The sequence below is a fragment of the Gordonia sp. SGD-V-85 genome, assembly GCF_001456905.1.
Taxonomy (GTDB): domain Bacteria; phylum Actinomycetota; class Actinomycetes; order Mycobacteriales; family Mycobacteriaceae; genus Gordonia; species Gordonia hongkongensis.
The window spans coordinates 1-115,343 of sequence record NZ_LNQO01000016.1; the positions used below are offsets into that span (position 1 = coordinate 1).

Genomic DNA, 115,343 nt, shown 5'->3' on the forward strand with positions numbered 1-115,343 from the left:
GGTCAACAGTTTCGCGTCGAGGTTGGCCCCAGCGGAGGCGACCTGGGTGGTGCCGAGATCGACCCGTTCGCCCAGCAGGGACGCCAACCCGGTCGACTCGGCCACTCTCATGACCGGTACCAGTCCGGCGTGCGACACCAGGTTGTTGTCGTCGAAGACCGCGGACGTGGCGGAGAACGTGTGCGATACTTTCACTGAAAGTGCCTTCTGAGCTGGAATGTTTTGTGTCTCAACACCACCAATCATTCCAGCTCAGAGGGCATTTTCACGTTATCGACACCCCGCACCCGTCCACGGATCCAGGCTCAGGGAGCAGGAAAAGCGCGTCCCCACCCCGCTCCCTGATCCGAAAGCGCCACACACCCATTGGTCCCTGAGGTGCGAGGAGCGATAGCGACGAGCCACGAAGGGCCTGGTAAGGCACCTTGCGAGCCCCTTCGTGGCTCGCTTCGCTCGCACCTCAGGGAGCACAAGTAGGCTCGCTTCGCTCGCACCTCAGGGAGCACAAGAAGGCTCGCTTCGCTCGCACCTCAGGGAGCACAAGTAGGCTCGCTTCGCTCGCACCTCAGGGAGCAAGAAAAGCGCGTCCCCACCCCGCTCCCTGAGGAGCGCCCGGAGCTTGCGGAGGGCGCGTCACGAAGGGTCACGCCGGCCGCTCGTTGCGCGCCGCCCGTTCGACGATGGTGGCGATGCGTTTGGTCTTGGTCTCCGGTCGTTTCGCCATCGCCAGTTGCGACAGCCCGAACTTGCGCGCGCTGGGCGGGAACGCGTCCCAGTTGGCCCGCGCGACGGGATCGGAGTCGAGGGCGGCGGCGAGTTCGGGGGATTCGATGAGCGCCTCGGCGTCGTCGAACAGCGTCCACAGGCCGCGGGCCTGAGCGTCGTCGATGACGGCCTGGCCGGCGGGCTGGATGCGGCCGGCGGCCGCGAGGTCGGCGACCCGCGCCTTGTTCGACGCCGACCATCCGCTGTTGCGACCGCGCCGGGTGAACCACATGCCGCGGCGGTCGGAGTCGATCACACGGGTGTGACCGTCGATCCACCCCCAGCACAGCGCTTCGCGCACGCACTCGTCGTAGTCGAGCGGTTCCCGGCCCGAACCCCTGCGCCAGAACACAAGCCACACCCCCGGCGAGGTCTCATGGTTGTCGCGCAACCACTCTCGCCAGGCCTCGACGGTGTCGAGGCTGAGCTTCGGCGCGTCCGGGTCGGCCACGTGTTCACCCTAATGACCTCGGCCTTCTCTCGGTACAGTTGAGCCGTGAACGAGATCGTCGACTTCGCCGAGAGCTACTGGTGGCTGATCTTCCCGGTCGGCGCGGTCGTCGGCGGGTGGGCCGGTTCGATCGGCAAGTACAACGAGAAGCGACGCAAGGACAAGATCGAGCTCGCCCGGATCAAGGCGAACGCCCAGACCGAGCAGCTGAAGCTCACGACGACCTCGGCCGACCAGTTGCGCCGGGTCCGCAAGCAGCACGACGCGCTCAACGAGAAGTGGTTCGCCTACGAACTCGATCTCGCGACTCTGATCGAGTTCCCGCTGATGACCGACATGCGCGAACCGTTGACGCTGGCCTTCCACCGGGCCCGGGTCCGCGCGGATGATCTACGGCCCGAATCGGATTCCGCCGCCGGCACGGCCGAGGCCTCCATGTCCGCAGCCGACTTCGCCGAGTACCGCGATGCGGTCGGCGACTATGCCGCCGCGTTCGACGCTGCCGAGCGAGAGGCGCGGCGTCGCAAGCAGACCGGGTTCTCCCCCATCGAACGCGAGGCGCTCGACCGGGCGCGCAAACTCATCAACGTCGCCGCCGACACCGGCGCCACGCCGGCCGAGAGGCAGTCCGCCTACAAGAAGGTCCGCGCCGAGCTCGACGGCATCATCGACGTTCCCCGGGTGGCGGCCGCACATCTCGAACAGCAGATCGCCGGCGCGCTGGAGCGCGGCTCGGACTGAACGTTCCGGGTCGATCAGAGGTCCGGGATCGGGAGATCCAGGTTGGGCGCGATGATCCCGCCGTCGACCTCGAGGATCTTGCCGGTGACGTACGCACCGGCGGGCGACGCCAGGTAGAGCGCCGCCGCGGCGATGTCCTCCGGATCACCGAGGCGGTGCAACGGCGTGGAGGTCTCGACCTCGGTGCGCATCCCTTCGTCGCCGGCGACGATCTCCAACGCCGAGGTCAGGATGGCACCCGGCGCGATGCCGTTGACCCTGATCTTCGGGTTCAGATCCATCGCCGCGATGCGGGTGTAGTGCGCGAGAGCGGCTTTCGCGGTGCCGTAGGCGGCATAGGCGCGTCCGGGCACGCGGCCGACCGCGGAGGTGATGTTGATGATCGACCCCTGGCCCGTGGTCGCGAGGATCTGCTTGGCGCCGGCGACGACCAGCGCGTGCGCGTTGCCGACGTTGAAGTCGAAGGCGTCCCGCAGGTGCTTGGGACTGGTGTCGAACAGCGGCCGCGGCATCGCACCGCCGACGTTGTTGACCACGGTGTCGAGGCGACCGAACTCGTCGACCGCGGTCTGGGCGAGTGCCGCCGCGGCGTCGGGGTCGGCGAGATCCACGGCCACGGCGTGCGCCCGTCGGCCCGCCGCACGGATCCGGTCGGCGACCTGGGCGAGGTCGGACTCACTGCGGGCCGCGATCACCACGTCGCCGCCTGCCTCGGCGAAGGCGACCGCGATCGCCGCCCCGAGTCCCCGGCTCGCGCCGGTCACGATGGCCACCTGGTCGTCTATCCGGAATCTGTCGAGAATCACCCGTCGACCATGCCACGGCGAGACGCGAAACGAGAACGTGTTCTAGAAACTGGGGGAACCCCGAGGTCACACCGTCTCAGTAGTCGCGGTTCGTGGTCACCACGGACAGGAGTTCCTCATCCGCGACGAATCGGCGCAGGTTCTCGGCGACCCACGGCGCGAGCTCACGCGTCAGCCCCGACGCCGGGTTGGCGACGTGCGGGGTGATGATCACGTTCGGAAGGGACCAGAGCGGATGGTCGTCGGCGGGCGGTTCCGGATCGGTCACGTCGAGCGCCGCCCCCGCGATCTGCCCGTCGACCAGCGCGCGGTGCAGCGCCTCCTCGTCGACGAGGGGCCCGCGCGCGACGTTCACCACCCACGCGTGCGTGGGTAACGCGGCGAGGCTCTCGGCGTTGATCATGTGCCGCGTCTCCGGCGTCGACGGCGCGGCCAGCACGACGTGGTCGAAGGTCCCCCACAGCTGATCCAACTCATCCGACCGTCGGACCTCGTGCGCGCCGGGCACCTCGCGCCCGGACCGGTTCACTGCGACGACGCGAGCGCCACATGCCCGAAGACGCGGAGCGAGGGAGGCGCCGATCCCGCCGGCTCCGACGATGGCGACCGTGGAACCGTGCAGCGACCGGACCGCGGTGTCGATCCGCTCCTTGTCCCAGTGGCGCAGGACGGCGGTGTTGATCTGCCGGAGCCCGGCGAGGAGCAGAGCCAGTGCGTGTTCGGCGACGTTCTCCGCATAGAAGCCGGACGCATTGGTCCAGATCCGACGGTCGTCGAGGACGTCGGCGGCCACGAAATCCTCGATCCCCGCGGTCTTGAGCGCCACCCATTCGACGGCGTCCGGCAGCTCCGGGAACTCCCCGGGCGGCCCGATCCACACCAGCACCCGGGCGTCGTCGAGACCGACGATCCGGCCGCCCGCACCTTCGATCGCGGCGACCAGGTGCTCGTCGCGGACGGGTTCGACGGCCACCGCCACCGGCGTCATCGGGCCACCGATCGGGCCGCGGTGGTCGCGAGTTCGTCAGCGATCTCGTTGAAGTGATCGCCGGCATGCCCTTTGACCCAGCGCCACTCCACCTGGTGTCGCTTCTCCTCCTCGACCAGACGACGCCAGAGATCGGCGTTCTTGACCGGCTTGCGATCCTTGGTCTTCCAGCCGTTGGCCTGCCAGCCGTTGACCCACTTCATGATGCCGTTGCGCACGTAGGTCGAATCGGTGTAGATGATGACGGTCGACGGCCTGGTCAGTGCCGCCAGACCCTCGATGGCGGCCGTGAGCTCCATCTTGTTGTTCGTCGTGTCCGGCTCGGACCCGGAGATCCGCTTCTCGGTGCCCTTGTAGCGGAGCACCGCGCCCCAGCCACCCGGGCCCGGGTTGCCCAGGCAGGCACCGTCGGTCGAGATCTCGACGACGGCCGAGCCGGCCGCCGGATCTGCAGAGGTGCCATCGGTTGCCTGGTTCGCGGAAGCTGTCACGCAGGGAAGCCTACGGCAGCCGCGACCCCCGATCGCAGGCTCACGGTTAGGGTGGAGTCATGGTTGTGTGGGACCCGACACGCTATCTGCAGTTCGCTGACGTCCGTGCGCGTCCGTTTCTCGACCTCATCGCACAGATCCCGACCGACCCGCTATCGGTGATCGACCTGGGTTGCGGACCGGGTCATCTCACCAAGCACCTTCGGGCACGCTGGCCGTCGGCGGAGATTTTGGGCATCGACGATTCGGCGGAGATGGTCGATCGCGCGATCCGCGACAACACCGATCCGCATGCCAACTACGACGCCGCCGACGTCTCGCAGTGGACGCCTCACCGGCCGGTCGACCTGATGATCTCCAACGCGATGTTTCAGTGGGTACCCGACCACCTCGACGTCATCGACCGACTGCTCGGCCACCTCACCGACGGAGGCGCGTTCGCGCTGCAGGTGCCCAACAACACGGACTCCCCCACCCACTCTGTCCTCGCCGATCTCGCCGCGACCGAGCCGTATCTGGGAGCTTTCGGCGACCTGCGGGCACTGCCCCGACTCGACGCCGAGATGTACCTCGAGTTCTTCGCCGGCCGCGGTTACCACGCCGACGCCTGGGAGACGACCTACTTCCACGTGCTCGACGGCCAGGACCCGGTGTTCGACTGGATGTCCGGCACCGGCGCCCGCCCGTACATGCAAGCGCTGTCCGACGAACTCCGGGTGCAGTTCGTCGCCGATCTCAAGCAACGCCTCGCCGAGGCCTATCCCCGACGCGAATGGGGCACGGTCCTACCCTTCCGCCGCACGTTCGCGGTGGCCACCCGCCGCTGATCCGCTCGGCGCCGCGATCCAAGAGAAGCAACTCCCCCACTGCTCCCTGAGGAGCGCCTGGAGCTTGCGGAGGGCGCGTCAACCCCCCTGCTCCCTGAGGAGCGCCCGGAGCTTGCGGAGGGTGCGTCACCCCCCTGCTCCCTGAGGAGCGCCCGGAGCTTGCGGAGGGCGCGTCAACCCCCCTGCTACCTGAGGAGCGCCCGGAGCTTGCGGAGGGCGCGTCACGAAGGGTCTTCGCAACCCGACTCACCAAGACCCTTCGTGACGCTCGCAAGCTCGCTCCTCAGGGAGCAGGAGGAAGGCTCGCAAGCTCGCTCCTCCCGGGTCACGCACCGGCCTCGGTTTGGCATCGACGCTTCTCCCAGCTGACACTTCTGCAACACTGACACCACTTGTCGTTTCTCCTGGGAGTGCGTCCATGCGTCCGGCCCGCCGCATCTTCTCGACCGTTGCCGCTGTCGCCCTCACGGGCGGCCTGCTCGCCGCTGGGTCCGCACCCGCCGAAGCCGCGGTCTGCAACGCCACCGGCATCACCGGGGGCGATGTCGGCAGCACCGGCAGTTCGGGCTCCAGCGAGCTCGGCTGGGGCAGTCTCGACTTCGGCAGCTATCGGGCGGATGGGAAGAAGCCGCAGGGACCGCTCCCGAATCTCACCGGCGCCAGCAAGGCCATCTCCTGGGTGACCGGTCCCCGAAGTCCCGCCCGCACCGACACCCGTTTCGGGATCACCGCGACCGACGTCGGCGTGCCGTGGGACAACGGCTCCGGTCAGATCCTGATGGCCTTCGGCGACACCTGGGGCCGATGCGCGGGGCAGATGGCCTGGAAGCACAACACGATGCTGCGCAGCGACGCGACTTCCGACCTCGCCAAGGGAATCCGATTCCCGAACGCCGTACCCGGATCGGTCCGGTCGGGCGCCTCGGTGACACCGGCCCACCCGACGTAGGCGCAACCCATGTTCAACGCGGTCGGGGTGCGCAACATCGAGGTCGGGCGGATTCCCACCGGCGGGATCTCGATCAACGGCACGCAGTTCGTCAGTTTCATGTCGATCCACCGGTGGCTTGGCCCAGGCCGCTGGAACACCAACTATTCGGGAATCGCCGTGTCGTACAACAACGGTCAGACCTGGACCGTCGACAACAACACCCTTCGCTGGAATGCCGATCTGACGATCCCGGGCGTTCCCCAGGTGACGCGTGGCCACAACCGGTTCCAGATGGGCGCCTTCCTCCGGAGTGGCGAGTACATCTATCAGTACGGCACCCCGAATGGGCGTTTCGGCTCTGCTCACGTGGCCCGTTTCCGGCCCGCCGACATCCTGAACCTCGACCGGTACCAGTACTTTCGCGGCGGCACGGGCTGGTCGTCGAATCCGGCCGAGGCCACGCCGATCGTCGCCGGCCCGGTCGGCGAGATGTCCGTGGCATACAACGCATTCCTAGGCCGGTTCATCATGCTGACCGAGCGGTCGGGGACGATCGTGATGCGCACGTCGCCGTCACCCGTGGGTCCGTGGAGCGGCGAGCGGGTGCTCGTCTCGCACAAGCAGTCCAGCGGTCTGTACACGCCCTACATCCACCCTCGATCGTCGGGTAGGGACCTCTACTTCGTCGTCTCCCGGTGGGACGACTACAACGTGATGCTGATTCGGACCGACCTGTCGAAGGTACGTTCGTGAGCCGGCGCATCGTGCTCATCCGCGCGGTGAACGTCGGCGGCGCGAAACTCCCCATGGCCGAACTACGTGATCTGGCAGCCGATCTCGGAGCCACGGAGGTCTCCACCTACATCGCGTCGGGGAACCTGATCTGTTCGCCGCCCGCCGACCCCGAGCGGTTCGACCGCGCGCTCGAGACCGCGCTGCAGGATCGCTACGGCTGGTTCCGGGAGGTCATCAGCCGCTCGCCCGAACAGGTCCGGGCCGCGCTCGAGGCGCATCCGTTCGACGTCGTCGACGACAAATACTCCTACGTCTACTTCCTGACCAGCGAACCGGCGCGCGACAAGGTGGCCGCGTTCGAACGCAAGGACTTCGGCGACGATGTGGTCCGCGTCCTCGGGTCCGACCTGCACATCCGCTACGCCAACGGGGCCGGACGATCGACCCTGACCGCCCCGGTCATCGCGCGCGGCCTGGGTGTACAGGGCACCGGCCGCAACCTGCGGACCGTGCGCACACTGCTGGAACTCGCCGGCCCCTGAGTGTCGCCCGGTGGCCGGGCTCCCGGCACGGGCGTAGCGTCGGAGAAGTCATCAGGACGAACCAAGCGAACCGCGAACGACACATTCGCGTCGAGAGGAGTCCGCACATGAGTCAACCGGTCCCGCCGCCCCCACCTCCGCCCGAGCCCGTGCCTGCGCCCGAGCCCATCCCGGAGCCGCCGCCGGAGCCGCCGATTCCCGTTCCCACCCCGCCGCCGGCTCCCGACCCACAGCCTGCTCCCCCGCAGCCGGACCCGCCGCCACGGCCGACGGTGATCTGACCGTCAGCCGCGCGACAGCACTCGGGCGACGCGGTCGAGGTCGGCGAGCTGTTCCTCGCGAGGTGCCTCCCACAGCTTCTTCGGCAGCTTCTCGAGGTCCTTGATCGCCGACTCGGCGTGATCGAGCGCCTCGGTCGACTCGTCGTCGCCCAGATCCACCGACGCGATCAGCCGGTCGTCGAGTTCGAAGACCGCGTCGTCGAGGCGGTTGCGTGCCGCGACGAGTTCGTCGTCGTGCGGGATCGCCGGGTTGGCATGCACGTCGGCGATCGCGTATCGAATGCGCCGATGCAGCAGTGCTTCCCGGGTATTGTCGGTGGCCCAGCTCTCCGGCGCCCGACCCGGTCGGCCGGGAATCAGGTCGGTGGATCGGGCGAAGGTGCGCACCCGTTTGTCCGAGTCGTACGCGAACCAGGCGGCGCCGCCGAGGATGAACAGGGCAACCACCACGGTGGCCACGATGATGATGACCGCGATCATGTGGTCAGCCTACTCAGGACGACTGCACTCCCTTGGGCGCCTTTCCCGACATGAAACCGAACAGGTATCCGGCGACGCGTCGCATCTGGATCTCGTCGGCACCTTCGGTGATCCGGTAGCGCCGATGGTGCCGGTAGATGTGCTCGAACGGCTCGTGCCGCGAGTATCCGCGTCCGCCGAACACCTGCATCGCCTGGTCGGCGGCATCGCAGCACAGCCGGTTCGCCTGGTAGTTGCACATGGAGACCTCGGCCGACGCGGCGAACGGCCCGTAGGTGTCCATCTTCCAGGCGGTTTCGCGGATCAGCGCCCGGATCATCGCGCACCGGGTGTGCAGGTCGACGAGCGGGAACTGGATCGCCTGATTCGTCGAGAGCTTCTTGCCGAACGGCGCGCGCTCGTTGGCGTAGGCCACCGCACGGTCGACGCAGTACTGGGCGGCACCGAGACTGGAGGCCGCCTGCCGGATGCGGTTCTCGTTGAAGAAGTGCTGCACGACCTGCAGGCCGGCTCCCTCCGCCCCGAACACCGCGGAGTTCGGCACCCGGACGTCCCGCAGCGTGATGTGCGCGTGGTCGGTGGGCATGTTGAACGTCCAGAGATATTCCTCCACGGCGAAACCCGGATCCTGCGGGTCGACGAGGAACGCCGTGATGCCGCGGGCCTCGCCCGGTTCGCCGCTGGTGCGCGCGAAGATGATGTCGCGATGGGCGGCGTGGATACCGGTGTTCCACGTCTTCTCGCCGTTGATGATCCAGTCGTCGCCGTCGCGGACGGCGGTCGTCTCCATCCACGTGGCGTCGGAGCCGTGGTCGGGTTCGGTGATGCCGAAGGCGAAGAACTTCGTACCCGCGGCCAGGCCCTCCACCCATTCCTCCCGCTGCTCGGGGGTGCCGTACTCGAGCATGAGGAGCAGCCCGATGTTGTTGCCGACGATGGCGTGCTCGTTCTGCAGATCGCAGTGCAGCCCCAGACCTTTCGACGCCAGGTGCTCGCGGATGATCGCCATCGCCAGGTTCGATCCGTCCCGACCACCGAACTCGGACGGGAAGGGGTAGCGGAAGTGGCCGGCCGCATCCGCGCGTCGTCTCGCCTCTCCCAGAAGAGCTTCCCACTCCTTGTTCGGCAAACCACCACGCTCCCAGTCTGTTCGGGAGTCCTCGCGCCGATGGTCGAAGAAGCGGATGTTGTCGTCGGTCTGCTCGAGGGGAATGATCTCCGCCTCGATGAAAGCATCGAGTTCGGCAAGATAGTCGGTCAGCGACTCGGGCAGTGCGAAGTCCACGATGAACCCCTCTCGGTTGGAATCGGATGTCCGGCGGTCACGGGTGAGGGACCGCGAAGTACTTGGGGTTGGCGACCAGGAGTCGCGCCCGCACGTCGGCGACGACGGCGTCACGGACCTTCGGGTCGGTGCCGTCGAGTTCGCCGGAACGCAGGGCCTCGCACAGCGCGTGCTGATCAGCGACGCCGAGCGCACTCAGCCGTTGCGCGCTCGCTTCGGCATCCCGTGCGCCGGTGAGCATCTGTCGCCGCACGACGTCGACGACGTTGCCGGCCACTCTCGTATGGAAACGCACCTGCGGCGACAGGTCTGCCTGGACCGCGTCGGACCGCAGGAATTCGGTGAGCGCCTCGAGTAGTTCGACTGCGGTCGGTGAACCGTAGAGATCGTTGTCCGGTTCCTCGGCCGGCGCCTCGGCCAGCGGATCGGGTACCGGTCCCGGCGTCACGAGACCGAGGTCGAGCAGTGCGTCGAACTCCTGCTCGGCACTTCGGCGTCCGATCGCGGCCAGTTCGACGGATCGTTCGACGCCATCGAGGTGCCGGGCGGCCTGCACCGCGCAGATCAGTCCCCACTTGACGGTGGCGTAGAGCTCCCACCAGCGGAGGGCTTGTTCGGTGGGACGCCAACCCGCTTCGCGCGCATAGGCGTCGAGGAGCGAGGTCCGGTCACCCATCCCGGCCACGGGCGTCGACCCTCCGAAACGCCACGCCTTCGCACATAGCCAACTTAGGTCCTCGACGGGATCGCCGAGGTGCACCAGTTCCCAATCCAGAACCGCCGCAACTCCTTCGGCGTCGACGAGCAGATTGCCCAGCCGGAAGTCGCCATGCACGAGCGTGTGCCGTGGTGACGGTTCGGGTCGGTTGCCGGTGAGCCACTGGGTGGCCAGCACCAGGCCGGCCGGCATCGCATCGAACTCGCGTGGGAACAGCTCCCGCAAACCGTCGATCGGATCGCCGAGATCACCGAGACCGGGCGTCTGTGTGACGTCTATCCGGTGGATACGTGCGAGGATCTCGCCGCACTGATCGACGAATCCGGCGCGCGCACCCTCGTAGGCATCGTCTCGCAGAATGCGCCGCGGGATGGACTCTCCGTCGATGAAATTCATTGCCAGATAGGGGAATCCCAGCGCGTTGTCGTCCTCGTCGAATCCGGCGTCGAGGATCTCCGGCACCGGCACCCCGGCGTCGGCGGCGGCACGCAGGACCTGCGCCTCGGCCCGCAGTCCGCCGTCGTCGGTTGCAGCGGGAACCGCGCGGATGATGATCGGCTCGACCTGCCCGGTTCCGTCGACGAGGGTGGCCGCGTACGTCGCCCTGCTCGCGCCCGCCGGCAGGAGTCTCGCGCCCTCGACCGAGAGCGTGCCACCACGCTTGTCGCCGAGCCGGGACGCGATCTTCGCGGCGACACCGTCCGCTTCCGGTACTCCCACGCCCGATCCGTCCCTTCGCACCGTCGCCCGGCGGATGTAACCGCCACCACAGCGAAGCTAGCACGGGATCTGAATCCGGCCTCAGAAATCCGGGCCCGGAGTCTCAGTACTTCGGTGCCTGGAACTCCGGTTGGTCGATGATCCGCACCCACGATCCGTCGGCCTGCCGCGCCACCACCTGCGCGCGGGCACCTGCACCATCACGGGGTGGAGTCGACGTGAGTGCAAGATCGTCCCCGAATACCAGGGTGGGCAACGGCGGTTCCGGCGCGAAGGTCGGCCGGTGCGCCAAGACCGATGCCCAGAGATCCCGGATCGCGGCCCGTCCGCGCGCGACCTCACCGCGCCGGCCCCGGGGCCGCACCGTCGATCTCGCCTCGCTGCGCGACCGATCGCTCATCCGCCTGCCCCGCGGCGCGGGTATCCGAAGCGTGTTCGACGCGGCGGCCTCGGTCGCCGGAGGAGCCATCCGACCCGCGATCGAGGCCTCGTCGCCGGACGCCATCATCGAGTTGTTCTGCAGCGGAATGGGAGTCGGCATTCTCAGCGAGTCGATCGCCGCGGCCGACGACCGCGTGGTCGCGGTGCCGATCCGGGATGTCGATGCCACCGCACATCTGGGATTGCTCTGGAGGTCGGGGAACTCCGCTGCTGCAGCACGGTTCGTCGAAATTGCCCGAGACGCGTTCGCGGTTGGTGACTGATGAACTCGAACTCGACTGATGGACTTCGATCGAAGTCCATCAGTCGAGTTGACGTTCGTCGGTCGGGTGCGTCGGCCCGGGATCGGCGGCGGCCGAGGCCTCCAGCGACGGGGCGACCACGCTCGCGGGGTCGGTGGGCTTGCCGGCGATGAGGTCGCCGATGCTCAGACCCCAACGGCCCCAACGGTCGTCGAAGCTCTTCGCGCGGGCCCGCGCTTTCTCCGCCTTCGCCGGTGCGTACCGCCGGCGCGCCCACGCCGAGTGTGGCCGGGCCAGCCGGATGGCACCGGCCCAGGCGAACACCGGGATGAAGACGCCGACGATGGCGGTGGAGAACTTGCCCTTGAGCACGCACAGGATCGCGCAGGCGACATTGATCGGCACGGTGGCCACCAGCGCGACGGGACCGATCTCCACGTCCGCGTCGTCGAGCGGGTTGAACCCGAGGACCGCCATGCCCAGCGCGGCGACTGTCAGCGCCACCACCTGAACCGAGAGTTGGCCCTCCGGCGACCAATACACGTCTTGCAGGCGCAGGATCAGCGCGAACTCGTCGAGCACCAGTGAGGCGCCGACACCGATCAGCACCGCACTGATCTCCGCACCGGGCGACGCCCCGTTGACACCCACCGAGAGGAAGGCGCCGACGATCGTCAGGATCAGACCGGGCACCATGTGGTGCACGTGCACGCCGTCTGAGACGTTGTTGCGGAAGGGGCCCTTGCCCGCCCGGATGAGTCGGGTGATCACCCGCGTGACGATGAACGTGATGACGAACGACGCGAACAGCAGGAACAGCGGCAGTCGCTGATGCGTGAGCTCGTCGAGGAAGTTCACCGGGTCACCTTCGGCGTCAGCCGGGGACGATACCGGTGCGGCGCTGCTCGATGATCAGGCAGCGGTCCTCGACGTACAGCAGACCCGCATCCTCGGCGATCGCCCGCGCCTCCGCCGAGATGATCCCGAGCTGCAGCCAGAGCGCGGTCGCGCCGGCGGCGACGGCCGCCCGGGCGACGTCGGCGCACTCGGGTCCCGGGCGGAACACGTCGACGAGGCCGACCTGTTCCGGGATGTCGGCCAGGGTGCGGTACACCTTCTCCCCGACGATCTCGTCGGCCGCGGGATTCACCGGAATGATCCGCCAGCCACGGTTCTTCATGTACGCCGGCACCTCGTTGGCGGCCTTCGACGGATTGGCGCTGGCACCGACCACGGTGATCGCGTCGTAGGTGGACAGGATCTGCTCGACGACATCGTCGGTGTTGCTGGGGGCGGTCATCCCACGAGTGTAGGTGGGTGCGGGCGAGTCATCGGAGAACTCCGTGCACGACGATCGCGCTCATCTGATCGGCCCACGCGGTCTCGAAGTCGCGATTGTCGAGCAACAACGCATGCAGCATCGCCGCCCCGCCGACGACCTCGATGAGCCGATCCGGATCGACATCGGGATGCACCTCGCCGCGATCGACCGCGATCACCAACCGGTCACGCAACGCGCCGAACACCTCCGCGAACCCGGCGTGCACACGCGCCGCCAGCTCGGGTTCGGCAGCCATGTCCGAGATCAGACCGGGCAACGCCGCGCGGGTGACGGGACTGGCGAACAGGTCGCGCGCCGCTCCGACCATCGTGCGGATGTCGGCGCCCACCTCTCCGCTGGACGGCGGGAGTCGTGTCATGCGGGCGAACGCCAGATCGTGCACCAACTCCGCCTTCCCCGACCAGCGGCGGTAGAGCGCGGTCTTCGTCGTCCCCGCACGATCGGCGATCGCGGCCATCGTGAGTTTGCGGTATCCGACATCGACGAGCAGTTCGGCTGCGGCGTCGAGTACCGCGGAGTCGATACGCAGGTCGCGCGGCCGCCCCGAGACCGCTTCTCCCGTCTCAGTACTCATCGCTTGCCAACTCTCGCATAGAGATTTCCCGAAGTCGCTGCGGACCGCACGACCGTTCTGCTGTCATAACGCTACTCACCGTAGCGAATCCGCCGGTATCGATCACAGGGGGTGCCATGGCCACCGAGCCAGCCGTCGAGCAGATCGACCATCTGCAACGTTCCAGCCGCGACAACGCCTCGGTCCCCGAGACGCTCGCGCGCTGGCTGTCCGAGCAGGACGACACATCCGATGTCGTACCGGAGGTCACGGTCGCAGCCTCCGGAGACAGCAACGGCATGTCGTCGGAGACCATCCCCGTCTCCGTGTCGTGGCCCGGCGAGCCCACCCGGCACTGGGTGATGCGGATGGCGCCGTCGAACACCGACGTCCCCGTGTTCCGTTCCTACCGAATGGATCACCAGTACGAGACGATGCGCTTGGTCGCCCGGCTCAGCGACGTCCCGGTCCCGGTAGTGCACCACCTCGAGCCGACCGGCTCGCTGCTGGGAGCCCCGTTCTTCCTCATGGACCGGTGCGAGGGCGAAGTCCCACCCGATGTCATGCCGTACACGTTCGGCGACAACTGGTTCGGGGACGCCACCGAGTACGATCGCCGGCGGGCCCAGGAGTCCGCGGTCGGCGTGATCGCCGCCCTGCACTCGATCCCCGACGCGGCCCGGCACTTCGACTTCCTCGCCGACGACCTGCCCGCCGGTGACACCCCCCTCGCTCGTCTGCTCGCCTGGTTGCGGGACTGGTACGACTTCTCGGTCGAGGGGATCGGCCGCTCGCCTCTCGTCGAGCGGGCGCTCGCCTGGCTCGCCGACAACTTCCCCGACGATGCCGCGAACGCCGAACCGGTGCTGTCCTGGGGAGATTCGCGCATCGGGAACATGATGTTCGTCGACTTCACCCCGACGGCGGTGCTCGACTGGGAGATGGCGCGCACCGGTCCCCGCGAACTGGACATCGCCTGGGTGATATTCGCACACCGGGTCTTCCAAGAGCTCGCGACGATGGCCGGCCTTCCCGGGCTGCCGGACCTGCTCCGCGAGAACGACGTCCGCGACACCTACCGCGAGCTCACCGGAGTCGAGTTGGGCGACCTGCGCTGGTTCTACGTCCATGCCGCGGTCCAGTGGTGCTGTGTCTTCATGCGGACCGGCGCCCGCCGCGTGCACTTCGGCGAACTTGAACGTCCCGACGACGTCGACGGCACCCTGTTCTACCACCGACCACTGCTCGAACGACTCCTCGAGGAGGACTGACCACATGAGCCGACGCGGCCTGGGGCCGATGGACGAGTACCCCATTCACCAACTGCCACAACCGATCGCCTGGCCGGGCAACAGTGATCGCAACTTCTACGACCGGGCCTACCTGAACGCGCACGACCGCAGCGGCACCGTCTTCCTGATCACCGGCATCGGGTACTACCCCAACCTCGGTGTCAAGGATGCGTTCGTCCTCATCCGGCGCCGCCGGCCCGACGGCACCGACACCCAGACCGCGGTGCACCTGAGTGACTCGATCGACGACAACCGTCTCGAGCAGCGCGTCGGCAACTACTCACTGGCCGTCGACGAGCCGCTTCGCGCCCTGCACCTGACGCTGGACGAGACCGAGGGCATCGCGCTCGATCTGCGCTGGGAGGGCCTGTTCGACGCCCTTCTCGAGCAGCCGCACGTGATGCGGCAGGGTGCGAAGGTCACCCTCGACGCGCAGCGCTTCGCACAGGTAGGTACGTGGCGCGGGTCGATCACCGTCGACGGCGAGGAGATCGCGGTGGACCCGTCGACCTGGGTCGGGACCCGCGATCGGTCGTGGGGAATCCGGCCGGTCGGCGAGCCCGAGCCGGCGGGCCGGCCGTCGGACCCACCGTTCGAGGGCATGTGGTGGCTGTACATTCCGATGACCTTCGACGATTTCCAGCTGGTCTTCATCATCCAGGAGGATCCCGACGGCTACCGAAGTCTCAACGACTGTTCGCGGGTCTGGAAGGACGGCCACGTCGAACAGCTCGGTTGGCCGAACGTCACCGTCCACTACGCGCCTGGGACCCGGGTACCCACCGGCGCAACGATTTCCACGACCGGAGCGGGAGGGGCGCCCGTCACCCTCGAGGTGGAGTCCCTGCTGCCCGTGCCCATTCATGTGGGCGGCGGTTACGGCGGTGACCCCGACTGGACCCACGGCGCCTGGCGCGGAACGGACTTCACCGAACGCCGCACCTACGACATGAACAGTGCCGAGATCGTCGGTCGCATGCCGTTCGGCGTGATCGATCACGTCGGACGCGCCGAATGCCGGGAGTCCGACGGCACCACCCGCACCGGTTGGGGACTCTTCGAGCACGGGGCACTCGGCCGGCACGACCCCTCCGGGTTCGCCGACTGGCTCAGTGTCGCACCGGAGTGAGGAGCGACTAGTTCGACGCGCGTAGCCGATACCCCATGCCGCGCACCGTCTCCAATCGGTGAGAACCGATCTTGTTCCGCAGGGCGCGCACGTAGACGTCGACCACATTCGACGCCGGGTCGAAGTCGTAACCCCACACGTGACCGAGGATCTGCTCGCGTGACAGCACCTGATCCGGATGCCGCAGAAACACTTCCAGCAACGCGAACTCGCGAGCGGTGAGGTCGAACGTCTCCGTCCCCACCCGGGCGCGCCTGGACTTCAGATCCAGACGCAGGTCCCCGGCGGACAACAGGTTCTCCGACGCGACGGCCGAGTCGTCGACGAGTCGTAGCCGGATGCGGGCGAGCAGTTCGGCGAACTGGAAGGGCTTGGTCATGTAGTCATTGGCACCGCCCTCGAGGCCGTTCACCGTGTCGCTCACGCTGTCCCGGGCGGTGAGTACCACGACCGGCGTCGTGATCCCCTCGCCGCGCATGGAATACAGGACATCGAAGCCATCCATCGCCGGGAGACCGATGTCGAGGACGACCATGTCGAAACCGCCGCTGCGCACGGCCTCGAGCGCCGACAAGCCGTCGGACACGTGCTCGGTGCTGTACCCGGCCGCACGCAGTCCGTTGCCGATGAACGAGGCGATCCGCGCGTCGTCCTCGGCGATCAGAACCCGGCTCATCGCCGCTCTCCTTCTGCTGGCACCGACGGCGCTGCATCGGTGTAGGGGGTCGTGTCGGGAACCGGGACGTCGATGCCGAACGTGGCGCCGTGCCCGGGAATGCTACGTACCCAGGCGATTCCGTGATGGGCGTCGGCGATGGCCCGCACGATCGCCAGTCCCAACCCGGCGCCGGCCGCGTGCTGAGGCGCCGACGCCGACCGCCCGCGCTGAAAGCGCTCGAAGATCCGCGCCGCGTCCTGCTGCTCGACGCCCGGGCCGTCGTCGGTGATCCAGATGGACAGATGCCGCTGCTCTCCGACGCCGGCGAAGCGTGAGCCCAGCTGGATGACGGAACCGGCACGGGTGTGCCGAACCGCGTTGGAGGCGTACTGCAGCATCGCCTGGGTGATCCGCTCGTGATCGACGGTGCACGGCCCCTCGGCGACCTCCATGAGCAACCACTGCCGGTCACCGAGCGGTTGCACCTTGGACTCGATGTCGAGCATCAGCTGAGCCGCGTCGGTCGGCCTGGCCGCCACGAAGTCGGGTTGCTCCGACTTCGCCAGCATGAGCAGATCGCCGACGATGCGGCCCATCCGCCCCAGCTCGCTGTCCACGAGATCGAGGGTCTTGCGCCTCTCCTCCGGATCGTCGGGCAACAACTCGAGATGACCGCGCACCACCGTGATCGGCGTCCGTAGCTCGTGCCCGGCGTCGTCGACGAACTGCCGCTGCGTCGTGTACGCGTCCTCGATCCGGTCCAGCATCGCGTTGAAGGTCTGGGCCAGCGCGGCCACGTCATCACGGCCGATGACCGGCACGCGCGCGGTGAGGTCGTTCTCGCTGATCTCCGCGGCGACCATCCGCACGCTCCGGACCGGAGCAAGGATCCGTCCCGCGACGAGATAGGCCACACCGGTGGTGACGATCATCCCGCCCAACCCGACCATCGCGAGGACTCGCATCGTGCGGTCCACCAGTTCCCGCCCCGGGTCGGTGTAGATGCCCACGATGAACGTCCCCGGTTGCGCCGCCTCGGACGCCGGATCGGCCGACCCACCACCGGCCGGCTCCAGATCGACCTTGCCCCAACGAATTTCTCCATGAGCGGTCATCAGCACCCCGGCCGCCCCGCTCTGGGCGCGCAGTTCGTCGAGCACACGGCGTCCCTCGCCCGGCTCCGGCCAGGCATTACCCGGCAGTTCGAGGATCTCGGTGTCGCCGACGACGCCGGCCATGACCTCCCCCTCGCCGGCCGATTGCCGCGACAGGAACACCTCGAGCAACCGTGACACCGAGGTGAACGGTTCGGTGGTCGTCGGGTCGACCCCCTCGGCCGCGAACGTCCGGAACTCACTGGCCTCCTGCGCGACGTAGTTGTTCACGCGGGTGTCCACGTCGCGGAGCAGCAGGTTGCGCGTCACCACGAACACCACCACCAGCAGCAGGAACGTGGTGAGCATGATCCAGGCCGTGATACGCCAACGCGCCGAGAGCGCGGGGCGCTGACGCACACCCGCACTCTCGGCTGGATTCGGTTTCGCGTCGTCAGTCGTCCTGGTCGTCATCGATGTCATCGTCCCAGTCGTCGCCCTGGTCGTCCCAGTCGTCGTTCTGATCGTCCCAGGCGTCATCCCAGTCGTCGTCGCAGTCGTCGTCACGATGGGCCGCGCGCGGGTCACACCAGTCGTCGTCATCGGAGTTCAGGTTCGGCGGGACGGCCCGCTGCACCGGAGCCCCGGCCGGGATCTGGGGAACCGGCGCCGGGGCAGGCGGGGTCTGGGCCTGAGGCGTCGGAATCTGGGGTGTCTGCGACGACACATCCACGGACACGGCGTCGGAGGCCAGGCTGGGCTCGGGCGAACGGATGAGGAAGAAGCTGGCGGTCACGACGGCAACCGCGAGCGCACCGAGGGCGATGGTGGCGAGTACTCGTGAGAAGTTCATGTCAACGACTCTGGCGGACGCCGGTGAGCCGTCCATGAGTCGAAGATGAAGGTTTTTTCATCTACGAACTGCGTGCACCGACGTCAAGAACTCGTCGATGCGGGGCCACGTCTGCTCGACCGCAGCCGACCCGGCGATCAGACCCAGGTGACTGGTCTCCACCGTGGTGAACTCGACGCGTGGCGCCCCGGACAGCAGCTCCACGCCGTGGTGGGCCGCGGCCCAGCTGACGATCGCATCCCGGTGACTACCGAACAAGGCGACCGGGACATCGACATCGGCGAGGTCGACGACGCGCCCGCCGAAGTCGAGCACGCTGTCGGCCAGCTCACCGCGCATGATGAAGTTCTCCCACATCTGCTCGGACACCTTGCCGGGATAACCGGGCATCGTCTCCTGGAAACGGTCGATGGCCTTCATCCGCACGAGGGCGTCGGTGTCGTCGGCGTTGCGCAGGATGTAGCCCGGCTTCTTGAGTTCGCGCTGCCAGGCCGTGCCTCGATAGGCGAGGCGGACCAGCGGCGCGGGGATCCCGCCGAGCGCTCGCAGCGCCATCGTCACCGGCGCGGTGCCGACCGGTTTCATCAGCGTCTTGACCAGTGGATACGGCGGGACCTTGGAGTAATCGAGAGGCGTCCCGACCGCGACGACCGACGCCACCGGCAGATCTGGGTGCGCGGCAGCGGTCAACAGGCTGATCGTCCCGCCGATACTCCACGCGAGCAGATCGACCCCCGCGGGATCCCGCGACGTTCCGGCGGCCGGGTCATCGGCGCTGCCGTAGAAGTCTGCGACGGTCGCGGCGACGGCCCCGGGGACGATGTCGTCGAAGAAGTCGGCGAACCCGAGGTGTCGGTCGGCGCGGGTCATGTCGCCGAAGTCGAGTACGTACGGAACCCGGCCGGTCGACAGGAGGAACTGCACCACCGACAGCCCGTCGGCGAGGTCGTAGCACGATGTGGACACCGCGAGCGGCGGGATCAGCAGCACCGGTCGCCGTCCCGTGCCGACGGTTGCGATCACCTCGTCGTCGGTGCCGTACCGCCGCAGCGTGCGGTGCGGTCCGTCGGCGATCACCGTGTGCGGCGTCTCGTGGGACTCGCCGATCTGTCCACCACGTGCCAGATGGACCAGCGTCGCGAGGCCGTCGAAACCACCCACCACTACCTCCCAGTCTTCGTCCGGGGACATTCAACACACCCCGCCCGGGTCATGCCCGGGCGGGGTGTGACCGTTTGGTGCACGACGCCCGCGGGTACCGGATCCGACGAGGCGCCGATGCCGTAGTCGGCGCGTACAAGGAGGTACACGGCCATGGCCGAAGAACTGAACGGCACCACCATCGCTTTCCTGGTCGCCCAGGAGGGCGCCGAGCAGGTCGAACTCACCGAACCGTGGAAGTCGGTCGAGGCGTGCGGCGGCAAGCCCGTCCTGGTGTCCACCGACTCCGGCACGGTGCAGGCGTTCAACCACCTCGACAAGGCCGACACCTTCCCCGTCGACACCCCTCTCGAGGACGCCCGCGTGATGGACTTCGACGCGCTGGTCCTGCCGGGCGGTGTCGCGAACCCGGATTTCCTGCGAACCTCGGAGCCCGCCGTCCGCTTCGTGCGCAGCTTCTTCGATGCCGGCAAGCCGGTCGCGGCCATCTGCCACGCGCCCTGGACCCTGATCGAGGCGGACGTTGTCCGCGGCCGCACCCTCACGTCGTTCCCGAGTGTGCGCACCGACGTCATCAACGCCGGCGGCACCTGGGTCGACGAGGAGGTCGTGACATGCCGCGACGGGGACAACGTGCTGATCACCAGCCGCAAGCCCGACGACCTCGCCGCCTTCAACGCCGCGATCGTCGCCGAGTTCGCGCGCACGAACGTCGCGAGCTGACCGCCCCGTCGGGGACGTCAGACGACGGACAACGGTGCAGATTCCCTGCCGGTCAGGGTGAGCAACGCCTGCTCGCCCTGACCGGTGAGCAGTGCGGTGGCGGCCGCCGTCGACAGCGCTGACGCCAGCACCTCGGCCGGCAGCGGGAGATCGGAACCGATCGCCCGCGAGATGTCGAGACCGTGCACCGCGAGTTCGAAGGTCCGGGTGGGCAGGTAGTCGGACAGCATGATGCCGCCGAACGGCGTCGTCAGGGGCCGATCCCCCGTTCCCGCAAGGGCGTCGACGGCCTGTGCGCGCCGCTCCCGGACCCCGGCGCGCGGATCGTTCCCTAGGGATAGCCCGGCGTCCACTCCTCGCTGTCGGACCGACGCGGGGTCTCCGTAACCGCGGATCGATGCGAAATAGGCCGCGGTCGAGGTCAATTCGACATCACCACCGGGCTCGGCCAGGTAGGTGACGACCGTCGTCAGCGATCTGCTCGCGTGTCCGACGAGCGATCGCAACGACCATTCGCCGAGACCGGGTCCGTCCCAGCGATCGTCGGCGATCAGGTCCACCAACCGCGTCAGATGCTCGGCACCGGCCGTGAAGTCGTCGATCGCACGTGTCAGTGTTCCCTCTGCCATGTCAGTCCGTCGGAGTGCCGGCGGTCGTCGACGACGTCCCGCTCGCGGTTGCGATCTTGCGGACACGGTCGTAGAGGAGGGCGATGGTCGCGGCGAACACGATGACGCCGAGGATCTGTGCCCAGGTCCCGAAGCCGTCGCCGACGATCGCCAGCGCCGAGTCATCCCCTGTGGTCGCCACGATCCCGGCGAAGACCACGCCGAAGAGCGCCTCGCCGACGATCAGACCGGTGGCCAGCAGGACACCCATCCGCTTCTTGTGTTCCACTGCGCCGCCGCTGCGTTCGGCCCACCGGTTGTAGTAGTGACCGATGAAGGCGCCGATCGGGATGATCAGGACCACCGACATCGGCAGGTACATACCCATCCCGACAGCCAGCGGCGGCAGCCGGAAACGCCCTGCGCGACCGAGGAGTTCGTCGATCACGATCACCACCGCGCCGATCAGGGCGCCGATTCCGACGAGTCCCCAGTTCAGGTCCGCCCCGAGGACACCTTGCGCGAGGGTCGTCAGCAGCCCGGCCTGCGGTGCCGCGAGCGCGTCCTCGGTGGCACCCGGCGCGCCGACGAACCCGAAGGCCTCGTACATCAGCTGCAGGATCGGCGGGATCACGGCCGACCCGAACAGCACGCCGATGATCAGCGCCACCTGCTGTTTCCACGGTGTCGCCCCGACGAGTTGACCGGTCTTGAGGTCCTGCAGGTTGTCATTGGAGATGGTCGCGACGCCGAAGACGACCGCGGCCGTGAACAACGTGTAGGCGATGAGCGCGTCGGTCTGCGAGTCGTCCGCCGGCCCGAAGGTCAGCTTCACGAGCAGTGCGGCGATGAGAACCACCAGGATGCCCACGCCGGAGATGGGGCTGTTCGACGACCCGATCAGGCCCGCCATGTACCCGCACACCGACGCGACCGCCAGTCCGATGACGAACACGAAGACGATGCTGACCACGATGATCCCGGTGGCACTGCCCTCCAGAACCGTGTCGCGCACGAAGTCCCACAACAGGATTCCGATCGGGATGAGCAGCACGAGGATGCTGCCGCCGACGATGTTGATCGGCATGTCCCGCTCGGTGATGTCGACCGTGACCCCCTCCCGACGCGATCGCGAGGAGACCATGGCCGCCCGGATTCCCCGCACGATCGGACCGATGACCTTGATCAGCGTCCAGACGGCCGCGATGGCGATCGCCCCGGCCCCGATGAGTCGCACGTCGTTGGCGAAGATCGAGCTGACGGCGTCGCCGAAATCCTCCCCCGCCGTGCGCCCCTGGGTCTCGATGGGCAGCAGTACGACGTAGGAGATCACCACCCCGACGAGCATGGCGATGCCCACGGTGATCCCGACGAGATGGCCGATGCCGATCAGCGACATCGACAACCCGGCACTGAACAACGTTCCGCCCGTGCCGATCCTGATCGTCGTCGAGATCGAATCGCTGAGGACCTGGAGTTTGGTGAGCAGGGCGAAACCGGCCGACGCGAGCGAACCGATGACGATCGTGCGCAGGCCGGCCTTGTTCTCCGCGGCGCCGCCCGCGGAATCGCCGACCTTCAGTACCTCTGCTGCCGCAACGCCTTCCGGGTAGGGCAGGTCGGAGCCGGTGACCAGCGCGCGCCGTAGCGGGATCGAGTACATGACGCCGAGGATTCCGCCGATCGCGCAGACCGCCACCGTGATCCAGTACGGGAAGCCCGTCCACCATCCGATGATGACCAGACCGGGTATGACGAAGATGATCGCCGACAGCGTGCCGGCGGCGGACGCGATCGTCTGGACGATGTTGTTCTCGACCACCGAGTGGTTGGCGAAGTACCGCAGAATGCTCATCGAGATGACGGCGGCCGGGATCGCGGTGGCGAACGTGAGGCCCACCTTGAGTCCGAGGTACACGTTGGCGGCCGTGAAGACCAGCGTGATGATGCCACCGAGGACGGCACCTCGGAGCGTCAGTTCTCGCAGGTTCGCCGTGGCCGGAGGCGCAGTCGCCATCTGGTCCCCTAACAGTCGGGTCCTGCGACCGGCGGTCGGTCGGACGGTGGATCATCCGGACGTTCGTCGATCCACCTTAGGCCCGGATGACCACTCGCGCTGCGACTTCCCGCGCAGCCGGGGTCGGTTCGCGTGTCGCGTCGACGCACCTCCGTACGGCACTGACCGCTTTGCGGTGTTTCGGCGAGTCGGACAGGCCACCATCCCGGCGTCTCGATCGGCGACGGTAGGGCATCATCGATCCATGAGCGAAGGCAAGACGGAGCAGTCTGCCCGCACCCGTGCGCTGCTCATCGAGGCGGCCGAGAAACTGATCGCCCTGAACGGGGTCGCGGCCGTGTCCAGTCGCCAGATCAGCAAGGCGGCCGGTCAGGGCAACAACTATGCCGTCGGCCATCACTTCGGTTCCAAGGACGATCTCCTCCGCGCAACCCTGACGTCGCACAACGTCCCGATCGAGCGGCTTCGCCAGAAATGCCTGTCGGAGGTCGGACCCGACCCCGGGGTCCGCGACTGGCTCCGCTGCCTCGTCGGGCCCGAGGTCGAGTACCTCGCACAGATCGGTGCGCCGAGCTACTTCGCCCGGTTCTTCGCCCAGGTGTCGAGCGATCCGTCCGCGACCGCCCTGCTCTATGAGGAGACCGCGCGATCGGAGGTCCTCATGACGATCCTCGACCGGTTCTACGCCACCTTGCCGACCTTTCCCGACGACGTGCTCGAAGTGCGCAACAACCTGACGCGCCACATGATCGTCAACGCGCTCGCCGACATCGAACGGGCCGCCGAGGACGGCGGGACTCGAACAGCCCCATGGGAGCACGAGCGCGACCTGGTCGTCGATGCGCTGACCGGGATGTGGCTCGCGCCGGCCGCCTCCCGGTGATCAGATGACCGTGCCGACATCCCGGGCGACGATCCGGTCGAGAGCGCGCTCGGCGACCGCCGCGATGGTCATCGACGGATTGCAGGCCGCGGTGTTGCCCGGCATGAGTGCGCCGTCGATGACGTAGAGCCCGCGCTGGCCGTGGACGCGCCCCTCGAGGTCGCACACCGCACCCATGTTGGCCCCGCCGAGCGCGTGCCAGGTCGAGGGGAACACCGCATTGGTGTCCGTCAGGACGGCGTCGGGTCCGGCGATCCGGCGCACGGTCCGGTCGATGTGCTTGGTCTGGATCTCCGAATCGCCCTCGTGTGGCCAGCGGATCACCGAATCTCCGATCGCCGAGTCGTAGGAGATGACGCCACGTCCCGAGCTCACCCCGAAGCCGACCATCATCGTGGTGCCGGCGTACACGGGTAGTGGCGGCAGCGATGCCTGGATGACGGTGAACGCGCTCTTCGGATCACTCCAGTTGGGGCTGCCGAAGACCACCGGTCCGCCCTGTACCGTCCCGAAGTCGATACTGGGGCTGGTCCAGGTGTAGATCCGGTCGGCGTTGGTGCCCCATCCGTGCCCCACCCCGTCGGGCAGGCCCGGCACGGTTCCGGTCGCGCGCGCCTTCACCAACAGCTTGGTCGTGTTCACGCTGCCCGCCGACAGGATGAGTGTCCCTGCGATCAGTTCGTTGTGCTCCAACACTTTCCCGGACTCGTCGGTTCGTTCGACCTCGAGGGACCATCGGCCGTCGGGTCGGCGGGCGACCTGCCGCACGGTGTGCAGGGTTCGGACCTGAACCCGCCCGGTCGCCTCGGCCTCGCGGATATAGGTGACGTCGACGCTGTGCTTGCCACCGTTGTTCACGCCGATGGCGCCGTCGCCGTTGGTGTAGGCGGGCTTCATCTCGCCACGCAGCTCGGCCGCGGCATACCCCCAGTCGATCGGCATCGGGATCTTCTGCAGCGGAAGGCCCTCGGCCCGAACTCGTTTCGCGAACTGTCGCGGTGCCAGGTATTGCGGGGAACGCACCACCGAGTCGGGCGCCACCGCGACCTTCAGCATCCGCGCGACCCGCGGGTAGTGCACACGGTTCATCAGTTGCCAGTCGAGTGCGTTCGGGAAGTGCTCGTTGAACACCGCCTCGCTCGGTTGCAGTGTCATGCCCTGGTAGACAAGGGAACCACCGCCGAGGCCGGCCGGGCAGAGTGCGGTCATGTTGACGCCCGCGACCGACTCGAACAGTCCCACATAGGGTTCGACGCTCAGCGGCTTGCCGAAGAGGTTCGGGGTCGACTCGTGCCACAGGATCCGCTTGTCCGGACTCGACGCACGCGGGAAGGTTTCCGAGTTCGGACCCGTCGGCCACCGCCGACCCCGCTCGAGCAACAGGACCGGCACGCCGGCTTGCGCGAGCCGGAGGGCCGCGACGCCACCGCCGAATCCCGAGCCGACGATCACCACCCGATGCTCTTCGCGTGTCCGCCGGATACGTCGCGATGGATCTCCCGACGCCGGTCCGGCTCCGGTGACGGCAGCGGCCGCCGAACCCGCCGCGGTCATCGCCGCCGCTCGCAGGAAGGTACGTCTCGTCGGTGATACCCCGGTCATGGTTCTCCTGTCGTTCGGCGCGAGATGGCGCCGGGTGCTTGATGATTCGGCAGCTCAAGAAACGGTGGAGACCGTGGTCGCGGGTCGAGGACGCCGCGCGGGACGGACCGGGGCGTGGCCGTCGCGACACAGGATTTGTCATGGACGACCTATGTGTCAAGGGCCACTTCGGTGACCAGCGGTGATCGGGGACATCGCCGACGCAACCCTTGACAAGCCCTTCAGTCATGTGACTGAATCGTCGCGGGCGTGGGTAGGGCCGCCATCGGTGTACGGCCGATGCGCGGGCGTGAGTGCGGCGCGCCGCGCTCGCGTGGACCTGGTCGGGATCGTGGCCGAGTGCCGAAGAGCGAAGAGAGGACGGGGAGTTCGCCGAGCAGGCGGCAACGGAACGCTAGGATGACGCGACCATTTGTCGCGGGCGGGGAGTTGCATGTCTGATCATCTGCAGGGCAAGACCATCATCATCACCGGCGCCGGAGGCGGTTTCGGCAAGGTGATCGCGGAGATGTGCGCGGCACAGGGCGCTCACATCGTCGGTGTGGACATCGACTCCGACGGGCTCACCGCGGTCGCCGACGGCATCACCGCCACCGGCGGGTCGGCTGTCGCACACGTCGCCGACGTCACCGACATGGACCAGATGAAGGGCGCCGCGGCGGCGGCCGTCGACCGGTTCGGTGCGATCGACGTGATCGTCAACAACGCCGGGGTGATGCCGCTGGCGTTCTTCGCCGACCACGAGCGGGCCTGGGAGAAGTGGCACCGGGCCATCGACATCAACATCAAAGGCGTCGTGAACGGCATCTCGGCGGTGTACGACCAGATGATCGCACAGGGCCGGGGTCAGGTGGTCAACATCGCGTCGATCTACGGCAACGGCGGCTTCGAGGGCTCGGGTGTCTACAGCGCGACCAAGGCCGCCGTGACGACGCTGTCGGACTCCTTACGCATCGAGGCCAAGGGCAAGATCAAGGTGACGACGGTCAAACCGACCGGCGTGGCCGGCACCAACCTGGCGAGCTGGATCGTCAACGACCGCGCGATCCGCGGGATCGTCGGGCAACGTGCGGCGTCGTACCGCGAGCACATCACGGAGCTGATGCAGGGCACGCTGCCCGACGAGCTCGTCGACGTCGACTCGGTGAAGTACTGGCTGATCACCCCGGAGGATCTCGCCCGGGCGGTCGTGCATGTCATCGACCAGCCGTGGGGCATCAGTCTGTCCGACGTGACGGTCCGGGCCAGCGGCGAGGACTACCTGTACTGAACGCCGGCGCCGTCTCGGCCTAGTTCGACGGGCGGCGTCGTTCACCGCGGTACTTGCGGTGGTACTCGTCGTAGAGGTCCGAGTTCTTCTCTCGTTCGAGCTTGTTCACCAGGTCGGGATCGAGTCCGTGCTGGACGAGCCGGTGACGGCGGTAGACCCGGTTCAACGCGATCGAGAAGAAGAGGTAGGCCAGCAGGATCGGCATGGTCATCGTGATCCGGACGCCCCAGTCGGCCGGGACGAACAGCATCGGGGTCAGCACGATGATGCACGGCACCGCCCAGCGGACCACCATGCGTACCGACGCACCCGGGCCGGCCAGGTCGTTGGTCACCCAGCCGAGCATCGATTTCGGCAGACGCGCCCAGTAGGCGTACTTCACGTACTCCCAGGCGTTCGGCTTGGTGCGCGGTGCAGAGGTCACCTGTCGATCGTGCACCACGTGCGGGAGTCGTCCGACGTCGCCTCCCCCACCCCGGCTGGGTAACCTGACCGGCATGGGTTCGGAGATGACCGCGTCGGCCGACGACCCCACCGGCCCGGATCCGATCAGCGGCCTCGAGGCCGAACTCACCGATTTCTGGCGACGGGGCCGGGTGCGCACCCGGTTGCGCGCCCGCGCCATCGACCCGCGGCTGGACCCGTCGTGCTACCCGCTCATCACCGTGCTGGCCCGGCACCATTCGATGCCGATGTCGGATCTGGTCACCGCCGTCGGCATGGAGAAGTCGACGGTGACGCGGCAGATCGACGCGATCGTGCGCCTCGGGCTCGCCGAGCGGCACCCCGACCCGCGCGATGCCCGCGCCCGCGTGGTCACCCTCACCGAACACGGTCGTGAACGCGTCGACGCCGTGCTCGCCTCGGCGGTCACCGATTGGCGGGCACGGTTGGCCCAATGGGACCCCGACGACATCCGGACGCTCACGTATCTGCTGCATCGCCTCACCGAGGCCACGAACGATCCCGAGGCCGGCGAGGGGTCTCGTTGACCGGGCATGGCACCGTCGGCGATCCTTGGCCGGTGACTCCGGACGAAGGACTTCTGCCCCTCGAGGGCATCACCGTGGTGGCGCTCGAGCAGGCCGTCGCCGCACCGCTGGCCACCCGGCACCTCGCCGATCTCGGCGCCCGGGTCATCAAGGTGGAACGGGTCGGTGACGGGGACTTCGCGAGGCAGTACGACGCGGCGGTGCGAGGCGGCGCCGCCTCGCACTTCGTGTGGCTCAACCGCGGCAAGGAGTCGGTCGCGCTCGACCTCAAGAGCGAGGACGGACGCCACGCGATCCGAACCCTGATCGCCGGCGCGGACGTCTTCGTCCAGAATCTCGCTCCCGGGGCGGCCGCCCGGCTCGGACTCGCCGCCGACGATCTGCGCGCCGACCATCCCGAGCTCGTCGTCGTCGACATGTCCGGATACGGCGACGCCGGACCGTATCGCGACCGCAAGGCCTACGACATGCTGGTGCAGGCCGAGGCCGGGCTGATCTCGGTGACCGGGACGCCCGACGAGATGTCCAAGACGGGTATCCCGACCTCCGACATCGCAGCCGGTATGTACGCACTGACCTCCGTACTGTCGGCGCTGTTCCGACGCGCCACCACCGGAGTCGGCGCGCGCGTCTCGGTGGCCATGTTCGACGCCACGGTCGAATGGATGGGCCACCCGATGTACATGCGCCTGTACGGTGGCCGGCAGATCGCCCGTGCCGGGCTCGGCCATGCGGCGATCGTGCCCTACGACAAGTACCCGACCGCCGACGGCGACATCCTCATCGGCGTCCAGAACGACCGCGGCTGGGACACGCTCACCCGCGTGGCCCTCGAGCGCCCGGATCTGGCCGACGACCCCCGCTATCGCACCAACATCGAGCGGGTCGCCCGGCGAGCCGAGGTCGACGCCGCGATCGGCGCCGAGACCAAACGCTTCACCACCGACGAGCTCGACCGTCGCCTCGCCGACGCGGGCATTCCCGCGGCCGAGATCCGCGACCTCGAAGGCGTCGTCGCGCATCCGCAGCTGAGTGAGCGCGACCGCTGGCGCGAGGTGGACACCGAGGTCGGCCCGGTACGGGCGCTGCTTCCGCCGCTGACCTTCGACGACGTCGAGCTCGCGATGGGTCCGGTACCGGCTCTCGGACAGCACACCGAGGCGGTGTTGCGGGAATTCGGGATCGGCGTCCCGCCGACGCCGTCGGCGTAGGATCGGCGGAACGGACCTGCAGCCCTCGGGTCCGCTTGTCATGCACGGATACGACGACCTCTCGGAGGCGATATGTCCGACGATTCTCTGTTCACCACCCGGGATTCGGGAGCACCCGCGGGGAGTGACGAACACTCCCTGACGGTTGGCGCCGGCGGCCCGATCGTCCTGCACGATCACTACCTGATCGAGCAGATGGCCCAGTTCAATCGCGAGCGCATCCCCGAGCGCCAGCCGCATGCCAAGGGCAGCGGCGCTTTCGGCACTTTCGAGACGACGCAGGACGTCTCGGCCTACACCTGTGCCGCACTGTTCCAACCTGGCGTGAAAACCGAGATGGTGGCCCGGTTCTCGACCGTTGCCGGCGAGCGCGGCAGCCCCGACACCTGGCGTGACCCGCGTGGTTTCGCACTGAAGTTCTACACCGACGAAGGCATCTACGACATGGTCGGCAACAACACGCCGGTCTTCTTCGTCAAGGACCCGATGAAGTTCCAGCACTTCATCCGTTCGCAGAAACGCCGTCAGGACAACAACCTTCGCGATCACGACATGCAGTGGGACTTCTGGACGCTCTCGCCGGAGTCGGCGCATCAGGTGACTTGGCTGATGGGCGATCGGGGGATTCCCAAGACCTGGCGCCACATGAACGGATACAGCTCGCACACCTACCTGTGGGTCAATTCCGAAGGTGTCAAGCACTGGGTCAAATACCATTTCAAGTCCGACCAGGGAGTCGAGCACCTCACCCAGCACGAGGCCGACCAGATGGCTTCTGCGGACACCGATTTCCACACCCGGGACCTGTTCGAGAACATCGCGGCGGGCAACCATCCGAGCTGGACTCTCAAGGTGCAGCTGATGCCCTTCGACGACGCGGTGAGCTACCGCTTCAACCCGTTCGACCTGACGAAGGTGTGGCCGCACGGCGACTACCCGCTCATCGAGGTCGGCAAGATGACCCTGCACACCAATCCGGTCGATCACCACACGCAGATCGAGCAGGCCGCGTTCGAGCCGAACAACGTCGTGCCGGGTATCGGTTTCAGCCCCGACCGCATGCTGCTCGCGCGCGTGTTCTCCTATGCCGACGCCCATCGCCACCGGATCGGCGGCAACTACAAGCAGATCCCGGTGAACGCGCCGAAGAACGAAGTGCATTCGTACTCCAAGGACGGGGCGATGCGCATCCACAACGTCCCCGACCCGGTCTACGCACCCAATTCCAAGGGCGGCCCGTCGGCGCTGTATCCCGGCCAGGGCGAACCGCAGTGGGCGGCGAACGGGGAGATCCTGCGCAGCGCCTACGTGGACCATCCCGAGGACGACGACTGGGGCCAAGCGGGGACGATGGTCCGGGAGGTCTTCGACGACGAGCAGCGCGAACGTTTCGTGGACAACGTCGTCGGGCACCTCCTCAACGGTGTCTCCGAACCGATCCTCCAGCGTGCGTTTGAATACTGGCATCGCGTCGACCCCGACATCGGTGCGCGGATCAAGTCCGGTGTGACCGAGAAGCAGGACGAATCCGATCCGAAGGCCGATGACCAGGCCAACCCCGCCCGGTCGTCCGCCCAGGAGAAGGCCAAGGCCGAGAAGGCCTGACATTCTCCGCGCAGTGCGCACCGAACCGTGGAACGCGCCCTCTGACGGGGGCGCGTTCTGCGTCGGTGGCCTACTAGGCTCGATGGCGTGAGTGTGCGCGCAGGCATCGTGGTCACCGGAACCGAAGTCCTCACCGGCCGGATCACTGACCAGAACGGGCCCTGGCTGTCCGAGGAACTCCTCGAACTCGGGGTGGACGTCGCCCACATCACGATCTGCGGCGACCGTCCCGCCGACCTCACCGCGCAACTGCGCTTCCTCGCCGAGCAGCAGGTGGATCTGATCGTCACCAGCGGCGGGCTCGGCCCCACCGCCGACGACCTCACCGTCGCCACCGTCGCCGAGTTCTGCGGCCGCGAACTACTCCTCGATCCCGGACTCGAGGAGCACATCGCCGCGATCATCCAGCGTTGGCGCGGGATCGGATTCGACGTCGATTCCGGCCCGACGAGGGCGGGTATCCGCAAGCAGGCCCTGGTACCGGTGGGGGCGGTTCCGGTACCACCGACCGGCACCGCGCCGGGTGTCGTCATCCCCGCGGCGGCCGGCGTGCCGACGATCGTCGTCCTGCCCGGCCCGCCCTCGGAGCTGCAGGCGATGTGGCCGACCGCGATCGCCACGGCGGCTGTCGCCGACGTCCTGTCCCGCGCCGACGATCTGCGTCAGGCGACCGTCCGCGCCTACGGTCTCCTCGAAGCGGAACTCGCCGAGACGCTGCGATCGGCGGAGACCGCGATCCCCGCCTTCGGGCAGCTCGAGATCACCACCTGCCTGCGGCGAGGCGAACTCGACATGGTCACCCGATTCGCCGCAGCTGATGCGTCGGTCTACGACTCCCTCCTCGACCTCCTCGTCGAACATCATGGGCGGCAGATCTTCTCGACCGACGGCTCCACGATCGACGATCTCCTGGTCGACGCCTTGGACGGGCGACTGATCGCGACTGCCGAATCGTGCACCGGCGGACTCGTCGCGGCCCGGCTCACCGACCGGCCCGGCTCCTCGGCCTATGTGATGGGCGGCGTGGTGTCGTACTCCAACGACGCCAAGTCGGATCTGCTCGACGTCCCGGCCGAGCTCATCGCCACGCACGGAGCCGTCAGCGAGGAGGTCGCCGCCGCGATGGCCGAGGGTGCGCTCGCACGGTTCGGAACCGATGTCGCGGTGTCGACCACCGGAGTGGCCGGTCCCGGTGGCGGCACCGAGACGAAACCGGTGGGCACCGTGTGCTTCGGGATGGCTCTACGAGACCGGCCCACGGTCACCGTCACCCGCAGATTCCCCGGTGGCCGCGATCGTGTCCGGTCGCTGACCACCACTGCCGCACTGCATCTCGTCGTACGCGCGCTCAGCGACGCCTCCGCCTGACACGACCCTGCGGTGGTTTAGTGCAGCGATCCTCGGCTCCTCAAACCCGCAAGAGGCGACGCTCCATTGCTCCCTGAGGTGCGAGGAGCGCAAGCGACGAGCCTCGAAGGGCCGCCGCCCAGAAATCTGTTTCCCGGCAATGCGCAGTAGGTCAGACTGTCCTGATGCTGTTGGCCATCTCGGCCGAACGTTCATCCACGCTCGAGACCCCGAGCGATCTGGGCTTTCTGCTGCACAAGCATCCGGAGAAGGTGCAGCCCTTCGACGTGTACGGCGGAACGGCGCACGTCTTCTACCCCGAGGTCACCGATGTTCGCTGCACAGCCGCGCTCCTGGTGGAGGTCGACCCGGTTGCGTTGGTGCGAGGACGATCCGGGACGCGCGACGGGTTCGCGTTGGGCCAGTACGTGAACGATCGGCCCTACGTCGCCTCGTCGTTGCTGGCAGTGGCGATGGGAAAGGTCTTCCGGTCTGCGCTCCATGGGCGCTGCGCGAGTCGCCAAGAGCTTGCGGACTCGAAGTTGGATCTGACGATCACCCTACCGGTGGTCCCGGGCGATCCCTCCCTGTTGTGCCGCCTTTTCGAACCCATGGGTTGGACTGTCACCGCCGAGGCCATCGAGCTGGATGCCACGCGACCCGATTGGGGTGATGCGCCGCTCGTGTCCCTGGCCCTCGTCGGATCGCTTCGTCTGGCCGCGGCACTCAATCACCTCTACGTCTTGCTGCCGGTACTCGACGATGCCAAACATTATTGGGTCGGTGACGACGAGGTGGACAAGCTCGTCCGCGCCGGATCGGGATGGTTGGCCGGCCATCCGGAGCGGGAGCTGATCACCCATCGCTACCTGGCCCACCAGCGCGGGCTGAAAGATGCTGCCACACAACGGTTGGTCGAACTGGACGACCGGCCGGTCGAGGACGCCGCGGAAGACGACGATCCCGATGTCTCGCGCCCGCTGGTGCGGACAAGGCACGACGCGGTTCTGGACGTCGTGCGCGAGTACCGACCGGCGACGATCGTCGACCTCGGATGTGGGTCGGGAGCTCTGCTCGGTGCGTTGCTCGAATTGCGCGGCGTGACACGGGTGATCGGCACAGATGTGTCCGACTCGTCCCTGTCGAAGGCGGCCAATCGGCTGCATGTCGACCGGATGACCGAGCGTCAATCCGAGCGCCTCACATTGTTGCTGTCGTCGCTGCAGTATGAGGACGATCGCCTCGAAGGCCTCGATCTGGCAATTCTCATGGAGGTCATCGAACACATCGATCCAGCACGGCTCCCGGCGGTCGTCGACAACGTCTTCGGGACGATGCGGCCCCGCCGCATCGTCGTCACGACACCCAACAGCGAGTACAACGTGCGGTACCCGGCTCTGGTCGACGGCGGCTTTCGACACCCGGACCACCGTTTCGAGTGGACGCGCCGGGAATTCGAGACCTGGGCCGGTGCGGTGTGTGAATCCTACGGCTATGTCGTCGATTTCAGACCGGTGGGCGAGCACGACGACGCGATCGGGCCGCCGACGCAGATGGCTGTGTTTGCACAACTGTCGACGGGACGGGCAAACGCATGACCGAGCTCAGTATTCCGGAACTGTCCCTGGTCGTCCTGATCGGTACGACGGGTTCCGGCAAGTCGACCTTCGCGGCCGGCCACTTTCTTCCGACGGAAGTCGTGTCCAGTGACGACTGCCGAGCGATGGTCTCGGATGACCCCAATGAACAGGGCGCGACGTCGGATGCGTTCGATGTGCTCGAGTACATCGTCGGCAAGCGACTCGACCGCGGCCGGCTCACCGTCGTCGATGCCACCAATGTGCAGGCGTCCGCGCGTAAGTCGTTGTTGGCGCTGGCCAAGGAGCACGATGTCCTCCCGGTGGCGATCGTCCTCGACGTTCCGGTCGCACTGGCGCTGGAGCGCAACGCCGCTCGGCCGGATCGGGACTTCGGCGCGCACGTCGTGAAGCGTCAGCATGACCAGCTACGAAGGTCGCTACGCAGCCTCAAACGGGAAGGGTTCCGCACGATCCACGTCCTGGATTCTGTCGAAGCCGTTTCATCGGCGTCGATCGTGCGGACGCGTCTGTTCAACGACCGCCGAGACGAGCGCGGCCCGTTCGATGTGATCGGCGACGTACATGGTTGCCGCGACGAGCTCGTGGCGTTGCTCGAGCGATTGGGATATGCGGTCGTCCGCGACGACGAGGGACGCTGCGTGGACGCCGCGCACCGGGATGGCCGCCGAGCAGTCTTCGTCGGCGATCTCGTCGACCGCGGTCCGGACTCCGCGGGCGTGCTGCGCCTGGTGATGGGCATGGTGGCTGCCGGCAATGCGCTGTGTGTGTCGGGCAATCACGAGGCGAAACTCGTGCGTGCTCTTGGCCGTAAAGACGTCAAGCCCACACACGGCCTGCAGGAGACACTGGATCAGCTGGCCGCAGAGGACACTGAGTTCGTCGCCGAGGTGCGGCGATTCTGCGATGGTCTCGTCGCGCACTACGTACTCGACGACGGCAGGCTGGTGGTCGCGCACGCGGGATTGGCCGAGAAGTATCACGGCCGGGCGTCCGGGCGGGTGCGGGCGTTCGCACTATACGGCGACACGAGCGGCGAGACCGACGAGTTCGGTCTGCCGATCCGTTACCCGTGGGCGACTGAATATCGAGGCGCGGCAACAGTGTTGTATGGACATACTCCGGTGCCCGAGACCGAGTGGGTCAACAACACCATGTGCCTGGACACGGGATGTGTCTTCGGCGGCAGCCTCACGGCACTGCGCTACCCCGAGCGCGAGGTGGTGTCCGAACAGGCACGAGCGACGTATTACGAACCCGTCCGTCCGCTGGTCCCGCCGCCGCGCCGCCCCGAGGTGCTGACCCTGACCGACGTCCTCGGTCAGCGCGTGGTCGACACCCATCACATGGGTCGGGTGTCCTTGCGAGACGAGACCGCCGCCGGCGCCTTGGAGGTGATGAGCAGATTCGCGATTCCGCCGGCCGAGCTGCTCTACTTGCCGCCGACGATGTCGCCGGTGGACAGCTCGTCGCGCGATGGACTGCTGGAGCACCCGGATGAGGCGTTCGGATTCTACGCGAAGCACTCGATCGGCCGGGTGGTCTGCGAAGAGAAGCACATGGGGTCCCGTGGGATCGTCCGGGTGGCGCGCGACGGGTCCGGCTGCATCCATTCGCGGACCGGACGCGCCTTCTTCTCCGACGAACGGCAGACGGAACTGCTGTCGCGGATCGCCGATGCCGTGACCCGCGCCGGTGTGTGGACGGACCTCGACGCGACCTGGATACTCGTCGACGCTGAACTGCTGCCGTGGACTGCGAAGGCGGAGGCCATGATTCGCAGCCAGTACGCCCGGGTCGGCGCCGCGGCGACGCACGCACTGCCGGCGGCGGTCGACGTACTGGCGGTCGCAGCCGCGCGCGGAATCGATGTCGATGATCTGCTCACCAGGGTGCGGTCGCGCGCCGCCAACGCCGACCGCTTCGTCGACTCCTATCGTCACCACGTGCAACCGATCGACACTCCGTTGGGAATCCAGGTGGCGCCCTTCCAACTTCTCGCCACGGATGCCGCGACGTATGAGACCCGCGATCACGAGTGGCACCTCGGCATTGCGGATCGCCTGGTCGCCTCCGACCCGGAGTTGTTCCGGCCCACCCGACGCCTCGTCGTGGAGACAGCCGATGCATCGTCGCGCGCAGCAGGCGTCAGCTGGTGGGAGGACCTCACCGCGAGCGGCGGCGAGGGAATGGTCGTCAAGCCGCTCGACAATCTCGTCCGCGGACCGAAGGGCCTCGTCCAGCCGGGGCTCAAAGTCCGCGGTCGTGAGTATCTGCGAATCATCTACGGCCCCGACTACACCGAAGCGGCGACCCTCGCCCGGCTCAAGAACCGCAACCTCCGATTGAAACGGTCGATGGCGCTGCGCGAGTACGCCCTAGGGCTCGAGGCGCTGCGTCGAGCAGTGGCAGGAGAGCCGACGTGGCGCATTCACCAATGCGTGTTCGGCGTCCTCGCGATGGAGTCGGAGGCCGTGGACCCGCGGCTGTAACCGCTGCGGGTCAGAGCGGGCCGGTCGGGAGGTGCCGGCGGACGAGCTTGCCGGTGGGGTTGCGAGGCAGGTCTTCGACGAAGACGACGTCGCGGGGCACCTTGTACCGGGCGAGGTGCTTCTTGGCGTGCGCCTTGATGTCCTCAGGCGTGGGGTTCGCATGTTCGGCGGCGACGATGAAGGCGCGCAGACGTTTTCCGTATTCGTCGTCGTCGACGCCGATGACCGCCACGTCGTCGATGTCGGGATGCTCGCCGAGCAGGTTCTCCACCTCGAGCGGGTAGACGTTCTCGCCGCCGGAGACGATCATGTCGTCGTCGCGGCCGTCGATGTGGAGGAGCCCGTGCTCGTCGAACCGGGCCATGTCGCCGGTGGACATGTAACCGTCGATGATCTCCTTGTTGCGGCCGTCGGTGTACCCCTCGAACGGGGCGCCGTTGCGCACGAACAGCCTGCCGCGCACGTTGGTCCCGGAGATCCGGTTGCCCTTGTCGTCGAAGAGCGCGAGTCGGCTCGTGACCGGTGCGCGGCCCACCGTCCCCGGTGCCAGACGCAGCTCCTTCGGTTGCGCGACCGTGGCGATCGCGACCTCGGTGGAGCCGTAGAGGTTGTAGAGCACGTCACCGAACGTGTCCTGAATGGCTTCCGAAAGTGTCGGCGACAGAGCCGAACCCGCGAGCACGACGATCTTCAGCGACGACACGTCGTACTTGCCGATGACGTCGGGACCCAGGGCGACCATGCGGTGCAGCATGGTCGGGACGGCGACCAGCACCTCCGCCTTGTGCTCGGCGATCGCGGCGAGGGTCTTCTCCGCGTCGAACCGACGCATCACCACGGTCTTGTTGCCCAGCGCCGTCCCCACCCCCCACAATGCGAAACCGGTGGAGTGGAAGATCGGCGAGACGATCACCATGGCGCTGCGCTGCGGCAACGAGATCCGGTCCAGCAGAAGCGCACTGGCGAACGGTGACATCTTGGATCGCTGGGCGCCCTTGGGCAGTCCGGTCGTGCCGCTGGTGAGGATGACGAGTCCACCCCACGCGGCTGGTTCGGGCGGAGTCGACGTATCGCCGGTGGCTGCGATGTCGTCGAGGGTCTGGACGCCGTCGCCGACGGGGCGGTTGCCGTCGATCCAGGTGACGATGCGCAGGGTGTCGGCGGGGAGGGAGTCGGCGAGGTCGGTGAACTCCTCGTCGTAGAGCATCGCCACGATCTTCTCGCGTTCGGCGACCTCGGCGAACTGGGTCTTGCCGAAGCCGGTGTTCATCATGGCCAGGCGGAACCCGGCCTTGCCCGCGGCGCTCATGGTGGTGAGCAGACCCCGGTGGTCCCGCGCGATGACGCCGATGACCGATCCCGGCTTGATGCCGGACGCGAGCAGGTGGTTGGCGAGTGCGTTGGCGTGCGCATTGAGTTCACCGAAGGTGAGCTCGCCGTGCTCGTCGGCGACGGCTCCGGCCTCGGGATACTCGTCGGCACCGTGTGCCACAGCCGCCGCACACGGACCGATGATCTTGGCCCGCTTGACCGTGGTCAGCAGCTCCTTGGGTTTCGTCGGATCCACGAGACCCGATCGCCGCAGGACCTTGAACGCCCCAAAGGCATCCTGCGCCGATTCCACCACCGTGCCGACCGCACCGGTCACCGAGACCATGTCCACCCCACCTTCCGCGGCTGGGCCGCGTCGTCGCTCTCTTCCGGTTCGCTGCGCGCCCGACGCACCCTGGTCACCGTCGTCACCAGCCGTGCCACAGGTGCAGGATATGCCGACCATGCCGACCGATGTCCGTTTCACCCGAATCGGTTGTCACACTGATCAGTTCACCGCATTTCGCACTCAGGTCACCGTTCGCCGTCCCGATGGGGTCGACCGAACGGCGATCTCGTGGCGACAGGCTACCAAGTCTGACAACTCGCGTCATCAGATTGGAGCCCCACGTGCTCTCGGGTCAGTACGGCGGTGGGTCGATGCGGTCGAGTTCTTCGCGGGCTCGTTTGTTTCGGGCGCGTTCTTGTCGCCGGCGGGCCAGTTTGGCGTCCAGTCGGCTGTGTGTGCGCTCCGGGTTGTCGGAGGCGATGACCCGTGGTGTGGGTGGGGCTTGGGCGGCTTGCTCGAACCGGATCCGCCGAAGGTTCGGGAAGGTGTCTTCCAGCGTCTCGGCGTCGCCGGGCAGAGTGACCCCTTCGGGCGTTTCGTATTCGGTGACCAGGCGACCGTCGTCGTCGCGGTACTGCACATCAACCCAGTCCCCGTGGGTCTTGAAGAGGTGACTGGGGCGGCATTTGGTGTTGAGGTTCTCACTCGACGTCGCCCCACCCCGGGCGGGGTCGGTGTGGTCGTACTCGGTGACATGGTCGAGATCGCACGCGAATGCCGAACGGGTACAGCCGGGTTCGGTGCAATACCCGTCCCGCACCCGCACGAAATCAGCACACGACGCGGTGGGCCGATACCCGTTGCCGGGATGGGTCGCCGGATACACCACCGCCACACCCGCGGCGGTGACATCGGTCGAGTCGCCGAAGTGGGTTGCGGTGGAATGCTTCTCGCTGTCGGCTCGGGTGTCCTCGGCTGGTGCCGGGCGTTGGGCGGTCCGCCGCTGGTCATCGTCATTGGTGCTGGGGGCGACGTAGGTGGGTTGGGTGCGGGCGGGGGTGACCGGGGACAGCGTGGCGTCCGGGCGGGCGGCGAGGTCACGGACGTGTTCGTCGCTGATGATGCCGTGTTCGTCGAGGAACCCGACCCCGGGTGCCCCGGCCAGGGTCGCGGCATCGGTGACCACATGGATCACGATCTCGGCGCGGACCGCGTCGAGGACGCTTTGCGGGTCCGGGATGTCGGCAGTGCACGGCTGTTCATCGTCGCACTGGCAGTCGAAGCTGGTGCGGGTCAACAGCGCGAACATCGCATCGGATCGTCGAATCCCCTGGGTGCGGCCATCTCGCTTACAGACCGTGTCGGCGAGGATGGCGACGGCTTTGGCCGAGATCCGCACGTTTTCCGCCGACATGACGGCGGTGAGTTCGGCGGTGCCGTCGGGCAGTTCGTGGCTCCATACCCCACGTTGGTCCATGGCGTCTTTGCGGCGTTGGCGTACCGCGTCGGGGTCGTGGCGAAAGACGAGGCGGTCGACCATGTCGCGCAGGCGGGCCCGATCCCACACCCCTTTTCGGCGGCGCACCGTGTCGGCGATCTCGGCATCCAACGCGGGGGTGATCGGGTCGTCGGTGGGGATCAGTTCGGTGCGGGAGATGATGAGCCGGATCTGCCACTGCGACAGGACCCCGTCACGCAGGGTGTCGGCAACCTCGGGGAGCCGGTCGCGTAGTGCGATGGCCTCGTCGATGAGGGTTTCGGCGTGCCGGCGGGACACCCCGGCTTGGCGGGCGATGCGGGCCGCGCAGTCAGCATGGCCGTCCATGACGAACCCGGACGCGCTGGTGGTGATCAGGCGGTCGGTCATTGCTGCGATCGTCTGATACTGGTGCCAGGCGAGGTAGGACTCGCCGCGCCGGGTGGCGTCGAGGCCGGCCATCAACATGACCATGTCGGTCTCGGCCGCGTGGGCAGGATCGACCCCGGCGATGTACTCGCCCGGCAGATCGGTCCACGCCTTCACCACGCCCCCCGACGCTTGTTTCGTCACCCGCCCCGAGCTGGGTGAGCTGTTACCAACCAATCTAAACCCGACCACCGACAAAACGTGGATGAGTCTCCACAGCAGATGACATCGTCGTAGACGAAATGTGCGCTGGGCGTTGCGGTATGGTGCCGTCCGGGTCGGTGGTGGCTGAGATCGTCGGGTCGCCAGGTGGTTTCGACACGGCGACTCGCCTAGCGGCTCGTTGCCGGCTCAACCAGCGGAGGGGTATCGGCTCGACCAGCGGAGGGAAGGGGTGGTCGCCAGGTGGTTTCGACACGGCGACTCGCCTAGCGGCTCGTTGCCGGCTCAACCAGCGGGGGTGGGCGACTCGCCTAGCGGCTCGTTGCCGGCTCAACCGGCGGAGGTGTGCCAGCTCAACCAGCGCGGGGAGGGGCGCCTCGCTCCGCTCGGGGCCGGCTCGACCAGCGACGGATTTCGCGGCTGCGCGCCGAGCGCTCCGCAGGTCAGCGACGACGACTAGGCCGAACGCGCCGATCCGGAACCGCTCCGCCGGCGCTCACACCGACGCCGCGCGGGCCCGTCCGAGCATGGCGCGCGCGACGGTGTCGACGTGCACGCCCTCGTCCTGGAACAACAACTGGTCGGTCTTGGCCCGCCGGAAGTGGTGATGCAGCGGGTGCTCCCACGTGAACCCGATCCCGCCGTGGATCTGGATGGCCTCCTCCGCGGCGTACATGGCGGCCCGCGAGGCCAGCACGCGAGCCGACGCGGCCCGCTCGGCCAGATCCGCGTCGTCGAAGCGGTCGACATCCGCGGCGTCGAGGACCGTCGCCTCGGCGAGCTCGGTGGCAACGAGCATGTCGACGAGGCGGTGTTTGAGCGCCTGAAACGATCCGATCGTGCGACCGAACTGCTGACGCGTCTTCGCGTAGTCCACCGTCATCTCGAGGCACCGGCGGGCGATACCCACCTGCTCGGCAGCCAGGGCGATCATCAGCAGCGACCGAACCCGGCGCAGCCGCTCCTCGAGATACGGGCCCGACACCCGGGTCGCCTCGACACCGGTGAACTCGACAGTCGCGAACTCTCGTGTGAGATCCAGGCTTTCACGCTGGTGGCGGCCGACACCGGCAGAGCTGCCGTCGACGACGGCGAGTTCCACACCGGACGCGGTGTGCGCGACGACCACGAGCACGTCGGCCGACGCCGCGTCGAGGACGACGTCCTGCCGTCCGTTCAGGACGAGCGTTCCCTCATCGGTGACCTCCGCACCGATCGACGAGGAGACCACGGCGGGGTCGCAGACGAGTGCGGCGCGCCGCTCCCCGGACGCGATGGCCGGCAGGTGTGCCCGTCGCCCCTCGTCGTCGGCGGCATGGAGCAGGGTGAGGCCGGCCATGATCACCGACGAGAGGTACGGCGAGGAACCGAGACAGCGACCGTGGGCGGTCATCACGACCGACGCGTCCTTCACCCCGTACCCGGCCCCGCCCAGATCCTCCGGAAACGGGATCTCGGTCAGTCCGAGTTCCCGAATCGACGGCCAGACATCCTGCGCCGGAGCGTGTTCCGACCACGCATCGGTGAGGGCGGCCTGCAGATCGCGCTGCTCCACGGTGAGTTCGATGGGCATGTGTACTCCTAGCGGGGTTCGCGCGGCAGTCCGAGGCCGCGTTCGCCGATGATGTTCCGTTGGATCTCGTCCGAGCCGCCCGCGATGCGGTACCCGGGTGCGCCGAGCAGATGCTCCGACCATGCGAACGTGTCGGGCTCGCCGGTGTCGGCGACGATCCGGTCGCCGAGGAACGACGCCGCGGCGTCGCCGACGCGCTTCAGGTTCTGCGTCCACACGAGTTTGCCGATGGAGCCCTCGACACCCGGGACGGCACCGGCCCGTTCACGTTCGGCGTAGCGCGCCACCATGAGGGCCGCCGCCCGTTCATAGATCGCGGCGTCGCCGAGCTGCTGGCGGGCCAACGGGTCGTCGGACAGTCCGAGACGGTCGGCCAGGCGGGCGAGGTCGACGCTGTTACCGCCGGCACTGACGATCCCGGCGCTGGAGTTCCGCTCGAAACCGAGTGTGGTGAGCGCGACCTTCCATCCGTCGCCCTCGGCACCGACCCGCAGGGAGTCCGGTAGTTCGACGTCGGAGAGGAAGACCTCGTTGAACGTCGACCCACCGGACATCTGCCGGATCGGCCGCACCTCCACGCCGGGCGTGTCCATCGGGACCATGAATGCGGTCATGCCCTTGTGTTTCGGCGCCGACCGGTCGGACCGGGCGATGAGCAGACCCCACTCGGAGAACTGCGCGCCGGAACTCCACACCTTCTGGCCGTTGATCCGCCAGGTGTCCCCACTCCGAACGGCTTTCGTCGACAAGCCGGCCAGGTCCGAACCCGCCCCGGGCTCGGAGAACAGTTGGCAGCACAGCTCGTCCGCGCGCAGGAAGGGGCGGACGAACCGCTTCCGCTGCTCGTCGGTCCCGAGTGCGTGCAGGGTCGGCGCCACCAGTTCGACTGTCACCAAAACGTTCTCGTGGCGTTCGGGGGCCTGGTATCCGCGTTCGAGGTTCACGTAAACGCGTTCGTGGCCCGCGGTGAGACCCGGTCCGCCCCACTCCGGGCCCCAGGTGATCGCGCCGAAGCCCGCGTCGACGCGTCGGGCCTGCCACGCTCGCGCCGCGTCGATCAACGCACGCTCCTCGTCGTGCGTCCGATTGTGGAAGATGGCGTAGGTCGGGTCGTGCTCCTGTGCAGCCCAGGCCGGCAGTTCGGCGTCGAGCCAGGCCCGCGCCTGTTCTTCGTAGTCATCGAGCGTGATCGCGCCCGGTGCGGTCGTCGTCATTCTCGTCGTTCCTGTCCTGCTCGGTCGTGCTGTCCTGCTGGATTTCTCACCGTTCGTGCGCCGCGGAGATGGTCACGGCCTGCATCTGCGGCGGTGTGGTCGTGCGGTCGCGGGTCCAGTCGCGGAGGGCGAACTTCTGGATCTTCCCGCTGGCCGTCTTCGGCAGGGAGTCGACGACGAACACGCTCTCCGGGACCTTCTGCATCGCGATTCCTCTCGCGGAGAGGAACTCTCGAACCTCTTCGAGGGTGAGGTCGACGGCGTCCCGGGTGACCACGAACGCGCACCCCCGCTCCCCGGTTCGGGCGTCCGGCCCGGCGACGACCGCGATCTCGGCGACCGCGGGATGCTCACTCAGTTCGTTCTCCACGTCGTGGGTGCTGATCTTCTCGCCGGACCGATTGATGATGTCCTTGATCCGGCCGACGATGTGGATTCCACCGTCGGCATCGAAGTAGGCGAGATCACCGCTGCGGAAGAACCCGTCGGCGGTGAAGGCCTCGTCGTTGAGCGATGCGTCGAGGTATCCGAGGAAGGTGTCGGGCCCGCGCCACAGCACCTCACCGACGACGCCGGTCGCAGCGATACCCCCGGCGCCGTCGGACACGATGACCTCGGTCGGGGCGAGCACGCGGCCATCGGTCCCGGTACGCAGGCGGGGTTCGTCGGAGCGATTGGCGGACGTCACCGACGGCCCCTCGGTGGCGCCGTACATCCGCGTCACGGTGCCCAGCACCTCGGTGGATCTGGTCACCAGCGAGTCCGGGATGTCGGCACCCCCGCAGATGATGTAGCGCACCGACGGTGTGCGTACGCCACGCGCGACGGCCGCGTCCAAGAGGCCACGTAGGAACGGGGTCGCGAAGATCATGAAGCTGGCGCGCTCCTCGAGCACCCTCGTCAGTGCGACCTCCGGGTCCCACGCGTCCTGGAGCACCACCGGCGCACCGAGGAGGAAGGGCAGGGTGAGGGCGCAGTTCACGCCCGTCACATGCGTCACCGGCGACGGGTTGAACACGACGTCGCGCTCGTTGAGTCCGAACGTGTCGATCATCGACATGTTCTCGAACACGAGGGTGTTGTGACTGTGCAACGCGCCCTTCGGATCCGCGGTGGTCCCCGATGTGTACAGCAGCAGGCATACGTCGTCGGGATCGGCGGGCGGCAGCGCGCGCACCGCCTCGATCATCTCCGGCGTCGCGGACGCGATCAGATCGGCGAGTCCGACGGTCTGGCCGTCGGTTGCCTGGCCGTCGGTCGTGACGACCAGGTCCAGTTCCGGAAGTCGTTGTCGGAGAGTTGCATACATCGCGACGTGATCGAATCCTCGGTGTGTTCCGGGAACGAAGGCGACCTTGGTGCCCGCCTGGCCGAGAATGAACCCGACCTCGCGTTCCCGGTAGATCGGCACGATCGGGTTGGCGACACCACGGACCCGATGGATCGCATGGAAGACGACGACCGCCTCGGCCGAGTTGGGGAGCTGGAACGACACCACGTCGCCCGGCTGCACACCGCGGTCGTGGAGCGCCGCGGCCAGGCGCAGGGATTGCTGTTCCACATCGGCGAAGGTCAGCCGCCGGTCGCCGTCGATGACCGCGACCGTGTCGGGATACAGCGCGGCGGCCCGCTCGAGGAAGTGGTCGACCGTCTGGTCGCGCCAATGCCCCGCCGCCCGGTAGCGCACGGCGAGATCGGGACGTGGAGAGTGCGTGGGACGCATGGTGATTCCTCCGGATGCTCTTGCCGATTGCTCGTGACGCGTTCTACAGTAACCCACGTCTCACTAAATATGTACATATTAGTGCCCCAGAGTCCATTCCCAGAAAGAGACCTCATGGCATCCCAGGATCGACGGAGCCGGCGAGCGGTCGTCGCGGCCGGCATCGGAACGGTGGTCGAGTACTACGACCTGACGGTGTACGCGTACCTCGCGGTCGTGGTCAGCCCGCTGTTCTTCCCCAGCGATGACCCGACCGCCTCGTTGTTGTCCAGCCTCGCCGTCTTCGCGTCGGCATATCTGATGCGGCCGATCGGCGGCATCTTCTTCGGACGTCTCGGCGACCGCTTCGGCCGCAAACGAGCGCTCCTGGTGTCGGTGATCCTGATGGGTGTGGGCACCACGCTCATGGCCCTGCTGCCCACTTACGCCGCGGTCGGGGTCCTCGCGCCGATCCTGCTGGTCATCGCCCGGTTGCTCCAGGGCTTCTCGGCGGGCGGTGAGCTCGGCGGCGCGCTGACCTACGTCTACGAGATCGTCGGACCGAAGCGTCGCGGTCTGGGCGGATCGATCGTTGCACTGGGCTCGAACAGTGGCTTCGCCCTGGCTGCGATCGTCGTCGCGACCACCTCGGCACTGACCTCCGAGGCCCAGATGGACAGTTGGGGCTGGCGCATCCCGTTCGTCGCCGGCCTGCCGCTGCTGGTGCTCTGCCTGTGGCTGCGAACCCGCATCGAGGACTCGCCCGAGTTCACCAAGACCGCCGAACGGCGCGAACTGCCGAAGGCGCCGCTCCGAGAGCTGTTGCGCAGTCAGCCCGCCCAGGTCCTGCAGGTCCTCGGGTTGGGTATCGCTCAGAACGCGACCGGGTACATGGTGCTCACCTACATCGGCATCCACCTCGTCCGCGAGGGTGGATACAGTCAGACCGCGGTCACCTGGACCGCCGCCGGCGTGATCGTCTTCATCGCATCGTGTATGCCATTGGCTGGAATCCTGGTGGACCGCTTCGGAAGTCGGCCCGTCCTCATCGCCGGCCTGCTCACCGCCGCCACCCTCGCCTACCCCGCGATGGCTCTGATGACCGGGCACGGTCTGGCGGTGGCCGCCATCGCCTTCGCGGTGTTCGCACTGTGCACCCCGCTGATCCAGGTCGCCACCGCGCCGCTGTTCCCGTCGCTGTTCGACACGAAGGTTCGTCTGACCGGTGTCGCCCTCGGCTTCAACCTGTCGACGGTCCTGGCCGGCGGGACCGCCGCCTACATCGCCACGTGGCTCATCGACCGCACGGGCAACTCGCTCTCCCCCGCCTACTTCCTCATCGGTTCGAGCGCGATCGGTCTGCTGGCGCTGTTGACGATCCGACGGAAGCGCCGCGGACTCGGCGAGGCCGGTGACGCTGCCGACGACACCCCGGCCGTTCCCGCGCGTACCTGACCCGACCCGGCGTCATCCGGCGCCCGACAACCGAATCCGACGAAACGGACGCGGACCGCTCTGCACGGTGTGGTCCGCGTCCGTTTCGGCATACTGTTCGAGAACTCAGTTCCTCGAATCCCGGAGGTTCACGTGGCCAGTGGTCTCGTCGCCCTGCTCGATGACATCGTGACCCTCACCCGGGCGGCCGCCGCATCTCTCGACGACATCGGCGCGGCGGCCGGTAAGGCCAGCGTCAAGGCGGCGGGAGTCGTGGTCGACGACACCGCGGTCACACCTCGCTATGTCCACGGGTTCACGCCCGACCGCGAGTTGCCGATCGTGCGCAAGATCGCCCTGGGCTCGATCCGCAACAAGTTGCTGATCATCCTGCCGGTGGCGATGATTCTCAGCCAGTTCCTCCCACAGGCGCTTCCCTACCTGCTGATCGCCGGCGGCCTGTTCCTCTGCTTCGAGGGCGCCGAGAAGGTCTGGGAGGCGATCGGCGGCGGCCACCACGCCGAAGAGCAGACCGCTGGCCAAGCCGGTCCGGAGTTCGAGAAGACGATGGTCAGCGGCGCGATCCGCACCGACCTGATCCTGTCCGCCGAGATCATGGTCATCTCGTTGTCCTCCGTCGAGTCCGAACCGTTCTGGACCCGTCTCGCGGTCCTCGTGGTCGTCGCCTTCCTGATCACCGCGCTCGTCTACGGCGTCGTCGCCGTCATCGTGAAGATGGACGACGTCGGGCTGGCACTGGCGCAGCGCGAGTCGCCGACGGTGCAGAAGATCGGCCGCGGTCTGGTCCGCGCCATGCCCAAGATCATGTCGACGCTGACGGTCGTCGGTATCGCGGCCATGCTCTGGGTGGGCGGCCACATCCTGATCGTCAACGTCGGCGAGGCCGGCTTCCATTGGCCCGCCGATCGGCTCCACGACGTCGAGCACTGGTTCGAAGAGCTGGTCCACGGCGGCTTCGGCGCCGTGCTGTCCTGGACGGCCGGCACCGTGCTCTCCGCCGTCGTCGGCCTCGTGGTCGGTGCCATCATCGTGGCGATCCTGCACGTCATCCCGCGGCGCAAGAAGGACACCGCCGCCGCGCACTGACCCGAGGCCCGTCGACTGGGCGTCGATTCACGTCGACCGTGCACCCCGGGATCACGCGAGCAGTCGCCAGAGGCCGATGAGCCCGACGACGACGATCACCCCGCGAAGCGCGCGGGGGGAGAGGCGCCGCCCGTACCTGGCGCCGAGGAAACCGCCGATGAGCGAGCCGACGGCGATGGCCGCCGCGGCCCACCAATCGATCCGGTCGAACGCGACCAGCGTGTACGTGACGGCGGCGACGACGTTGACCACCAGGGACAGCAGGTTCTTAGCCGCGTTCAGCCGTTGCAGGTGGTCGGGGACGACCACCCCCAGGATGCCCATCAAGAGGATGCCCTGCGCGGCGGTGAAGTAGCCGCCGTAGACACCGACGGCGAATGTGCCGAGGGTCATCGCCGCGATCCGCAGGGGACCGAGGTGCGATGGCGTGAGGTCTCCGCCGGGGGACGTGCGAGTGCCCACCCATCTCTGGATGTAGGGCTGGGCGACGACGAGGATCAGCGCGGCGACGAGCAGAATCGGGACCACGGTCTCGAACACCGTCTCCGGCAGATGGAGCAGAAGCCAGCAGCCGGCGATCGCACCGGTGAACGACGCCGGAATCTGCCACCGGAGTCGCGGCCACTGGCCCTCGAGTTCACGCCGGTATCCCCACGTTCCGGACACCCCGCCGGCGACGAGGCCGATCGCGTTGGACATCGTCGCGGTGACCGGCGGGACGCCGAACGCGACCAGCGTCGGGAACGTGATGAGGGTTCCGCTGCCCACGAGGGCGTTGATCGCGCCCGCCCCGACGCCGGCGACGAGTACGACGACTAGTTCCCAGATGGTCACAGTCTCCGAGGGTGCCTTCCGAGCTATTCGGCGGGTGCACCGGGGTGGTTTCGACGCGCGCTCGAGCACGCAGGCCGGGACCTACTTGTCAGTTGATGCGGTCTCCGGTGGACGGGTCGAAAAGGTGCACCGCACTGTCGGACTGGCGCAGGCGGATACCCTCACCGCGCTTGGCCGGGGCCCGGTCGGCAGACCGCGCGACCATCACCATCGGATCGCCGTCGAGGTTGCGGACCGAGTCGTCGGCGAGGTTGGCGTAGATGTAGGTCTCACTGCCGAGTTCCTCGAGGAGGGCGACGTCGGCGTTGAGTCCGGTGCCACCGTCGGACAACGCGAGGTGCTCCGGACGGATGCCCACGACCACGGACTCCAGACCGGAACGACGCAGCGCGGCCTGCGCTTCGGCGTCGATGTCCACGGCGGCACCCGACACGGTGATCACACCGTCGACGACCGGCGCCACGAAGAGGTTCATCCCCGGCGAGCCGATGAACCCGGCGACGAATGCGTTGACCGGGCGGTCGTACAGTTCCGTCGGCGTGGAGAACTGCTGCAGCACACCGTTCTTCAGGACAGCGACACGATCCCCCATCGTCATCGCCTCGACCTGGTCGTGGGTGACATAGACGGTCGTGGTGCCCAGACGCCGCTGCAGGGCCGCGATCTGGGTACGGGTCTGAACGCGGAGTTTGGCGTCGAGGTTCGACAGCGGTTCGTCCATGCAGAAGACCTGCGGTTCGCGAACGATGGCCCGCCCCATGGCGACACGCTGCCGCTGGCCACCCGACAGCTTCGCCGGCTTGCGGTCGAGGAAGTCGGTCAGGTCGAGCAACCGCGCGGCCTCGGCGACCTTGCGCTTGCGCTCGTCGGCGGGCACGCCCCGCATCTTCAACGCGAAACCCATGTTCTCCCCAACGGTCTTGTTGGGGTACAGCGCGTAGTTCTGGAAGACCATCGCGATGTCGCGGTCCTTGGGCGCGACGCCGACCATGTTGTCGCCACCGATCCGGATCTGACCCGAGTCGATCTCTTCGAGCCCGGCGAGCATGCGCAGGGCGGTGGACTTGCCCGAGCCCGACGGTCCGACGAGGACCACGAACTCACCGTCGTCGATGTCCAGGTTCAGTGAGTCGACGGCGAGTTTGTCCGCGCCGGGGTAGACGCAGCAGGCCTTGTCGTAGGTGATGGAAGCCATGATGTTCTCCGGTTTCTACAAAGGTGTTGTGCGAGTGCGTGTCAGAGGGAGTGGATCACTTGATTGCGCCGAATGAGAGGCCGCGGACGAGCTTGTTCTGGGCGATCCAGCCGCAGATGACGACCGGCAGCGCGGCGAGCACGGATGCGGCGGACAGCTGCGCCCAGTACAGGCCCTGGCCGGACATGAAACCGGTCAGGAACACCGGCATCGTCTGCGCGTTGACCGCGGTCATGTTGACGGCGAAGAAGAACTCGTTCCACGAGAAGATCACGCAGATCAGTGCTGTCGCTGCGATTCCCGGCGAGATGAGCGGGAGGATGACTTCACGCACCGAGGTCCACAGACTGGCGCCGTCGATACTGGCGGCCTCGAGGAGTTCGCCGGGGACCTCGAGGAAGAACGACCGCATCATCCACACCGCTATCGGTAGGTTCATCGCGGTGTAGAGGATGACCAGCGTCCAGATGTTGTCGAGCATCCCGATCTCGCCGACGATCACATAGAGCGGGATGATTGCGGCGACGATCGGCAGCATCTTGGTGCTGATGAAGAAGAACAGCGCATCCCTGGTCTTGCGTACGGGGCGCAGCGACAGCGCGAACGCAGCCGGCACGCCGAGCAACAGCACCAGGATCGTCGACACGATCGTCGCGAACAAGGAATTCAACAGGGGTGTGGCGATTCCGGCGTCGAAGACGTCGCGGAACTGCTGCAGTGTGGGCTCGAAGATGAAGGTCGGCGGGTTCGTCGCGGCGTCGCTCTCCTGCTTGAACGCCGTCAGCACCATCCAGAGCACCGGGAAGAAGAACCCGATCGCGAGGATCCAGGTGACGGCGGTGAGGGCTGCCTGGCGCGGTTGTCGACGACGGCGGATCTCGGTGCCGGACTTGTCTTCTGTATTGCGCGCCGAGGAATGGTCGGAGCGAATGTCGGTGGTCATCAGGCCGGCTCCTCTGTTCCGGAGAATGATTTGAAGATCAGTCGCAGGGCGAGCGTGGCGACGACGATTGTGCCGATCACCGTCACGACACCCATCGCAGCGGCCTGGCCGATGTCGAAGCCGAGGAACGCGCGCTGGTAGATGTAGTACGACAGATTCGAACTGGAGACACCCGGACCACCGGAGGTCATCATGTACACCGCGTCGAAGGTGTTCACCAGGTAGATGGCCCCGAGCACCGCACCCAGTTCGATGAACCGGCGCAGATGCGGGAGTGTGAGTTCCCGGAAGAGCCGGAAGCTCGTGGCGCCGTCGACGCGTGCCGCTTCCTGGATGTCACGGGGCATCGATTGCAGGCCCGCGAGGATCAGCAGCATCATGAACGGCGTCCACTGCCAGACCAATTCGGCCATCACGCTCATCAGCGGGAACTCCGACAGCCAGTCGGTCTCGATACCGAACGGACTCAGCGCCCAGTTGACGAGTCCGTTGGTCGGCGAGAGCAAGCTCGTCTTCCACAGCAGCGCAGCCGCCACCGGGGTCACCAGGAACGGCGTGATGAGCAGTGTCCGAACCACGCCCCGGCCCAGAAACTTCCGGTCGAGCAGAAGGGCGAACATCAGACCGAGGAGCACCGAGATGAGCACCGTGCCGACGATCAGCAGGATCGTGTTGACCGTCACCCGCCAGAACTGACTGTCGCCGAAGACCGCGACATAGTTGTCGAGACCGACGAACGCACGCGAATCCGGACGTACCAGGTTCCATGACTGGGTGGAGTAGTACAGCGTGAACACGAACGGGATCTGCGTGACCACGATCAAGAAGATCAGGGCCGGCAGGAGCGGGCCGCGACGCCGCCAGCCCTCGGCGCGCGTGACGTGATCACGCGAGGACGTCAGCGGTGCCTTCGGGGTCGTGTCGGGTGGTGGAGTGGAGACTGCGGTGGCCATGATCACTGCTCCCTTTGGTAGGACTTGCCGACGACCTGGGCGTACTCCTGTGCCTGGGCGAGCGCGTCGTCGACACTGATCTGACCGGCGATGGCTGCCGAGATCTGTTGACTCACCCGGGTTCCGAGGTCTTGGAACTCCGGGATCGCGAGGAACTGGACGCCGGTATAGGGCACCGGCTCGAGGGTCGGCTTCAACTGGTTCGCTGCGCGCATCGCGCTCAGTGTCTGCTCGGCGAACGGCGCGGCGAGTTCCTTGTAGGCCGGCAGTTCATACGTGGACAGGCGGCTGCCCGGTGGGACGTGACTGGGCCCCAGGGACTCCGAGACGTACTCGATGTAGCTCTTGCTGGTCATCCACCGGATGAACTTCCACGCCTCGTCCTGGTGCTCGCTGCTGGTGGGGATGCCGAGCGACCAGGTGTAGAGCCAGCCGTTGTCTCCCTTGGCCATACTGGGCGCCGGCAGGTAGCCGACGTCCCCGGCGATCGACGAGGTGTCCGGGCTCTCGAGCACCGACACCGCCGAGGTCGCGTCGTACCACATCGCGACCTGGCCCTGCGACAACAGGTTTCCGCACTCCTGGAAGCCCGACGACGCGGCACCGGCCTCGCCGTGGTTCCGGACGGTGTCGACGTAGAACTTCACCGCCGCGGCGACCTCCGGACTGTCGAGCTGCGCGTTCCAGTCCTCGTCGTACCAGCGGCCGCCGAAGGCGTTGATCACCGTGTTGAGTGGGGCGAGCACCTCACCCCAGCCGGGCTTGCCGCGCAAGCAGATGCCCGCGGTGCGCTCGTTGTCGAGCTTGGCCGCCGCCTCCGCGACCTGTGGCCACGTCGGTTGGGCCGGCAACGACACCCCCGCCTCGGCGAAGAGCTTCTTGTTGTACATCAGGAACGACGACTCGCCGTAGAAGGGCGCCGAGTACATCGAACCATCGTGAGACAGAGCCGTTTTCAGCGTCGGGATGAAGTCGTCGGCGTCGTACTCGGGATCCGCATCCATGTACGGGCTCAGATTCACGAGCCAGCCGTACTCGCCCCACATCGGGGTCTCGTAGTTGCTGATCATCACGACGTCGAACTCACCGCCGCTGGTGGCCACCGATGCGGTGATCTTGGCCCGCGCCTCGTTCTCGGAGAGGGTCACGAATCGCACCGTGACGCCGGGATTCTGCTCCTCGAACTGCGTGGACAGCTTGACCGCGTCCTGCATCTGCGAGTTGGAGACCATCGCGACGGTGATCTCGCGACCACCGCCGCCGGTGAGTGAACCGGCGCCGGAGCAGCCGGTCAGCACCAGCGTCACGGTCGCGATGATCGCACCCAGCGCCCATCGCACTCGGTGTCGGGAGAACATCATTGTTCGCCTTTCTCTTGCACCACAAGCCATTCGGCGGTGGCGAGGTCGGTGACGAGAATGGTGGCGTAGCCACCGCGCAGTGCACCGAGGATGGACTCGCGACGGTGTGTGCCACCGGACACGAGGATCGATGTCGGGCATGCCCGGACCGCGTCGAGCGACACCGAGACGGTCCGATCGACGAGACTGGAGGGCACCGCGACGCCGTGCGCGTCGTAGAAGCGTCCGCCGATCTCTCCGACCGCGCCGAGTTCCAGGAGTTCGTCGAGGACGACGGCATCGATGAACGAGCCCTCGAACAATGTGGTCGACGTCGACACCGACCCGACGCCGAAGAGCATCACCTGCGCACCGCGCGCCGCCGAGAGCGCCTGCGACAGAATCGAATCACGGTTCACGGCGGTGACCGTCTCCGGGTCGACATAGAGCGGTGCGACCAGCCGCAGCGGACGGGCATGAAGACGTTCGGAGAACCGGGACAGTGCATGGTCGACGCCGGTGTGGTACTCCACCGAGGTCATCGAGCCGTCCATCTGCACGACCCGCTGACATGACGCCGATGCGGCCATGGCGTCGGCGACAGCCACCTGCTCCGGCCCCCAGGTGAATCCGAAGGTGTCGGTCGCCTGGATGCGGCGGGTGAGCACCGAGGCCCCGGCGCGGCCGAGCGCGGCGTTGCCGGTGGTGGTGCCGTCGGCCACCTCGTCGATGACGAGCACCTCGTCGAGACCGAGGGTCTCCTCCACCGCGCGCTCGAGATCGGTGTGGATCGAGGCCGAGAGGTGCGCCGGCGCAGCCACGGACACGCGGACGAGGCCTTGCGCCCGGGCTCGCGCCACCAGCCGACCGGCGGTCGGCCGCGAAACGCCCAGGCGTGATGCGATCTCGGCCTGGGTGAGCCCCTCGAGGTGGTACATCGTCGCGGCGCGGACGAGAAGACGCAGGTCCTGGCCGGAGTCGGGAGTTCCGCGCGAGGCCGCGCGGACTGTCGAGACGGACGGCTCGCCGTCGTCGCTCGTCGACTTCCGAGGTGCCATGGTCGCGTGCCCCGTCCCTGTCGTCGCCGTCGCCCGTTGAGCCAACGACGGTGAGCATCTGCTCACTGGCGGTCAATGTGCTCAATAAGCTAGCATCCGGGTGTGACCCACGCAACAACCGATCGCCCCATAGCGGACGTTCCCGACGCCATGCGCGCCGCCGTCCTGCATCCCGATCTCTCGGTGACCACCGAAAGTCGCAGGTCTCCGCACCCGGAGCCCGGTGACGTCACGGTGGCCGTACGCGCGGTGGGGGTCTGCGGGTCCGACACCCACTACTTCCGGCACGGACGGATCGGCGAGTACGTGGTCCGCGAACCGCTCGTCCTCGGTCACGAGGCGGCCGGGGTCGTCGTCGCCGTCGGGGAAGGGGTGGACCCGGGCCGGGTCGGCGAGCGGGTGTCCATCGAACCGCAGCGTCCCGACCCGACCACAGCGGAGAGCAGACGCGGTGACTACCACCTGTGCCCACACATGCGGTTCTACGCGACGCCTCCGGTGGACGGCGCCTTCGCCGAGTTCGTGACCATCGGAGCCGATTTCGCGCATCCCGTGCCACCCGAGGTCTCCGACGAGGCCGCCGCCTTGTTCGAGCCGCTCTCCGTGGGCATCGCCGCGATGCGCAAAGCCGAGGTGTCGGTGGGCGGCTCGGTCCTGATCGCCGGCGCGGGTCCGATCGGCCTGATGGTGGCGCAGGTCGCCCGGGCGTCCGGTCTCGCGCGCATCGTCGTCAGTGAGCCCGATGAGCAGCGACGTTCTCGCGCAATCGAATTCGGTGCCACCACGGTGATCGAGCCCGGAACCGGGAGCGAACCCGTCGATGCCTTCGTCGATGCCAGCGGTGTCGCGGGTGCGGTCCGGGATGGACTGGCCCGGGTGCGTCCCGGCGGGCGCGTCGTCCTCGTCGGGATGGGCGCCGACTCGATGGAACTGCCTGTGTCGCTCATTCAGAACCGCGAACTGGTGCTGACCGGAGTGTTCCGCTATGCCAACACCTGGCCGACGGCTCTCGCGCTGGTCCGGAGCGGCGCCGTCGACCTCGATGCGATGGTCACCGCCCGGTTCGGACTCGACCAACTCGCCGACGCGCTCGACTCCGATCGCACACCCGGCACCATCAAAGCTGTGGTCTACCCGTCTATTTCTAGATACCTGCCCGGGCCCGCCGATACCGCCCCGAACGAGACGGAAGGAACTCGTCGATGAGCACACCCCTGAACAACGAGACGATGTCGGGCCTCGCCGGCGTGGACGTCCCGACCTACGACCGTTCGGGCGTCACCCCCGGGATCGTGCACTTCGGTGTGGGCGCGTTCCACCGTGCACACCAGGCTATGTACCTCGACCATCTCCTCGCCACCGACGCGTCGGCGAGCGGGTGGGGCATCTGCGGGGTCGGCGTCCGTACGGCCGACGCCGCGATGCGCGACGCCCTGGGGCCGCAGGACGGACTGTTCACACTCACCCTCAAACACCCCGACGGCGCCGTCGAGACCTCGGTGATCGGATCGATCGTCGAATACCTCTACGCTCCAGACGATCCTGAGAAAGTAATCGAGCGGCTCAGCGACCCGGCGACACGCATCGTCTCGCTGACGGTGACCGAGGGCGGCTACAACTTCTCACCGTCGACCGGCGAGTTCGACGCCACGAACCCGGACATCGTCGCCGACCTCGAGGCCAGTGCGCCGCCGCGCACCGTCTTCGGACTGGTGACCGAGGCACTCGCGCGGCGCCGGGACCGCGGTGTCCCGTCGTTCACGGTCATGTCGTGCGACAACATCCAGGGCAACGGCCACATGGCACGATCGACCTTCCTCGCCTATGCGCAGCTACGCGATCCGGAACTGGCCGCGTGGATCGAGACCAACACCCGGTTCCCGAACTCGATGGTGGACCGCATCACCCCCGCGACCCCGCCCGGACTGGCCGCCGAGGTCGCTGATCGCACCGGTGTCGACGACAACTGGCCGGTGGTCGCCGAGCCCTTCACGCAGTGGGTGCTCGAGGACGACTTCTCGATGGGACGCCCTGCACTGGAGCAGGTGGGAGTCCAGGTCGTCGAGGACGTCACCCCGTACGAGCTGATGAAGTTGCGACTGCTCAACGCCGGTCACCAGGCGCTGTGCTACTTCGGATATCTGCTCGGGTACCGCTACGTCCACGACGCGTCGTCGGACCCGGACATTCGGAACCTTGTGCGCCGCTACATGACCGAAGAAGGAGCCACCACCCTCCGTCCACTTCCCGGCGTCGACGTCGAGGAGTACATCGACACCCTCCTCGAACGTTTCGCCAACCCGGCGATCGGTGACACCATCGCGCGCCTCTGCCAGGACTCCTCCGACCGCATCCCGAAGTGGCTGGTCCCGGTGATCCGCGAGCGCCTCGAACGGGACCAGCGAAGCGACCTCGCCGCTGCGGTCGTGGCGAGCTGGACCCGCTACGCTGAGGGCACCGACGAGGCAGGGGAACCGATCGACGTCGTCGACCCGCTTGCGGCCGAACTCGTTCCGCGAGCGCAACGGTCCCGCACCGACCCGCTGGCCTTCGTCGCCGACCCCGAGTTGTTCGGTACCCTCGCGCAGGATCCGCTGTTCACCACTCCGTATCTGTCGGCGCTGGAGTCGTTGCGCAGCAAGGGAGCCCGCGCGACGCTGATCGACCTGCTCGCATGACGACGCTGGTCGCCGGGATCGATTCGTCGACCCAGTCATGCAAGGTGGTCGTCTGTGACGCCGACACCGGGCAGGTGGTGCGCACCGGACACGCTCCGCACCCCGCCGGTACCGAGGTGCACCCGGATCACTGGTGGGACGCACTGTGCTCTGCGGTCGCCGCCGCGGACGGCTTCGACGACGTCTCCGCGGTGTCCGTGGCGGGCCAGCAGCACGGCATGGTCTGTCTGGACGGGAATGGCCGGGTGGTCCGGGAAGCGTTGCTGTGGAATGACACCCGTTCCGCACCGAGCGCTGCTGCTCTCGTCGACGAGTTCGGCGGATCCGAGCAGTGGGCGCGCTCGGTCGGGGTGGTGCCGGTGGCTTCCATCACCGCGACCAAACTCCGCTGGCTGGCCGACCACGAACCGGCGCACGCCGACGCCACGGCTGCGATCTGTCTTCCGCACGATTGGCTGACCTGGCGACTGCGCGACAGTCGCGACCTCGCCGAGCTGACGACCGACCGCAGCGACGCCTCCGGCACCGGCTATTTCAGCGCGGCGACCGGCGAGTACCGAACCGATCTGCTCGACGCCGCGTTCCGCGGCCGTCGACCGCTTCTGCCCCGGGTCCTCGGCCCCGCGGAACGGGCCGGCGTCACGCCGTCCGGCGTCGTCGTGGGCGCCGGCGCGGGCGACAACGCCGCAGCCGCACTGGGACTGCACGCCGGCCCCGGGGATTCCGTTGTCTCCCTGGGCACGTCGGGCGTGGTCAGCGCCGTCGGCGACGTGGCGCCGAATGATCCGTCGGGTCTGGTGGCCGGGTTCGCGGACGCGACCGGGCGTCACCTGCCGCTGGTCTGCACCCTGAACGGCGCCCCGGTGCTGGCGTCGACCGCGTCGATGCTCGGCGTGGACCTGGCCGAGTTCGCGCGGTTGGCCATGTCGGCTGAGCCCGGCGCGGGTGGCGTCACGATGGTGCCCTACTTCGCCGGCGAGCGCTCGCCGAACATCCCTGACGCGACCGGCACGCTGACGGGGCTGACCGCGGCCAACTTCACCCCGGCCGCGATCGCCCGCGCGGCCGTCGAGGGCCTGGTCTCGTCTCTGGTGTTCTGCCGCGAACGGATCGAGCAGCAGGGCATCGACGTCGAGCGCGTGCTGCTCACCGGCGGTGGCGCGAAGTCGGCTGCGGTGCGCCACATCGCACCGGGTCTGTTCGGCGGCAAGGTCGTCGTCCCCGCCGACGGCGAACACGTGGCGCTCGGTGCGGCGCGACAGGCCGCGTGGGCCCTGACCGGTGAACTGCCCGCGTGGGAGACATCGACCCAGACGCTCACCGGGACGCCCACGCCCGAGGTGTACGCGCACTACCGGGAGGCCTCGCTCATGGTGGAACGCGAGGCGGGGCGGTAGGACTGCGGCGGCCCGGATACGCCGAACGTCCGGCGGCCGTGCGCACTTGCCGGGACAATGGCCCGGGGTCGGTACACAACCGAGGAGTGAGCGATGGTCGATTGGGACGGTGACCGGTACGCGGACGTGAGCGCCTTGCAGCGCATGGTCGCCGAGGAGTCGATCGGCGACCTCGAACTCGCCGGGACCGAACGCCTGCTGGACATCGGGTGCGGCGACGGCTTCATCACGATGCTGCTCGCCGACCGGCTGCCGTCGGGCTCGGTCGTCGGCGTCGACGCCTCGCGCCGGATGATCGAACGCGCGCTCGTGCGGGTCCCGGCGGACCTGCTGCGCGTCCAGTTCCACGTCGACGACGTGCTTGCCCTGCCCTTCGACGACGACTTCGACATCGCGGTGTCGTTCAACGCGCTGCACTGGGTGCACGACCAAGGGGCGGCGCTGCAAGGAATCGCGCGCAGTCTCGTCGACGGCGGTCGGGCGGTGCTGCAGATGGTGTGCGCCACCGAGAGACCGAGTATCGAAGACGTGGGGATGGAGGTCGCGGCGCAACCGGAGCGGAAGCGCTACTTCGACGGCTTCGACGCGCCCTACGTCCACGTGGAACCATCGCGGTTCGGGGAACTCGCCACCGACGCCGGGTTCATCGTGGACGACCTGGCGGTGAAAGACCTTAGCTGGCGGTTCGATTCGGTCGACGACTTCCGGGCGTGGTTCGCGGTCGGGGCGTCAGATTGGACGAGCCGACTACCGGACAGTGCGGTCGACGATTTCGTCGATGCGGTCATCGATCGCTACACCGAGGTCGTCGGCGAGCCCGCACTGTTCCGGTTCAGTCAGTTGCGCGCCTCGCTGTCTAAACCTGCTCGCTCAGAGAACCTTTGCTGACCTCCGGTCACCCCGACCCCTGTTCCGAAAGAACCACAGCCACACCGGCCCGTCCCGCTCCCTGAGGAGCGCCCGGAGCCTGCGGAGGGCGCGTCACGAAGGGTCTGCCGCGCATCTCACCAGGACCCTTCGTGACGCTCGCAAGCTCGCTCCTCAGGGAGCAAGAGGGGTCGCAAGCTCGCTCCTCAGGGAGCAAGAGGGGTCGCAAGCTCGCTCCTCAGGGAGCAAGAGGGGTCGCTGCCTGCACCCTCACGCACAGTCAACGGGGCGGGGGTCACTCCGGCACGTAGTTGAAGGTGTCCGGATCGGGCCCGATGCGCTCGTCGTTGTTGAGGCGGTCGATCTGGGCGACCTCGTCGTCGGACAGTTCGAAGTCGAACAGTGCGAAGTTCTCCTCGACGCGCGAGCGGGTCACCGACTTCGGGAAGACGATGTCGCCGCGCTGGATGTGCCACCGCAGGGTGACCTGCGCGGGCGAGCGGTCCTTGGACTTGGCGATCTCGGTGATGACCGGGTCGTCGGCCACCTTGCCCTGGGCGATCGGGGACCATGCCTCGGTGGCGATGCCGTGCTCGGAGTTGAACGCCCGCAACGGGTTCTGCGACAGATACGGGTGCACCTCGATCTGGTTCACCGCGGGTACGACGTCGGTCTCGTCGAAGAGACGCTGTAGATGCGCCTGCTGGAAGTTCGACACGCCGATCGCGCGCGCCTTTCCGTCGGCGTAGGCCTTCTCGAGCGCCTTCCAGGTCTGGACGTAGTCGCCCACCTCCGGCAGTGGCCAGTGGATCAGGAAGAGGTCGATCTGCTCGACGCCGAGGTCGGCGAGGGTTCCGTCGAGCGCCTTCAGGGCGTCGTCGTAGTCGTGGAAGCCGTTGTTCAGCTTGCTGGTGATGAAGATGTCGTCGCGCGGAATGCCCGAATCGCGGACCGCTTCGCCGACGCCCTTCTCGTTGCCGTACATCTCCGCGGTGTCGATGTGGCGGTATCCGACCTCGAATGCGGTCAGAGTTGCTTCACGCGTGTCCTCCGGCGGAACCTGGAAGACTCCGAAACCCAACTGCGGGATGGTGATTCCGTTGTTCAGTGTGATGTTAGGGACTGCCATGAGCACTTGTCCTCTCTCTAGGGGTCGTCTACACCTGCCCCGCACCCGCGCGGCGGGCGGTGTGGGGCCACGTTGTGGTTCAAGGCCGCCGGCCCGCCCTGGTATTCCCGGCCTGGTCACGAACGGGTGCCACCGTCGCCGAGCAACCGGTCGAGGAAATCCGGCGACAACGCTGCCGGAGCGGGACGGTCACCGGCACGAACACTGCGGGCGACGTCGTCGACGAGCCGGGTGAACTCGTCGCCGCCATCCAGCGGAAACCGAACCATGCCCGACGCTGCGCACTGCGCCAGGACAGCCAGGGTGTGTGCGCGTGCCTCCTGCGTCCGACCGGCCGCAGCGAGACACACCGCCAGTAGTCGTCGCGCCCGCAGAAACGCCCGGTGGCGGCCACTGCCGGCCAACCGGTCCACCCACTCCTGCGCCCACCGACAGGCGACGTCAGGGGCTTCGGCGGACTCGCCGGCGTCAAGCATCAACCGGATCGCGGTCTCGGCATGGAGCTGCGCGACGATCGCCGCGATGCCGCGTGTCGGCACCTCGGCGCCGGCATCGACGCGCGCAGACACCCTACGACGAGCCGGCAGGTGCCTCATCACCTGCTCGTTCTCGGCGACGGCACGCAGCCGTGGGGTGTCGAGCCGCTCGGCGATGTCCACGGCTTCGTCCAGGTAGGACGCCGCGACCGCCCGGTCACCGTGGCACAACGCCACGCGCGCCCCGACGAGGTGGCGAGCCTCGATCATGTCGACGACGCCTTCGGCGGCCCCGATGAAGAAGCTCTCGTCGAGCAGTCGTTCGGCCTCGGACACATCACCGCGCTCGTACCGGACCGCCGCGAGAAGAGCGCTGGCGAGCTGCGCACCCTGCGACTGGGTCGACGAACCCTGTTCGCGCGACAACCGGAGTCCCGTACGGAAACATGCTTCGGCACGGTCGAGGTCGAGCTGCTCGACGTAGGCGAGCCCGTCGAGGCCGTAACCGTACATGACCGCGTACGGACCGGTGTTGCGTCGGTGTGCCGGGATCGCGCGTTGTTGCCAGCGGTGAGCCTCGTCGAAGTCGAATCGCAAGGTGGCGCTGAGGGTCCCGACATTGTGGATGGCCGACACGAGGAACGGCGACAACCCGTCGAGGTCGTCGGCCAGGCGCGCCACCAGTTCGTCGAGCCCGTCGAGCCGGTCGGAGATGGCGCGCACGCACGCCTCGGCGATGTCGGCCTCACGCCGAATCCCCAGGGCAGCATCGGACCTCGCCACTCGCTCGAGTGCGACCCGCGCCCGTTCGAGGGAGGCTTCGGCGAGCGCGGCGCGGTGCAGGAGAAGGTTCGCCCACGCGAGCTGCATCTGCAGGATCGGGTTGGCCGCCACCGTCACGGGCGGCAACTTCTCCATCAACGTGATCAGGGTGGTCATTCGCGAGTGTTCGATGAGTGACCGGCCGTCGGTTTCGACGAGTTCGATGGCGCGGTCCGCGTCACCGGCGGCGAGCGCATGGTCGACCGCCTCGGTCAGCATCCCGTGCCCCGCGAACCACTCCGACGCCCTGCGGTGCAGTTGCGGAATGAGTTGCGGCTCATCCCGTTCCAGCCTGCGTCGCAGGAACTCGGCGAACAGGGAGTGGAACCGGAACCATTCGCCGGCCTGGTCGACCCGGGTGAGGAACAGGTCACGGAGCTCGACCTCCTCGAGCATGGCCTGTCCGCGCGCCTCGCCGCTCAGCGTGGTCGCGAGATCGGCGCAGATCCGTTCCGGCAGCGAGACGGTGAGCAGGAAATGCAGGACCTCCGGTTCCAGCACGCCCAGGACGTTCTCGGCGAGGAAGTCACCGATGGCATGGTGGCGACCGGAGATGTCGCCGATCAGCTCGCCGGGATGCCCGGATCGGCGCAGCGACACGCATGCCAGTTGCAGCGCCGCGACCCAACCGTCGGTCGATGACCACAGTTCGGCGACCTCGTCGCCCCGCAGGTCCAGACCGGCGACATCAAGGAGGAACCGCCCGGCTTCCGCCTCGTCGAAACACAGTGCTTCCATGTCGATCTCGATGATCTCGTCGTGGACGTGCAAACGACTGACCGGGAGGCCTCGCCGGGTTCGGCTGGTCACGATCACCTGCAGGTGATGGCAACCGTGTTCGAGCAGATAGTCCATCACCCCGATGACCGTCGGGTCCGTCACCCGGTGCCAGTCGTCGACGATGAGCGCGATGCGCCGGCCGTGCGCGTGGACCTCGTTGATCAACGATGTCAGCACGTACTCCTCGGCGCGATCGCCGTGCTCCTCGACCGCCGCGGCGCAGTCGCCGACGGCGTCCGGGGCCGCCCGGCGCAGTGCCTCGACGAGGTCGGCGAGAAACCGTGCGACGTCGTTGTAGGTGTCGTCGACCGTCAGCCACGCCACCGGTACGCCGTCGACGGCGAGCTCCTCGGCCCACTGGGCCGCGACCGTGGTCTTCCCGTAGCCGGTGGGTGCGTGGATGAGCGTGAGACGGCGCAGCTTCCCGTCGCGCAGTGTCTTCAGGAGTCGGGTCCTGGTGACCTGCGCCCGAGGCCGGATGGGTGGGCGGAACTTCGTCGACGGCATGGGCAGCGTCATCGTCGTCCGCCGCCGCCGCGGCGTCGTCGAGGTGGCAGGCTCCGAGGACCCGTCCGGCAGTGCCATCCCGTCGAGTGGCACCCCGAGCCGCCGCTGCGCGTTCCGCAGTTCCTCGCCCAGCCCTGCCGCCGACCCGGAGCGGTCCGCGGGTTCGCGCGCCATCGCATGTTCGATGCAGCCGGACACCTCCGCGGGGAATCCGGCCGACGTGAGATCGGGAACTCCTTCGCTCGCGACGCGGAGGAAGTGCGCGACCACTTGCTCCCCGCTGCGCCTCTCGAACGCCGCGTGGCCGGTCAGCGCACAGAACAGGGTCGCGCCCAGCCCATAGACGTCGGAGGTCACCGATGGCGTCGCACCGGCGAGGAGCTCGGGCGCGGTGAAGGCGGGCGAACCGGTGACCAGATCGGCGTCGGTCTCGAAGCCGCCGGAGATCCGGGCGATGCCGAAGTCGGTCAACTGGGGTTCGCCGTATTCGGTGAGCAGGATGTTCCCCGGCTTGATGTCGCGGTGCAGGGTGCCCGCCCGGTGGGCCGTCTCGAGCGCACCGGCCACCTTGATGCCGAGCCGGAGCACATCGCGCCAGTCGAGCGGACCGTCCCTGCGGATGCGCAGGTCCAACGACGCGTGGGGGTGGTATTGCATCACGATGAACGGAAAGCCCTCGGGCGTGGACCCGACCTCGAGGATGTTGACGATGTTCGGGTGCCCGGAGAGTCGCCCCATCGCACGCTGCTCACGCACGAACCGCTCGAGGTTCTGGGCGTCGAGGTGGTCGGTCAGCACCTTGACCGCGACATCGCGGTCCAATGCGGGTTGGCGACAGCGATATACGGCACCGTAGCCACCACGACCGATCTCGACCGGATCGGCGAAACCTGCTTCCACCAGTTCACCGGCGACGTCGCGGACGGCATCGCGTTGTGTGGTCAGCGGATCGTTCTCGGCCATGACGTGCCTCGATCGCAGGTCGATCGCGTGGTGCCCTGTCCAGCCTACTCACGCAGACCCCGAACACCCGGGTTTCGTTCTCGAACGGGGTACCCGCGCAGCGGACCGCCCACACCGATTGCGCCCTGCGTTTCCCAACGGTCCTCATCTGTGACAGAGTTGACGGGCGGCCATCGGTCTTGGTGGTTGCGCACACTGAAGAAAGAAGTACAGCAGTATGGCACAGGGAACCGTCAAGTGGTTCAACGGCGAAAAGGGCTTCGGCTTCATCGCTCCCGACGACCAGGGCGCAGATGTCTTCGTCCACTACTCCTCGATTCAAGGTAGCGGCTTCCGCAACCTCGAAGAGAACCAGCGCGTCGAATTCGACGTCGAGCAGGGTGCCAAGGGCCCCCAGGCTACCAACGTCAGCGCGCTCTGAGCTCCTGACTTTCGCGAAACGCCCCGGACGGCCAGTCGGTCGGATGGGGCGTTTCGTCGTCTCCGGACCGAACATCATCTGGCCGGACCGGTTACACACGAAAGTCTTCGCGGCGCGTCGGTCGTCCTGACGAAAACCACCCCCCTCGGTGTAGTCCACGTCACAATGAGGCGGGGCAGGACCCCAGAGACGTGAGGGTGATGCAGGTGACCGATCCGGTGGTGGTGCTGACCAAAGCCCGTACGTCGTGCGAGATGCGGGCGGTACGCGAGTGGACGGCGGCGAACTATCCGGACGCGACGATCTCCCGATCGGCGGAGATCGACTTCGACGGCATGGCGCCGGAGACGTTGCTCGTGCCTGTCCGGGCGGTCTGGCTCCCGGCGGTCCGGCAAGGTGAGCGGCGGGTCACGCTGGGCGACGTCCTGGTGCTGTCCAATCCCCGGCGGCCGCTCGGAGCGGTCCAGCCGCTGATCCGGAAGAGACGTCCAGACAGTCTCCGCGTCGTTGCCGGTGCACCCGCCACGATCGAGGAACTACGCACCCGGTATGCCCATCACCAGGCGCAGGGTGAGCCGTTCGCCCAGTTCGTCCTGTTCCAGGCGTCGGTGTCGGCCGAGCGAGCCGAACGCCAGATCGTCGGTGATCGCTACAAGGTCCCCCGTCTGGTCGCCGAGCAGATCAGCAGTTCGTCGCGATTCCAGACGTCCGCGGCCAAACTCGCAGCCGAACTGGGTCGGCCCACCGATGCGGTGGTCGCCGAGGCCACCGACAAACTCTCGACCTTCGTCGCCACCCAGAGCCGGCTCATGGACGACGTGTTCTCGGCGACCTTCAACCGACTGCACGAGCGGGCCTGGAACGTCACCGTCGACGTCGAGAACCTCAACACCCTGCGCACCCTCAACAAGTCCACCGGCCTGATCTTCCTGCCCTCCCACCGGTCCTATGTCGATCCGCTGGTCCTGGCGAAAGTGCTGCGCAACAACGACTTCCCACCCAACCTCGTGCTCGGCGGGAACAATCTCTCGTTCTGGCCGGTGGGCCCGGTGGCCCGCCGCGCCGGCATGATCTTCATCCGACGCAAGTTCGGCGCGGACCCGGTCTACAAGTTCGCGATGCGCTCCTACCTCGCCTACATCGTCGAGAAGCGCTTCAACCTGGAGTGGTACATCGAGGGCGGTCGCAGCCGGACCGGCAAGCTCCGGAAGCCCAAACTGGGACTGCTCACCTACGTCGTCGACGCGGTGGGGCAGCTCGACGAGGCCGACGTGACGATCGTGCCGACCTCGATCGTGTACGACCAGCTCCAGGAGATCGGCGCGATGGCGGCCGAGGACGCCGGTGGCACGAAGAAGCCCGAGGGCGTCGGGTGGTTGTTGCGCTACGCGAAGGCGCAGCGCGCCTACCTGGGCGAGGCCCGGGTGCGATTCGGGACCCCCATCTCGCTGCGGACCGCTCTCGCCGACGCCGGCGAGGGCCGCGCGCGGCTGGAGAAGGTCGCGTTCCGGGTGATGGACGAGATCAATTCCGCCACCCCGATCTCGGCGACCTCGCTGGCCGGTTTCGCCCTCCTCGGCGCGCACGACAGGGCGTACACGCTCGCGGAGATCGAGGCCATCCTGGCTCCCCTGCTCGACTACATCCGCCGGCGCGAGCTACCCGGCCCGGACCCAGCCCTGTGCCGCGGGGTCGGGCTGACCCAGACTCTCCGGGTCCTCGCCGGCAACGGCGTGGTGAGCTGCTTCGACGGCGGTTCCGAACCGGTGTGGTCCATCGTGCCGGACAATCACGCGGTCGCGGCCTACTACCGCAACGGGGCGCTCCATCACTTCGTCGACCGCGCGATCGTCGAGGTCGCCATGCTCGCCGTGGCCGACGGTGACGTCCGGGCCGACGACATCCCGCCGGACGAACACCCCGTCGGATACGACGAGACGGCCGACGGTCCGCTCGCCGACGAGGGGCTGCTCGCGGCGTCGCAACGGGAGGCCCTGCGAATCCGCGATCTGCTCAAGTTCGAGTTCTTCTTCCCGGCCAAGACCGAGTTCCTGCACCGACTCGGTCTCGAACTCGATCTGCTGGCCCCGGGCTGGCGTGCCGTGACGCCGACGCAGGAGTGGACCTACGAGGTACTGCACGGCCACACCGGCGGACTCCTCGCCCGACGCACCCTGCAGCCGTTCTTCGACGCCCAACTGGTCTTCGCGACCAAACTCGTGGAACTCGGCACCGCATCGCGCGACAAGGAGGACCTGATCGTCGAATGCCTCGGTCTGGGACGCCAGCTGTCCCTGCAAGGTGTTGTGCGCAGCAAGGATTCGGTTTCCAAGGACCTCTACGACGGCTGTTATCAGCTCGCCGACAACCGCCACCTGATCCACGGCGAGGAGGTCGCGGACCTCGCGACCGCCCGCCGGGACTGGCTCGACGAGGTCGAATCGATGCGCGAGCGGCTGGCCCGGATCGCGTCGATCGAGGATCTCCAGCGTGCCGTGGGCGGAGCCGACACCATGGACACGGTCTGGTCGGAGGGGACACGATGAGTGCCTTCACCGACCGGATGCGGGCCATCCGGTCGGCACCCACCGGTAAGAAGGTCGCCGCGCTGTTCGACTACGACGGCACCCTGATCGAGGGCTTCTCCGCCGCCGCCATCATGCGAGCACGCTTGCGCAGCATGGAATTCGGTTTCGGCGAACTCGCCGACTTCCTGCTCATCGGATTGCGCGGCGTCGTGTCCGAACAGGACTACGCGGAAGTGCTCGACGCCACGCGTCCCACGTTCGCCGGCAAGACCTACGCCGAGCTGATCGAGTTCGGCGAACACCTCTTCAAATACGAGACGGCGGCCAAGCTGCGGCCGCAGATGTGGCAGATCCTGCGCGCGCATCGGGAGATGGGACACACCATCGTCATCGCGTCGTCGGCGACCCGATTCCAGATCGAACCCATCGCGCGGGAGATCGAGGCCGACTTCGCACTCGCCACCGATGTCGAGGTCGTCGACGGGGTGGTCACCGGCAACATCCGGGGACGCCCGCTTTGGGGTCCGGGGAAAGCCGCTGCGGTACGCACCCTCGCCCGTGAGCACGGCATCGACCTCGACGCCTCCTTCGCCTACAGCGACGGCAACGAGGACATCCCGTACCTGGAGTCGGTGGGCAACCCGGCGGCTGTCTCCCCGCGCCGAATACTGCGGGCGGAGGCCGAATCCCGCGGCTGGCCGATCATCGACCTGAAGAACCCCACGTACAACCGGCTCGGGATGCTGGCCCGAACCGGCGCCTTCTACGGTTCGTTTCTCGCCTCCGCCGCGGTGGGCGTCACCACCGGGCTCGTTCGACGCGATCCCGCCGCACTCGTCGAGGCCCTGCCGACCGGTACCGACGTCGGGCTGTCACTCGCCGGGATCCACGTGCAGGTCCTCGACGGAGGCGAGTACCTCACGTCGGCGCGGCCGTGCGTGTTCCTGTTCAACCACCAGTCGAAACTCGACCTGCCGGTGATGATCAACCTCGTGCGGTCCGAGGCCACGGGGGTGGCCAAGAAGGAGGTGCAACGGGTTCCGGTGGTCGGGCCGATCCTTCAGCAGGCCGGGTTGGTGTTCATCGATCGCGCCGACCCGGGCCGCGCGATCGAACAGCTGGCGCCGGCCGTCACAGCTCTGCGGGACGAGGGAATGTCGCTCGTGGTCGCGCCCGAGGGCACCCGGTCGCCCACACCACGTGTCGGCAGGTTCAAGAAGGGTCCGTTCCACATCGCGATGCAGGCGGGTGTCCCCGTCGTACCGGTGGTCCTGCGTAACACCGGCGAGTTGATGTGGCGCGGTGCGCAACTCATCCGACCGGGGACCGTCGAGGTGATGGTGCTGCCGCCGGTGGACACCAGCGACTGGTCGCCCGACGAGATCGGCGACCGCGCCGAGGAGGTCCGGCAGATGTACATCAGCGCCCTGGCCGACTGGCCGCTGGACTTCTTCGCCGACGACGACGCCCGGCCACCCGTCGAGGTACCGGAAGAGAGGCAAGTGTGAGCGAGGAACCGGACCTGACCGACGGGGTGGACCGACCGCTCGACTGGGCCAACGAGCCCCACATGAGCTCGGTGGACACCATCATGTGGCGAGGCGACACCGATCGCCGGATGCGCGGGACCATCTGCATGCTCGAGGTGTACGACTGCGCCCCGGACTGGGACCGGCTCGTGGCTGCCCACGAATGGGGAAGCCGAATGGCCCCGCGATTCCGGCAGCGCGTCGTCGACTCCCCGTTCGGCATGGGAACGCCCAGCTGGGCAGTCGACCCGGACTTCGACCTGCACTACCATCTGCGCCGAATCCGTCTGGGCGGCAACGGCAGCATGCGTGAGCTGCTCATCACGTGCGAGCAGCTCGCGATGACCGCGCTCGATGCCGCACGGCCGCCGTGGGAGGGCACGCTGATCGAAGGGCTGCCGGACGGCAGGGCAGCATATTTCCTGAAAGCCCACCATGCGCTCACCGACGGCCTGGGCGCGATCATCGGACTGGCCCAGCTGCATTCGCCCACACGCGAACACAATCCGGGCAAACCCCAGCCGCCGAGCCCCGATCCGGTGAACATCACGCCCGTCGACCTGCTCCGCCGGCAGGTGGGCGAGGAGATCCGGCGGATCCCGCATCGTGTCGACACGACATTCCGCGGCGTCCGCGCGCTGGCGCATCCCCGCCAGGCATTGAGTTCCGTTCTCCGATATGGTCGCTCGGTTCCACGCGTGGCGGGCCTGGTCAGCCCCCCTGGTTCCCCGCTGCTCGCGCATCGGAGCCTGTCGTGGCGTTTCAGCGCGTTCGAGGTCCCGTTCACCGACCTCAAAGCGACCGCGACGGCGACGCGGGCGTCGATCAACGACGTCTACCTCGCCGGGCTCATCGGCGGCTTCCGCCTCTATCACGAGAAGATGGGCACCCCGATCGAGACGATGCCGGTCGCGATCCCGATCTCGGTGCGGCGTCCGGAGGATCCGGCGGGTGGCAACCGGATCGCGGTGGGACGGCTCGCCGGACCGGTCGGGATCGCCGACCCCTTCGAGCGGGTCCTCACCATCCGCGAACAGGTCCGCGTCGCCCGGCACGAACCGGCCGTCGACATCTTCAACACGCTGGGCTCGGTGATGGCCTGGTTACCCGGATCGGTGCTCATGCAGTTCAGCGGCACGACCAGCCAGAACGATCTGCAGGCCAGCAACGTGCCGGGCATCCCGTGGGACACCTACGTGGCCGGCGCCAAGGTCGAGCGGATGTTCCCGTTCGGCCCGCTGCCCGGTTGCGCGATGATGGCGACGATGATCACCCACAACGGAACGGCCTGTCTCGGAATCAATTCCGACGGCGCCGCGGTCACCGACCTCGAGTTGTTCGCCGACTGCCTCGTCGCCGGTTTCGGTGAGGTGCTGGCTCTCGCCGCCGACGACGACGTCGTGCCGGGGGTGCTACGACGGGTGGTCTAGTCGACGCTCAGATCTGCCAGCGCACGGGTCGCGAGATGATGTCGCGGAGCCGGCGGCGGTAGTACCGGGCGGACTCCTGGTTGAAGACGTCCATCGCGGCCGCGGTCGCCTCGACATCGCGAGCGCGCATGGCGTCGAGGATGTCCTGCTGGAGTTCGAAGGCCGCGAGCCGCGTCGCGATGGGATGCTCGACGGGTTCGGCGTCGCGAACGAGCAGCCACAGCGTCTCCATGACCACCCGCAGTGCGGGATTGCCCGCCGCCTCGTACACCCCGCGCTGGAACGCGGCGTTGTTCTCCTGGAAGTTGGCGTGGTCCTCGGGATGGTCGCGCATCCGGTCCAGTGCCCGCTGCATCGACTCGATCTGCTCGTCGGTGACGTTCTGCGCCGCGGCCCGCGCGACCATCGGTTCGAGCATCAACCGGACGTCGATGACATCACTGATGTTCGCGCCGTTGATCTGGAGGAACAGCTTCATGATGTTGCCGAGCGAATCGAGTTCGGGCCGTTTGGCTATGGGCCCGCCGCCGATTCCCGCCTTGATCGTCACGAGGTCTCGGCTCTCGAGGAGCCGCAGTGCCTCACGCACCGTCGTGCGTGCCACGCCGAACTCGCTGACCATCTCCTTCTCGGTCGGCAGGCGCTGACCCTCGACGATGCCACCGCCGAGGATCTGATCGGCCACCATGTTGGCCACCCGCGCGGACATCTTCTGCCCGCGCGGCTGCCGGGTGGCGGGCTCGTCGGCGACGGTCATGCGGCTCCCGTGTCTCGGCTGATCGGTCGGTGCCGACACCTTACCCGCCCGCACCTGCTCTCTAGTTCGGATCGGGGCGGCAACGGTCGCCCCCGAACGATCGGTGCGGTGGCGAGACGACCCGTCGTCGTAACTGTGTACATATTTTGCTCGCTCGATTACCGTGAGTCCCGTTCCGTTCGCTCGCGCCGGGGCCCCGACCGCCCGTCGGCGCAGTCCACGACAGATAGGCACCCATGCAGACCACCTCCCCGGCCTCCGGGAACCTCTCCGTCACCGTGCACCAGCCCGGTATCGCACTCGTCGAGCTCTCGCGGGGCAAGGTCAACGCCATCGACGGGCAGATGTACGAGGACATCGCGGCGACGTTCGACGCGCTGTCCGACGACCAGGACGTGCGCGTGATCGTGCTGACCGGTCAGGGCCGCATCTTCAGCGCGGGCAACGACATCAACGAGTTCCGGACGATGTCCACCGTCAGCGGCGACATCGCGATGCGGCGGGCCCGGCGGGCGCTGTTCAGCGTGCGCGAGTGTCACCTCCCCGTGGTGTCCGCGGTGAACGGCCCGGCCCTGGGAAGCGGGTTCGGACTCGTCGCGCTCTCCGACCTCGTGGTCGCGTCCGAACGCGCCACCTTCGGACTGCCCGAGATGAACGTCGGGGTCCTCGGCGGTGGTCGCTTCACCGCCCGCATGTTGCCCCAGCAGGCAATGCGCCGCATGTTCCTCACCGCCGAACCGGTCGACGCGTCGACCCTGGAGCGGTGGGGAGCACCGATCGAGGTCGTCGCCCACGACGATCTCCTGGAGATCGCGACCGCCCGCGCGCGCTCCATCGCGGAGAAGAGCAGGCACGCCATCGTGCTCGCCAAACAATCCCTGAACGGCTGCGAAGATCTCGACATCCGTCGCGGTTACGAGCTCGAGCAGTCCTTCACCGTGCGACTGTCCGAACACCCCGACTCCAAGACCGCGGTGGAGGCCCAGGTCGCCGACCTCGCACGCAAGTGACGACGTCGGGTCCGCGCCGGCACAGCGCGGACCCGACAAACGTCAGTCCGTCGCGATGGTCAGCAGGAGATCCCCGCCGTCGACCTCGGTCGATCCCGACACCGCGACACGCTGCACGATCCCGGTGACCGGCGCGGAGATCGAGGCCTCCATCTTCATCGCCTCGATCGTGCCGATCGGTTCACCCCGGCGGAGTTCGTCGCCCTCCTTCACCGAGAGCGTCACCACACCGGCGAAGGGTGCGGCGAGTTGCCCCGGTACCGCGGGATCGGCCTTCTCCGCGGTGCGTGTCGTCGACTCGACCGAGCGGTCGCGCACCCGAACCGGCCGCAGTTGCCCGTTGAGGATGCAGAGCACGTTGCGCATCCCGGACTCGTCCGGGTCGGAGATCGCCTCGAGCCCGATGAGCAGTTCGACGCCCTTCGCCAGCTCCACGCGATGCTCTTCGTCCTGACGCAGACCGTAGAAGAACTGGTTGGTGGACAGCCGAGACGTGTCACCGTAGGTCTCGCGGTGCTCGCGGTACTCGCGATTCGGTCCGGGGAACAGCAACCGGTTGAGCGCATCACGACGCTCCGCCGACGTACCGGCGAGCGCCGCGAGGTCGCTCTCGGTCAGGGCGGTCACCGGGCGGGGGTCGGTGCGGCCCTCGAGGGCGCGCGTGCGCAGCGGCTCCGGCCACCCGCCCGCGGGTTCGCCCAGATCGCCCCGCAGGAAGTCCACCACCGAGTCCGGGATGTCGTAGGCCGTCGGGTCGTCCGCGAACTCGACGGCGCTCGCACCGGCGCCGACGAGTGCCAGCGCGAGATCGCCGACGACCTTCGACGACGGTGTCACCTTGATCAGTCGCCCGAGCACGGTGTCGGCGCCCGCGTAGGCCGCCTCGATGTCCTCGAACCGGTCCGCCAGCCCCAATGCCAGGGCCTGCTGCCGCAGGTTGGACAGCTGGCCGCCGGGGATCTCGTGGGCATAGACCCGGCCGGTGGGTGCCGGCAAGCCCGTGTCGAACGGCGAGTACGCCGCCCGGACCGCCTCCCAATATGGCTCGAGAGCGCAGCAGGCCGCGAGGTCGATCCCGGTGTCGCGGTCGGTGTTCGCCGTCGCGGCGACGATCGCCGACAACGGTGGCTGACTCGTCGTGCCGGCCAGCGGTGCGCTCGCCCCATCCACCGCGTCCACCCCGGCCTCCCAGGCGGCGAGGTAGGTCGCCAGCTGCCCGCCGGCGGTGTCGTGGCTGTGCAGATGGACGGGCAGGTCGAACCGCGACCGCAGGGCGCGCACCAGGGTCGACGCCGCGGCCGGGCGCAACAGGCCCGCCATGTCCTTGATCGCCAGGACGTGTGCGCCCGCGTCGACGATCCGTTCGGCCAGCTTCAGGTAGTAGTCCAGGGTGTACAGGGTCTCGCCGGGATCAGAGAGGTCGCCGGTGTAGGACATGGCCACCTCCGCCACCGCGGTCCCCGTCTCCCGCACCGCGTCGATGGCCGGCCGCATCGCGTCGATGTTGTTCAACGCGTCGAAGATCCGGAACACGTCGACGCCCGTGGCCGCCGCCTCGCGGACGAATGCGTCGTTCACCTCCACCGGGTACGGCGTGTACCCGACGGTGTTCTTGCCGCGCAACAGCATCTGCAGGCAGACGTTGGGCATCGCCGTGCGCAGGGCCGCCAGGCGTTCCCAGGGATCCTCCTTGAGGAATCGCAGTGCGACGTCGTAGGTCGCCCCACCCCACGCCTCGACCGACCACAGCTGTGGGGTCATCCGCGCGACGTGCGGTGCGACGGTCACCAGGTCGCGGCTGCGGACGCGGGTGGCGAGCAGCGACTGATGCGCGTCGCGGAAGGTGGTGTCGGTCAGCGCGAGTGCCGTCGACGCACGGAGCTCGGCGGCGAAACCGTCCGGCCCCAGCTCCCGGAGTCGATCGCGGGACCCCGGCGGCGGTGGGGACGTGAGGTCGATCGCCGGCAGTTTGTCGACCGGGTACACCGCGGACGGCCGCTCGCCGTGCGGTCGGTTCACGGTGACGTCGGCGAGATACCGCAGAATCCGGGTACCGCGGTCGGCGGAGGCGTGCTGCTCGAGCAGGTCCGGTCGGGATTCGATGAACGAGGTGGTGACCCGCCACGCGCCGAAGTCGTCGTCGGCCAGAACCGCTTGCAGGAACGGGATGTTGGTGGCGACGCCCCGGACCCGGAACTCGGCGATCGCACGACGTGCGCGCGCCCGCGCGGTCTCCAGGTCCCGGCCGCGACAGGTCAGCTTCACGAGCATCGAGTCGAAGTGGGAGCCGATCTCGGACCCCAGTCCGACGCTCCCGTCCAGACGGACACCCGAGCCACCGGGCGTGCGGTAGGCGGTGATCCGCCCGGTGTCGGGCCGGAAGCCGTCGGTCACGTCCTCGGTCGTGATGCGACATTGCACTGCCGCGCCGCGGATCTCGATCGAATCCTGGGTCAGTCCCAGCTCCCGCAGCGTCGCACCGGATGCGATCTGCATCTGGGTGGCGACGAGATCGACGTCGGTGATCTCCTCGGTGATCGTGTGTTCCACCTGGATGCGCGGGTTCATCTCGATGAACACGTGCCGACCGTCGGAACCGAGCAGGAACTCGACGGTCCCGGCGCAGGTGTACCCGATGTGCCTGGCGAAAGCCACTGCATCCGAACAGATCCGATCACGGACAGCCGGGTCGAGCGCGGGTGCGGGGGCCACCTCGACGACCTTCTGGTGGCGGCGCTGGAGCGAACAGTCGCGTTCGTAGAGATGGATGACCTCGCCGGTGGCGTCCCCGAGGATCTGCACCTCGATGTGCCGGGCGTCGACCACCGCTCGCTCCAGGAAGACCGTGCCGTCACCGAAGGCCGTCGTGGCCTCGCGCGAGGCCGCCTCGATCGCCCCGCGCAGCCGCGACGGCTCATCGACGCGACGCATGCCGCGCCCGCCACCACCGGCGACCGCCTTGACGAACAAGGGGAAACCGACCGCATCAGCCGCGGCCACGAGCTCGTCGACATCACTCGACGGGGTCGACGAGGTCAGCACCGGGAGACCGGCCTCGGCGGCGGCCGCCACGGCCCGGGACTTGTCGCCGGCGAGTTCGAGCACCTCGGCGGACGGGCCGATGAAGGTGATCTGCCGGGTCGCACACGCCCGGGCCAGCTCAGCGTTCTCGGAGAGGAAGCCGTACCCGGGGTACACCGCATCGGCTCCGGACGTCGCCGCGACGCGGACCATCTCGTCGACCGAGAGGTACGCGCGGACCGGATGCCCGCGTTCGCCGATCTCGTAGGCTTCGAACGCCTTGGCCCGATGAACGGAGTTGCGGTCCTCGTGGGGGTAGACGGCCACCGTGCTCGCGCCGAGCTCGACCGCGGCACGAAAAGCCCGTACCGCGATCTCGCCTCTGTTCGCGACCAGCACCTTCTCGAACATGGGTTTCCTTTCGTCACCGGATGCGCCGGAAGTAGCCACGCGAGAAGCGGGCGGCGCGGGAAGGATGTGACCCACATCTCTGGGCCTGACGTCAGGTTACTCTATTCGCAGTAAAGTTACTTAGCGCCGCAACTGGCGGAGTCTTTACCCTCAAACTGCTGAGAAATATCTCTGTACATGTTTCCATCTGTCGCAGGTTTCTATAGTGTGACTTGACATACAGCCTGTCACCTCGATGAGGAGGAACACATGAGTGACGAGCAGTCCGCGGGGGCGGTCGACATCGATCGCTGGATCACCGACTGGGAGTTCAGCAGCCGATACCCGGTGTACACACGCGCCAACGCCGGCGAAGTGCTGCCCGACCCGTCGAGTCCGCTGAACGTCACGATGGTCTGGAACAAGGGCCTCAACATCGGCTGGCGCCAGGGCTACGTCGACAACCTCGGCACTCACCTTGCCGAGGAGATCGACGAGGTGATGCCCGAGATCATCGGCAACTTCGGCGGCTACCACTACACGAACTTCTCGATGACCGAGCTCAACGGCGCCCGGCTCCCGGGGCTGACCGTGCCGGTGTGGAACAGCCTGTGGGTGGGCGACCACCCCGACATCCCCGAGTACGTACCCAAGCCGGGCGACGAGAACGCCGAACTGACGGCCGGTCTCGCCGAGAAGACCGCCTGGGCTCTCACGACCGATGAGTTCCCCGAAGCCGAGGAGGCCAAGCGGCGCGCCGACCGGGCACGGGACCAGCGTCCCGATCTCGCCGCGATGAGCGATGCCGAACTCGTCGAGCACGCTCGCTCGCTGCTCCCCGACCTCATCTACTGCTACGCCTATCACCCGGTCACCACGACGCTGTCGACGATGGGTCCGGCCGTGGCCGGTCAACTCCTCGAAACCATCGGCGAGGCAGACAAACTCGGCGATCTGCTCAGCGGACTGGGCGGCGTGGACTCGGCCGCCCCGTCGTATGCGATGTGGAAGCTCGGGCGCCTCGTCGCCGGTTCCTCCGAGCTGACCGGGATCTTCGACAACGGACTCGCGACCGCCCTCGACACGATCACCGCGAGTGACTCCGCCGACGCCGCGAAGTTCCGAGAGGAGTTCGACGACTTCCTCTACCGGTACGGCTCGCGCGCACCGAACGAATGGGACATCCGATCGGACAGCTGGGAGACCAAACCCGTGCTGGCACTGATGGCCATCAACGGGATGCGCAACAGCCCGCCGGAGGCCGATCCCGAAGCGATCCTGCGCCGCAATCAGGACAAGCGACTCGCCCTCACCGAGGAACTCGCCGCCAAGATGCCCGACGCGGAGTCGGCCACCGCGTTCCGCAACGCGGCGAAGTCGATCACCAAGTTCATGCCGTGGCGGGAGCGCACGAAGACCGCGTGCGTGAAGATCATGGGTGAGATGCGGGCCGCCCTCTACGAACTCGGACACCGGATGGTCGGGCGCGGGGTCATGGACGACCATCACGACATCACGATGCTCGTCGACGACGAGCTCGATCGCTTCGTCGCCGAACCGGAGTCGTTCGCGGACACCATCAAGGAGCGACGCGAGCAGTATCTCGCCCTGTTCGATCTGCAACCGCCGTTCTTCCTGTTCGAACCGCTCCCCCTCTCGCAGTGGCCCCGGCGCACTGGGCAGCGGGTGGACCCCGCGGTGCCCGGTGACGTCCTCTCCGGTGTCGGCGGTGCCCCGGGTGTCGCCCGGGGACGCGCGCGAATCCTGCACGACCCGTATGAGGCCGAACAGCTGGAGGAAGGCGACATCCTCGTCGCGCCGCAGACCGACCCCGCCTGGACGCCGTTGTTCGTCTTCGCGGGCGGTGTCGTCGTCAATGTCGGCGCAACGATCACCCACTCGTCCATCGTGTGTCGTGAGCTCGGCATACCGTGCGCCGTTTCGGTTCAGGACGCGACGGCCCGCATCCCGGACGGCGCGATGATCGAGGTCGACGGCAACACCGGGTCGGTGACGATTCTCTGATGGCAACGACTGACGGGGCCCGCGGCACGACGATCGGGCTCGCCCTTCCTCAGCTCGGCGAGCACGTCGATGCCGCGGCGGTCCGCGACTTCGCGGTCGCCGCCGAGGAACACGGCTTCACCGGACTGTGGGCGCAGGAACACCTCTTCTACTCCGAGCAGAACGCGTCGGTCTACGGCGGCCGGCACACCACGGCGGTGCATCCCGCCTACCGTTCGGTGCTCGGCGCCACCGAGCTCATGGCATTCGTCGCGTCGTGCACCCGACGGGCGCTGATCGGGAGCAGCATCCTGGTCGCCGGGTACCACCGCCCGGTCGAACTCGCACAGCGCCTGGCCACTCTCGACGTGCTCTCCGGCGGACGTCTCGTCGCCGGGCTGGGCGTCGGCTGGTCCGACGAAGAACATCGACTCATGGACGTCGACCCCCGGACGCGCGGGCGCCGTATGGACGAACTCGTCCGCGCCGTCCAGGCGTGCTGGGGACCGGATCCCGTCGAGTTCGAGGGGGAGTTCTTCACCATCCCGACCTCGACCGTGCGGCCGAAACCGGTCCAGACACCACATCCGCCGCTGCTGTCCGGGCTGCGGTCCGAACGCGGTCTCGCCCGCACCGCGGCACTGTTCGACATCTGGAATCCCAGCAGCGGCACGGCCGAGGCCCTGCAAGCCCAGCTCGACGGGATGGCCGCGCAGCGTCCCGCCGGACGGGCGCCGGTACGGCTGTTCCTGCGGTCCTACCTCCAGCGCCCCACCGACCCGGTGGGATCCGGCGGACAGGGCATCGACGGTGTGGCCGCCGATATCGCCACCGCGAAGGCGGTCGGTGCGGAACACTTCATCATCGAATGCAATTTCTCCGACGACATCCGGTCGCCGGAGGACTGGGCCACCATGCCCGAGCGGCTGGCGCCGCTGATCCAGCTCGTGCGCGACGACAGCACCGCGGTGCCCGACTCGTCGGGCGTCGCCCGGCCCCAGAAGGAGAACGCATCATGAAAGCTGCTGTCTGGGAGGGCAGTACACCGACACTCGCCGTCGAGGAGATCCCGCGGCCGACGCCCCGTCGTGGCGAGATCCTGCTCAAGGTCACCGCGTGCGGGGTCTGTCACACCGACCTGCACGTGCTGAAGTCCGAGGTGAACTTCCCCGCTCCCGCGGTCCTCGGCCACGAGGTCTCCGGCGTGGTCGAGGAACTCGGCGACGGCGTCGACACCCTCGCGGTGGGCGATCGGGTCGTGTGCAGCTTCATCATGCCGTGCGGCGAGTGTCGCCACTGCGCGCGCGGACTGGACGATCTGTGCGAGAAGTTCTTCGCCCACAACCGGCTCAAGGGCACGCTCTACGACGGCGAGACCCGGTTGGCCCGCGCCGACGGCACCCCGCTGGCGATGTACTCGATGGGCGGACTCGCCGAATACTGTGTCGTTCCCGCCTCGGACGCCTTCGTCGTCCCCGACGGGGTCGGACTGGGTGAGGTTTCCATCCTCGGCTGCAGTTCGTTCACCGCGCTCGGTGCCGTGACCAACGCCGAGCTGCGGCTGGCCGACCGCATCGCCGTCGTGGCGGCCGGCGGCGTGGGATCGTCGATCGTCCAATTCGCGGCAGCGGCTGGAGTCGCCCAGATCATCGCGATCGACGTCAACGACGACAAGCTCAAAGCGGTGGCCGAGCTCGGTGCGACCCACACCGTGAACTCGCGCGACACCGACGTCGTCGCCGAGGTACGGGCACTGACGGACGGCCACGGCGTCGACGTCGCCTTCGAGGCCCTCGGGCACCCGAGCACCTTCGCGACCGCGCTGGACATCCTCGACGACGGGGGCCGCGCCGTGGTCGTCGGGATCGCGCCGGCCGGCACGCCCGGTGAGCTCGATCTGGCCCGTCTCGTGCGCCGCAGCCTGCAGATCCGCGGTTCCTATGGCGCGAAGGCACGACGTGACATGCCGGCGCTGCTGCGCATGGTCGCCGGCGGGATCGTGGAGCCGGAACGTGTGATCACCCGCCGCTACCGCCTCGACGAGGTCGACGAGGCCTACCAGGCCCTCGCCCGCGGCGAGATCGTCGGCCGGGCGATCATCGAGATGGACTCCGAATGACCGAGACCGAGACCGTGTCCGGCACCGTCGCCATCGTGACCGGTGCCGGCTCGGGCATCGGCCGTGCGGTGACCGAGCTCTTGGTCGGTCGCGGGAGTTTGGTTGTCGCGATCGACAACTCGCCTGCGGTTCTGGACGAGCTCGCGGACCGGCCGCGGATCGTCCCGCTCGTGGGGGATGTGACGTCGGCCGAGGACAACCGGCGCGCGGTCGAGACGGCGGAACAGCGCTTCGGCCGGCTCGACGCGTTGATCCTCAATGCCGGGGTCCCCGCTTCCGGGTCCATCGAGACCCTGGACCTCGACGTCTTCGACCGATCCCTCGACGTCAACCTCCGGTCGGTGGTTCTCGGTGTGCGCGAGGCAATCCCCGCGTTCCGGCGATCGGGGGGCGGTGCGGTGGTGGTGACGGCGTCGGCGACGGCCCTGGGCGGCGAACCCAACCGCTGGCCGTACGCCGCGGCGAAGGCCGGCGCGGTCAACCTCGCCCGGTCACTGGCCCTCGACCTCGCCGTCGACGGCATCCGGGTCAACTCGGTCTGCCCCGGCCCCATCGAGACCGGAATGACTCGACGCATCGCGGTCAACACCCCCGAACGCTACGAGTCCCTGCGTCGGATGGTTCCACTGCAACGCTGGGGCACGGCCGACGAGGTCGCCGAGGTGATCGCGTTCCTCGCCTCGCCGCTGGCCTCGTTCGTCACCGGCGCCACCATCCCGGTCGACGGCGGTGCCACCTGCGGCAGCGGCCAGACCATACCCCCGGCAGCGTTGGCGCACAGCGCTGTTCGATGAACCGTCTTGTTCGCAGAGGCACCAACCATCCTGCTCCCTGAGGTGCGAGGAGCGATAGCGACCCACCTCCGCTCCTAATCCGAAAGAACGACATAACCATTGCTCCCTAATCCGAAGGAAGCGACCCCATTGCTCCCTGAGGTGTGAGGAGCGATAGCGACGAGCCACGAAGGGCCTGGTGAGACAGGTTGCGGAGCCCTTCGTGGCTCGCTTCGCTCGCACCTCAGGGAGCAGGGGTGGGCTCGCTTCGCTCGCACCTCAGGGGGCGGGTCGTTCTTTAGGATCGGGGAGCAGGGGTTGGACAGGGATCACCGTCGTGGGTCGACGAGCACCTTGGTGTGCGAGCTACGGCCCGAATCGAGTTCGGCGAACATCGATTCCAGCTCACCGAGGCCGATCGTCCCGGTGTGCAACGACGCGACATCGATACGCCCCTCGGCGACGAGCGTCATCGCACCGAGGAAGTCGGAGTGCGTGTACGCCAGAGACCCGATGACCGTCAGCTCGCGGCTCTGCCAGTCCCCGTAGCTCACCGACGAATCGGTGCCGGGGTATCCGAGCAGCGCCAATGTCCCACCGCGCCGGACGAGTTCGGCGCTGGGCTGGAACAACGAGGCCACCCCCGAGCACTCGAACACGACGTCGGCGCCGAGCCCAGAGCTCACTTCCTCGAGGCGCCGGGACAGCTCGGACGGGTCGACGACATCGGTGAAGCCGAGCGCTGTCGCAGCGTCGCGACGGGCCTGCGACGGCTCGGACACGAGGATGCGGCCGGCGCCCGCGGCCCGCGCGTGCTGCGCGGTGAGCAGGCCGATCGGACCGGCACCCTGGATCACCGCGGTGGCCCCCAACGGGATTCGTGCTCGACGCACCGCGTGGTAGGTGACGGTGGCGGGCTCCATCAGCGCCGCCTCGATGTCCGACAGGGCGTCGGGGACCGGGATCGCACGGCGCGCGGAGACACGCAGCCGGTCCGCGAAACCCCCGTGGGCAGCCGCCCCCGGAGAGATGCCGTTGGCCTCGGCGAACGCCAGATCGCAGTGATCGGCGTACCCGGCCCGGCACTGGGCGCACACGCCGCACGCCGGTCCGACACCCGCGACGACACGCTGCCCGACCGACACATGCGAGACCCCGTCGCCGATCGCGGAGACGGTGCCCATCCATTCGTGCCCGAACACCGCGGGCGGCAAGCCGGCGGACTGGTAGCCGTGCGTATCGGTCGCACAGATGCCGCAGTACCCGATGTCGATGATCACCTCGCCGGGCCCGGGCGTCGTGTCGGCATCGTTGTTCGTCTCGATCACTCCCGGCTCGGCCACCCGAACATAGCGGGGCGCAGTCGTCGTGCTCATCGCTTCCTCATTTCCCTGTCATGCGGGCGACGACCGGGGCGAACTGTTCCAGCGCTCGGTCGCCGATGGTGAAGTAGGAGAACCCGAACTCCTCGCGCCGTTGCTCGAGTTGCTCGCAGATGTCGTCGACGGATCCGACGAGTGCGTGCGGGAACGACCGCAGCTCGGCCGGCGTGAAACCGGTTCGTTCGCAGAGCGATTCCTCGGTGACGTCGGTGGCTCCGTCGATCGCGACGAAGTACGCGCCGGTCTCGAGCTCGATGTCGTCCATGCGGTCGCCGGCGCCGGCGCGGACCCAGTCGAGCTTCCTGTGGGTTTCGGCCACCGTGGACGTCGCCACGCTGTCGGAGCCGAGTTTGCCCGACCGGTTGTTGAAATTGATGCTGACGATGTCGGCGGTGGCACCGGCGAGCGTGAGGACGCGTCGGGCGCCGCCGCCGATCATGATTGGCGGAGCCGTCTCCGGCACGGGGAGCGGCGCGAACCCGGTGGCGCGGACCCCACCGCGATCGACGTCGATCGGTTTCCCGATGAACTGCTGCTGGCAGAGCTCGACCGTCGCGGCCAACCGGTCGATCCGTTCACCAGCAGGCGGGAACGGTACGCCCATCGCTTCGTATTCGGCGCCGAGCCAACCGGCACCGAGCCCGACCTCGATGCGGCCGGGGGCGAACATCGCCAGTGTCGCAGCCTCTTTCGCGAGAGCGACCGGCTCGTGATAACTGGCGCAGAACATCCGGCACCCGATCACCAGTTCATCGGTGACCTCGGCGGCGACAGCCATGCTGGCGATCGGCGCGAGGGTGACCGGCCGGTGGGCGGTCGGGTCCAGCGCCGGGCCGGGTCCGATGTAGTGGTCGGACACGTGCAGAGCCGAGTACCCGAGGTCCTCGACCATGCGAGCGGTGTCCCGCCACTGCGCACCGGTCTCGGATCGGTACACCTGGGCGGCGAAGCGGAACGGACGCTTGGGGTGTGAGGTCATGACAGAACTTTCGAATCGTGGTGTCCAGGGGTCGGACACCGGTCGGGATCGGTGGATTCGGAGCCGACGGGCGCGGACGGCACGCGAGCCAGCAGGCGCCGGGTGGCGGTGCCCAGCTCGATCGCCCAGCGGCGCGGGTCCGCGGCGCCGCGGGCCGACGGGACTTCGACGCTGACCGACGCCGACGGCCCCAGGGCCCCCGCCAGTCGACGCAACGGGAGCGCACCGGCACCCGGTGGCAGTCGGTTTCCGCGCGCCTCGGTCATCGCGGTGGTGTCGTCGCGCGCCGGGCCGGTCATGCGGGCGTCGCACAACTGCCAGTACGGGATACCCCCACGTTCGACCTCGGCGCCGAGTCCGTCGACGGTCCCGCCCGCGCGCGACCAGTGCAGCGCGTCCAGCAGCAGCCCGGCTTCGGTGGCCCCCGATTCGTCGAGCAGCGCCCGGCCTGCCCGCAGGTCACGGACAGCGGTGAACACCATGGGTTCGAGGCAGCAGCGCAGGCCGAACTGGGCAGCCGCCTGCGCGAGTGCGGCGAGATTGTCTCCCGCCCGGTCGGCGTCGTCGTCGAGAACGGTGGCGATGAGATAGCGGGCGCCGAGAGCGGCTCCCGCGAACAAGACGGGCTCCCAGTCGGATCGCGACGAACCCGGGTGGATCTTCACGACCTCGACGTCGAGCACGGCCAGTCCGTGGTCGTCGAGAGCAAGGAGGGTGTCGGCGAGCAGACGCGATCCCTCGGCCAGGAGATGCCCGCGTTCACCGGGCCGGTCGGACACCCGCACCCCGACCGCGTCGAATCCCCCGGCCGCCGCGTATTCGATGAACCGCGGCGGTGGCACCGCGAGCGCGGACAGCGACGCGAGTGAGACGAGGCGTGTCGACGACATGGTCCCGCCCTCTCCTCTAGTTACTTTAATCTGACTAGTGTTACATGGACCATAGTAGTCCTCCCGCACCTGCTGTCCAGTTCCGATGAGGAGTCCACATGCGTCCCACCCTCGGCACGATCGCCCAGCTCGCTTACCTCGTCGACGATGTCGCGGTCGCCGCGGAGCGGTTCTCGGAACGGACTGGCGCGGGACCGTTCTTTTTGCGCCGCAACGTGATAGACCACGCACACGGAGCCGGTGCGGAAGCCGGCGAGTTTGATCATTCGTCGGCCTACGGCCAGTGGGGCAGCGTGCAGGTCGAACTCGTCGAGGTCCATTCGGCGGCGCCGGCGGCGTTCGCCGCCACCACCACATACCGCGGCCGGGTCCATCATGTCGCGACGTTCGTGCCCTCGTTCGCCGGCGAACAGGCCCGCCTCGACGCCCTCGGGTACCCGGCGCTGCTGACGGCGACGACCTCGAGCGGAAATGCGTTCGCATTCCATGACACCCGATCCGACGTCGGCCATCTGGTCGAGATCTACGAACCCGCGCCGTCGATCCTCGCGCTGTATGCGAAGGTCGCCGCGGCCGCCGACGGATGGGACGGCCGCCGGCCCGTCCGCGAGTTCTAAGCCGTCGTTGCGAGGAGTTCGGCGGCTCGTTCGCGCGCGAGCGCGAGTACCTGTGGATTCCCCGAATTCCACAGCACCGTCAGCCGTTTCGCGCTGATCCGCCACTCGCCGTCCACTCGCGCCAGGTCGTCGGTGTAGTAGCCGCCGATCGTGAACATCGCGTCGCCTCCCGCATTCGGCAGCACGTGCTCGGCCCGGACATACGTGATCACGCGTCCGGTGCCGGCCGCCGCGTCGACGGTGATGTCATAGTTCGACAGGAAGTGTTGCGAGGCCGCGAGTCCGGGGAAGAGCATGCGGCCGCGCTGTACCCAGTCGTCGGCGCGGAAGCGGCCGGCATGGCCCGCCCGGTAGCTCGAGTAGTCGATGTCTATCTCGTCGGTGAACACCGAGCGATAGAGCTCCCAGTCCCGCAGGTCGATCCCGCGCGCGAAGCGCGCCATCAGCGACACGATCGCTTCGTGGTCGGTGGTCATGAGTCGGTCCTCTCCGTTCGCAGCCCTCACGCGGGCATCTGCAGCGAGATCTTCTCGAAGTACTCCTCGAGACCGTCGGGCCCGAGCTCACGACCGATGCCCGACTTCTTCATGCCCCCGAACGGAGCCATCGGGTTGAAGCGGCCGCCGTTGATCGCGACCTGACCCGTACGCAGCCGTCGCGCGATCGCGACCGCGGCGTCGTCGTCGGCGGCGAAGACCGCCCCGGACAGCCCGTAATCGGAGTCGTTCGCGATAGACACCGCCTCGTCGACGTCGGAGTACGTCAGGATCGTCAGGATCGTCAGGACCGGACCGAACACTTCTTCGCGGGCGATCTCCGCCGAGTTGTCGACCCCGCTCACGACGGTGGGTCGGACGAAGTAGCCCCCGGCGAGCCTCGAGTCGAGATCCGGCACCAGACCGGCACCGCCGACGAGCACGCGCGCGTCGCCCGGAAGGGACTCCAGGAAACCCAGCACGACACGCCGCTGCCCGGCCGAGGCCATCGGACCGACGTCGACAGCCGGGTCGAGTGGATCGCCGACGGTCATGGCACCCACGAGCTCGGCCACCCGCTGCTCAACCGGGGACAGGTCGTCCCGCGACACCAGCAGTCGGGTCGTCGCCGCGCACGTCTGGCCGTTGTTGACGAAGCAACCGCGGACGGCCGCGGCGACGGCCGCGTCGAGATCGGCACCCGGAGCCAGGATGAACGCCGATTTGCCGCCGAGCTCCAGGGTCACTTTCTTGATTCCTGATGCAGCGAGTTCCGCAACGGTGGCCCCAGCCGAGGTGGAGCCGGTGAGACTCACCAGATCGACCCCCGGATTGGTTGCGAGTCGCTGTCCGACCTCGCGGCCCGGACCCGACACCACATTGAGCACGCCGGCCGGGAGACCGATGAGGTCGGCGATGTCGGCGACGGCGAAGGCCGCGAGCGGTGCGACGCTGCTGGGCTTGACCACCGCGGTACACCCCGCCGCCAGCGCGGGCGCCACCTTGGCCGCCAGTTGATACAGCGGATAGTTCCACGGCGTGATGGCCCCGACGACACCCGCCGGCACCCGCAGGATGCGCGAGTTCCCGCGACGTTCCTCGAGCGGCAATGCCTCCAGGGCATCGGCCATCGTCCGGAAGACCGCGACCCCGAGGCCGACCTGCACGCCGCGCGAACGGCTGATCGGCGTGCCGACCTCGCGCGTCATGATGGTTGCCAGCTCGTCCTCGCGCGCGGCGAGTTCGTCGGCGAAGCGCCGGAGGACGGCGACCCGGTCCGGCACCGGCACCTGCGACCAGGTCTCGAAGGCAACCGATGCCGCCTCCACCGCGGCGTCGCAGTCGGCGGCGTCCCCGTCCGGCACCCGGGCGAGGATCTCACCGGTCGCGGCCTCCCGGATGTCGATCCGGGCGTCGGAGGATGACGGCACCCACCGTCCTCCGATGTAGAGCTCGTCCCGATCCGGGACCCGGCCGGCTCCCGGCCCACCTCCGGGGACGGCCCCCGGGTTGCCTGCGATCGTCGCCTCGCTCATGTCGCACCTCTCAGCCGTCGGCCGCACAGTGTCGGCGGTCACACGTGAACTGTAGCGACCAAAGCGTATGCGATGTCAAGTAAGTGCCTCGAAGGCTAACTCTGTTCACAGTTTGGCCAACTTTCTTGACATGAACTACTATTTGGGTAGTTTATGAGCAGCGTCACAGCAATGGAGTACCCGGTTGTCCGGTCACCCACCGGTCAGCACAGACCCGCCCCGACCCGGGGCCCGACCCTCGCCTGCAGGAGCACCATGAACGACCTAGCGATCAACATCTCGGCGCCGACCACCGCAGCAGACGCGCTGGTCGGACTCGTGATCAAGGGCATGTACCGCGGACCGGTCAGCGCGGAGCTGCAGGCGGTCGTCGATGCCGGGCAAGCCGCGGCGAAGGGCCCGATGGTCATGCCGACCCCGGCCGGCATCGCCGAGGCGGGCCGCCTCGTGCGCCTCCCGGAGGACAGCGAGCAGGAGCAGGCGCTGATGGACTTCCTCCACGCGTTCCTGCCGGTCAACCGCCGACTGCGCGAACTGTGCACCGCATGGCAGTGCCGTCCCGACGGCTCGGCGAACGATCACTCCGACGCTCAGTACGACGCACGGATCCGCGACCAGCTCGAGGACATCCACACCGATGTCTCCAAGCTCCTGCGTCGGGCGGGCAAGACCACGCCGGAACTCCTCGACCACCGGGACCGGCTCCGTGTCGCCCTGGAGCGTTTCGACGACGGGGACACCGCCTCGCTGACCTCACCGATGACGGACGGGTACCACACCGTGTGGATGTGGCTCCACCAGCACGTCCTGATGCTGCTCGGTCTCACTCGCGCGCAGGACGAGGCACTCGAAGAGGAGCTCGTCGCGGGCGCCGCGGGATGACCCTCTCCGAAAGCGCGGTCCATACGCTCACCCGTATCGCGGTACCGCACGGCCAGGGTCGCGCGCGAGGTCTCGGCGCGGCCGACCTCGGCGTCCACGGCGTCGAGATGGACAACCTCGTCGGACTCGGCCTACCCGTCGTACCCGGTCTCACCATCCCCGTCGGCGCGGGTGAAGAGCTCGCCAACCGCGAGACCGCAGGCGTCGCCATCGATCTCCTCGAGAAGCTCGCCGTCCGCGGGATCTGGCCGGCCGTGCGCACCGAGCGCCGGCCCATGCTCATGCATCTGCGGTGCAGCGCACCGGTGCCGGTGTCGGCGCTGCCGCCGGCCATCTCGGTGATCGGCCTGTCCACCCGCAACGTCGATGCCCTCGTCGAGGTCATCGGCCGAGACCGCGACATCTTCGACTCGTGGGCGGAGACGCTGCGCTTCGTCGCCGAGCACGCACTCGACGTCGATCCCGACGACCTCGACGACGTCGTCGACGACCACCGCGACAGCCGCGCCCGGGTACCCGCCCTCCTGGAGCTGATCGAGGAGTCGACGGGAGTGGCCTATCCTGCCGATCCGGCCGAACAGCTCGGGCTGGCCGCGCGGGCCATGCTCGCGCGCTGGGCCTCGCCGCGTGGTCAGCGAGCCCGTCGGTCGCTGTCGCTCCCCGAAGATCTCGGCATCGCCCTGCACCTCCGTGCCCTCCGCCTGGGGTCGTGGAACGAATCGGGGTACGGATCGGCCACGAGCCGTGATCTCGAGACCGGCCGGTACGCACCTCATGGCGTCTTCCATCTCGGTGTCCGGCGCACCGACCCCGACCCCGGTCCCGGCGAGCCGCTGGGTTCGATGCCGGGTGGGACCGCCATCCTCGACCAGATCTTCGCGACCCTGGAGCCGCATCTGCGTGGGGTTGCCCAGGTGGAGTTCGAGGTGCGCGACCGCCAGCTGGCCCTGCTCAGCGCCGGAGCCGTCGAGCACCCCGGACCGCGAGCCGTCACCACCCTGGCCGTCGACCTGGTCAACGACCACGCCATCGGCCGCCGCGAGGCCGTCGCGATGCTCGACCCGGATCTGATGCAGGACCTGTTGCATCCGCAGATCAAACTGACCGGCTCGGAACAGCTGCTGGCGCAGGGACTCCCGGCGTCACCCGGTGCGGCCACCGGGGAGATCGCCCTCAGCGCCGACACCGCGCTGCAGTGGGCGGCCCAGGGCCGCAACGTGATCCTCGTGGCGTCGGAGACCAGTCCCGCAGATGTCCCCGCCTTGCTGGCGGCCACCGCCGTCCTGACCTCCAACGGTGGACTCGCCTCGCACGCCGCCGTCGTCGCTCGCGGCGCCGGGCGACCGGCGGTCTGCGGCGCCACCTCCCTCCGGATCGACCGGGCCGCAGGCACGGTCACCAACGGCGACCTGACGCTGACCGAGGGCGAGATCGTCTCCCTCAACGGCCGCACCGGCCACGTGTACCGCGGCGCCGTGACGATCCGGCCCGCCGAACCGTCGGCCGAACTGGACCGGTTGCTGGGCTGGGCCGACGACATCCGGCGCCTCGGCGTGCGCGCCAACGCCGACAACGCGGAGGACGCCGCGACCGCGTTCCGCCTCGGAGCGGAGGGAATCGGGCTGTGCCGCACCGAACACCAGTTCCTGGGCGATCAACTACCACTCGTGCAGCGCCTGGTTCTCGCCGACTCCGAGGCCGAGGAGATCGAGGCCATCGCCGCGTTGACCGCGGCGCAGGAGGCGGATTTCACCGAGCTGTTGCGCGTCGTCGGTGACCGGCCGATCACGGTGCGATTGCTCGACGCCCCCCTGCACGAGTTCCTGCCCGCCGACGGGCAGTATCGCACCGAGGAGGAGGCGCGACGCGCCGCCGACACCCACGAGTCGAATCCGATGCTGGGGTTGCGCGGCGTACGTTTCGCGATGGTCCAGAAGCGGCTCTACCCCGCTCAGGCCGAGGCTCTGTTCCGGGCCTGGGTCGCCGTCGCCGCCGAGGGCCTGACTCCCCAACTCGAGGTGATGATCCCGCTCGTCTCGCTGCCCGGAGAGCTGGGCCGAGCCATCGCCCAGGTTCACGAGGCGGCCGCGGCGGTCACCGCCGACACGGGGGTCACGGTGCCCTACAAGGTGGGCAGCATGGTCGAGACACCCCGCGCCGCCCTGCTGGCGGGATCACTCGCCGACGACGCCGACTTCCTGTCCTTCGGCACCAATGACCTGACCCAGCTCACCTATGGCTTCTCGCGCGATGACGTGGAGAAGACGATGCTCACGCATTACCTCGAACACGGGCTGTTGACCGACAGTCCCTTCGCGGTCCTCGATCCCGAGGGTGTCGGCGCCCTGGTCTCGCGGGCCGTACTCCTCGCGCGCAGCACCAAACCGGAGATCAAACTCGGCGTGTGCGGCGAGCACGGTGGCGATCCGTCGTCGATCGAGTTCTTGAACTCGGTCGGCTTGCACTACGTGTCGTGCTCACCGCGCCGCGTGCCGGTCGCCCGCCTGGCGGCCGCGCGGGCAGTGCTCAACGCTGACTGAAAGGTCTTTCATGGCAACCGAACTCGACGACCTACGATTGGCTGTCCGGGACGCCGTCGATTCGCTGGGCGGGCCGGCGCTGTGCCGCGACCTCGACCCCGACGGGCCGGGATGGGATGCCCGGGCGTGGTCGGTGCTCGCCGAACAGATCGGCGTCGCCGCGATCGGCATCCCCGAGACCCTCGGCGGGTTGGGCGGCCTCGCCGAACTCGTCGTCGTCGCGGAGGAACTGGGCGCCGGACTGCTGCCGGTCCCGTTCCTGTCGACGGCGCTGGCCGCCCAGGTGCTGGTCCGGTCCGGCGGCGCCGACGACGCTCTCGAGCAGATCGCCGAAGGTGCCCCCGCCGCGCTCCTCGGTCTCGACCGGCATGGTTGGTACGACCCCTACGCCATCCCGTTCGAGATCGAGTCGGGCACTGCCGGTGCAACGGTGAGCGGGGTGGTCGCCTCGGCTCTCGGCGCCGCCCGCGCGCGCTGGTTCGTCGTACCCGGGCACACCCCGGACGGTCCCGCGCTGTTCCTCTGCGACGCAACCCATCCGGGGGTGTCGGCCACCCCGTTGCCCACGCTCGACCTGTCCCGCGCGCACGCCGCGGTCACGCTGTCCGAGGTGCCGGTGCGCCGGCTCGATTCCGTCGGCTCGCCGGCGGACGTCATCCTGCCCGCCCTCGACGCCGCATGCATCGTCCTCGCGGCAGAACAGGTCGGGGGCGCGCAACGGATTCTCGATCGCACCGTCGACTACGTCAAGGAGCGACGGCAGTTCGATCGCGCGATCGGCAGCTTCCAGGCGGTCAAACACACTCTGGCCGACCTCCTCGTCCTCGTCGAGTCGTCACGGTCCGCGGTGACCCGCGCCGTCGATGCCGACGATCTCGCCGAGGCGTCGTCCCTCGCTCGGGCCTGGTGCAGCGATGCCTATCGGACCGTCAGCGCCGAGGCCCTGCAGCTCCACGGCGGCATCGGTTTCACCTGGGAGCACGACTGCCAGCTGTACTTCCGCCGGGCCCGCGCCGACGCACAACTGCTGGGGACCAGCACCTTTCACCGCGAGCGCCTCGCGGTCACCCTGGGTTGGTGAGTCAGCGCTCCGGAGCTTGCGGAGGGCGCGCCCTTTCCGCTCCCTGATCCGAAAGAAGCGGTCTCCATTGCTCCCCAATCGGAAAAAAGCGGTCTCTCATTGCTCCCCAATCCGAAAGACGCGGTCTCCCAATGCTCCCCAATTCGAAAGACGCGGTCTCCCAATGCTCCCCAATCCGAAAGACGCGGTCTCTCATTGCTCCCTGAGGTGTGAGGAGCGATAGCGACGAGCGACGAAGGGTTTGGCGACGCATCTCACCAGGACCCTTCGTGACGGCCTCCGCAAGCTCCGGCCTCCTCAGGGAGCAGTGGATTGGGCGCTTCGAACGCAAGGTTCTTTCGTGGTCCACGAAAGAACACTCCTCAGCATCCACATCTCTGCTCCCTGAGGTGCGAGCGAAGCGAGCCACGAAGGGCTTCGCAACGTGTCTCACCAGGCCCTTCGTGGCTCGTCGCTTGCGCTCCTCGCACCACAGGGGGCAATGGTTATGTCGTTCTTTCGGATTAGGGAGCAGGGGGTGGCGGCGCTATCGCTCCTCACACCACAGCCGAGGTGGCGGCGCGCCCTAACACCGTTGTGAGCGGGTCCCACCTCACCGGCGGTCGCGCGCGAAGAACGGCCGGTCTTTGTCGACCCGCGGTTCCGGCGGGAGTCCGAGTACGCGTTCGCCGATGATGTTGCGCTGGATTTGATCCGTCCCGCCGGCGAGACGGTAGCCGGGACTGCCCAGCAGGTGCTCGGTCCACGCGAACCGGCTCGGATCGGTGTCCACCGCGATGTCATTGCCGAGCAGGTCGGCGGCGATCTCGCCGATGCGGACCAGCACGTCCGACGCCATGAGCTTGCCGACGGATGCGGCCGGGCCGGGCGATCGTCCGGCGGCCGCCGCGCGCGCCACCCGGTCAGCCGTTGCCTTGCGGAGTTCGGCCCGGATGTAGACGTCCGCGAGTTGCTGACGGACGACCGGGTCGTCGGCGACCCCCACCTGCTGCGCGAGCTCGACGAGTTCGGCGACGGAGCCGCCCTTCTTGCGGGTGACCGATCCCGACGCCGTCCGCTCGAATGCCAGTGTCGCACCGGCGATCTTCCAACCCTGGCCGACGTCGCCGAGGCGAGCGGTGTCCGGCACCCGCACGTCGTTGAGGAACACCTCGTTGAACGAGGCCCCGCCGCTCATCTGGCGGATCGGCCGGATCTCCACGCCCGGAGCGTCGAGCGGGATGAGGAAGGCCGTGATGCCCTTGTGCTTGGGCAGGCCGGGATCGGTCCGCGCCAGGAGCATGCCGAGGTCGGCGAAGCGGGCTCCGGACGACCAGACCTTCTGCCCGTCGATGCGCCACCCGTCGCCGTCGCGAACCGCGCGGCAGGAGAGCGACGCCAGGTCCGAGCCGGCGCCGGGTTCGCTGAAGAGCTGGCAGGCCAGCAGGTCGGTGCGCAGCAACGGCGTCGCGTAGTCCGCACGCTGTCGCCCGGTGCCGAACATCGCGACCGCGGGGCCGACCAGTCCGGTTGTGACACTTATCAGTTCGGTTGACGGCGGGACCTCGAACTCGAGTTCGGCGCGGGCCACCTCGGACGCGTACGACGCGGGCAGCCCGCGGCCACCGTGCTCCGGCGCCAGGGTGAGGGCACCGTATCCGGCGTCGAAGCGCTGTCGTCGATAGTTCCGCGCCGCATCCAGCAGCTGCCGTTCCTGCTCGTCGGACAGGTTGCGGAACACCGCCAGGTCGGCGGGCCCTCGCGCAGTGGCCGAGCGCGGCGCGGCCACCGTGGCGAGCCAGTCGCGGACCTCCGCGCGGAACGCGTCGAGATCCGATCCGGCCGCGTCGACGGCCGTGTGTGCCGGAGCCGACATCGGCTTCCTCCTCAAACAGTCAGGACGGTGCACGCCGAGAGGCCCGGCGCGCCATAGACGTGTGTGAACCCGACTTCCGGACCGCCCGGCACCTGCCGGCCCTCGGCGCGGCCCTGCAGCTGACGCACGACCTCGTGGACCTGCCGGAGGCCGGAGGCCCCGATCGGTTCGCCGTTGGCGAGGCAACCGCCGTCGGTGTTCACGGGCGTGCGGCCGTCGAACTCGGTTCCGCCGGAACGGATCAGCTCGTCCTGTTCGCCGTGACCACACAGGCCGGTCTCGGCGAGATGGATGACCTCCGAGCCACTGTCGGTGTCCTGTACCTGCGCGACATCGACGTCGGCAGGTGCGACGCCGGCCGCGGCGAACGCGGCTGCCGCGGCGTCGATGCTGGGACTGTGCACCGGCCGTGGAGCCAACCACGGCGAGAACACCTCGAACGATCCGAACCGTCGGGTACGCACCTCTGCCGCGGCCAGCCGCACGGGCTGGTCGCAGAGATCGCGAGCACGCTCGCCGGACGCGAGGATCAGGGCGACCCCGCCCTCGCCGGGCGAGCAGAACATGAACTGGGTGAGCGGACTGTTGACCGGAGCCGCGGACAGGATCTCCGCCTCGGACAGCGGCTTTCGACGCCACGCCATCGGATGCGCGGCACCGTTGGCGAAGGCACGTTCGGCGACGGCGCCCAGCAAGGATTCGTCGAGACCGTGTTCGGCGAAGTACCGTCGGGTCTTCATCGCGAAATACTGGGTGGTGACCATCATCCCGGACCGGGCGTACCACGGCCCCAGACCGTAGGCCGCCGGGTCGGAACCGAAGGCGCCGCGCTCGTGTTTGTCGAAGCCCACGACCGCGACGATGTCGGCGCGACCGGAACGGATCATGTCCGAGGCGGTCGCAAGCGCCACACCACCGGTGGCACAACCGTTCTTGACGGTGACGAACGGGATCCCGGTGAGGCCGAGACGGCTGACCAGCGAATCCGGTTTGCCGGAGACATTGCTGCCGCCGACCGCGGCGTCGACGGACTCCCACCCCAGCCCGGTGTCGGCGAGCGCGGCTCGCAGGGCGTGTTCGCCCATGTCCATGCCGCTGGTGTCCCCGTGCCGACCGAAGGCGTGCATCCCCGCGCCGACGACGTACACATCCGCCCGCGTCATGCCGTCACCTTCTCGAACGCGAAGGTGGTGCAGTCGTCGAGTTTCGACAGCCGCAGCTCGACCTCATCACCGATCGCGACGTCGGAGAGCACCCGCGACTCCACCAGCACCGAACCCAGGTCCACATAGGCGACCACGAACGGCTCGAAGCCCGACTCGGACACTCGAAACGGTGGCTTCGGTGCGAACGCCTGCTCTGTCCAGGTCCACACGGTGCCGCGGCGCGGCAGAGCCACCCGTGACACCGCGGTGCCGGCGCACCCGGGGCAGCGGGTGGCGGCGGGAAAGACGACGACATCGCAGTCCGCGCAGTCGGAACCCGCCAACACCGGCGGATCGAGCTGCGCGAACAGCGACTCGTCGACGAGGGGTGTCATGGATCCCACGGTCAGTTCCCGGACAGCAGGGTGAGCGGTCGTCCCAGGATCTGCCCCACCGTCCGCAGGTACTCGGCCGCCGGCGCCCCGTCGACCGCGCGGTGGTCGAACGTCAGGCTGAGCGTGAGCACCTGGGTGCGCACCGGAGTGTCTCCGTCCCAACGGAATCCGTCCTTGACGCGGCCCACGCCGAGGATCGCGGCATTGCCCGGGTTGATGACCGGGGTGAAGAAGTCGACCCCGTAGGCCCCGAGCGTGCTGACCGAGAAGGTGGCACCCTCGAGATCGTCGAGTCCCAGCGTGCCGCCGCGTGCCGCGTTCGCCAACTCCCGGGTCCGCTCGGCGATCGCGGTCACCGACAGACGGTCCGCATCACGGACGACCGGAACGACGAGCCCACCGTCAACGGCCACGGCGAGACCGACGTCGACGCGTTCGGCGAGAACGATCTGGTCGTCGATGATTCCCGCGTTGAGCAACGGGTGCTCACGCAGGGCGAGGGCCGCGGCCCGGACGATGAAGTCGTTGAGACTCGGTGCGCCGCTGCCGGTGTCGGCCGCCTCTGCCTTGAGCGCCGCACGGGTGGCGACCAGTTCGGTGACGTCGACCTCGTAACCGTGGGTGAGCTGCGCCATCGAGTGCAGGCTGTCCATCATGTTCCGGGCGATGGCGCCGCGCATGCCGCGCAGGGGGATCACGTCACCGGGCCGTGGCCCGTCCGGTGTCCGGGCGGTTCGCGGCGCTGTGGCCGGAGCGCTCGAACGGCCGGCGGCGGAACTGGTTTGGCCCGCAGCACGCTCGACATCGGAGCGGGTGATCCGTCCGCCGATTCCGCTTCCGGTCACGGTCGCGAGATCGACGCCGAGTTCGGCGGCGAGCTTGCGCACCACCGGCCCGACGAATCCGGCTGTCGCGCCAGGTTCGACGGAACCGGCCGGTTTCTCGGCCGCGGATTCCATCGGTTGCGGCCGGGCCAGGAAGTCTTCGATGTCCTCGGACACGATCCGGCCGCCGGGGCCGGTGCCGGTGACCGCGTGCAGGTCGACGCCGGCCTCCGACGCGACGCGTCGTGCATTCGGCGAGGCCTTCAGGCGTCCGCCCGTAGAGCCGACCCCGTTGACCGGCACGGCCGCCGGTGTCGGTGTCGGGGCCGCGGATGAGGCGGTTGACCCCTGTCCCGCATCACCGTCGGGCGAGGCGCCGCCCTCGGGCACGGACTCACCGTCGGCGAGCAGCCATCCGACGACGGCACCGACAGGCAGCACAGCACCCGCCTCCGCCGCGGTGGCCAGCACCCCCTCGCTCTCGGCCTCGACATCGACGTCGACCTTGTCCGTCTCGACCCGGAACAGTGTGTCGCCCAAGGAGACCCGCTGACCCGGGGTGGCCACCCAGCCGCCGATCACACCTTCCTGCATGGTGAGACCGAGTTTGGGCAGCACGATCTGGAAGGCCACGATCAGTTCCTTTCCAGGAGCCGACGGGCTCCGGCGACGATGCGGTCCGAGTCGGGGACGTAGGACTTCTCGAGCGGGGTGCTGAACGGCACCGGTGTGAAGGGCGCACCGATGCGCAGCACCGGGGCGTCGAGATGATCGAACGCCTCTTCCTGGATCTGGGCGGCGACCTCGGCCCCGATCCCGCCGAAGGTCACGGCCTCGTGGACCACCAGGATTCGGTTGGTCTTCCGGGCGGACTCGACGATCGTGGCGGTGTCGAGGGGCTGCACCGACCGGGGGTCGATGACCTCGGCGGAGATGCCCTTCTCGGCCAGCGCATCCGCGGCCTTGAGCGCCTCGGCCACCATGCGGCCGAACGCCACGATGGTCACGTCGTCACCGGTGCGCGGCACGGCCGCCTCGCCGATGGGGATCTCGTAGATCTCCTCCGGAACCTCACCGCGCGAACCGAGCAGCACTTTGTTGAGCATGAACACGACCGGGTTGTCGTCCCGAACCGCGGACACCAGGAGACCCTTGGCATCCCGCGCATTCGACGGCATGACGACCTTGAGCCCCGGAGTATGCGCGAGCCACGACTCCAGGCTCTGCGAGTGCTGCGCGCCGGCGCTGACGCCCGCACCGTAGGCCACGGCGATGACCATGGGCACCTTGACCTCACCGCCGTACATGAACTTCATCTTCGCCGCCTGGTTCACGACCTGGTCCAGGGCGACGGCGAGGAAGTCCATGAACATGATGTCGACGATCGGCCGCAGACCGCGGGCCGCCGCTCCGACGCCCAGACCGATCAGGCCCATCTCGGCGATGGGCGTGTCGACCATGCGGCGTTCGCCGAACTCGGCGAGCAGGCCGTCGTACATGTGGAAGACGCCACCGTAGGCGGCCACGTCCTCACCGATCACGAAGACGTCGTCGTTCTCGCGCATCACCTGCGCGACGCCTTCGTTGAAGGCCTTGACGTAGGTGGTGGACCGCGCTGCCGGGGCCACGTTGTCTGAGCCGGATTCGGTGGCGATGGATTCTGTTGCAGTGGACATGTTCTCGGCTTCTCCGGGTCAGACGCTGTAGACGTTGAGCGCGATGTCGGCGGGATCGGGATACGGACTGTTCTCGGCGAACGCGACGGATTCGACGATGTCGGCGTCGACCTCGGCCCAGATCTGGGCGAACTCGGCCTCGGTCGCCACGCCTTCGGAGACGGCGCGCGCTTCGAGCAGCTTGATCGCGTCGCGCTCCTTCCAAGCTTCGACCTCCTCCTGCGTCCGGTAGGTCTTGCGCAGACCCTTCACGCCCTGGTGGTCGTAGTAGCGGTAGGTCTTGGCCTCGACCAGCGACGGACCCCCGCCGTTGCGGGCACGTTCGACGGCCCGCCCGACTGCCGCGCGCACCTCGATGGCGTCCATGCCGTCGCAGATCTCGCTCGGCATCGCGTAGGCGGCGGCGCGGTCGGCGACGTTCTCCAGCTTCATGTGGTTACGCAGCGCGGTGAATTCGGCGTATCCGTTGTTCTCGCAGACGAACACGACCGGCAGTTCGAGGATGCCGGCCAGGTTGGCGGCCTCGTGGAAGGCGCCGATGTTGCTCGCGCCGTCGCCGAAGAACGGGATCGCGACCGAGTCGTCGCCGCGGTACTTGGCCGCGAACGCGGCTCCCACCGCGATCGGGATACCGCCGCCGACAATGCCGTTGGCGCCGAGCATGCCGATCGAGAGGTCGTTGATGTGCATCGACCCGCCACGGCCCTTGCAGTATCCGTCCACACGCCCGAACAGCTCGGCGAACATCTGCCGGAACTGCGCGCCCTTGGCGACGGCGTGACCATGCCCTCGGTGGGTCGAGGAGATCTGGTCGTCGTCGCGCAGGTTGCTCATGGCACCGGCGGCGACAGCCTCCTGGCCGACGTAGAGGTGAAGGAAGCCTGGCAGCTTGCCGCCCTCCATCAGCTTCCCCGCCTCGGTCTCGAACTGCCGGATCCGCACCATGCGGCGGTGGAGGTCGAGGACGACATCCCGTGCGGGCATGGGCTCCGGGGGCCGGGTCGGCCGGTCGGTCGCGGCCGCGACGCTGGTCTCGGTGGTGGTCACCATGACACCTCTCTGTGCTGACTGTGCAGGTGGGGCGGCTGATGGAACTGCGCGCAACCGCGGACTTAGTTGATCTCGCCTGCAGTATGTGTCACCACTGTAGACGATTGTTAGTAGAATCACTATCAAGTTAGTCGATCAGATCCGCACGGTGCAGACTGTTACTTGACTTGGTCTCCAGTTAACCCCACGATGATTGCGCAGGACAACATGTTCAGGCCGCGCCCGGAAAGCGGGCCGACGGAGAAGGAGTGGTGATCGATGCTCGACCGGATCCGCGATCGGGCGTCGGCCGATCCCGACGGCCTCGCACTGGCCGACGACATCATCACCCTGACCTGGCGAGACGTTCGCACAACACTCGAACGGCTGACCGGTGCGCTGCGCTCGGTGGCCCCCTCCCCCGATGATCGCGTGGCCATCATCGGAGAGAACCGGGTGGAGACCCTGCTCGCCCACGTCGCCGGCATCGGGGCCGGCGTCGGTACCGTCGCGGTGTCCCGCCAGCTCACAGCACGCGAGATGGCCGACCAGTTCGCCGATGCCGGGTGCGTCGCCGTCATCACCGGGCCGGCCGGCCTCGACGCCGCCGCCGAGGCCGCAGTCGGGCCGCTGACCACGGTGATCACCCACAACGTCGACCGGCCGGTCCGCGTTCCGGAGAACGCCGCGCACCTCGACTGGCAGGACCTGATCGCGACGTCGGCCGACCCCCCGACCGATCTCACCGAACGTCCGGCACGGCCGCCGCTGGTGTACACCTCCGGGACGACCGGCCGGGCGCGCGGCACCGAGGTCCGATGGCTGCCCGGCCGGGCGCCGGATGCGGCCGCGTTCCAGTCCGCGGTGGCCGCGCGGTCGGGCTACCCGGCCGGCCCCCATCTGGTCGTCGGGCCGCTTCAGCACAACGGGCCGCTCACCTCCATCCGGCACCTGCTGTCGGGCGAGCCGGTCGTCATCCTCGGCCGCTTCGACGCCGAACGGGTACTGGAGCTCATCGACACACACCGCGTCGCCTCGACGCTGATGGTTCCGACACACTTCCAGCGCCTTCTCGCACTGCCCGCGGAGACCCGGTCGTCGTACGACATCGGGTCCCTCCGCTATGTGGCACATACTGGTTCGGCGTGCCCGGCAGAGGTGAAGCGCGCGATGATCGACTGGTTCGGACCGGTGTTGATCGAGTCGTACGGCGGGAGCGAGATCGGCACCGTCTGCAAGATCGACTCGCACGAATGGCTCGCCCACCCGAGTTCGGTGGGTCGCGTCGCCGACCCGTTCGAGGTCGTGGTCGTCGGTTCGGACGGGGAGGTCCTGGGACCGGGCGAGACCGGGATCCTCGGGTTCCGCACGCCCGCCGGACGGGAGGTCACCTATCACGGGGACCCCGAGAAGACCGCCAAGGCCTACATCCTCCCCGGCGTCGCGACGCTCGGCGACGTCGGGCATGTCGACGACGACGGCTTCGTCTTCATCACCGACCGGGTGGCCGACATGGTGGTGTCCGGTGGCGTGAACCTTTACCCGGCAGAGAGCGAGCAGGTGCTGCGCGGGCACCCGGATGTCGCCGAGGTCGCGGTGATCGGGGTACCGGACGCCGACCTGGGCGAGGCGCTGCTCGCACTGGTCGTCCCGACCGCGGGCACCGAGCCCGACGTCGACGCAATCCGGGCCTTCGCCAAGGAGTCGATGGCGTCGTACAAGTGCCCGAAACACTATGTCGTCGTGGATGATCTGGCGCGCAACGCGATGGGCAAGCTCGACAAGAAGGCGCTGCGGCGTCCGTACTGGGACTCCGACCGGACCATTGCCGGCTGAGCACACCGAGAGGCATACATGATCGAGATCCTGTTCGTCCGGCACGGCCAGCCGGTCTCCGGAATCCGCAACCCGGAACTGGCACCCGCGGGCATCGCCGATGCCCGACGACTGGCGACCTGGTTGCGGCACGACGAGATCGACCTGATCGTCGCGAGCCCGTACTCGCGGGCGCTGCAGACCGCCGAGCTGATCGCCGCGGAACTCGGCCGCGACGTGGATCATGTCCTCGAGGACCTCCGCGAGTGGGACGACGACATCTCGCCGGAGGACTACACCGCGGTCGAGGACATGGCAGCCGACGATCCGAGGCTCCTCGCCGTCAGTTCCGGACGGTATGAGGAGTACGTACCGTCTCTCGATCTGCCCGCCTTCCGGCGACGCGCACGTTCCGCGCTCGAGGAGATCCTCGCGCTCCGGGAGAGTGGACGGATCGTCGCCGTCGCGCACGGCGGGATCATCAACGCCGCATTGGCAGATGTGCTGGAGATGCCGAAGACGTTCTGGCACAACCCGGCCTACACCAGCGTCGCGCGGGTGCGCCGACTCGACTCCGGGGTCCTCGTCGTCGACTCCGTCAACGACACCGCACATCTGCGCGGCGTGCCGTTCGACTCCGACTCCTGGATCACGGATGCCGAACTCGACGGCGAGCTCGCCCGATGACCGCCATCTCCTCACCGGATGTACCGGGACGCGATGCCACCGAGACCATTCGCCCCGCGATCGTCGACGGCCACGAGACGGTGGCCGCGGCCAGCAAGATCATCCTCGTCCGGCATGGGTTGCCGGGCGGGCCGGCGGGCCCGGATCCCGGCCTCGGACCCGAGGGCGTCGACCAGGCGCGGCGACTCGGCACCTGGTTGCGCGGACTCCCCGTCGTGCAGGTGATCGCGAGCTCGTACATGCGCGCACACGAGACCGCACGGCATGCCGCCGAACCGCTCGGACTCGACGTCCGGGTCGACGAGCGGTTGCGCGAATGGGACAGCGACCGTGCGGTCTACGCGACCCCGGAGGCCATCGCGGCCACCGAGCGCGGCCGGGCGTTCGCCGAGGGCCGGTACGACGACTTCGTCCCCGACTACGACCGCGACGCCACGGCAGCCCGGATGCGTTCGGCGGTACTCGATGCCGCGGCGGCCGCACCGGGCGAGCTGTCCGTCCTGGTCTCCCACGGAGGCGTCATCAACACTCTCCTCAGCGACGTCCTCCGGGCGCCGTCGCCGTTCTTCTTCAACCCGGCCTACACGTCGGTGTCACGCATCGCGGTCACCCTCTCCGGCCGCCTGGTAGTGCAATCGGTCAACGAGACAGCACATCTCGGCTGATTTCTGGGTTTCTTTATACGAAAACCTGTTACTCTTCCGGTATCGCAGTGATGTGCAACACATCCCGATCGATGATTCCAGGAGAACCTCATGAGCCATGCCGGCGTGGAGGCGAGCCGAACACTTGCCGACGAATATGCATCCATCATCCGAGGTCTGACCCCCGCCGAGTGGTCGGCACCCAGCCGGTGCGCCGGCTGGTCGGTCAAAGACCTGGTGGCACACACGGGTTCGAACTTCGCCGCGATCGTGAACCCGGCCGAACCCGATCCGTCCGCCCCACCCCCGACGACCGCCGAGGAACTCCAGAACCGTCTCGTCGACGCGCGACGGGACTGGACCCCTACCCGGGTCGCCGACGAGTTCCTGTCCACGGTGGGCCCCGCCATGGACGCACTCGCGGCCATGCAGGACCCCGCCATCGCGTCCGCGCCGATGACGCTCACCGACCTCGGAACCTATGAAACGCATCAGCTCTCGGATGCCTTCGCCTTCGACATGTGGTGCCACATGTACGTCGATCTCCTCGCGCCGGAGGGCCCGGTGACCCGCCCGCTCGACGGTGGCCAGGAAGCACTGCTGGATGCGGCGATCGGCTGGATGCTCGCCGGGCTGCCGCAGATGTGCCCGACGGTGAACACCGCCCTCGACGGACGCACGATCGGCCTGCGCCTCACCGGGCCAGGGGTGGCGAATGGTCGCTGCGCCCCGGCGAGAAGCTGCTCTCGGTCGACTCCGGTCTCGAGCGCACCGACACCGTTATCACCTCGTCGGCAGCCGATTTCGTCCTCTGGGGAACAACCCGGTCCCCCTGGCGCGACCACGTGAGCATCCACGGCGACGACACCCATGCCGCACGAGTCCTCGACACCCTCGACATCGTCTGAGCGGTCAGCACGACGAGAGAGCCCGGAACGCATCGCGTTCCGGGCTCTCTCGGCATCAGGGTCGGTCAGTTGAGTTCGACGAGCATCTTCCCGACGTTGCCGCCGTCCAGCATCGCCAGGAACGCCTCGACCGCGTTGTCGATGCCGCGATGGATCGTGGACTCGGCCACGAGGTCACCGGCCGCAAGCCAACCGAGGACGCGCTCCTCGAACTCCGCACGGATATCCTCGTGGTCGCGAACGATGAACCCGGTCAACGTGATCCGCTTGAGGATGGCCTGCATCAGGTGATCGATGGGCGGCCGGTCGTCGCCGACGGCCGAGATCATGCCGCACATGGCAACCCGACCGCTCATCCGAAGACTGTGCAGTGCGGCGATCAGATGATCACCGCCGACGTTGTCGAAGTAGAGGTCGATCCCCTTCGCCACCCGACGCAGACCCTCGGCGATCGGTTCGGCCCGGTAGTCGATCGCCGCGTCGAAACCCAGCCGCTCGGTCAGTAGCGCCGCCTTGGTCGACCCACCGGCACTGCCGATGACGCGACTCGCACCCAGCAGTTTCGCGAATTGCCCTGCCGCACTGCCGACCGCGCCCGCGGCCGCGGACACGAACACCTCATCGCCTTCACGTAACCCACCGGCCCGCAACAGGCCGCAGTAAGCCGTGAACCCCGTTTGCCCCAGGACGCCGAGCCAGTGATGCAGATCCGCTCCACGCGGATCGATCACGGTCGCGGCGTCGACATCGACGACGGCGAGTTCGCGCCAGCCGAGGCGGTGCCGCACACAGGCGCCCGCCGGGATGCGGTCGTTGCCGCGGATCACCACGCCGATCGCCGAACCATCGAGTGGCGCATCCTCGGCGAAGCTGGTGGTGTAGTGCATCTCCGAGGTACCGAGGCGGCCCCGCATGGACGGATCGACACTCATGTACCGGTTCTCGACGAGGATCTGATCACCACGCAGGGGACCGACGTCGGTCTCCCGAACCTCGAAGTTCTCCGGTCTCGGCACACCGTCGTCGGGTCGCTTTCGGAGGAAGACCGCCCGGGTCGTGGTCGCCACGCCGCTGGTCATGAGTTATCCGCCGCGGCCGGCAGTTCGAGGATGGTGACGGTGCCCTTCGACCCGTCGACCTCGACCAGCGTGCCGTCGGGAATCCGGCGGGTCGCGGCGGGAACGCCGGCAGCACAGGGAATACCGAGCTCGCGGCTGACGATCATCGCATGTGACCCCATCGCGCCGACGTCGGTGATGGCGGCGGAGGACACCATGAACAGCGGCGTCCAGGACGGATCGGTCTGGGGCGCCACCAGCACTTCGTCCACCTCGAAACTGTCCAGATCTTCCATCGAGGTGATGGTGCGGGTGCGTCCCCGAACCACACCGGGCGATGCCCCGGACCCCTGCAGGACCTCGCCGGAGGTCACCCCATCCACCTCGACCTGGTCCTTGCGACGCAGACTCGACAGCGGCGGCAGCGGCTCTCGGGTGTCGAGGAAGGTCGGCAGGTCCAGACCGAACAGGCCCTTCCACCCGCGATGCCGTTCGGCGAGGGTGTCGGTGAGGGCGGACGGTTCACTGGCCAGGAGATCCAGCTCTTCGTCGACCGCCATGAAGACGTGGTCGGCAGAAGCCAGGTGTCCCTGTTCGTGGAGCCGTCGACCGAGCTCGGCCAAGGGCACCCGCGCCTCGTGCAAGACCTTGATGCAGTTGGTCTTCGCCCGTTCGCGCCAGGCCGCGAACCGACGTGCCGAGGCAAGCGCGGCGTCGAGCGTCGCCCGGGCCTCCGCGTCGTCGCCGACGATCGCGCGTGCCCGCTCGAGCGCGGCATCGGTGTCTCCCGCATGCTCGGCGAGGCGGGCGGTCGGTGAGGCGGAGTCGTCCTGCAGGCGCAGACGGTCGACGAGCCCGAGCACCAGTTCCGGCTTGGTCTCCCACGATGTCGAACCGAGGTCCCATTCGTTCGGCCCCCGGTAGCCGAACTCGGCGAGGAAGTCGGCGAACGAGGCGTCGAACTTCGGGTCCACCCCGGCCACCCGAGCCGCGAGGCCCTCGATTCCCTGATCGAACGCCGCGGTCAGGCGCTCGTCGGCGCGAACCATCCGTCCCAACTCCCAGAGCGCGAACGACGGCAGAGCCGAATCGACGTCACCCGCCGAACCCACGAGGGTGACGACGAGGTCCTGGTTGTCGGGCCCGAGAAGCTGACCGAGCACCGACGGGCCGACGGCCGCACCGTTGGTCGCCGCCACTTCACCACGCCATGCGGCGCGCTCGAGCGGCATGACCGAACGTGCGCGTGCGACGAGTGCAACCGGGGTCAGACTCGACAGATCGGGGCGTTCCGTGCGCAACTTGTCGGCCAGTTCACGGTCCTCGTCGAGTTCGGGGAAGGTCTCGGTCGACATGATCCAGACATTCCGAGCGGCCAACCGGGCGCTGGCATCGGCATTCTCGTCATCGGGATGCCCGACGTACTCCGGGATGTTCGGATCGCCACCGTAGAAGAGCTGGTCGACGAGCTCAACCGACAGGCCACCACGTATACCCACGAGCCGCGACATCGACAGATTGATGTACAGGTGTCCGTAGAAGATCCCCGACGATGCCGCCACGTCCGGCTTCTCCACCAGCGAGTAGCTGCCGTGGAAGGCGTAGCCGGCGTTCCACCCGGGCAGGATGTTCTGAATCCACCCGAGGTCGGCGCCCAGTGGTGTGATCGGATCGGACAGCACATCGCTGGCGTTGAGCCGCGTGTAGATGGGCAGACGTGCACTCGGTTCGGTGTCGACCAACCAGCGCTGTTCGGACATGTCGTTCTCGTCTCTCCTGGGACCGCTCGGGATAGGCGGCCATAGTTTCTTTACAGGGTATACACGTGGGCTGTGATGTGTGACACTCTACCTGCAAGACTGTAGGCGTTGGCAAGTAACTCGTCTCGGTCTCTCGTTCAGGAATCAAGGAGACGTTCGATGAAGTTGCAGGACAAAGTAGTTGCCGTCACCGGCGGGACCCAGGGAATCGGCCGCGGGATCGCCGAGGCCGCCCTCGCGGAGGGCGCGAAGGTCGCCCTCAACGGCCGATCCAAGGAGAAGGGCGATAAAGCTCTGGCCGATCTCGGCGTCGGCGACCGGGCCGCGTTCTTCCAGGGCGACGTGACCGTGCAGGCCGATGTCGAGGACTTCATCGAGCAGACGGTGGCGACTTTCGGCCGCATCGACGTCCTGGTGAACAACGCCGGCGGTGCGAACGATCTGCAGCCCACCGCGCAGCTGTCCGACGAGGAGTGGAACCTCGTGCTGAACTGGAACCTGAACTCGAACTTCTGGGCGACGCGGCGCGCACTGCAGCACATGATCCCCAACTCCTACGGGCGGATCATCAACATCTCCTCGGTCGAGGGCAAGCAGGGCAAGCCGGTGTTCACCGCTTACGTCGCCGCCAAGCACGCGATCAACGGGATGACGAAATCCATTGCGCGCGAGGTGGGTACACAGGGAATCACGGTCAACGCGATCTGCCCCGGGCTCGTGATCACCGACATCATCAAGAACAACGGCCCGCAGACGGCGGCGGCGATGGGCATGAGTTTCGACGAGATGGTCGACCTGTTCTCGCAGGAATCGTCCATCAAGCGCCCCAACACCGTCGAAGAGGTCGCCGCAATGGCGATGCTGCTCGCCTCCGATGCGGGCGCCGGCATCACCGGTGCCATCCTCAGTGTCGACGGTGGTACCGCGTCGTACTGATCGAGATCGTTGCTCCCTTATCCGAAAGAGCCATACACCCCTTGGTCCCTGAGGTGCGAGGAGCGCTAGCGACGAGCCACGAAGGGCCTGGTGAGGCACCTTGCGAGGCCCTTCGTGGCTCGCTTCGCTCGCACCTCAGGGAGCATGGAGTTTTGGCGCTCACGAGCGTCTTTCGTGGTCCACGACGGCCGCCAGGCCGCGGATGCTGAGGAGCGAGCTTGCGACCGTCACGAGGGGTCTCACCACCTCGGTCGCCGGACCCTTCGTGACGCGCCCTCCGCAAGCTCCGGGCGCTCCTCAGGGAGCGGAGGGTTGGACGCGCCCTCCGCAAGCTCCGGGCGCTCCTCAGGGAGCGGAGGGTTGGTCGGGCCCGTGACCGGCAGACCTCAACTCGACCGATGGACTTCGATCGAGGTCTAGGAGTCGAGTTGAAGTCTGCCGGTCACGAAACGGGGCACTGGGGAATGCTCTGAACCTCAGAACGTCCCGCGTACCGCCCACGCCACGCAGCGGCCGAGGATGGTCCGGTACTCCGGCACCTCCCAGCTCCCCCGGTCGACCCGTCCGAGATCGTCGATACCCAGGTCTTGGACATCGAACCGGCCGCGGCAGTGCCCGAGCGTGAAGTAGCAGACGGTTCCGGCGTCATGTCTCTTGAGATAGAGCACCGGCAGCGGATCGTCGGAGGTGGTGTGTCCCTCCGCGAAACCCGTTGACTCGCCGACAAACCGGGTGTGCGCGAGAACCTCTATCGGCTCGAAGAGTTCGCTGACGTAGAGCTCGTCGACGGCGTCGAAGGCCTCGACACCGTCGACAAGCGGATGGTCGGGGTCCGTGATCTCGACCCGGTACGGCGCGATCGGCGGATGACCCAGGAACTGGCTACCTACCAGCTGCGGCAGCACGCCCATGGTGCGTGGGGTGACGTACTTGCTCGGCGACCCCGGTGGCGTCGGCTCGATCGCGGAGTTGGTGGCGTGCAACGCCAGCCATCGACCGCCGCGTGCGAGGAACTCGGTGAGCGACCGCTGCGCGGCCTCGTCCGGAATCCGGTTGCACGTGTAGGTGATCAGCAGATCCGCGTCGTCGATGGCCGGGATCGCACCCGCGTAGTCGTCGAAGACTCGCGTTCGCACCACTTCGTGATCGGCCAGCAGCGTGAGGATCTGCAGTCTCGCGTAGTCGAAGTCGTGCCATTGCCCACCGCAGATGACGACCGCGTCAAGGCGGCCGGCGGGTCCGGACATGTCGCTCCTCGAGATCTCAGGCGTGTGCGTGCAGGGGTTTGCCCGCCAGCGCGAGGTGGGCTTCGCCGAGCGCCTCGGCCTGGGTCGGATGCGCGTGCACCAGGTTCGCGACGTCGTCGGCGGTCGCCTCCCAGTTGTAGATCAGCTGTGCCTCACCGATGAGCTCACCGACCCGATCACCGACGAGATGGATTCCCACGACGGGTCCGTCGGACCCGGCGCGAACAAGCTTCACCCCACCCGACGTCTGGAGGATGCGGCTCTTGCCGTTGCCACCCAGGTCGTAGACGGCGGTGGTGACGTCCCCGTACCGGTCGACGGCTTCGGCCTCGGTCAACCCGATCGACGCAACCTCGGGGTGGGAGTAGGTGACACGTGGAATCCCGCTGTCGGCGACCGGCACACAATCGAGGCCGGCCAGTTGCTCGGCCACGAAGATACCGTTAGCGAAGCCGCGATGGGCGAGCTGCGGACCCGGCACGATGTCACCGACCGCGTAGACCCCCGGCACAGTGGTCTGCAGCGCATCGTCGACCTCGACGAACCCGCGGTCGAGTCGGATGCCCGCCTCCTCGAGCCCGAGACCGGACGTCCGCGGACCACGCCCTACCGCCACCAGCAGGATGTCGGCGTGCAACGGTTCCGACTCGCCGGCGAGATCGACGGCGACCCCGGCATCGGTCACGCGCGCGGCGGACAGCATGGCCGCAGTCCGAATGGTGATGCCGCGCTTGCGGAACGCTCGGGTCAACTGCTTCGACGACCACTCGTCCTCAGTCGGGACCAGTCGTGGTGCCGCCTCCACGGTGGTGACCTCGACGCCGAGCGACGCCCACAGACTGGCGAACTCGCAACCGATCACGCCGCCGCCCAGGACGATCGCCGACCTCGGGATCGAATCCAGCTCCAGCGCACGGTCGCTGGTCATGATCGGACCGCCGATATCGATGCCCGGCAGGGTCCGCGACTGCGATCCGGTGGCAAGGACAAGGGCCTCACCCCGGTGTCGCGAGGTCCCCCCGTCCGCGAGATCGACTGCGACCGTTCGGTCCCCGACGACGCGGCCGTGACCACGCACCACGCGGATCGCCCGCGAGGCGATCAGTCCCTCGAGGCCGCGGTACAGACCGTCGACGACCTTCTGCTTGTACGCGTGCACCGCGGTGATGTCGACACCGTCGAGCGAGGCCTTGATTCCGAAATCGGCCGCAGAGCGCACGGAGTCGACGATCTCCGCGGCATGCAGCAGCGCCTTGGTGGGGATACAACCGTTGTGCAGGCAGGTACCGCCGAGCTTGCCGGACTCCACCAGGACGACCGACATGCCGAGCTGCGCGGCGCGCAGAGCACACGAGTATCCGCCCGAACCGCCGCCGAGGACGACGACGTCGGCGGTCTCGGTGGAGTCCGCGCTCATCTCAGAAGTCGAATCGGTTGGTGAAGCCGCCGTCGACGACCAGGTTGGTGCCCGTGATGTGACCGGCGGCGGGCGACGCCAGGAAGGTCACCGCGTTGGCGACATCCTGGGCGGCGGCCAGCTTGCCCAGCGCGGCGGACGACAGCGCCGCGTCATAGAGTTGCGGGCGCTGCTCCTTGATGGTGTCCCAGGGTCCGCCTTCGAAGTAGACCGGACCGGGCGACACCGCGTTGACGCGAATCCCCTTGGCTCCCAAGACACGTGCCTGCGCCGAGGAGTGTTGCAACACGGCGGCTTTGAGCGCGCCATAGCTGTTGGCGGTGGTGATCGGGCCGGCCTCGATGGCCGATGTCGTACTGATCGTGACGACCGACGCGGCCGAGCTCTTCTCCAGGTGCGGTGTGGCCGCCTCGATGAAGCCGACCAGGCTCATCAGATCGACGTTGAAGCTGTTCTCCCACGCCTCGCGCCCCTTGCCGGTCATGGCCGATGCGTTCACGATGACGATGTCGATCCCGCCGAGCGACTCGGCCGCGTCGTCGACGAAGGACGTCACAGCCGCGGAGTCGCCGACATCGACGGACTTCCAGAACACCGTGCCGGACTCGGACAGCTCGTCGGCGACGGTCTTGAGTTGGGCTTCGCCGCGGGCGCAGATGCCCACCGATGCACCCTCGGCGAGGAGCGTCTTGGCGATGGCGAGGCCGATCCCCTTGCTCGCGCCGCTGATGAGGGCGCGCTTTCCGGTGAGGTCGAGATCCATGTCGGGTCCTTCTTCTTTCGGTCGTGCTGGCGGTTCGGGGCTGGTTGTTCTGGCGGGGTCGGACTAGAGGTTCATCGCGCCGACGGAGGTCTGGAAGTCGAGCACGTGTGTGAAGTCGTTGACGGACTGCACCGCACGGCGGGTGTCCGCACCGCGCAACACGTTGACCGACGTGTGGTGAACGCGGACCGGCATGTCGAAACCGCTTCCGAGCGCGTCGGCGAGCACGGCATTGATCACCCCGCTGTGGCAGGTGACCACCACGCGCTCGCCGAGGTGCGCGTCGACGATCCGGCCGATCTCGCCGAGCACTCGCGCACGGAAGGCCACCGGGTCCTCGGCGTACGGGAACGGTTCGTAGCTGCGGGTCCTGATGTGTTCGCGGAAGATCCGGGATATCTCGTCGTGCGGAAGGGTCTCGAACGGCGATTCGTCGGCCGGGAAGGACTGCCACGGCTCGTACTCGGTCAGGGTGTCGCGGACGATCGGTTCCAGACCGTGATGGGCGGCGATGGCCCGGCCGGTGTCGAGGGCCCGGCGCAGCGGCGAACTGTAGACGACATCAACGGTGTGGGTGGCGAGCCGGTCGGCCACGGCGCGCACCTGTCGCTGCCCGAGGCCGGACAGAGGCGGATCGACGGTCTCAGCTGCGCTGAGCTCCTTGCTCAGCGCCTGCTCGCCGTGGCGGATGAGCACGAGTTCGCACAGTCCGGCCAGCGGCGCGAACGGGTTGTCGAGATCGATCGAGCGCGCACGAGTCTGGTTGGGCACGGCTCCAGTGAACCACAAACTAGGTTCTCTATAAAGATACTATCGCGAACCGCCTGCTCAGGTGAACGATCAGACGTCGAAGCTATAGGTTCGAGGGTGTCACATCACACGCTGGCGATGTCGGCGGCGAGCTCACGCACTTCGTCGGAGAAGCGCCGGCGCCCCAGGTTCGCGAGGACGACGTCCTCGGTGAGCCACGACGACGCGGACACCTCGAGGAGGCTGGACAGTGCCGTTGCCGCAGCGGCCTGCTTGGCCTTGGACGCGATGCGGTCCCGCGCCCGCAACTCGGCGGAGAAGATCGCGAGCATCTCCAGACGCACCTCCCGGCGCAGCGCCTCGATCGACAGACTCCATCCGGGCGACCGCACGAAGTAGACCAGCGACGCCGCCCGGTGGGCGTCGGTCCACTCGAGAACCGAGATGATCACGTCGCCGAGCGAGGCGTCGGGATCGGCGTCGATCTCCGTGCGCAGTTGGGTGAGCATCTGATCGGCGAAGATCCGCAGTCCGCCGAGGAGTACCTCCTCCTTGGAGGGATAGTGGTAATACACTGCCGCCGAGGTCATCTGCGCCTCAGCGGCGATGTCGGCGACGGTGACGTCCTCGATCGACCGCATCGAGTACAGGTGCATCGCCGCCTCGACGACGACGTCGCGTCGAGACGGCCGGTGCGCGGCCCGCTTCGCGCCGCTGCCGCCACTCGGAGCGCTCGCCGACGCGCGCCCGGCGTTGCGTCGGCCGGAAGTGCTTCGTCCTGAGGGATTCTTGCCCGCCATGCGATAGATCATGACAGCATCGGGGGCTGCCACGGGCTGTGCCATCCTGATGGCACGCCGTGAACGGAACCGGGAGGTCTGCGCCACGGCGGATCGGAACGGGGAGCACGGCGAGGAGGACGTATGGCGAGATCGAGGCGAGACAACGCCCGGCCGGCCGACGGCATGTCGGAGTCGGACGCCGACTGGCTCGGCTGGGATTCGACCCCGGCTGCCGACGACATCGCACTGGCGGCCGCGGACCCGGGGGCGGGCAGCGGCCCACAGGAGGACGTCGATCCTGACGCCGCACCCGACATCTCGCCGATGGAACACGAGGCCGGCGCCGAGGGCGCACCGCCGGACTCACCGGTCCAGAACGGATCGGGCGCAGGCAACGGCACGACCGCGCACCGTCCGTCGCGGCGGCATCTCATCGTGAAGGCCGCGGTTCGCGTGTTCTCGCGAAAGGGGTTCGCGGAGGCCTCCATCCAGGAGATCGCCACCGAGGCGGGAATGGTCCCGACCGCGGTCTACTATCACTTCGCCAGCAAAGAGGAGCTCTTCGAGAGCGCACTCGGCTATGCGATGGACGCGAGTTCGGCCGCGGCGCAGTCGGCTCGACCGGACGATGTGTCCGCGAGCGCGGACTCGTTCAAGGACGTCGTCGCCGCGGTCTGGGACTGGACCGCCGAGCACCCCAATTCCGCCCGCATGCTGTTCCTGCAGATGGCCGGCGGCGCGACCCCCGGGACCCGGCTGCTGACGAAGGAGTACGAGGAACGGCACATCCGACGTGCGTTCGACTACTTCCCGGCCGGTGAGGACCCGCCCAACCGGCGTGCGGCCACCGCACAGCACGCGGCGCGCACCCTCCGGGTCCGGACGATGATCGCGATGACCATCGCCATCCAACCCCTGCGTATCGAGGGTGGGCCGCTGTCGGACATCCCGGTACCCAGTCTGCGCACCGCGACGACCGACGTCTGCACCAAGATGATCGAAGGCCGCTGACCCGAGCCGAGCCCGTCGAGTAACTTTAATTCCGAAACAGTTACTCCGATGCAGGTTGGACTCGAACATGCGCATCCTCGCGATCACCGGCGGCCACTCCTTCGACCGAGCCGCCTTCGCCGATCTCCTCGACGCCCTTCCCGGTGAGGTCACCTGGCGCGAACATCCCGACGCCGCGATCGGGCCCGACGACCTCGCCGACCACGACGTGTCCCTTCACTACGACATGCCGGGCACCCTGCCCGAACCGTACGACCCGCCGGAGTCGTTGCGGGACTGTCTGCGCGCGGCCCGCGAGACGGGGCACGGATACGTCGTCCTGCATCATGCGATCGCGAGCTGGGCCAACTGGGACGAGTGGTCGGAGTTCGTCGGCGGCCGCTACCTGTACCAGCCCGGAACCGTGCGCGGGGCACCGCGCCCCGACTCCGGCTATCGGCATGCGGTGGAGCAGCGGATCACCATCGAGGACAGCACCCACCCGGTGACCGCGGACCTGCCGGCACATCTCGACCTCGTCGACGAGACCTATCTCTGCGAGGTGTTCGAGGACTCCGTGACGCCGTTGCTGCGGACGAACGCACCGATGACCGACGACGTGCACTTCTCCACCGCACTGGCCATGTCCGGGCGGCGGGATGAACGGGAGGGGTGGCAGCACGCCGAGGGATCGTCGCTGGTCGGCTGGTGTCGCACCAACGGTGCATCCCGCCTGGTCTACCTCCAGCCCGGCGATACCGCGGCCACTCTCGCCCACCCGGACTATCGGTCCCTGATCGCCAACTCGCTCCGGTGGGCAGCCCGCTCCATCTGAACTTTTTTTACAGCGAATACAGTTCGATGTGTTGCCGCTCACTCTCGGTGCTACAGTTAGTGAATACGCTGCCAAGTAAGAGGCGCGCCAGCCCCACCGAGGAGAACCCGATGCGTCAGATCCAGCATCCGATGAGTCGAGCCATCTACGAATTCGACGAGGACTTCAACGTCCTCGTGACCACCAAGGACGGCAAGACCGGCACCTTCGACCCCGAAGGCCGGTATCTGCACGGCGAAGTGAAATCCGTTGACCCGGAGATGGCCCGCTGGGTCGGTCTCGGTCCGCGCGAGCCCGTCCCCATCACCCAGAACCGTCGCTTCATGGGCGCTGCCAAGCTCCTGGAGAAGATGCAGGCGGACCGACTCGCCGACGAAGCCCGCAGCAATCGCCTGGCCGAAGGAGGCAAATTGTGACCGAGATCGACACACGCACCCCCGGATCGTCGGCATCCGACGACGAGCAGGCCGACTACGTCGCCAGCTACCAGCGACTGCTCGACACCGACACCCACCCGGTCCCGCAGGTCCTGCGGGAGGAGACCCACGACCTCTACGAGGATCAGAACTTCATCCCGGTCTCGCGGTACATCAGCCGCAAGTATCACGAGCTCGAGCGAGATCGTATGTGGTACAAGGTCTGGCAGATGGCGTGTCGTAAAGAGGAGATCCCCGAGCCCGGCGACACGCACATCTATGAGATCTGCGACAAGTCGATCCTCGTCGTGCGCGGCAAGGACATGTCCATCCGCGCGTTCTACAACTCGTGCCTGCACCGCGGCCGGATGCTCCGCGAGGAGAGCGGTCCCGCGGGCAACGACCTGCGTTGTCCGTTCCACGGCTTCTGCTGGAACCTGGACGGATCGCTGAAATCCATGACGTGCGAATGGGATTTCCCCCACGTCGACAAGGATGCAATGAACCTTCCGCAGGTCAAGGTCGACACCTGGGGCGGCTTCGTCTTCATCAACATGGACCCGCAGTCGGAGTCGCTTGCCAGCTTCCTCGGCGACCTGGGCAAGCACTTCGAGGCCTGGCCGCTGGAGGATCGCTACATCCAGGCGCACGTCGCGAAGGTCATCGACGCGAACTGGAAGATCGCCCAGGAGGCGTTCTCGGAGGCCTTCCACGTCATCACCACCCACCCGCAACGTGTTGTGGGAACGGGGGATTCGAACAGCCAGTACGACTCGTGGGGCAACTTCAACCGCGGGATCACCGCCAACGGCGTGCCCAGCCCGCACATCAAGTTCACCCCGAGCGAGCAGGAGATGTTCGACTCGATGGTGGATGCGCGCATCGACGAGGACCCGATGGTCACCCTGCCCGACGGTGTCACCGCGCGCGAGATGTCCGGCCTGCTCGCCCGCGAGGGGCTCCGCGAGGTCATCGGTGATGTGAAGGCGGACAACATGTCCGACGCCGAGTCACTCGACAGCATCTACTACACGGTGTTCCCGAACTTCCATCCGTGGGGTGCTTACCAGCGCATCGTCTACCGGTTCCGGCCGAACGGCGACGACCACAACACGTCGATCATGGACGTCTACCTGCTGGCGCCGTTCACCGGGCCGCGTCCGCCGGCCGCGAAGGTGCAGTGGCTGACGCCCGAACAGACCTGGATCGACGCCACGGTCCTCGGCAGCTCGGCCCGCGTGTTCGACCAGGACGCGTACAACATGCCGAAGGTGCACCGCGGCCTGAAGACCACCACTCAGAAGTACCTGCCGATGGCGGCGTACCAGGAACTCAAGATCCGCCACATGCACCACCTGCTCGCGAAGTGGGTGGGCGAGGAAGTCGACTGATCCCCCCGTCGTCGATGATCTCGACTCGGCGCTGCGACTTCGGATGAAGCCGCAGCGCCGAATTCGTTCGTCGACTGTGCGTCGGTTTGCGTCGACTGTGCACCTCCGCTGGTTGAGCTTGTCGAAATCACCCCGCGCCGACCATTGTGCGATCACGACCTTGCGCAGCCGACGGCACGGTTTGCGAATTCATCGGCATGATGGGTGGTGTGTTGATGCTGACGCTGGTGATCGTCGTCGGGGCCGCCGCTGCCCTGTGCGCGATGACGGCGGCCTTCGTCTACCTACGGCCCGGTGACGATCACGTGCGTGCAGAACGCCTAGCGCGCCGCTGGCTGATCGCGACCGGGGTCCTCGGTGTTACGGCGCTCGGCCTCCGATTCGGATGGCTGCTGCTGAGCTGACACGGGCTTTCGCCCCCCAGGCAGGGTGCGGGATTCGTAGCGGTTTCCGGTACGAATCCCGCACTCTAGGAGTTCGCCGCCGAGGCGAGGGTCTCGTCGAGCCAGTCAAAAATGCGACTGTCGGTGAGCGCCCGTGCCATTGGCTGGCAGTGCCAGCTCGCACCTTCGGCAGCGGTGAACTCGACCAGTTCGGTTGCCGCGCCCGACATCTCGGCGAGCTGTGCCGACTGACCGGGCCAGAACTGTTCGTCTTCCGGTGAGGTGATCAACATCGGCGTCCGGATCTGCTCCGCGACTTCGGGTGTCAGCGTATACTCGGCAACGGCTCTCATCGTCTCCGCGTAACCGGCCTCGCCGTACGGGCGCGCCCGCCAATCCCACAGCTTCTTGGTCGACTTGCTCAGCTTCATGCCGATGGCCATCATCTGATCGAAGTCGTGATCCTTGCCCTCCTCGAGTTTCTTCGCCAGCGACGTACCAACATTTTCCAGCCACGACGTATCGACCTTCACCACGCCGGGATCGGCGATCGCGGCGGCATGACGATGTTCGAAGGCGATCGCGCGCGGAACCCAGTAACCGGCCTGGCTGATGCCGTAGACGGCGAGGCGCCGGGCGTCGACACCACCGAGTCCGACGACGACTTCGGTGACCGGCGTCAGCACGGCCTCCCAGTCGGGCCGGAAGTACGTCCCGTGCTCGAAGAGCATCGACTGTTGCCCTGGTCCGTCGAACATCACGACACGGTAGCCGCGCTCGAGCGCACCGTGTGCCGCTGCCGACCACTGCGCCGAGACCGACCCATCGCTGCCGTTCACCATGACCAGGGTGGGCCGGGGTGCATCGCCGGCGTCGGTCGGGGAAAGGTACCAGCCGGGTAACACGGTGTCCTCGTACGGGATCGACAGTCGTTGCGCGACGAACGGACCGTGGTCGACGAATTTCTCCCATGCGGCCCGATGTTCGGCGAACACCGGCATACGCTCGTCGTCGGCGATGCCGTCGAGTGCGTCGAACGCCTGCGAGAGGTACGTGGCCGCACGGAGATAGGTGAAGGCGGCGCTGTGGGAATGATCCGCCGCGGCGCTCGCGTCCGCTTCGGCGACGAGCCTCCGGCCGAGTCCGTGCCAGGCGTCGAACCAGTCACGGTCGTGGCCGTCCCCGACGGCGTCGATGGTCGCGAAGATCTCGCCGGCGTCGGCCGCACCCGAGTTGCAAGAGCCCAGGAGGAGCCGAACTTGGGACTGTCGCTGATTCGGTGTAAGTGGTTTTGATCGCCCGGTGCCCATTCCGCGGGTCTGGGCACCGGGCGTGTTGCGAGATCGGCTCGATCAGTGGGCAATCGCCGGAGCGGCATCCGGATCCGTGCGCGGGATGGCCCGTGGATACAGAACGGCTGCGAGTGCCGCGCCGACGAAGAAGAAGCCGGCAGCCCACCAGAATGCGGTGTGGAAGCTGGCGAGTTCCGCGCCCTGCTTCATCGCGTGCACGGCGGCCTCCGGAATCGGACCAGATGTCGCCACGGATCCGGGGGTGTTGTCGTTGATGTAGTTCGTCGCGGCCGTCGCCGCAAAACTCGACAGGAGCGAGATACCGATCGAGCCACCGATCTGCTGGGCGGTGTTGACCATGGCCGATGCGACACCGGCATCCTCGGCCTGCACTCCGATGGTGGAGAAGCTCATCGCGGTGGCAAAGACGACACCCAGACCAACTCCTGTGATGATCAGGCCGGGAAGGACGCCGGAGACGTAGTCACTGTCCGCCTGGATCCTGGTGAGGACCATCATGCCGACACCGGCCAGGCCCATGCCCGTTGCGACCAGAATCTTTGGACTGATCCGGGTGATGAGAGCGGCACCGACCACGGCGCCCGTGACAGCGAGGGCGCCAACCATGGGGAGGAATGCGACTCCGGTGATGACGGGGCTGTAACCGAGCGTGGACTGCAGGTAGTACGTCAAGAACAGGAACACCGCGAACATGCCGATCGCACAGATCAACATCACCAGGTACGAGGTGCCGCGAACACGATCGAGGACCACCCGCATCGGCAGCAACGGGTGCTCGACACGCGTCTCGACGACGACGAACGCGGCGAGCAGGGCGATACCGACCACGATGAAGGTGACCGTCCAGGTGTCGGACCAGCCGTTGACCTCGGAATTCGAAAGGCCGTACACGAGCGAGAAGAGGCCCGCGGTGACGAGAATCGTGCCCGGCCAGTCAAGCCCGGAGCCGCCGCTCCCGGTGCGGTGAGACGGGACAAGCCACAGCGCTCCAACCAACGCGACAACCGCGAACGCAACGTTGACGTAGAGGCACCAGTTCCAGGACACGTACTCGGTGAGTACTCCACCGAGCAGCAAGCCGATGGCGCCACCGGCTCCGGAGATCGCGCCGTAGATCCCGAAGGCGCGGCCTCGGTCGGCACTTCCGGCGAAGGTCACGGTCAGCAGGGACAGTGCCGCCGGCGCCAACAGCGCACCGAACACGCCCTGGAGAGCACGTGCAGCGACGAGTACCTCGAACGAGGGGCTCCAGCCGCCCAGCGCTGAGGCGGCAGCAAAACCGGCGAGGCCGATCACGAACGACTGTTTGCGTCCGAAGAGATCGTTGATTCGCCCGCCGAGCAACAGGAGGCCACCGAAGGTCAGGGAGTACGCGGTGATGATCCACTGTCTCGACTCGTCGCCGAACCCGAGGTCGTACTGGGCGGCCGGGAGCGCGATGTTCAC

The 115,343-nt window shown here is 67.8% G+C and carries 97 protein-coding genes and 3 pseudogenes (1 of these 100 running past the window's edge); 45 read left to right on the forward strand and 55 right to left on the reverse strand.

The features are described from left to right. Positions 1-195, reverse strand: a pseudogene (locus AS181_RS17260) (IS1380 family transposase); the annotation flags it as partial. Between the two features lie 448 nt (positions 196-643). Next, positions 644-1,216 carry a YdeI/OmpD-associated family protein gene (locus AS181_RS17265; RefSeq protein ID WP_058252775.1) on the reverse strand — a complete coding sequence of 191 codons (573 nt, stop codon included), beginning with the start codon at positions 1,214-1,216 and terminating at the stop codon, positions 644-646. A 45-nt stretch (positions 1,217-1,261) separates the two neighbouring features. On the opposite strand from AS181_RS17265, the gene AS181_RS17270 reads away from it, so the two are divergent. Continuing rightward, positions 1,262-1,957, forward strand: a complete 696-nt coding sequence (locus AS181_RS17270) for a hypothetical protein (RefSeq protein WP_058252776.1) — start codon at positions 1,262-1,264, stop codon at positions 1,955-1,957. A gap of 14 nt (positions 1,958-1,971) precedes the next feature. Here the strand turns inward: AS181_RS17270 and AS181_RS17275 are convergent, their stop codons facing one another. The 3 genes from AS181_RS17275 to rnhA all read right to left on the reverse strand — a co-directional run bounded on the left by AS181_RS17275 (position 1,972) and on the right by rnhA (position 4,242). Continuing rightward, the gene (locus AS181_RS17275; protein ID WP_058252777.1) at positions 1,972-2,763 is read right to left on the reverse strand and encodes an SDR family oxidoreductase; all 792 of its coding nucleotides are present in this window, start codon (positions 2,761-2,763) and stop codon (positions 1,972-1,974) included. A gap of 76 nt (positions 2,764-2,839) precedes the next feature. Continuing rightward, a complete protein-coding gene (locus AS181_RS17280; RefSeq protein WP_058252778.1) occupies positions 2,840-3,751 on the reverse strand; it encodes a D-isomer specific 2-hydroxyacid dehydrogenase family protein in 912 nt (303 codons plus the stop codon). Continuing rightward, complete coding sequence (gene rnhA, locus AS181_RS17285) at positions 3,748-4,242, reverse strand: ribonuclease HI (RefSeq protein ID WP_058252779.1); 495 nt, start codon at positions 4,240-4,242, stop codon at positions 3,748-3,750. The genes AS181_RS17280 and rnhA overlap by 4 nt, the downstream gene beginning before the upstream one ends. Before the next feature lie 59 nt (positions 4,243-4,301). Between rnhA and AS181_RS17290 the strand changes: the two genes are divergently transcribed. From AS181_RS17290 to AS181_RS17300, 3 genes and pseudogenes are all read left to right on the forward strand, one after another. Continuing rightward, positions 4,302-5,069, forward strand: coding sequence for a methyltransferase domain-containing protein (locus AS181_RS17290; protein WP_058252780.1), 768 nt, complete (start codon positions 4,302-4,304; stop codon positions 5,067-5,069). Positions 5,070-5,487: 418 nt separating this feature from the next. Beyond that, positions 5,488-6,753 (forward strand): annotated as a pseudogene (locus tag AS181_RS17295) (DUF4185 domain-containing protein). Beyond that, positions 6,750-7,277, forward strand: a complete 528-nt coding sequence (locus AS181_RS17300; RefSeq protein ID WP_058252781.1) for a DUF1697 domain-containing protein — start codon at positions 6,750-6,752, stop codon at positions 7,275-7,277. Before AS181_RS17295 ends, AS181_RS17300 begins: the two are co-directional and overlap by 4 nt. A gap of 284 nt (positions 7,278-7,561) precedes the next feature. Here the strand turns inward: AS181_RS17300 and AS181_RS17305 are convergent, their stop codons facing one another. The 4 genes and pseudogenes from AS181_RS17305 to AS181_RS25440 form a co-directional block, all read right to left on the reverse strand. Then, positions 7,562-8,038 (reverse strand): hypothetical protein, encoded by a 477-nt coding sequence (locus AS181_RS17305; protein ID WP_058252782.1) that lies wholly within the window; start codon positions 8,036-8,038, stop codon positions 7,562-7,564. 13 nt (positions 8,039-8,051) lie between these two features. Continuing rightward, positions 8,052-9,323 carry an acyl-CoA dehydrogenase family protein gene (locus tag AS181_RS17310; protein ID WP_058252783.1) on the reverse strand — a complete coding sequence of 424 codons (1,272 nt, stop codon included), beginning with the start codon at positions 9,321-9,323 and terminating at the stop codon, positions 8,052-8,054. Positions 9,324-9,360: 37 nt separating this feature from the next. Continuing rightward, on the reverse strand, positions 9,361-10,761 hold the full coding sequence (locus AS181_RS17315; RefSeq protein WP_058252784.1) for a phosphotransferase family protein: 1,401 nt from the start codon (positions 10,759-10,761) through the stop codon (positions 9,361-9,363). Between the two features lie 103 nt (positions 10,762-10,864). Next, positions 10,865-11,104: pseudogene (locus AS181_RS25440) on the reverse strand (DUF4440 domain-containing protein); the annotation flags it as partial. Here AS181_RS25440 and AS181_RS25445 point away from each other — a divergent pair. Then, the gene (locus AS181_RS25445; protein WP_331456758.1) at positions 11,010-11,465 is read left to right on the forward strand and encodes a LysR family transcriptional regulator substrate-binding protein; all 456 of its coding nucleotides are present in this window, start codon (positions 11,010-11,012) and stop codon (positions 11,463-11,465) included. The pseudogene AS181_RS25440 and the gene AS181_RS25445 sit on opposite strands and share 95 nt — an antisense overlap. A gap of 39 nt (positions 11,466-11,504) precedes the next feature. Here the strand turns inward: AS181_RS25445 and AS181_RS17330 are convergent, their stop codons facing one another. From AS181_RS17330 to AS181_RS17340, 3 genes are read right to left on the reverse strand one after another with little or no spacing between them, the layout of a single operon-like run. Beyond that, a complete protein-coding gene (locus tag AS181_RS17330; RefSeq protein ID WP_058252785.1) occupies positions 11,505-12,302 on the reverse strand; it encodes a hypothetical protein in 798 nt (265 codons plus the stop codon). 16 nt (positions 12,303-12,318) lie between these two features. Beyond that, positions 12,319-12,744, reverse strand: coding sequence for a CoA-binding protein (locus tag AS181_RS17335; protein ID WP_058252786.1), 426 nt, complete (start codon positions 12,742-12,744; stop codon positions 12,319-12,321). A 28-nt stretch (positions 12,745-12,772) separates the two neighbouring features. After that, positions 12,773-13,360: a TetR/AcrR family transcriptional regulator gene (locus tag AS181_RS17340; RefSeq protein WP_058252787.1), complete on the reverse strand. Its 588-nt coding sequence runs from the start codon at positions 13,358-13,360 to the stop codon at positions 12,773-12,775. Positions 13,361-13,476: 116 nt separating this feature from the next. Between AS181_RS17340 and AS181_RS17345 the strand changes: the two genes are divergently transcribed. Both AS181_RS17345 and AS181_RS17350 read left to right on the forward strand, forming a co-directional pair. Beyond that, the gene (locus AS181_RS17345) at positions 13,477-14,610 is read left to right on the forward strand and encodes a phosphotransferase family protein (protein WP_058252788.1); all 1,134 of its coding nucleotides are present in this window, start codon (positions 13,477-13,479) and stop codon (positions 14,608-14,610) included. 4 nt (positions 14,611-14,614) lie between these two features. Beyond that, entirely contained in the window at positions 14,615-15,760 is a 1,146-nt protein-coding gene (locus AS181_RS17350; protein WP_058252789.1) for a hypothetical protein, read from the forward strand. A 7-nt stretch (positions 15,761-15,767) separates the two neighbouring features. Here the strand turns inward: AS181_RS17350 and AS181_RS17355 are convergent, their stop codons facing one another. From AS181_RS17355 to AS181_RS17370, 4 genes are read right to left on the reverse strand one after another with little or no spacing between them, the layout of a single operon-like run. Next, positions 15,768-16,436 carry a response regulator transcription factor gene (locus AS181_RS17355; RefSeq protein WP_058252790.1) on the reverse strand — a complete coding sequence of 223 codons (669 nt, stop codon included), beginning with the start codon at positions 16,434-16,436 and terminating at the stop codon, positions 15,768-15,770. Next, on the reverse strand, positions 16,433-17,986 hold the full coding sequence (locus AS181_RS17360) for a sensor histidine kinase (protein ID WP_058252791.1): 1,554 nt from the start codon (positions 17,984-17,986) through the stop codon (positions 16,433-16,435). The genes AS181_RS17355 and AS181_RS17360 overlap by 4 nt, the downstream gene beginning before the upstream one ends. Further along, positions 17,967-18,365, reverse strand: coding sequence for a hypothetical protein (locus AS181_RS17365; RefSeq protein ID WP_231742521.1), 399 nt, complete (start codon positions 18,363-18,365; stop codon positions 17,967-17,969). Before AS181_RS17365 ends, AS181_RS17360 begins: the two co-directional genes overlap by 20 nt. A gap of 57 nt (positions 18,366-18,422) precedes the next feature. After that, positions 18,423-19,526, reverse strand: coding sequence for an alpha/beta hydrolase (locus AS181_RS17370; protein ID WP_082652966.1), 1,104 nt, complete (start codon positions 19,524-19,526; stop codon positions 18,423-18,425). Between the two features lie 153 nt (positions 19,527-19,679). Here AS181_RS17370 and AS181_RS17375 point away from each other — a divergent pair, with 153 nt between their 5' ends. Further along, positions 19,680-20,249: a type 1 glutamine amidotransferase domain-containing protein gene (locus AS181_RS17375; RefSeq protein WP_058252794.1), complete on the forward strand. Its 570-nt coding sequence runs from the start codon at positions 19,680-19,682 to the stop codon at positions 20,247-20,249. A 17-nt stretch (positions 20,250-20,266) separates the two neighbouring features. On the opposite strand, the gene AS181_RS17380 is transcribed toward AS181_RS17375, so the two are convergent. Further along, the gene (locus AS181_RS17380; protein ID WP_058252795.1) at positions 20,267-20,878 is read right to left on the reverse strand and encodes a maleylpyruvate isomerase family mycothiol-dependent enzyme; all 612 of its coding nucleotides are present in this window, start codon (positions 20,876-20,878) and stop codon (positions 20,267-20,269) included. A 1-nt stretch (position 20,879) separates the two neighbouring features. Continuing rightward, positions 20,880-22,874, reverse strand: coding sequence for an OPT family oligopeptide transporter (locus tag AS181_RS17385; protein ID WP_058252796.1), 1,995 nt, complete (start codon positions 22,872-22,874; stop codon positions 20,880-20,882). A gap of 244 nt (positions 22,875-23,118) precedes the next feature. On the opposite strand from AS181_RS17385, the gene AS181_RS17390 reads away from it, so the two are divergent. Beyond that, positions 23,119-23,757 carry a TetR/AcrR family transcriptional regulator gene (locus AS181_RS17390; RefSeq protein WP_058252797.1) on the forward strand — a complete coding sequence of 213 codons (639 nt, stop codon included), beginning with the start codon at positions 23,119-23,121 and terminating at the stop codon, positions 23,755-23,757. Here AS181_RS17390 and AS181_RS17395 read toward each other — a convergent pair whose 3' ends face one another. Further along, positions 23,758-25,359: a GMC oxidoreductase gene (locus tag AS181_RS17395; protein WP_058252798.1), complete on the reverse strand. Its 1,602-nt coding sequence runs from the start codon at positions 25,357-25,359 to the stop codon at positions 23,758-23,760. Between the two features lie 433 nt (positions 25,360-25,792). Between AS181_RS17395 and AS181_RS17400 the strand changes: the two genes are divergently transcribed. Continuing rightward, positions 25,793-26,629, forward strand: coding sequence for an SDR family oxidoreductase (locus tag AS181_RS17400; protein WP_058252799.1), 837 nt, complete (start codon positions 25,793-25,795; stop codon positions 26,627-26,629). A gap of 19 nt (positions 26,630-26,648) precedes the next feature. Here the strand turns inward: AS181_RS17400 and AS181_RS17405 are convergent, their stop codons facing one another. Further along, the gene (locus tag AS181_RS17405) at positions 26,649-27,071 is read right to left on the reverse strand and encodes a DUF5313 domain-containing protein (RefSeq protein WP_058252867.1); all 423 of its coding nucleotides are present in this window, start codon (positions 27,069-27,071) and stop codon (positions 26,649-26,651) included. A 55-nt stretch (positions 27,072-27,126) separates the two neighbouring features. Here AS181_RS17405 and AS181_RS17410 point away from each other — a divergent pair, with 55 nt between their 5' ends. The 6 genes from AS181_RS17410 to AS181_RS17435 all read left to right on the forward strand — a co-directional run bounded on the left by AS181_RS17410 (position 27,127) and on the right by AS181_RS17435 (position 35,874). Continuing rightward, positions 27,127-27,621 (forward strand): MarR family winged helix-turn-helix transcriptional regulator, encoded by a 495-nt coding sequence (locus AS181_RS17410; protein WP_058252800.1) that lies wholly within the window; start codon positions 27,127-27,129, stop codon positions 27,619-27,621. Between the two features lie 32 nt (positions 27,622-27,653). Continuing rightward, complete coding sequence (locus tag AS181_RS17415; protein ID WP_058252801.1) at positions 27,654-28,832, forward strand: CaiB/BaiF CoA transferase family protein; 1,179 nt, start codon at positions 27,654-27,656, stop codon at positions 28,830-28,832. Between the two features lie 72 nt (positions 28,833-28,904). Next, positions 28,905-30,437, forward strand: a complete 1,533-nt coding sequence (locus AS181_RS17420) for a catalase (protein WP_058252802.1) — start codon at positions 28,905-28,907, stop codon at positions 30,435-30,437. Positions 30,438-30,524: 87 nt separating this feature from the next. Next, positions 30,525-31,805, forward strand: a complete 1,281-nt coding sequence (locus AS181_RS17425; protein WP_058252803.1) for a competence/damage-inducible protein A — start codon at positions 30,525-30,527, stop codon at positions 31,803-31,805. A 164-nt stretch (positions 31,806-31,969) separates the two neighbouring features. Beyond that, the gene (locus AS181_RS17430; protein ID WP_058252804.1) at positions 31,970-33,382 is read left to right on the forward strand and encodes a 3' terminal RNA ribose 2'-O-methyltransferase Hen1; all 1,413 of its coding nucleotides are present in this window, start codon (positions 31,970-31,972) and stop codon (positions 33,380-33,382) included. After that, positions 33,379-35,874, forward strand: a complete 2,496-nt coding sequence (locus tag AS181_RS17435; RefSeq protein ID WP_058252805.1) for a polynucleotide kinase-phosphatase — start codon at positions 33,379-33,381, stop codon at positions 35,872-35,874. The genes AS181_RS17430 and AS181_RS17435 overlap by 4 nt, the downstream gene beginning before the upstream one ends. Positions 35,875-35,884: 10 nt before the next feature. Here AS181_RS17435 and AS181_RS17440 read toward each other — a convergent pair whose 3' ends face one another. From AS181_RS17440 to AS181_RS17460, 5 genes are all read right to left on the reverse strand, one after another. Continuing rightward, positions 35,885-37,531 (reverse strand): acyl-CoA synthetase, encoded by a 1,647-nt coding sequence (locus AS181_RS17440; RefSeq protein WP_058252868.1) that lies wholly within the window; start codon positions 37,529-37,531, stop codon positions 35,885-35,887. 295 nt (positions 37,532-37,826) lie between these two features. Next, the gene (locus AS181_RS17445) at positions 37,827-39,500 is read right to left on the reverse strand and encodes an HNH endonuclease signature motif containing protein (protein WP_082652967.1); all 1,674 of its coding nucleotides are present in this window, start codon (positions 39,498-39,500) and stop codon (positions 37,827-37,829) included. 538 nt (positions 39,501-40,038) lie between these two features. Continuing rightward, positions 40,039-41,115, reverse strand: a complete 1,077-nt coding sequence (locus tag AS181_RS17450; RefSeq protein WP_058252807.1) for an acyl-CoA dehydrogenase family protein — start codon at positions 41,113-41,115, stop codon at positions 40,039-40,041. A gap of 8 nt (positions 41,116-41,123) precedes the next feature. Further along, entirely contained in the window at positions 41,124-42,329 is a 1,206-nt protein-coding gene (locus tag AS181_RS17455) for an acyl-CoA dehydrogenase family protein (RefSeq protein WP_058252808.1), read from the reverse strand. Positions 42,330-42,375: 46 nt separating this feature from the next. Continuing rightward, positions 42,376-44,052, reverse strand: a complete 1,677-nt coding sequence (locus AS181_RS17460; RefSeq protein ID WP_058252809.1) for an AMP-binding protein — start codon at positions 44,050-44,052, stop codon at positions 42,376-42,378. A 114-nt stretch (positions 44,053-44,166) separates the two neighbouring features. Between AS181_RS17460 and AS181_RS17465 the strand changes: the two genes are divergently transcribed. Next, positions 44,167-45,486, forward strand: coding sequence for an MFS transporter (locus AS181_RS17465; protein ID WP_058252810.1), 1,320 nt, complete (start codon positions 44,167-44,169; stop codon positions 45,484-45,486). A 132-nt stretch (positions 45,487-45,618) separates the two neighbouring features. Further along, the gene (locus AS181_RS17470; RefSeq protein WP_058252869.1) at positions 45,619-46,572 is read left to right on the forward strand and encodes a DUF808 domain-containing protein; all 954 of its coding nucleotides are present in this window, start codon (positions 45,619-45,621) and stop codon (positions 46,570-46,572) included. 51 nt (positions 46,573-46,623) lie between these two features. On the opposite strand, the gene AS181_RS17475 is transcribed toward AS181_RS17470, so the two are convergent. The 6 genes from AS181_RS17475 to AS181_RS17500 all read right to left on the reverse strand — a co-directional run bounded on the left by AS181_RS17475 (position 46,624) and on the right by AS181_RS17500 (position 52,895). Continuing rightward, positions 46,624-47,406, reverse strand: coding sequence for a sulfite exporter TauE/SafE family protein (locus AS181_RS17475; RefSeq protein WP_058252811.1), 783 nt, complete (start codon positions 47,404-47,406; stop codon positions 46,624-46,626). A gap of 88 nt (positions 47,407-47,494) precedes the next feature. Then, positions 47,495-48,601, reverse strand: coding sequence for an ABC transporter ATP-binding protein (locus tag AS181_RS17480; protein WP_058252812.1), 1,107 nt, complete (start codon positions 48,599-48,601; stop codon positions 47,495-47,497). Between the two features lie 55 nt (positions 48,602-48,656). Beyond that, positions 48,657-49,544 (reverse strand): carbohydrate ABC transporter permease, encoded by an 888-nt coding sequence (locus AS181_RS17485; RefSeq protein ID WP_058252813.1) that lies wholly within the window; start codon positions 49,542-49,544, stop codon positions 48,657-48,659. Continuing rightward, positions 49,544-50,497, reverse strand: coding sequence for a carbohydrate ABC transporter permease (locus tag AS181_RS17490; RefSeq protein WP_058252870.1), 954 nt, complete (start codon positions 50,495-50,497; stop codon positions 49,544-49,546). Before AS181_RS17490 ends, AS181_RS17485 begins: the two co-directional genes overlap by 1 nt. A 2-nt stretch (positions 50,498-50,499) precedes the next feature. Continuing rightward, positions 50,500-51,858, reverse strand: coding sequence for an ABC transporter substrate-binding protein (locus tag AS181_RS17495; RefSeq protein ID WP_058252814.1), 1,359 nt, complete (start codon positions 51,856-51,858; stop codon positions 50,500-50,502). After that, positions 51,855-52,895, reverse strand: coding sequence for a sugar-binding transcriptional regulator (locus tag AS181_RS17500; RefSeq protein ID WP_058252815.1), 1,041 nt, complete (start codon positions 52,893-52,895; stop codon positions 51,855-51,857). The genes AS181_RS17495 and AS181_RS17500 overlap by 4 nt, the downstream gene beginning before the upstream one ends. Positions 52,896-53,045: 150 nt before the next feature. On the opposite strand from AS181_RS17500, the gene AS181_RS17505 reads away from it, so the two are divergent. The 4 genes from AS181_RS17505 to AS181_RS17520 all read left to right on the forward strand — a co-directional run bounded on the left by AS181_RS17505 (position 53,046) and on the right by AS181_RS17520 (position 57,858). Then, positions 53,046-54,101 carry an NAD(P)-dependent alcohol dehydrogenase gene (locus tag AS181_RS17505; protein WP_058252816.1) on the forward strand — a complete coding sequence of 352 codons (1,056 nt, stop codon included), beginning with the start codon at positions 53,046-53,048 and terminating at the stop codon, positions 54,099-54,101. After that, positions 54,098-55,573: a mannitol dehydrogenase family protein gene (locus AS181_RS17510; protein ID WP_058252817.1), complete on the forward strand. Its 1,476-nt coding sequence runs from the start codon at positions 54,098-54,100 to the stop codon at positions 55,571-55,573. The genes AS181_RS17505 and AS181_RS17510 overlap by 4 nt, the downstream gene beginning before the upstream one ends. Then, on the forward strand, positions 55,570-56,970 hold the full coding sequence (xylB, locus tag AS181_RS17515; protein ID WP_058252818.1) for a xylulokinase: 1,401 nt from the start codon (positions 55,570-55,572) through the stop codon (positions 56,968-56,970). The genes AS181_RS17510 and xylB overlap by 4 nt, the downstream gene beginning before the upstream one ends. Before the next feature lie 93 nt (positions 56,971-57,063). Next, the gene (locus AS181_RS17520) at positions 57,064-57,858 is read left to right on the forward strand and encodes a class I SAM-dependent methyltransferase (protein ID WP_058252819.1); all 795 of its coding nucleotides are present in this window, start codon (positions 57,064-57,066) and stop codon (positions 57,856-57,858) included. Positions 57,859-58,132: 274 nt separating this feature from the next. Here AS181_RS17520 and AS181_RS17525 read toward each other — a convergent pair whose 3' ends face one another. Beyond that, positions 58,133-58,966 (reverse strand): aldo/keto reductase, encoded by an 834-nt coding sequence (locus AS181_RS17525; protein WP_058252820.1) that lies wholly within the window; start codon positions 58,964-58,966, stop codon positions 58,133-58,135. 116 nt (positions 58,967-59,082) lie between these two features. Continuing rightward, positions 59,083-62,514 carry a serine/threonine-protein kinase gene (locus tag AS181_RS17530; RefSeq protein ID WP_058252821.1) on the reverse strand — a complete coding sequence of 1,144 codons (3,432 nt, stop codon included), beginning with the start codon at positions 62,512-62,514 and terminating at the stop codon, positions 59,083-59,085. A 217-nt stretch (positions 62,515-62,731) separates the two neighbouring features. On the opposite strand from AS181_RS17530, the gene AS181_RS17535 reads away from it, so the two are divergent. The 4 genes from AS181_RS17535 to AS181_RS17550 all read left to right on the forward strand — a co-directional run bounded on the left by AS181_RS17535 (position 62,732) and on the right by AS181_RS17550 (position 68,422). After that, entirely contained in the window at positions 62,732-62,935 is a 204-nt protein-coding gene (locus AS181_RS17535; protein WP_058252822.1) for a cold-shock protein, read from the forward strand. Positions 62,936-63,135: 200 nt separating this feature from the next. Next, on the forward strand, positions 63,136-65,481 hold the full coding sequence (locus tag AS181_RS17540) for a glycerol-3-phosphate 1-O-acyltransferase (protein WP_058252823.1): 2,346 nt from the start codon (positions 63,136-63,138) through the stop codon (positions 65,479-65,481). Continuing rightward, positions 65,478-66,971 carry an HAD-IB family hydrolase gene (locus AS181_RS17545; RefSeq protein WP_058252824.1) on the forward strand — a complete coding sequence of 498 codons (1,494 nt, stop codon included), beginning with the start codon at positions 65,478-65,480 and terminating at the stop codon, positions 66,969-66,971. The genes AS181_RS17540 and AS181_RS17545 overlap by 4 nt, the downstream gene beginning before the upstream one ends. Beyond that, positions 66,968-68,422, forward strand: a complete 1,455-nt coding sequence (locus AS181_RS17550; protein ID WP_058252825.1) for a wax ester/triacylglycerol synthase domain-containing protein — start codon at positions 66,968-66,970, stop codon at positions 68,420-68,422. Before AS181_RS17545 ends, AS181_RS17550 begins: the two co-directional genes overlap by 4 nt. Positions 68,423-68,429: 7 nt before the next feature. On the opposite strand, the gene AS181_RS17555 is transcribed toward AS181_RS17550, so the two are convergent. Further along, the gene (locus tag AS181_RS17555; protein ID WP_058252826.1) at positions 68,430-69,179 is read right to left on the reverse strand and encodes a FadR/GntR family transcriptional regulator; all 750 of its coding nucleotides are present in this window, start codon (positions 69,177-69,179) and stop codon (positions 68,430-68,432) included. Positions 69,180-69,415: 236 nt separating this feature from the next. Here AS181_RS17555 and AS181_RS17560 point away from each other — a divergent pair, with 236 nt between their 5' ends. Next, the gene (locus tag AS181_RS17560) at positions 69,416-70,189 is read left to right on the forward strand and encodes an enoyl-CoA hydratase-related protein (protein WP_058252827.1); all 774 of its coding nucleotides are present in this window, start codon (positions 69,416-69,418) and stop codon (positions 70,187-70,189) included. Between the two features lie 42 nt (positions 70,190-70,231). Here AS181_RS17560 and AS181_RS17565 read toward each other — a convergent pair whose 3' ends face one another. Next, positions 70,232-73,621: a pyruvate carboxylase gene (locus AS181_RS17565; protein WP_058252828.1), complete on the reverse strand. Its 3,390-nt coding sequence runs from the start codon at positions 73,619-73,621 to the stop codon at positions 70,232-70,234. Positions 73,622-73,870: 249 nt separating this feature from the next. Here AS181_RS17565 and AS181_RS17570 point away from each other — a divergent pair, with 249 nt between their 5' ends. From AS181_RS17570 to AS181_RS17585, 4 genes are read left to right on the forward strand one after another with little or no spacing between them, the layout of a single operon-like run. Next, positions 73,871-75,625, forward strand: a complete 1,755-nt coding sequence (locus AS181_RS17570; protein ID WP_058252829.1) for a PEP-utilizing enzyme — start codon at positions 73,871-73,873, stop codon at positions 75,623-75,625. After that, positions 75,625-76,623 carry a TIGR03619 family F420-dependent LLM class oxidoreductase gene (locus AS181_RS17575; protein ID WP_058252830.1) on the forward strand — a complete coding sequence of 333 codons (999 nt, stop codon included), beginning with the start codon at positions 75,625-75,627 and terminating at the stop codon, positions 76,621-76,623. The genes AS181_RS17570 and AS181_RS17575 overlap by 1 nt, the downstream gene beginning before the upstream one ends. Further along, complete coding sequence (locus AS181_RS17580; protein ID WP_058252831.1) at positions 76,620-77,723, forward strand: zinc-binding dehydrogenase; 1,104 nt, start codon at positions 76,620-76,622, stop codon at positions 77,721-77,723. The genes AS181_RS17575 and AS181_RS17580 overlap by 4 nt, the downstream gene beginning before the upstream one ends. Then, positions 77,720-78,517, forward strand: coding sequence for an SDR family NAD(P)-dependent oxidoreductase (locus AS181_RS17585; RefSeq protein ID WP_058252832.1), 798 nt, complete (start codon positions 77,720-77,722; stop codon positions 78,515-78,517). Before AS181_RS17580 ends, AS181_RS17585 begins: the two co-directional genes overlap by 4 nt. 308 nt (positions 78,518-78,825) lie before the next feature. Here the strand turns inward: AS181_RS17585 and AS181_RS17590 are convergent, their stop codons facing one another. The 3 genes from AS181_RS17590 to AS181_RS17600 are packed head-to-tail and all read right to left on the reverse strand — an operon-like array spanning position 78,826 to position 81,747. Further along, the gene (locus AS181_RS17590; protein WP_058252833.1) at positions 78,826-79,872 is read right to left on the reverse strand and encodes a zinc-dependent alcohol dehydrogenase; all 1,047 of its coding nucleotides are present in this window, start codon (positions 79,870-79,872) and stop codon (positions 78,826-78,828) included. Between the two features lie 7 nt (positions 79,873-79,879). After that, the gene (locus AS181_RS17595; protein ID WP_058252834.1) at positions 79,880-80,857 is read right to left on the reverse strand and encodes a TIGR03621 family F420-dependent LLM class oxidoreductase; all 978 of its coding nucleotides are present in this window, start codon (positions 80,855-80,857) and stop codon (positions 79,880-79,882) included. Beyond that, positions 80,854-81,747, reverse strand: a complete 894-nt coding sequence (locus tag AS181_RS17600) for a sugar phosphate isomerase/epimerase family protein (RefSeq protein ID WP_058252835.1) — start codon at positions 81,745-81,747, stop codon at positions 80,854-80,856. Before AS181_RS17600 ends, AS181_RS17595 begins: the two co-directional genes overlap by 4 nt. A 98-nt stretch (positions 81,748-81,845) precedes the next feature. Between AS181_RS17600 and AS181_RS17605 the strand changes: the two genes are divergently transcribed. Next, entirely contained in the window at positions 81,846-82,364 is a 519-nt protein-coding gene (locus tag AS181_RS17605; protein WP_058252836.1) for a VOC family protein, read from the forward strand. Here AS181_RS17605 and AS181_RS17610 read toward each other — a convergent pair. Both AS181_RS17610 and AS181_RS17615 read right to left on the reverse strand, forming a co-directional pair. After that, positions 82,361-82,840 carry a nuclear transport factor 2 family protein gene (locus tag AS181_RS17610; RefSeq protein ID WP_058252837.1) on the reverse strand — a complete coding sequence of 160 codons (480 nt, stop codon included), beginning with the start codon at positions 82,838-82,840 and terminating at the stop codon, positions 82,361-82,363. The two genes, AS181_RS17605 and AS181_RS17610, sit on opposite strands and share 4 nt — an antisense overlap. A 26-nt stretch (positions 82,841-82,866) precedes the next feature. Continuing rightward, positions 82,867-84,375, reverse strand: coding sequence for an aldehyde dehydrogenase family protein (locus tag AS181_RS17615; RefSeq protein WP_082652968.1), 1,509 nt, complete (start codon positions 84,373-84,375; stop codon positions 82,867-82,869). A 255-nt stretch (positions 84,376-84,630) separates the two neighbouring features. Here AS181_RS17615 and AS181_RS17620 point away from each other — a divergent pair, with 255 nt between their 5' ends. From AS181_RS17620 to AS181_RS17630, 3 genes are read left to right on the forward strand one after another with little or no spacing between them, the layout of a single operon-like run. After that, on the forward strand, positions 84,631-85,257 hold the full coding sequence (locus AS181_RS17620; protein ID WP_058252838.1) for a hypothetical protein: 627 nt from the start codon (positions 84,631-84,633) through the stop codon (positions 85,255-85,257). Next, on the forward strand, positions 85,254-87,797 hold the full coding sequence (locus tag AS181_RS17625) for a putative PEP-binding protein (protein WP_058252839.1): 2,544 nt from the start codon (positions 85,254-85,256) through the stop codon (positions 87,795-87,797). The genes AS181_RS17620 and AS181_RS17625 overlap by 4 nt, the downstream gene beginning before the upstream one ends. A gap of 10 nt (positions 87,798-87,807) precedes the next feature. Continuing rightward, positions 87,808-88,878, forward strand: a complete 1,071-nt coding sequence (locus tag AS181_RS17630; RefSeq protein ID WP_058252840.1) for an acyl-CoA dehydrogenase family protein — start codon at positions 87,808-87,810, stop codon at positions 88,876-88,878. Between the two features lie 592 nt (positions 88,879-89,470). Here the strand turns inward: AS181_RS17630 and AS181_RS17635 are convergent. The 6 genes from AS181_RS17635 to AS181_RS25190 are packed head-to-tail and all read right to left on the reverse strand — an operon-like array spanning position 89,471 to position 95,823. Continuing rightward, positions 89,471-90,733 carry an acyl-CoA dehydrogenase family protein gene (locus AS181_RS17635; protein ID WP_058252841.1) on the reverse strand — a complete coding sequence of 421 codons (1,263 nt, stop codon included), beginning with the start codon at positions 90,731-90,733 and terminating at the stop codon, positions 89,471-89,473. 11 nt (positions 90,734-90,744) lie between these two features. Next, entirely contained in the window at positions 90,745-91,896 is a 1,152-nt protein-coding gene (locus AS181_RS17640; protein WP_058252842.1) for a thiolase family protein, read from the reverse strand. Next, positions 91,893-92,273 (reverse strand): Zn-ribbon domain-containing OB-fold protein, encoded by a 381-nt coding sequence (locus tag AS181_RS17645; protein ID WP_058252872.1) that lies wholly within the window; start codon positions 92,271-92,273, stop codon positions 91,893-91,895. The genes AS181_RS17640 and AS181_RS17645 overlap by 4 nt, the downstream gene beginning before the upstream one ends. A gap of 11 nt (positions 92,274-92,284) precedes the next feature. Next, positions 92,285-93,730 carry a 2-oxo acid dehydrogenase subunit E2 gene (locus AS181_RS17650; RefSeq protein ID WP_058252843.1) on the reverse strand — a complete coding sequence of 482 codons (1,446 nt, stop codon included), beginning with the start codon at positions 93,728-93,730 and terminating at the stop codon, positions 92,285-92,287. Between the two features lie 2 nt (positions 93,731-93,732). Then, complete coding sequence (locus tag AS181_RS25185; protein WP_058252844.1) at positions 93,733-94,773, reverse strand: alpha-ketoacid dehydrogenase subunit beta; 1,041 nt, start codon at positions 94,771-94,773, stop codon at positions 93,733-93,735. An 18-nt stretch (positions 94,774-94,791) separates the two neighbouring features. Next, positions 94,792-95,823, reverse strand: coding sequence for a thiamine pyrophosphate-dependent dehydrogenase E1 component subunit alpha (locus AS181_RS25190; protein WP_269434038.1), 1,032 nt, complete (start codon positions 95,821-95,823; stop codon positions 94,792-94,794). 258 nt (positions 95,824-96,081) lie between these two features. Here AS181_RS25190 and AS181_RS17665 point away from each other — a divergent pair, with 258 nt between their 5' ends. The 4 genes from AS181_RS17665 (at position 96,082) to AS181_RS17680 (ending at position 99,797) form a co-directional block, all read left to right on the forward strand. Beyond that, a complete protein-coding gene (locus AS181_RS17665; RefSeq protein WP_058252845.1) occupies positions 96,082-97,638 on the forward strand; it encodes an AMP-binding protein in 1,557 nt (518 codons plus the stop codon). Between the two features lie 18 nt (positions 97,639-97,656). Next, positions 97,657-98,304: a histidine phosphatase family protein gene (locus AS181_RS17670; RefSeq protein WP_058252846.1), complete on the forward strand. Its 648-nt coding sequence runs from the start codon at positions 97,657-97,659 to the stop codon at positions 98,302-98,304. After that, positions 98,301-98,969 carry a histidine phosphatase family protein gene (locus tag AS181_RS17675; protein WP_082652969.1) on the forward strand — a complete coding sequence of 223 codons (669 nt, stop codon included), beginning with the start codon at positions 98,301-98,303 and terminating at the stop codon, positions 98,967-98,969. The genes AS181_RS17670 and AS181_RS17675 overlap by 4 nt, the downstream gene beginning before the upstream one ends. A gap of 90 nt (positions 98,970-99,059) precedes the next feature. Then, entirely contained in the window at positions 99,060-99,797 is a 738-nt protein-coding gene (locus AS181_RS17680; protein WP_058252847.1) for a maleylpyruvate isomerase N-terminal domain-containing protein, read from the forward strand. A gap of 124 nt (positions 99,798-99,921) precedes the next feature. On the opposite strand, the gene AS181_RS17685 is transcribed toward AS181_RS17680, so the two are convergent. Then, positions 99,922-100,935: an MDR family NADP-dependent oxidoreductase gene (locus tag AS181_RS17685; protein WP_058252848.1), complete on the reverse strand. Its 1,014-nt coding sequence runs from the start codon at positions 100,933-100,935 to the stop codon at positions 99,922-99,924. Next, positions 100,932-102,674: a PEP-utilizing enzyme gene (locus AS181_RS17690; protein WP_058252849.1), complete on the reverse strand. Its 1,743-nt coding sequence runs from the start codon at positions 102,672-102,674 to the stop codon at positions 100,932-100,934. Before AS181_RS17690 ends, AS181_RS17685 begins: the two co-directional genes overlap by 4 nt. Positions 102,675-102,833: 159 nt before the next feature. Between AS181_RS17690 and AS181_RS17695 the strand changes: the two genes are divergently transcribed. Then, complete coding sequence (locus AS181_RS17695; protein WP_058252850.1) at positions 102,834-103,610, forward strand: SDR family NAD(P)-dependent oxidoreductase; 777 nt, start codon at positions 102,834-102,836, stop codon at positions 103,608-103,610. A gap of 476 nt (positions 103,611-104,086) precedes the next feature. Here the strand turns inward: AS181_RS17695 and AS181_RS17700 are convergent, their stop codons facing one another. From AS181_RS17700 to AS181_RS17720, 5 genes are all read right to left on the reverse strand, one after another. Then, positions 104,087-104,857, reverse strand: a complete 771-nt coding sequence (locus AS181_RS17700) for a ThuA domain-containing protein (RefSeq protein WP_058252851.1) — start codon at positions 104,855-104,857, stop codon at positions 104,087-104,089. 16 nt (positions 104,858-104,873) lie between these two features. After that, on the reverse strand, positions 104,874-106,274 hold the full coding sequence (gene lpdA / locus AS181_RS17705) for a dihydrolipoyl dehydrogenase (protein ID WP_058252852.1): 1,401 nt from the start codon (positions 106,272-106,274) through the stop codon (positions 104,874-104,876). A gap of 1 nt (position 106,275) precedes the next feature. Then, entirely contained in the window at positions 106,276-107,037 is a 762-nt protein-coding gene (locus AS181_RS17710; protein WP_058252853.1) for an SDR family NAD(P)-dependent oxidoreductase, read from the reverse strand. A 63-nt stretch (positions 107,038-107,100) separates the two neighbouring features. Next, the gene (locus AS181_RS17715; RefSeq protein WP_058252854.1) at positions 107,101-107,808 is read right to left on the reverse strand and encodes a histidine phosphatase family protein; all 708 of its coding nucleotides are present in this window, start codon (positions 107,806-107,808) and stop codon (positions 107,101-107,103) included. A 104-nt stretch (positions 107,809-107,912) separates the two neighbouring features. Then, on the reverse strand, positions 107,913-108,620 hold the full coding sequence (locus AS181_RS17720; protein ID WP_231742527.1) for a TetR/AcrR family transcriptional regulator: 708 nt from the start codon (positions 108,618-108,620) through the stop codon (positions 107,913-107,915). 90 nt (positions 108,621-108,710) lie between these two features. On the opposite strand from AS181_RS17720, the gene AS181_RS17725 reads away from it, so the two are divergent. The 5 genes from AS181_RS17725 (at position 108,711) to AS181_RS17745 (ending at position 112,605) form a co-directional block, all read left to right on the forward strand. Then, entirely contained in the window at positions 108,711-109,580 is an 870-nt protein-coding gene (locus AS181_RS17725) for a TetR/AcrR family transcriptional regulator (protein ID WP_058252856.1), read from the forward strand. A gap of 67 nt (positions 109,581-109,647) precedes the next feature. After that, positions 109,648-110,394 (forward strand): ThuA domain-containing protein, encoded by a 747-nt coding sequence (locus AS181_RS17730; protein WP_058252857.1) that lies wholly within the window; start codon positions 109,648-109,650, stop codon positions 110,392-110,394. 110 nt (positions 110,395-110,504) lie between these two features. Then, positions 110,505-110,810: a hypothetical protein gene (locus AS181_RS17735; RefSeq protein WP_058252858.1), complete on the forward strand. Its 306-nt coding sequence runs from the start codon at positions 110,505-110,507 to the stop codon at positions 110,808-110,810. Next, a complete protein-coding gene (locus AS181_RS17740) occupies positions 110,807-112,201 on the forward strand; it encodes an aromatic ring-hydroxylating oxygenase subunit alpha (protein ID WP_058252859.1) in 1,395 nt (464 codons plus the stop codon). Before AS181_RS17735 ends, AS181_RS17740 begins: the two co-directional genes overlap by 4 nt. A gap of 215 nt (positions 112,202-112,416) precedes the next feature. Continuing rightward, complete coding sequence (locus tag AS181_RS17745) at positions 112,417-112,605, forward strand: hypothetical protein (protein ID WP_223259029.1); 189 nt, start codon at positions 112,417-112,419, stop codon at positions 112,603-112,605. A 65-nt stretch (positions 112,606-112,670) separates the two neighbouring features. Here AS181_RS17745 and AS181_RS17750 read toward each other — a convergent pair whose 3' ends face one another. Continuing rightward, positions 112,671-113,894, reverse strand: a complete 1,224-nt coding sequence (locus AS181_RS17750; protein WP_058252861.1) for an alpha/beta hydrolase family protein — start codon at positions 113,892-113,894, stop codon at positions 112,671-112,673. A 42-nt stretch (positions 113,895-113,936) separates the two neighbouring features. Next, positions 113,937-115,343 carry the 3' portion of an MFS transporter gene (locus AS181_RS17755; protein WP_058252862.1) on the reverse strand. 117 nt of this gene lie beyond the right edge of the window, so 1,407 of the gene's 1,524 nt are visible here — the last part of the coding sequence; its start codon lies off the right edge, out of view — the gene reads right to left on this strand; the stop codon is at positions 113,937-113,939.

Coding starts and splice junctions, on each gene's coding strand:
- AS181_RS17585 (WP_058252832.1), top strand. CDS start 77,720: ATGACCGAGACCGAGACCGTGTCCGGCACCGTCGCCATCGTGACCGGT.
- AS181_RS17305 (WP_058252782.1), bottom strand. CDS start 8,038: ATGATCGCGGTCATCATCATCGTGGCCACCGTGGTGGTTGCCCTGTTC.
- AS181_RS17380 (WP_058252795.1), bottom strand. CDS start 20,878: ATGGCAGAGGGAACACTGACACGTGCGATCGACGACTTCACGGCCGGT.
- AS181_RS17615 (WP_082652968.1), bottom strand. CDS start 84,375: ATGAGCGAGGCGACGATCGCAGGCAACCCGGGGGCCGTCCCCGGAGGT.
- AS181_RS17335 (WP_058252786.1), bottom strand. CDS start 12,744: ATGACCGCCCCCAGCAACACCGACGATGTCGTCGAGCAGATCCTGTCC.
- AS181_RS17485 (WP_058252813.1), bottom strand. CDS start 49,544: ATGACCACCGACATTCGCTCCGACCATTCCTCGGCGCGCAATACAGAA.
- AS181_RS17355 (WP_058252790.1), bottom strand. CDS start 16,436: ATGAGCCGGGTTCTGATCGCCGAGGACGACGCGCGGATCGCCTCGTTC.
- AS181_RS17440 (WP_058252868.1), bottom strand. CDS start 37,531: ATGGTCTCGGTGACCGGTGCGGTCGGCACGGTGGTGGAATCGGCGCAG.
- AS181_RS17465 (WP_058252810.1), top strand. CDS start 44,167: ATGGCATCCCAGGATCGACGGAGCCGGCGAGCGGTCGTCGCGGCCGGC.
- AS181_RS17520 (WP_058252819.1), top strand. CDS start 57,064: ATGGTCGATTGGGACGGTGACCGGTACGCGGACGTGAGCGCCTTGCAG.
- AS181_RS17645 (WP_058252872.1), bottom strand. CDS start 92,273: ATGACACCCCTCGTCGACGAGTCGCTGTTCGCGCAGCTCGATCCGCCG.
- AS181_RS17505 (WP_058252816.1), top strand. CDS start 53,046: ATGCGCGCCGCCGTCCTGCATCCCGATCTCTCGGTGACCACCGAAAGT.
- AS181_RS17665 (WP_058252845.1), top strand. CDS start 96,082: ATGCTCGACCGGATCCGCGATCGGGCGTCGGCCGATCCCGACGGCCTC.
- AS181_RS17435 (WP_058252805.1), top strand. CDS start 33,379: ATGACCGAGCTCAGTATTCCGGAACTGTCCCTGGTCGTCCTGATCGGT.
- AS181_RS17680 (WP_058252847.1), top strand. CDS start 99,060: ATGAGCCATGCCGGCGTGGAGGCGAGCCGAACACTTGCCGACGAATAT.
- AS181_RS17590 (WP_058252833.1), bottom strand. CDS start 79,872: ATGAGCACGACGACTGCGCCCCGCTATGTTCGGGTGGCCGAGCCGGGA.
- AS181_RS17350 (WP_058252789.1), top strand. CDS start 14,615: ATGAGCCGACGCGGCCTGGGGCCGATGGACGAGTACCCCATTCACCAA.
- AS181_RS17700 (WP_058252851.1), bottom strand. CDS start 104,857: ATGTCCGGACCCGCCGGCCGCCTTGACGCGGTCGTCATCTGCGGTGGG.
- AS181_RS17280 (WP_058252778.1), bottom strand. CDS start 3,751: ATGACGCCGGTGGCGGTGGCCGTCGAACCCGTCCGCGACGAGCACCTG.
- AS181_RS17365 (WP_231742521.1), bottom strand. CDS start 18,365: ATGAACTTCTCACGAGTACTCGCCACCATCGCCCTCGGTGCGCTCGCG.
- AS181_RS17535 (WP_058252822.1), top strand. CDS start 62,732: ATGGCACAGGGAACCGTCAAGTGGTTCAACGGCGAAAAGGGCTTCGGC.
- AS181_RS17495 (WP_058252814.1), bottom strand. CDS start 51,858: ATGATGTTCTCCCGACACCGAGTGCGATGGGCGCTGGGTGCGATCATC.
- AS181_RS17750 (WP_058252861.1), bottom strand. CDS start 113,894: ATGGGCACCGGGCGATCAAAACCACTTACACCGAATCAGCGACAGTCC.
- AS181_RS17690 (WP_058252849.1), bottom strand. CDS start 102,674: ATGTCCGAACAGCGCTGGTTGGTCGACACCGAACCGAGTGCACGTCTG.
- AS181_RS17640 (WP_058252842.1), bottom strand. CDS start 91,896: ATGACGCGGGCGGATGTGTACGTCGTCGGCGCGGGGATGCACGCCTTC.
- AS181_RS17745 (WP_223259029.1), top strand. CDS start 112,417: ATGCTGACGCTGGTGATCGTCGTCGGGGCCGCCGCTGCCCTGTGCGCG.
- AS181_RS17455 (WP_058252808.1), bottom strand. CDS start 42,329: ATGACGACGACCGCACCGGGCGCGATCACGCTCGATGACTACGAAGAA.
- AS181_RS17530 (WP_058252821.1), bottom strand. CDS start 62,514: ATGGCCGAGAACGATCCGCTGACCACACAACGCGATGCCGTCCGCGAC.
- AS181_RS17730 (WP_058252857.1), top strand. CDS start 109,648: ATGCGCATCCTCGCGATCACCGGCGGCCACTCCTTCGACCGAGCCGCC.
- AS181_RS17395 (WP_058252798.1), bottom strand. CDS start 25,359: ATGACCGGGGTATCACCGACGAGACGTACCTTCCTGCGAGCGGCGGCG.
- AS181_RS17525 (WP_058252820.1), bottom strand. CDS start 58,966: ATGGCAGTCCCTAACATCACACTGAACAACGGAATCACCATCCCGCAG.
- AS181_RS17625 (WP_058252839.1), top strand. CDS start 85,254: ATGACCCTCTCCGAAAGCGCGGTCCATACGCTCACCCGTATCGCGGTA.
- lpdA (WP_058252852.1), bottom strand. CDS start 106,274: ATGAGCGCGGACTCCACCGAGACCGCCGACGTCGTCGTCCTCGGCGGC.
- AS181_RS17460 (WP_058252809.1), bottom strand. CDS start 44,052: ATGCGTCCCACGCACTCTCCACGTCCCGATCTCGCCGTGCGCTACCGG.
- AS181_RS17600 (WP_058252835.1), bottom strand. CDS start 81,747: ATGTCGTCGACACGCCTCGTCTCACTCGCGTCGCTGTCCGCGCTCGCG.
- AS181_RS17340 (WP_058252787.1), bottom strand. CDS start 13,360: ATGAGTACTGAGACGGGAGAAGCGGTCTCGGGGCGGCCGCGCGACCTG.
- AS181_RS17635 (WP_058252841.1), bottom strand. CDS start 90,733: ATGTCGGCTCCGGCACACACGGCCGTCGACGCGGCCGGATCGGATCTC.
- AS181_RS17675 (WP_082652969.1), top strand. CDS start 98,301: ATGACCGCCATCTCCTCACCGGATGTACCGGGACGCGATGCCACCGAG.
- AS181_RS17670 (WP_058252846.1), top strand. CDS start 97,657: ATGATCGAGATCCTGTTCGTCCGGCACGGCCAGCCGGTCTCCGGAATC.
- AS181_RS17555 (WP_058252826.1), bottom strand. CDS start 69,179: ATGACCGTCGCCGACGAGCCCGCCACCCGGCAGCCGCGCGGGCAGAAG.
- AS181_RS17620 (WP_058252838.1), top strand. CDS start 84,631: ATGAACGACCTAGCGATCAACATCTCGGCGCCGACCACCGCAGCAGAC.
- AS181_RS17545 (WP_058252824.1), top strand. CDS start 65,478: ATGAGTGCCTTCACCGACCGGATGCGGGCCATCCGGTCGGCACCCACC.
- AS181_RS17710 (WP_058252853.1), bottom strand. CDS start 107,037: ATGGATCTCGACCTCACCGGAAAGCGCGCCCTCATCAGCGGCGCGAGC.
- AS181_RS17290 (WP_058252780.1), top strand. CDS start 4,302: ATGGTTGTGTGGGACCCGACACGCTATCTGCAGTTCGCTGACGTCCGT.
- AS181_RS17430 (WP_058252804.1), top strand. CDS start 31,970: ATGCTGTTGGCCATCTCGGCCGAACGTTCATCCACGCTCGAGACCCCG.
- AS181_RS17580 (WP_058252831.1), top strand. CDS start 76,620: ATGAAAGCTGCTGTCTGGGAGGGCAGTACACCGACACTCGCCGTCGAG.
- AS181_RS17390 (WP_058252797.1), top strand. CDS start 23,119: ATGAGCGAAGGCAAGACGGAGCAGTCTGCCCGCACCCGTGCGCTGCTC.
- AS181_RS17565 (WP_058252828.1), bottom strand. CDS start 73,621: ATGTTCGAGAAGGTGCTGGTCGCGAACAGAGGCGAGATCGCGGTACGG.
- AS181_RS17480 (WP_058252812.1), bottom strand. CDS start 48,601: ATGGCTTCCATCACCTACGACAAGGCCTGCTGCGTCTACCCCGGCGCG.
- AS181_RS17420 (WP_058252802.1), top strand. CDS start 28,905: ATGTCCGACGATTCTCTGTTCACCACCCGGGATTCGGGAGCACCCGCG.
- AS181_RS17410 (WP_058252800.1), top strand. CDS start 27,127: ATGGGTTCGGAGATGACCGCGTCGGCCGACGACCCCACCGGCCCGGAT.
- AS181_RS17595 (WP_058252834.1), bottom strand. CDS start 80,857: ATGACCTCACACCCCAAGCGTCCGTTCCGCTTCGCCGCCCAGGTGTAC.
- AS181_RS17685 (WP_058252848.1), bottom strand. CDS start 100,935: ATGACCAGCGGCGTGGCGACCACGACCCGGGCGGTCTTCCTCCGAAAG.
- AS181_RS17375 (WP_058252794.1), top strand. CDS start 19,680: ATGGCCGAAGAACTGAACGGCACCACCATCGCTTTCCTGGTCGCCCAG.
- xylB (WP_058252818.1), top strand. CDS start 55,570: ATGACGACGCTGGTCGCCGGGATCGATTCGTCGACCCAGTCATGCAAG.
- AS181_RS17605 (WP_058252836.1), top strand. CDS start 81,846: ATGCGTCCCACCCTCGGCACGATCGCCCAGCTCGCTTACCTCGTCGAC.
- AS181_RS17540 (WP_058252823.1), top strand. CDS start 63,136: ATGCAGGTGACCGATCCGGTGGTGGTGCTGACCAAAGCCCGTACGTCG.
- AS181_RS17570 (WP_058252829.1), top strand. CDS start 73,871: ATGAGTGACGAGCAGTCCGCGGGGGCGGTCGACATCGATCGCTGGATC.
- AS181_RS25185 (WP_058252844.1), bottom strand. CDS start 94,773: ATGTCCACTGCAACAGAATCCATCGCCACCGAATCCGGCTCAGACAAC.
- AS181_RS17450 (WP_058252807.1), bottom strand. CDS start 41,115: ATGCCCATCGAACTCACCGTGGAGCAGCGCGATCTGCAGGCCGCCCTC.
- AS181_RS17360 (WP_058252791.1), bottom strand. CDS start 17,986: ATGACGACCAGGACGACTGACGACGCGAAACCGAATCCAGCCGAGAGT.
- AS181_RS17400 (WP_058252799.1), top strand. CDS start 25,793: ATGTCTGATCATCTGCAGGGCAAGACCATCATCATCACCGGCGCCGGA.
- AS181_RS17725 (WP_058252856.1), top strand. CDS start 108,711: ATGGCGAGATCGAGGCGAGACAACGCCCGGCCGGCCGACGGCATGTCG.
- AS181_RS17560 (WP_058252827.1), top strand. CDS start 69,416: ATGCAGACCACCTCCCCGGCCTCCGGGAACCTCTCCGTCACCGTGCAC.
- AS181_RS17610 (WP_058252837.1), bottom strand. CDS start 82,840: ATGACCACCGACCACGAAGCGATCGTGTCGCTGATGGCGCGCTTCGCG.
- AS181_RS17695 (WP_058252850.1), top strand. CDS start 102,834: ATGAAGTTGCAGGACAAAGTAGTTGCCGTCACCGGCGGGACCCAGGGA.
- AS181_RS17500 (WP_058252815.1), bottom strand. CDS start 52,895: ATGGCACCTCGGAAGTCGACGAGCGACGACGGCGAGCCGTCCGTCTCG.
- AS181_RS17575 (WP_058252830.1), top strand. CDS start 75,625: ATGGCAACGACTGACGGGGCCCGCGGCACGACGATCGGGCTCGCCCTT.
- AS181_RS17510 (WP_058252817.1), top strand. CDS start 54,098: ATGAGCACACCCCTGAACAACGAGACGATGTCGGGCCTCGCCGGCGTG.
- AS181_RS17490 (WP_058252870.1), bottom strand. CDS start 50,497: ATGGCCACCGCAGTCTCCACTCCACCACCCGACACGACCCCGAAGGCA.
- AS181_RS17345 (WP_058252788.1), top strand. CDS start 13,477: ATGGCCACCGAGCCAGCCGTCGAGCAGATCGACCATCTGCAACGTTCC.
- AS181_RS17385 (WP_058252796.1), bottom strand. CDS start 22,874: ATGGCGACTGCGCCTCCGGCCACGGCGAACCTGCGAGAACTGACGCTC.
- AS181_RS17735 (WP_058252858.1), top strand. CDS start 110,505: ATGCGTCAGATCCAGCATCCGATGAGTCGAGCCATCTACGAATTCGAC.
- AS181_RS17630 (WP_058252840.1), top strand. CDS start 87,808: ATGGCAACCGAACTCGACGACCTACGATTGGCTGTCCGGGACGCCGTC.
- AS181_RS25190 (WP_269434038.1), bottom strand. CDS start 95,823: ATGGTGACCACCACCGAGACCAGCGTCGCGGCCGCGACCGACCGGCCG.